Here is a 115,343-nt window from a genome sequence, read left to right as displayed (position 1 = left end):
CAGCGAGTTTGGAAAGAGGTCTATTTTTCAGGGTGATTTATATCAGGAATACATGTCAGATTTTTGCTATACTTTTTTGCGCACTTATATACAAATAAGACAAATGTGATATTATTTAAGCGCATTTAAATGGAGATTGGGGTCAGTTCATATCCGTGAATGGGCTTTTCATATATTTTAAATTTTAGGGAATAAAATGAAAAAGATATACGCAATCGTTAGTCCTCCATATACTAAGATAGGTGATGGGTTTACCGATTTAGCTTCTTATGTAGTTTCTCCTTTCCACACAGTAGCATATGAACAGGTCTGTGGTTATTCATTAGGTCATGAGGTTTTGTTTTCTGAAACGATAGAAGATGCTAAAAAGATTTTGGAGGAAAAAATCAAGGGTACAAAATCAGATGCTAAAACTGTAATTCAAAAAGCTATTGTAGAGTTGGATGCAGATGATGAAGGAAAAATCACTGGATTTGGCAAGATTTATACGGTCAATTTCGATAAACGCTTTGAACAAGCCGAAGAGAATTTTTTTAAGGCAGTGCGAGTTCCTAAATGGAGTGAACGTACAATTGATGCTAAAAAAGATGTTACACCAGATGCACTTTCTGAAATGATCATTCAGCATGAACAAAGTAAAAGAACAGTTACCGAAGAAGCGTCAATGTAAAAAAACATTGCAGCTTTATAGCCTGGGTGCAGCGAAGCGAAACCCGGGTTATGTCTTTGCCTACACCCAGGCTACAGATGCTTAATCTAAGTTACGAACTAAATCTTATCAGGTAAAAAGCCCCCGGCTTGCATTTGCCACATACGACTGTAATGGCTTGGTATTTTAATGAGTTCCTCATGTGAACCATCTTCAATAATACGACCTTTTTCAAAAACTAAAATCCGATCCATTTCAGATAAAGTAGAGAGTCGATGTGCAATAACAATAGTCGTTCTATTTTGCATTAACACATGCAAACCATCCTGAATCAATTTTTCAGTGAGTGAATCTAAGGCAGAAGTCGCTTCATCCAGAATTAAAATGGGCGAATTTTTTAACATGGCTCTGGCAATAGCAATCCGTTGTCGTTGTCCTCCCGATAACTTAATTCCTCGTTCACCAACTAAGGCATTATATTTTTCAGGAAGTAGGGAAATGAATTCATGGCAGTGTGCTTTTTTTGATGCTGAAATGATTTCAGCATCCGTTGCATCAATACGGCCATAACGAATATTCTCCATTAAGGTGCGATGAAATAAAGTCACATCCTGAGGAATCATCGCAATGTTTTCGCGCAATGATTCTTGGGTTACATTGCGAATATTTTTTCCATCAATCAAAATTTGTCCCGATTCCACGTCAAACAAACGAAGAATCAGGTTAACAAAAGTGCTTTTTCCAGAGCCAGATAAACCTACAAGACCGATTTTTTGTCCAGGCTCTATCACCACGGATTTATTTTTAAAAAGGTGTGCTCCTTCATCATAATGAAAACTCACATTTTTAAATTCAATACGACCTTGAGTGACGATTAATGGTTGTGCATTGGGTCTATCAGTAATCTCATGTGCCTCTGAAATCAAAGTTAGGGCTTGTCTGCATTTACCTAGTTCTTCTGCAAAAAGTACAAATTGACTTGCCAGATACCATAAATTATAAAAAATGCTGATTGATAATGAGATAATGAAACTAAAATCACCAATTGATACTTGGTTTTTACTGTACATAACAACCAACATATATAAATTGGCAGCAATCAGTACAATGATACTTGCATCCCAAAAAGTACGCATTTTCAAAATAGTCCATTGCATTGTCTGATCTTTATCTGTGGTATCTTGAGCTGTATTTCGAATTAATTGATTTTCGTAGTTAGCTCTGGAAAACAAACGCAAGTTTGTAATATTGCTTATGCTATCAACAATTTTCCCGACCAATGTCGTTTTACTGGTAGCGAACAAATTAGAAAGATCCTGAACTGGCTTGAAATAAACCACTGCAATTCCCAAAAATATAATAGCCCAAATAATTAAAATTAAAGCAAATACAGGATGTATAATCAGCATGCTGATAATTGCAATGATAAGGCCAACAATTTGCGCTGCTGCATCATCGACCGTTGTGAAAATCGCTATGGTGCCTGCAGTCATATCCGAAATTTTATTTGATAAACTTCCTGCAAAATTATTTTGGAAAAAGCGATGTGAATGTTGGTTCAAATAGGCAAACATGTGATTCACCAAATCAAAACGGATGTTGGGGAATAACTTTAATCGGAGCCAATCGGAAAGACGCATATCAATAGCAATCAAAACCCAAAGTGTAATGTATACGATGATGTTAGGTCTTATCGCAGTAAATACAGCTGTCTTATCGCCTGAATATGCAGCAACCTTATCAATAATAAGCTTTAACATATAGGGTGAAAGTGAGTTATTAATTCCCCAATATAAAGCAGTAAATAATAATCCAATAACATACCCTTTATAGGGCTTTATCAGATTGAGGAAAAATTTGCTTAGTGCAATGTCTTTTTTATTCATATTTTTTACTCGGTTTAAGATATGTTAATAATCCATCCTTTATTTCATATTCGTCAGTTACTTCAATAGCACTCAAAAAATCAGAGTCATGAGAAATCACAATCATTGCACCTGGATAAGCTTTGAGTACCTGGATTACATGAGCTCGGGTTTCTCTATCCAGGTTGTTTGTTATTTCATCCAAAATAAGTAGTTTGGGTGTAATTGCTGCGATTTGTGCCAAGGAAAGCCTGGCTTTTTCTCCACCGGATAAGGTTGAAACCAACGCATTTATTTCTTCATTTTTTCGAAATAAAAAATCATTTAAATAGCTTCTAATTTCGGTATAAGATTTCTCTTTTAAGAAACAACCTATAGCTTCCCATACCGTCTTTTCTGATGGCAGATTGTTGTAGTGCTGGTCAAGGTAACCGATCTCATGAACGTGAGGAACGGTCCAGGTTCCTTTTTTTATTACCGATGTATTGCTCAAAATGGCCTTGAGCAAAGTGGATTTACCGGAGCCATTATTTCCATGAATTGCAATCCGTTCGCGTGCTTTTATTGAGAAACTCAATTTCTGCACAACAGGATTATTTTCCTCATAACCGACAGTACCCTCACTGACTGTCACTAAGGTCTGATTGGTTTCTGCTCCATGCACAACAAATTTAGGATGAATGATCTCAGGTAAGTAAAGTGCAGATAAACGTTGAGTTAATTCCTGTTTTTTTTGATTGATTGCACTTTTTTTACGACCCGAGGTCTCTTGGGAGTTTCGTGCTTTGCTTTGCGAAACGATGGTGGGCCACTTCCTCTGCTGAATGTGTTTTTCACCTTGAGTTCTGCTGCTCTTTGCCCGTTCCTGTTCTCTCATCAGATTTGCGTGTATCTGTTTTTTCTGACGTATCAGATCTGCAATTTCACCTTCAATTGCATTGCGTTGAATGTTAATTTCTCGTAAATAATCCTCATAGCATCCTGTAAAGACATGTATTTCACCATGATCGATATGCCAAATTGTATCTACAGTGGATTGTAGTAATTCAATATCATGAGTCACCATTATCAAAGTGTTCCTATAATATGCAAGCATTCTCATCAAAGAGCGACGATTGTTACGATCCAAGTGATTACTCGGTTCATCCAGCATCAAGAGATTAGGATCACATGCTAGTGCTTGAGTTAATAATTTATGAAAACGTTGGCCTCCACTTAATGAATCAAATTCTTCAATAACCTGCGGCACATAACCTATGTTTAATTCGTTAGGAAAAAAAATGTCGCCGTCAGTTGGTTCAAGTATTCCTGCAAGTAATTTAAGTAGGGCGGATTTTCCAGAGCCGTTACGCCCAATAATTGCAATACGACTGCCATAGGAAATTTGGCTGCTAAAGTCCACAAAACATGTTTTATGGGGGAAAGAAAGACAAAGATGGTTCAATTGAATTGGCTTGTGCATCATGTAACTCGCTTAAGTAGTGCAAATGGGCAGTTAGTGTGACTGCGACGTCATTGCCCTGTGCATAGGGCGTACTTAAGAGATTATGTTCATGATGTGTTAAAGCCTCTCTAATGATGTGCTTGTTTGATATTGGGTATAATAGTAACCGACTGCATGATTATCTGTCAACAATCAAGTCAACTAGTCAGGGAAAACGCATACTTTGTTTGTTTATAACCCAAATCGTGTCATCCCCGCGTAGGCGGGGATCCATCTGGCAAACAAAGTGATATACCACGTTGTGGAATGGATTCCCGCCTGCGTGGGAATGACACAATTTGCATGATGAACTGACTTCAAATTGAGTTCAAAAAGGATATGATTTTGCCTTGGTCAACCAGTAAGGAAAGGAGGCTTAGATTATTTCCTCCAGATGAGGAATAAGTTCCTTGCAATGCCTCATTACTCTTTGTTCTTCGGGGGGCAACTGCAAATAATCTCCATATTGCTGAATAAGAAATATTTCCGCATTTTGCGGAATATTAAATTCTTTGGTTTCAAACACAACGCGTTGCAAAGGATATATTTCATCTTTTTTGATTAAATTTCTTCCCACGCAATTATAACCTCGTCCTATATAAGGGCTTTTACTGGTATTTGCTTGATGAATAATTTTTTGCAAACACAACTCAAGCAGAGACTTGGGAAAAAAAGAGGCTATAGCCTTATAAAAGGCAGGATAGTGTCCTATTTTTACTTTACTGTATTTAGTACTTAACAAACGCGAGAGCTTTTTAGCGTAGAATTTAAATCGCTTACGTTGTTTGGGATCTACAGGCATGGTGTCATAGACAAAAACATCAATAAAGATACCTTGAATGTAGGGTTCATTACCTTTTTCGTGTTTTTCAATAAAACGGCTGGCACGATCTCTGATTTTTAAAGGGGTAGCCATATTAAAATAGCCTGGATCGCTATGAATTGTTTGCAACCACATCCAATCTGGAATTTCTGCTGGCGCTACACGTAAAAATTGTTCGTAGCTGGCACGCGGCATGGCAATATCCACATCGTCATCCCAAGGGATAAAACCTTGATGCCGCACAGCCCCTAAAAGAGTCCCCGCATCAAGCCAATAGTCCAAATCATGTTTAAGACAAATCGTGTCCACTACTTCAAGCATGGAAAGCATTTTTAATTGAGCTTGGCGTAACCTACCATCTTGAAACGCTGTGTCCGCTGAATAAGGATTTGGGTTCTTCGCTAATGTCATGAATTATTTTTCTTCCTAAATGACAACAGAGAATATATTAGCAAAATAATTTAGAATCATTAACTATAATGACATAAAAACTTGAATAGACTTCTTCGGAAACTCTACTGCGGAGGAGAATTGCTTCGTTGATGTGGTGCTCGAATCCTTATGTACTTGCGTGTACACTCCGGTTCCGCACTCCGCGTCTCCTTGCACTTCCTCTCTTCAGCGAGTTTCCGAAGAAGTCTAATAAACTATGGTATTTAATTGTTTTAAATATGTGCCTCAAAGTTATAAAAAATGTTTTTATCTAATAAGGAGGAGTCCTGGTGCAGTTATTTACAGATGTTGGCCGCATGTTAATCCAATATAAAAAAGCAAACTCTCAGGTGAGGCGTGCCATGATGCAGGAAATAATTGCAGGTATCAAGAAACTTTCCGGACAAGTAACTCATCAAGGGGAAGCAAAGAATCACTATAAAGTCTTGGCTTATGCAGCGACGTTTATTAACTACGCTGATGTTTTACAACGTATGGAGAACCAGCAGTATTTTGATATTTTATTAGATTTCTATGACATGGAAATGGATGAACAATTACGCTCTTGGTTTGAGTTTGGTAAAACTTCAGGTCAAATGAGATTGAAACATCCAATTCATGACTATACACCAGAGATTTGGGAAAAATTTCGTGCGGCACAAAAAGCCCATTTAAAGAAAACCAATAAATCACATCTTTTTAATTTGGATGAGCTTAATATTGATTGTCCTCCTGCTTCTCAGTTATACCCCATTCAAATTCAAATGGGTGGAAAGCTTGAAAATGAAGCAGTAGATAGAATCCATGTCGATGCACAAGGGCGAATTCGTTTTGCGCAACATCACGGATTTTATCTTTTGCCCGGAGGAGGGATGATTGAAATAACGAACGCCGCCAAAATTGATGATTTGCAGCGCAAAATACTGGAAGAGCATTTGGAGGAAGAACATGCAAATCTTTATATAAAGGCGGAGAAATTATATGATCAATTAACTCCGGATAATTTTAATTCTGCATTAACAAAAGCATTTTCAAGTAAGCAAGCACTCTCTTTGTCTTCGGAGCTGCGCGGTTGGTTGCAAGAGCAAGTTTTAACCAAAGAAAGCAATGCGATGCGCCTGCAAATAATTATTGCGCGACTTGACCATCAAATCGAGGATGTAAAGAAGAATCTACAACAAAAACACGCTAAAGAAAGTCAAGCAAATAAGCAGCATAGACTTAAGTCACTTATTGAATTACGTGCTGGCGTACAGGTTCAGACATTTGAATTAACCTTGTTATTTACTGAAGCATTACACTACATAAAGAAAAATACTGTTTGTGTTGATATTCAACAGTATCTGGACACTCGGGTTCTGGGTGGTTCGCAAATATCTCACTGCTTTATTATGAGCGGGCAGCCTTTAGAAGAATGGTTTGCTACACAGTTTAATGGAATTGATGGTGAGTTTGGGGATGATATTTCGGGATCTGAAATTGAACGATTGACTTTACTTGAAGCATTATGCAAATTTAGGAAGATTAAATTTTCCCATATATTGATTGGATTAGCCGCTTATGAGAAATGCCTCGATAACGGAGCATTACGTGTTGAAAATATCTGGAATGGTGCCCAATTTGAAAGAGTACGCCAAGTGATGCTTGATGAAGCCTCTAAATTTTTGGAGAGGTAACATTCATATAATTCCTCTACATACCGGGCATTAAACCTGACGAGTCCCACAAAATTGTACAATTTTTTTTGGGATTCGTTAGATATAAAACGCAGTGGCGTCCTGGTTTTTGCTGAACTGAGTTCAGTCTGCGTTATTTTTCGTAAAAGCAGCATTGATTTATCAAAAATTAAAAACGAAAATAACCCTTCAGTTTTTCTCCAGCAATTTATATTTTGAAATGAGCTTTCTATGTCAGATGCTTTAAGTCGTTATTATCTACAGGCTATGGGAATCGATCTCTGGGAGATACGCCAGCCTCATTCTTCATGTGAGCAGGATTTATCTGCATTAGCCAAAGAAGTAGCTGCGTGTACTCGCTGTTCTTTACATAAAACCCGCACGCAAACTGTTTTTTTCCGCGGCAGTGCAAAAGCGAAACTGATGATTATTGGTGAGGCTCCAGGTTTTTATGAGGATAAACAGGGACTTCCCTTTGTAGGTAAAGCAGGAAGTTTATTAAATCAAATGTTGCAAAGCATTGGGATAGTTGAAGAAGAGGTTTACATTGCCAATGTTTTGAAATGCAGGCCGCCCAATAACCGAGATCCTCAATTGGATGAAATTACTCAATGCAGTTCTTATCTAGCCCGCCAAATTGAATTGATTCAACCTCATTTGATCTTGGCTTTGGGACGTTTTGCAGGACAATTCTTACTTAATCAACCGCTTCCTCTGAAGCAATTACGTAATACATTGCATCACTACCATAATATCCCCTTCATGGTAAGCTATCATCCTGCTTATCTTTTACGTAATCCAGCCGATAAGAAAAAAGCATATCTTGATTTATTAACTGCAAAAAAATGGTTAGTAGAGAAGAGTTCTTAAAAAAACTACATATCCAGGAGAGATTCAATCGATTCCATTTCACTGCACCAATCTAAAAACTTTAGGGGTGTTACCTAATTTTTGGACATATAATGTATGGCCTGAATGAACGCCTCATCAGAACAATTTTTCTTTGGTACATCTGCTTCCTTACACAACCCGCCATGAGGCATCAAACCTTTTCCACGCTTCATGCTATATAATAAATAATCCATTGCAGTTTTATATTCTGTAGGATTTTTTTTGACCTCCAGTTCAGCGTTTTTAAAACGGGTATTCCATGCTTTTTTATCAAAAGCAGCGGGAGCTTTCATCCCAATTGCAAATTGAGGTGCGTGGCAACTTTGACATGTTATTGCATAGGTATTTTTACCCAAATCATCGGCAAGTACGGAAGTACATAGGACACATAATAAAATAGCCAATAGTTTTTTCATTTTTCCCTCGATTTGATTTTATATCTCCTTTAAGCATACTCTAATATTAGCTCAACTCAAGATGACTTTATTTTCATTATCTGTATTGTAATACCCTACACTATTGAAAATAATACTATAATGTACATCAGTATTTAGGGGTTGTTTACATTGGATGGACTCAAAAGGAATTTGACTATGAAAGGAACTGAAAAAACGAATGCTTCAAGCTTAAAGAATCAATCTGCTCCTCCATCTGAGGTTAATAATTCCCAATATTCACTCTATAAAAATAAATTGGATGATTTTTTTTATCATATTAATAAATTGTACCAGGCAAATCTCGGTAAGATTACAATGGGGATGAGTCCTGCAGTAATTGGAACTGCTCATTGTGCTTGGCTTTTACAATTAGCTCAATCACCGGGACACTTATTGGCATTGGCTTTTTATCCTATCCTGCATACTGATGAATTTTTTGCACATCTATTGTGTGATAAACAACCAGCGCAAGGACAAGATGTTCGCTTTCATAAAGAGAATTGGCAATTGATGCCATGGCGTTTGTATGCTGAAGTTTTTCTCCAGATTGAAGAGTGGTCTTGTTATGCAACACGAAAAGTTCCCGGACTGTCCAAACGATCAGAACGTACGGTTTCTTTTTGTATTCGTCAGTTACTTGATGCTTTATCGCCTTCCAATTTTGTAATGACTAATCCCGATCTTTTTTATGAAACAATTCGTTGTAGCGGGATCAATTTGATTCAAGGCACAGAGATTGCTGTGGAGCATATGCTAAGAAGATTGGCTGGTTTGCCTCCTCCTGGCGCTGGAAAGTTCAAACCAGGAAAGAATGTTGCGATTACTCCAGGAAAAGTAGTATTCACGAACCATTTGATTGAATTAATTCAATATGAGTCCAATACTGAAACTGTTTTTAAAGAGCCAATACTCATCTTACCTGCATGGATCATGAAATATTATATTCTGGATTTATCCCCTGGAAATTCCTTGGTTAAATGGCTTGTTGAACAAGGACATACGGTCTTTATGGTCTCATGGCGCAATCCAGATGAAAAAGATCGTGATTTAGGGATGGATGATTATTATCGCCAAGGTGCAATGGCAGCTATCGATGCAGTAAGTAATATTTTACCCAAGACAAAAATTCATTTGGTAGGATATTGTCTTGGTGGAACTTTGGCAATGATTACAGCCGCAGCAATGGCAAGAGATAAAGACAGTCGTCTTAAAAGCCTTTCGCTCCTTGCAGCCCAAGGGGATTTTACAAAGGCAGGTGAGCTCATGTTGTTTATTACCGAAAGCGAAATCGCATTTCTTAAAAACATGATGTGGGAAAAAGGGTACCTTGATCCCAAACATATGGCTGGATCTTTTCAGATGTTGCGCACCTACGATCTGATTTGGTCAAAAATGATTGACGACTACATGACGGGTAAAAAGCGCGGCATGATTGACCTGCTCGCCTGGAACGCTGATGCTACGCGGATGCCTTATAAGATGCACACAGAATATCTTGAGAAACTCTTCCTGCAAAATGATTTCGCAGAGGGGCATTTTCGTGTTGAAGATGAAATAGTAGCGCCAAGGAATGTCCATGTACCAATTTTTGCAGTGAGCACCGAACATGATCATATCGCTCCTTGGGAGTCTGTATTTAAAATCCACTTGATGATGCATACGGATATTACCTTTGTATTGGCAAGCGGCGGCCACAACGCAGGAATTGTCAGTGAACCCAATCATCCTGGACGCTATTATTCTATTCTTGAAAGCAAAAAAAACATGCCTTATATAGGGCCCAAGAAATGGGTGGGGAAAGCAAAAAAAAGTGATGGATCCTGGTGGTTTGCTTGGCATGAATGGTTAGTGGACAACAGTTCGCAAAGACGTGTTTCACCGCCGCCTCTTGATTCCTCATTACCTTCAGCGCCTGGAAGCTATGTGATGCAAAAATGAAGCGGGTTCAACATAATTACTTATAAAAATTGAATCTTGGTTACTGTATTGAGATGTGTTAAATTTAGCTTTTCACAATTTTTTTGGAACCCTATGATGAATAAATTCTCAATTACAGCAGCATGTTTCATTATTTCAATTTCAGCAAATGCATTCGCAAACATGCCTCATCTTAAAATGAATTTTAAGAAAACTTATTGCGATAATCAGGAGTTTTTAGGGAATAGCGCGTCAAAAAGACCGCATTTGCATTGCGGTGAAACATTTATAGCCTACAAAAAAGCGAGTGGCGATCATTTAAATATCACAGAACCTGGAACGTGTGGCAGAACAGACAACGTTTTTGATGATATTAAAGCGAATAGAAATGCATTTACAGATTATCAGGGTATCTATAATGCATTGGTATCATTCCATCAAGACGGTTGCCCAAATCAATAACATCTGAGTCACAGTGGTTGCAATATCGTAGCCTGGGTGCAGCGCAGCGAACCCAGGTTTTCCTCTCATCGATTTCTCTTGGTTTACTGCACCAAGCAAGATAAGCAGTTACTCAAATAATTTCAGAACGTTCTCAGGCGGACGTCCAATGATGGCTTTGTCTTTATAGGTAACAATAGGGCGTTGCATTAATATGGGTTCTTTGAGCATGGCCTGTAACACTTGATTTTCATTATCCAGTGACAAGCCCAGCTCTTTAAAAATAGGCTCATCGGTTCGCACAAAATCTTTAAGTGCAAAGTGAGCCCTTAAGTTGTTCAATTGATCTAGACTAAGCGGAGTTTTAAGGTATTCAACAATAACTGGCTCTACACCTTTACTCTGAAGAAGTTCCAGCGTTTTTCTTGATTTGGAGCATCGAGAATTGTGATAGATTGTAATTTCTTTCATATTGTTTAAGTTTTGTTGAGATAAATTTGAAACTATAACATGTTCTTTGTATTTTCTCCTTATTTTAATTTTAGGCATGGATATCGATGAGCAAGGTAACCTGTTTGTTTGCAAGATTTTTTTCGCGTCTCAATGGATTCAGGCTGCAAGCGGCTGTCTCTTGAGCACATCTCTGCCTACACCCCGCGACTTGTTCGCGGGGGCCAGTGTTTTAAGAGCAGATCTCCTGTATTCCGCGGACAACACTGTGAACAAGAGCTTATTGACTTCAAGACAAAACTTCTTTTTACTAACATCTTAAAGTCAACATTGGGTAGAATCTTATGCAATTTACTATTGTCCCTATTCAAGAAAAACATATTGAAGCATTTTGGTCGGCGGTGGATAGTGTTGCTCGTGAGCGTAAATTTTTAGCTTTTTTAGAAGGACCACCCATCCAACTTACTAGAGATTTTGTTTTAGATCATATTAAAAATAATTGGCCTCAAGTTGTAGCAATGCATCAGGATCAATTGGTGGGATGGTGTGATATCAGTCCGCTTGACCGACCTGTTTTTGCTCATGTTGGGTCTTTGGGAATTGGCGTCATTGCCCCGTACCGAGGACAGGGCATAGGAGAGGCTTTATTAAGCACGGCACTGCAGATGGCTCAATTAAAGGGGCTAACGCGTATAGAGCTTACCGTGCGTGAACACAATAAGGCGGCAATTGCATTGTATGAAAAATATGGGTTTGTAAAAGAAGGGATACATAAAAATGCGGTGCGAATCGATGGGGAATATGAAAACCATATTTTTATGGCTTTACTTTTTGAATAGAAAAAGAATGAATCACGGATGCAAGAGTGTGTCTCATAGTCGTAGCCTGGGTGCAGGGCAGCGGAACCCGGTTTTTTTGTTCCCCAATTTCCCGGGTCATGGCCACCCAGGCTACACTAATGAAATGTTATGATCAAACTGTAGGGTTTCCTGCTCCCCAATCTCCCCAGGTTACAATGAATTCCTGCACCTAGGCCTTATGTAGTTATTGTTCATCAACTTATACCACATTGTGTTTGATATTCAGAGGAGCTTAGATTGGCTATATCAATTAATTGTTGATCCAGTGACGTTTTTAATCGAACGAGTTCGTTTTTCATATCAATTACAATTGTTTTTACATACTTAAGAGTTTGATTATAAAAAAATTCTGATGAATGGTGATTTAATGTTTTAATTTCATCAGCAAAAATTTGATTCACGTGTTTAAAAAAATCATTGTCGCTCAGATTCCCTTGATTAATTAGGCTAATAATGCGTTGCTCGCTTTTAAAGAGATTGTCCAAATCACAAAAGCAGTGATCAAGGAGAACAGCACATATTGGTAAGTCCATTTCTGTTTGTTCATCGATGGGAATGGTTTTAATTTTTTCTTGAAACATATCAAGGCATTCGATCTGAAAGGGGGAAAGTGAATTCTTTTTTGTGTTTTTTAAGATATTTAATAACATTTTTTTAGTACTGGGCATGATATCGATCCATAGTTATTGCAAAGTGCGCAAATCATAACATTAGTGAATATAATTTTCACTTTAAATCAATGGATACCAGGGTAAACGCACTAATAGAGCAATATAAATCAAAATGTCTACGTTACACGCTTTATTAAACTTACTTATTTTACACTAATAAAAAAGAGCGAAAAGGAGACTACCATCTCAAACAAAAAACTAACCGAACGTTTACACTATGAACTTAATGAACTGGGTGTTCCTGCCTTAATGACAGAACGTGTTCAAGCGTGCTCCAAAATGTTCGAATTGCCTAAATTTAAAATTGAAGCGTTATTGCACGGAGTTGCTTTAGATATCATGACCATGCAAAAAATTGCCGATGAACTTGAGGTAAGCACCGATGGTTATTTGGAGCTTCTCAAGAAAAAACAAAACACTAATCCAAAAATAAGCCGTAGGTTGGGTCATTTTGACCCAACAAAATTACTAAATCATGGAATATCGAAGAGTAATCGTACCCGGAGCGGTTTATTTCTTTACATTGAATTTAAAAAATAGAAATAGTGAGTTATTAATCAAAGAGATTAACCAATTACGAATAGCCTTTCAAAAAATAAAAAGAAAATACCCTTTTAAGATCGAAGGCATTGTCATTTTGCCCGAACACCTTCATATGATGCTCAGACTCCCAGCAGGAGATGGAAATTACTCACTCAGAATAAGATTGATCAAAATTACTTTTACGCATCAACTTCAGATTAATGAATCGATTAGTCCATCAAGAAAGAAACACGGTGAACGAGGAATTTGGCAGCGACGATTTTGGGAGCATCTCATTCGTGACGAAAAAGATTATGAACATCACTTCAATACATTCACTTTAACCCTGTAAAGCATGGATATGTAACATGTGCCTCTGGATTGGTCTTATTCAAGTATTCATCGTCACATTAAATCAGGACTTTTACCGATAAATTGGGCATGTGAACATGATTTTAGGAACGATCCATTTGGAGAGTGAGTGGAATTGGATTTGTTGGGTCAAAATGACCCAACCTACGCTTGCTATACAAATAGAGAGCCTTTTATGATTTCTTGTTCTGCAAAGAGGAGGTTTTTATACTTAAATCTAATGAATATATATGATTTAATTTTTTCCAATTTGAATTTTATTTATCTTTATGTTTATTAATATTCTCTTAACATTTTTTTTGTATAATTTAATTGAAAGTACTGAAAAGAGTAAGTTTTGCAAATTTTGATGATAAAAAACACATTTTGTGCTATTATATTCATATGTAATAGTAAATGCAATAAATAACTTTGGGAGATATTTATATGAGAAAGAAATTTCAGAAAGCTGTAAAGGGTGTACGAGAATTCGTTGGTGAGGTAGGAAACGAAGTTCTTGAAAAGCCACAGTTTTATAAAGATGTGGAAAAGTTGATCAGTGAGCTTGACGCACTCTCGAACGATAGAGCTCTGAAGAAAGATCCAGACTCAAAGGATGCTCTTGCAGCTGCGGGACAACTAAAATTTTCACTGGAGCAGGCCAAAAATACATTTGATCAAGATACAAAGGCTTTTTATGGCAAGGGAATGCATCCAGGTGATTATAATCTGGCATTACATGCCTTTGCAAAAGCGAGTGTCAGTGCCATCCATGAACATCAAACAACACTAATGGCGGCTCCTGGTGTATGGAATAAGCTTAAAGCAGCCATAAATAATGTACTTGAATCATGGCTTAACATTAAGGATGCTTTAGGAGAAACTAAAGTTAGTAAAGTAGGGATGTATGGTGAATTTAAAAATAGATTTGAAAAAGTTAAGGATGACGGAAAGGAGAAAATAGAGGATATAGAAAGTAAACCGTTCGGACCACATAATAATTAACAGCTCAGGTTTGTATCCTTAAAAGGTAAGCAAAAAGAAAATACTTGAGATAGGAGAAGTGATTTTATAGCACCAGTGAAGATCATCACTTCTCCATATTTATTTTCAAGTTTGTTCGATTATAAAATAACCTTAGTATTTTTTAAAGCTTTGGAGATAAATATAAGGTTGACTGTCTTTGTAGAGACATTGAATAGCGATTAAAAAATGGTCTCCACAAAGAACTCTAACAGTTCATGTTGAATAAAAAATTTTCATACTATATTGGTTTTTGTCAAGTTAAGAATTTCGTAGAACTTCACTAGTGTAATAAAAATGATTTAATTGTGTGATTCATAGACATCGTTTCAATTAATTGATAGATTTACCCGCCTTATGAAACAGCAAATTAAAGCTAGATTAACTTGGGTAAATCTTTATCTTGAAACTAAAGATGCAGGATATGTTTGTCGTAAATGTGGATTTCTCGTCCTACCCTGAGAAAGTGGTCCAGACGATACTTAGAGACTGGTATCGATGGATTAAATGATCAAAGCAAAAAGCCTCATTTGTCGCCAAGTAAGAAGTTAAATTCAGAGCTGATTGAACTAATTCTTGATTTGCGTATTAGTCGTAATCTTGGCGCTAGGCGTATCCAAACTGAATTGATAAGATTGCACAACCATCCGCTTTCTTTAGCAAGCATCCATAAAGCGTTAACAAGCAACCAAACACAACCAATAAAAAAACTTAAGCGTAAAAAGAAATTTAAACGCTATAGTCGCCCTATTCCTGGTGATCGTATTCAAATGGATACCTGTAAGATAGCACCCGGGATTTATCAATATACCGCTATCGATGATTGTTCTCGTTGGCGTGTACTAGAGGTTTACAAACGCCGCACAGCCACTAACACACTACATTTTTTAGACTTGGTTCTGGAGCAATTTCCTTTTCCTATACAGCGTATTCAAACGGATAGGGGTCTAGAATTTTTTGCCGAAAAAGTTCAGCTAAAAATGATGGAATTAGGTATTAAATTTAGACCCAATAAGCCAGCTTCTCCTCATTTAAACGGCAAGGTAGAGCGATCGCAAAAAACAGATCTTGAAGAGTTTTATGCTATTACAGATTTATCTGACTTTGAAACTCTTAGAGAAGAGCTAGCTCAATGGCAATTTTTTTATAACTGGCAGCGTCCTCATGGTTCACTAAAAGGAAAACCTCCCTCGGCTATCGTGGCTGAATTAAGCAAAATAACCCCCTTCAGTGAAGAGGTGAGTAATAACTATAAAATAGACAATGAGCGCATCCAAATAGCTAATTATCATACTGATTTGATTATGAAAAAATTGAAAGGATCTCTATGAATCACACAGTTAATAGGTTTTTCTAATGAACCAAAATCATTTACGATAATCGTCTTGTCCTGCTTTTTGGCAATCAAGGAGATACGACTCTATCTCCTTTTAGGGTTGACATGAAGATTTTTCTGTCAATAAAGTATCATCTTCTGTGTTTGATTTAAAAAACACAATATTACCTCTACTCATTGGTTTTTTAGAATAACATTCGCTTAACTGTAATAATAGCTGCTCCATTTCTTCGTAATTTTCAGCTTTAGGGTCATGACAATTCGAGCATTTTAAAACCCTAATACTGTTTTCGTTTACTGCAGAAATTAAACATTTAATACCCTCAGACGAAACTCTTCCATACTTAATTTTTAATAATGTAAGATTTTGACTCTTCGCCAATGCTTTTATTCCTTTTAAACTCTCTGTTTCAATCAGTGTCGGTTGTTCTATATTTTCTGCATCTTCTTCATCTATATCGGAATGATGAAGATTACCATCAAGAGGCGCAAGTTTAAAAGGAGTAGTTGCTATTTGCAGTAAATTAGGGGCAACATAACCAATACAAGATTCACTTAAGTCTAACGCCTTGAAATACTTATTATCTGCCAGCATAACCACGCCATCCGCATCAAAATAGTTCCCCCCAATCTTTAGCGACTGAAGATTTTGATTTTGAGTCTCGGCAATGCTCTTTACTCCCTTGTTAGACAATCTATTTGAGCTGATATTTAAAAATTTTAAGCTTTTATGTAACGCCACGTATTCAGCTCCCTCATCATCTAAGGTGTTATTTGATACATTAAGTGATTCTAAGGTATCATTTTCTTTACAAAACTCCTCAACACCACTGGCATGTAGGTAGTTAAAAGAAAGGCTTAATTCCTTTAGTGATCTATTATTTTTAAATCCTTGGAGGGATTTAATATAGTTGTTATCTAAATTTACTTTTTCTATATTATGTTCTTCGATGAATTTGGAGATTTTCTCTATGTGCTCATCTGAAATTCCCTGGTTTGAAAGGTTAAGGCTTTTGTTGATTGGATCATATTTTTCTAATAATATACTTTCATTAAACTTAGGAAGCATTTTTTGCACACCTTTTCTATAAAAAATTAATTGTATCAAAATAACCCTAATTAATCTATAAATTAACAATGCTTGATTTCATCAAGCAATAAGTTAACAAGAAAAACATTATCCCTCTCTTCGATTGTGTATTCATCTTAGCTGTGAATAAGTGTTAACTTTCCTCAAGTTAATGATTTACAAATTGCTCCACTCTTATTCCACGAACTATACTAAAAGTAACTTTTATTTTTTGTAAAGAGATTTTTATGAGCTTAGAAATATTAAGAGAAAGGCTTCAATTACTGTCTTTTGTTGAGGATGACAGTGATTTATCTTTTATGGAGAAAGTCTATAATGCTCATGTTCGCGAGGTGAGAGAAGTTTTAGAGACGATTCTTAAAAAAGAACCAACGAATGAGGGAGTTTATAAGCTTTTAGAAGATTACCTTAAGGAACATTGGGAAAAAACAAAGGGTTCGGCGGTATGCTATACAGCGATTCCGAACACTGATACAACGAAGGTGCTGTGCTATGCAGCTGAGCTGGTATGTTCTCATAAAAACAAATTATTAGACAAGGACAAGCATTCACCTTTAGTGCCTCTTGAGTTTCTAATGCCTGAGTTGCATATGGAGTCGATAATGGGGGGGTATCGTCCACTTAAGGCCATAGAGCAAACTGTTTTCTGGGACGAGGGGAAACAAAAGAAGTTAGACGCTTTATTGGTTGAACGAAGTGAGCTAAAAGAGGTTTTTTCGGAGGATGAACAAAGCAGAATGGTCGAGCTAAGAAGTAGAATAAGCCGGCTAGGAGCTAAAATAAAGGAATTAGAGGCTAAGGATAAAGAGGGTAATGCAAAAGAAATAGATGAATATAGAAACGCCTTAGGTCAACAACAAAAAGTGTTACACGAGTTAGAAATGTCAGATGGATTTGCAATAAAATCACTTAATACCAAAAAACTCCGAGAATTAAATACATTAGAGCAAGAAAAAGCCCAATGGGTCAGAGAAAACAATGGATGTAGAAGGGAGGGAAAATGGTTGGTCCCAACTTACGACATCGCAACGATTTTATCCCAATATGTGTTAAGTGCTGATAGCTCAATGCTTATTCCCATAGAGGTGTTATTAGATAATACTGAAAATCCTATTAATCCTTATAGTACAGACTATAGAAAAATATCTTCGGAAGAAATGTATCGCATGGCCGCTCACTCTCCAGAGTCACGGGCGCTGGATGAAGCAAGAAAAAGTTTGGAACGATTAAAAAGCGATAAGAGTAATTTACTGGGACATTTAACCGAGTTAATTAGACAACTACGTTTAAATGATGCAAGTGAAGGGACTGGAAATGAAGAAAACGCAGGTACTGGTGCCTACCCAGCTATTATTCGTTTTAGTGAATATTATCAAACACTAGATGACGAAAAAACAAAAATTCCAGATGATTTACGAAGCGAAATAGATTTGCTGCTGTCATTATCCTCAGATTCAAGTCAAAATATGGATGCAACAGAAAATCTAGCGACCTGTATTGCTACCCGACGCACTAATTTGCAGTCGCTCAAAGAAAAGTATGTTGCTTTGTTGAGTACGATTGCATGTAGTGAACAAACAATGGCTAACCTCATTCAGGAAAAAGAGCAGGAAGTCAAGCAGGCAGAGGATATATTACGTAAATCCTTAGAGGAAAATAAATATCAAGGATTAGATGTTTTACCTATTACTAAGGCTTTATTAGAGCGGTTGAATATCCAAGTAACTATTAAGTCTTTAGCGGATCTACGCGCCTTAATGACCTTAAGTCATGAAGAAATCAAAGAAGTAATGTATCAAGAAGGAGGTAATGAACAATTAGCTTCTGTATTTAATGATATTGAAGAGTTGGTAGTATTCATTCATGAGACACCAATTGATAAATTAGAAGTATTTTTCGCAATAACAAGTCCTCATCTTATGAAAAAATTGTGTCAAGATGAGATGGATACGAGCTCTGAATCAGACGAGACTGATAGAGTAAGTACACTATATGCCATATTATCTTCACTCACTCCGGAACGATTTAAGCTCGTATTTAACGTATTAAAAGATGCGAAGTTATCTTTTTGGGAGCTCGGAGAAATAGTTCAGCTTTTTTATAATGATTCCCAGCTGCTAAAAATACTGTTAGAGGAGCTTATTCCAGAAACAGAGCATCTAGCTGTGGTTACACACCTTAATGAGAGCGATGAAACCATAATACACCTCGTTGCAAGCAATCCAGATTCACTGAAATTCTTGCTGTCATTATTTATAGAGGAAGATAAATGTTATGAGGAAATAATAAGGGGAAATAAAAATGGAGATACTGTATTGCATTTGGCGGCAGACAATCCAGAATCTCTTCAAATCCTTCTACCATTATTCAAGGAAGAAGAGCACTATTTTAAGGCAATAACTAAGAGAAATAACTACGGCAAAACCATCTTGCATTTTGCTGTAGATAATCCAGACTCACTACAGATTATATTAGAGCGACTTTCGGAAGATAATCGTCTTAAGGCAATAACAGAGCAAACTAGCCAGGGATATACTCCATTACATCTATCGATAAACAAACCTGAATCACTACAAAAAATACTGGAATTACTCCCACAAAATAAGCGTCTGGAAGCGGTAATAAAGCCAAATAACAAAGGTCTTACCATATTACATTTGGCTTCAAACGACTTAGACTTATTGCAAAAAATACTGGAGCTACTCCCTCAAGCTGATCGTTTCGATGCAGTAGAAAAGCAAAATCAAGAAGGGCTTTCCGTACTTCATTTAGCCAAAAATAATCCGAATTCACTAAAAAAGATATTGGAATTGCTTCCACAGGACAAGCGTCTTGAAGCGGTAAGAATACCGAATGTACTTTATTTGGCTCTAGTAAATCCAACATCAATACAAATCCTCTTGGAGCCACTTTCTGGTAATGATTATTTTGATGAAGTAACAAAGGAAAATGAAAATGGTGAGATCTTATTGCATTTGGCAACAATGTATCCAGAGTCTCTACAAAAATTAATCGAGAGATTTTCTCAAGAGAGATTTTTCGAAGCAATAACAAAAGGAAATAAATATGGTATTACCGCACTTCATTGGGCGATAAATAAACCCGATTCACTTGAAAAATTACTCGAACGAATCCCTCAGGAAAAATATGTTGAGGCAGTAACAAAGCAGCGCGCGAATGGTGAAACTCTTTTGCATCATGCCTTAGACAATCTAGAGTCACTGCAAAAGTTACTTGCGCGAATCCCTCAAGAGAAATATTTCGAGGCGGTAACAAAGCAGGGTGAAGGTGGTAAAACTCTATTGCAACGAGCTGCAGAAAAACCGGAATTACTACTAAAGCTACTTGAGCGACTCTCTCCAGAACAGTGTTTCAAAGCAATAATGGAGGAAAATAAAAATGGTTATACTGTTTTATATAAAGCAACAGGCAACCCAGAAGTACTGCAAAAATTACTTGAGCTAATTCCACAAGAGAAACTTCTTGGGGCGGTAACACAAGAAAGTATAATTGGTGAAACGATGCTGCATCAGGCTGTAAGCAATCCAGTTTCGCTTAAGATCATACTGGAACAACTCCCACATGAGAGCCGTCTCGAAGCGATAACAAAACCAACTAAATATGGATATGATATTCTATATTTTGCCACAGATAAGCCAGAATCATTACAAATGCTACTACAGTTATTCCCAGAGGAAAATCGCTTCAGCGCAGTAACAAAGAAGAATACAGATGGCAAGAGTGTGCTGAATCTGGCGGCAGAAAAAATAGACTTAATGAAAGTTATATTGGAACTAATTCCAAAAGAAAAACGCTTCGAGGTGATCAAAGAAAAGAACAAAAATGGTGAAACCGCATTGCACCTGGCTGTAAACGATGTGGAATCTCTGCAAAAATTATTGGAACTACTCCCACAAGAGAAGCGTTTTGAAGCGTTAAATGAAAAAAATAAACAGGGGATAACTCCTCTGGATTTAGCTTTAGAAAATACTACTACATTGACAATTATATGCAATCTTGTTCCAGAAATTGAACAATATCTTGAGATAAAAGCTAAGAATAAAAAGATAACCATGTTGCATCGTGATGAGCTTAAGATAATGCAGCTACACGCTACAGCAAAACAATATCTTCCTGAAGATTTCCAGAAATTATCAAAGGAAAATGAAGAGCAGTTTCTTTGTGAATGTATGAAACTAATTAATCCACATGCCCGGTATGTAGAAAAATTTATAGTTAATACTGGAATAATACTTCCAGATAAGTACAATGCAAGTCACGTCAAGATGAGCAACAGAGAGGGTAATAATTACACACTATCTGTAGGTTCTGTCAATGCTTTCACTATTGAACAAGTCCCGGAGGAGCGTAGTATTACTAGAGAGAACTTAGTACATTCACTGCTTCACACTATGCTTTTTTTGTCGCAAGAGCAAGGCTTAAAGTTAGAAAAAATCATATAATCTGATTAATTACAATTACCATTAACGACGCAATTTACTAAGCTGGTTGCAAAATGATAATTGTTGTTTTGGTCATGAATTACTTCCCAATTAAACACGCCTCCAAATTCTGGATAAGTTCGTGGTGGAATATAGGTATCGCAACTTGATGGGCTGGCAACACCAGTGCGCAAACATTGGATGGCTCGTTTGATGGTACCAATGACTGCTGCAGGGGAGCCATCGCTTTGTCCTGAGGCATTAGGTGCAGGATAACCAAGGACAACTTGAGATGGGGTTAGATAACTGATATAAGGTTGGAACCCTGTCTGTTGCCCTGTGCTGGTAACTGCAGGCCAATTTTCTAGTAAATCGGTTGCCATGGCTACTGAAGCATTCGGGCTGCTTGTATTGTTTGGATCATAACAAATTAAGTCGATGCCAAAAGTACAGCCTGCATTATACATTTGAATGCCAATCCATTCTAAGGATTGGTGAGTTTGCATTACTAAAGAGGCGTAATTTCCCCAGGTTGCATCAAATCCTGATGTGGCGGCGATGTTGGCAGTTTGCGGGGCCAAGGTAAGCAGTAAATTCGGATGATTGGTATGCATAGCATTGATGATATTGGCTAAAACGGCGATATCACCGGTAGGATTGGTAAACGTTCCCCCTGCGTTTAACCCGCTTTCAATATCAAAATCAAATCCATCAAAATTGTATTGGGTTAATAAACTTTCTAATGAGCTAATGAACGTCTGTTGAAATGCTGTAGGTGAGGAAGCAGCAGATACTACTTGATGGAAATTTACTGTGGTATTGGGAATATTGGTTAAAGCACCACCTAAAGAAAGTAATACCTTAATACCCGCGTTATGTAGGGATTGAATGTAGCTTGCTGATACGGTATCGAAGGCAGAAGTAATTTGTCCTGGAGATGTTGTACTAAACACGCCAAAGGCTACAAGAATGTGCGTATAACCTGCATTTGCCAATGCAGTAGCGGGTGGTGGTGTTTGCCAGCCGGGGAGATAACCTATAATTCTGCCGCCTGTACTTGTATTTTGGGTATATGTGATTGTCTCAGTAGCAGAAGATGAGGCGGTTAAGGGTTGAGGAGAATAGCTGATTGTATAACCATTCACTACGGTTGCACTTACTGTATAGATTGCTCCATCAGTTAAGCTGACATTGCCTGTTCCTGCTCCATTGCTTAATGAAATTGTTGCAGTTACAGGTGAACCATTCGTGGGTGTAAAAGTTGCATTAATAGAAGAAAGAGAGGAGGGAGCTCCCGTGACCGTAACAGGAATATTGTCCTGCGTTACTTGAACGCAATTATAGGTAAGTTGCACTGTTGGAGCAGAAATTGCTGCGGTAGCCGATGTTGGGGCAAACGTTGGAGTACAATGATACCCATTATATGCGATTACTGGAGTAGAAAAAGTATAGCTGACTCCATTGGCTAACTGGCTGATTACATTAATCGTATTCCAATGAACTGGAGTATTGGTTGCGCTTTGATTATCCATACGGGTTAAGGTGACGGTAGGAATGCCAGCGTAGCCTGATAATTGTGAGGGCAATGCAGCTAAAGAGATATTGATGTTTCCCGTTGTTTGGCTTGCAGTATAGGTAAGAGTAGAAGAAACAGTGGTGCCTGCAGAAACCATCAGGCTTGCAGGACTTGCTACTCCTTGATACACGACGCCATTGCTGCCTGTAACCTGAGTCGGTGAAACGGTATAAATTCCCGCAGCCAGGCCAGCTATGAGTTGTTGTCCAGACCAGGGAACTTGTACCGCACTCACAATTTGTCCATTTAAAGTTAAATTCACTAAAGCATAGGTTTGTGATACATCGGCAGGTTTTGTTGTGGCATTAATTAAATTAATATTGCCCGTGGATACTGGAGAATTTAAATAGACAAGGACACTATTGCCTATGTAATCTGCAGTAGGAGCCCCGTAAATAATAGTAAAGGAGCTTCCTTTAGGCAATTTGCTGTTGGCACCCGGATACGTTGGAAACTGTAACGAGAGCGAAGATAAATAGGTGCCTCCACTTTGAGGTTGTGATGTAATTTGTAATGTATTAATGGGATAAGATAATGGTGCGAAATTTCCCCAAAACGATGTATTAAGATTACTGCTATTAGAAAATGTTATTGTAGAGTTTTGAAAATCTACCGTTTGATTGCAATTGTTAGTTAATTTTAAGGAAACGGTTTGCCAGTGCTTTGTGCCTGTTGCGCTAAAGCTCCCGGTAATACATGAGGTGGGTTGAGGCGCAACAATTGGAATTTTGGCAAAACCCTGATTGAAGAAAAACAAGAAACCGATTAAGAGTCCTATTTTTTTCATAAATTCCCTTAATTTACATAAAATTACTTATTGGTAAGTTCTTAACAATAAAGAGATTTAGAATTTAATGCAATACTTTTTATCCTACACATACCCTTTATGCCTGAGAGAACTTCATGAAATTTTTCAATTTTTAGCGTACTGCATTAAACGTTCTTTCCTACCGCGTACAACCATCCTACATACCGCGCTTTATGCGCGGTATCCAGAAGAAAGTTTTGGTGTACTTCTGGGTTTTGTTTCAAAGATAAGATCTCCTGGATACCGCATAAAGCGGTATGTAGGGATATGTTTACGTGATGCGTAGGAAGAAGGAAAAAATTTTTGTGAAAATGGAGATTGGAGATCCCTCTAGTGAAAGTCATTATAATCCATGGCCAATATTTGGGATCCTTTTCTATGACTTTTCGAGAAATCAAGCAGTTCAGGTGGATTTTTTTCACACCATCGAATTGCAGTGATTGTCGGCAGAGTATCCTTATTGTGTTGTGAAGACCATTGAGCATGTTCTAACAATAAACTTGCTGCATAGGTTTGTGCTAATGCAAAAGCAAGTTGTCGTGCTCCTGCTTGTTGCTCTTCATCACTCATCTGCGGCATAGACTGAATATAATTTTGCAGTTTTTGAATGGTATGCTGAGTTTTCACTTGAGATTGAATGAGTTCTTTATTGTTAATCTGGCTCAATCGTTTTTTGATGTCTTCAAGAAAAAAAACCGCTGCATTCTCTTTATGCATAGCGCGCAATGCGTCAAGACTTAGAATGTTGGTTGTGCCTTCCCATATGGATAAAACTTGTGCGTTCCTTAATAATTGTGGTAGTCCTGTATCTTCAATATAGCCCGCTCCGCCAAAAGCTTCTAAGGCTTCGCTAACTAAGGAAATTGCCTGTTTAGCCGTATAAAGTTTGATTAGAGGAGTCAAAAGCCTTAGTACAGTACGTTCAGTTTCTGTTGCTTCACCTAATTCCTCTTTTCCCAACAGTTCAATGGCATGAAAAACCAGATGGAATGCTGCTGTAAATTCTATTTGCATACTTGCTAATGTTTCCAGATGGAGTACGTGCTTTGACAAAGTATGGCCAAATGCAACGCGTTTTGTTGCATAGTCACGAGCAAGTGCAAGAGCACGACGCATGTAACCAACGGCACAACATGCATTGTATATACGTGTAATATTAAACAAAGAGGAAATTTTTTTAACTCCATCTCCTGCATTTCCAACTAAGAGGGCAGGGGCGTTCTCCAAAGTTAGTTCTGCTGTAGGCAAGGCGCGAGTACCTAATTTATCTTTTAGACGATTGATACGAATACCATTCAGTTTGTCTGCTGGATCACGAAGTTCCAGATAAAACAAACTGAGTCCTTTACTGCCTTCAGGAGCACCTTCAATACGGGCAAGAGTCATGGCGATTTGTGAGGTTGTGGCAGAAGTAAACCATTTAACGCCGCTGAGACGAAAATGGGAGCCATCTGGTCTGGCAATGGTTGAGGTGCCACTGACATCAGAGCCTCCTGTTCGTTCAGTCATCCATTGACCTGAAGTCCAGAAGTAGGCCGGATCAGAAGAGGTTAGATGGGGAAATGCATGTTTTTTTAAGGACTCATCTGCATAAAGCTCTAAGGCACGAGCAGCACCATCGGTCATTGCTAGAGGACACGTATAGATTGCTGATGAAGGATGAAACAAATACAATTTGGCAAATTGATGTATGCGTGATAAAGCACCATGCTGCCGTTCATAACCTATGGCAATTAATTTTTCTTCTGCAGAGATTTTGTCAAGCTCCTTCCATGCTTGGGACACTTCAATATGATCAATGCGCTTGCCCCAGGGATCATAAGGTACATGCCTGGGGGGAAATGCTTCAGCTTCTTGTCCTAATTTATAGATATCTTCAATAACTCGCTGACCAAGGTGATGCAACTCCGGTTGAATTTGCGTCAACATGGAAGAGGGTAGTTTCCATTCCAGATAAGTCTTTAAAACTCGATCTTCATCATATTGATTGCCCAAGCATGGAGGTGTTTGAAAAAAATCACTCATGGATCCATTCCTTTAGATTTTAATTCTATCTATCTTAACCGGCCTAAATGAAGGGGGCAATCCAGAAAAACCTTTATGCAGGGTCTCCTTAGGCCTCTTGACGGACTGAGTCTATCTAACTCGAGTCCGTCATGTGGAACTGAGAAAAATTAGGGATTTAGATCATTCTTAACTTCTGGTTTATCCATTTCTTTTTCCTGTTTACTGCAGGCTGAAAACAATCCTAATTTGCTGCAGGTTGCTTCATAATAAAGACGAGCTTTTTGATATTGTCTGCATACCATTTCTTGTACTGCTGTGGGTAAAACTCCTATAGTGCCATAGACTTTAACATTACCGGTGGGTTTTTTATCTTCAGGATATTTTTTTACTGCGGCTATAGCTTCCTGTAGATCATGAATGAACTTATCTTCAAAATGTTCAACTAAAGTATGTACGTGCGTCAAACATAGATGAAATCCATCAGGTTTTTGCAATAAATTCAATTTCCAATCACGTTTTTCTAATTCATCAGCGATTAAATGAGCGTTTAACGTATCACTGCGAAAACCCAGTATGGACCATTGCGGATTGCTAAAAATATAAATGTCTTTATTTCCCGATTCATTGTGTTTCGATAATTGTTCGACTCGGTCTTGAAGCCGTTGACGCATTGCGATGATACTTTCAGAAATTTCCTGATATTTTTTACGTCCATAATATGAGAGTGTGGTGTATATTTCTGCAACTCGTGCACCACTGGTTGAACCATCTAAAATGCCGGGAGTCGTGTAAAGTCCACCTGACCAGTTTAAAGCAGCATATACCGACAAAGCAGGAGAGTCATCACTGAATAGGCACACAGAGGTTCCTTTAGGACAACAACCATACTTATGCAAATCAGCGGAAATTGAGGTAACTCCCTTAACACGAAAATCCATAGGATTCTTTGAGGTATCGAGAAAAGCAGTTAAAAAACCTCCTAAACACGCATCGACGTGAAATGGAACTTCTTTTTCCTGTGCTAATAGGCCTAATTCACTAATCGGATCATGAATGCCATTCATAAAAGAAGGTGCGGAGCCAACAATTACGGCAGTATTGCTCGAAATGTATTTCTTCATTTCATTCGCAGTAACTGTGCCCGTTTTGGGATCGACTGGAACGGTGATGAGCCGAGCCCCTGTCAAGTCGGCTGCTTTTTTAAACGCTGCATGTGCTGTTTCAGGAACTACAATTTCAGGATATTTAATTCCTTTGGCACGTGCATGGATTACATAAGCAGCCATTGCTTCAATAATGCTCGTAGAGCCGCCGTGTGTGATCAGACCATAACCTTCTTTAGAGCCACCAAATAATTCCTGACACCAGCGGATAATCTCAGCTTGCATGGCGATAATGCGTGGCCATTTATCATGTAAAGGATTTGTTAAAGCAGTTTTAGCATATACTTCTTTAAGCAATTCAGTCAGTTCTTGAGGGTGAACGGCATAGAGCGCACCGGAATCTTGTCCATCTCCTTTCTGCACAGCAAATTTTCTTGCCTTATCATCACTTTTTATTCCGGAGAAATTAAAAAGACACTCTTCGGGATTGATACCGAATTCTTTTAAAATCAAACCAGGAGGAGTGCTTTCTTCAGGAATCTTATCTTGGAGCGCCATTTGAGCACGTAATTCCTTGAGCTTCTCTTTGGTACTTTGGAGATCTTTATTTAACTCCTTATCTAGGTGCGCCTTTACCTGGGGTAAGTTTTTACCCAAGCTATAGGCTGTATCAATCACGCGTTGCTTATATGTAGTATTATTTCGCGCTCGATAGGCTTGAGCAATTGCAGGGTATTGCTGCCAAAGAAAATAAAGAGCTGCTGTAGCGAAAACAATCTGATGAGCAGGAGTGTCTTTAAACGTTTCATCAAATCCTTCAAGAGCACTGTTAAAGAGTTCGGTAATATAAGTCAACATAATATACATCCTTTTATTTGAATTGAGGGCGCATTTTAAACTCGTTCAATGATGTATGTCACGAAAGGAGTTTTGCTTAACGATAATACTCGAGTTACACTGTATTTTTTTATGTAAGGTAAGCATCGATGAGATCACATAATCTTTTAACCTGGGTGCATCATCTTTTCTTGTTTTATAAAGAAAAAGTGTTTCAAAAACTATTACCAGTAACGATAATTATCGTGCTGTACGCTGAAACAATCGCTTATTTTTTTGAAAATGCGACACGCTATAGTTTAGGTCAATTCCATCTCATTTTTAGCTTTATCCTCACTATAATTATTAGTTTCAGGGTAAATACCAGTTATTCGCGTTGGTGGGAAGGGCGGATTTTATGGGGTTCAGTCGTTAATAATTGTAGAAACTTAGGCCTAAAATTTGATGCTTTTATTGGTTTACATGAATGCCCTGATTTTTATGAATTATTGAAAAAATTACCTGTTGTTCTCAAATCTCATTTACGCAAAGAAAATAAAGTGATCCAAACGGAGTTGCTTTCCTTACGCTTTCATGAGTTCGAAGGAAAAAACCCCGTACTTTTGATAACCCAAAAAATGTATCGCATTCTTAATCAATTGCGTCAAGAAAATAAGTTGCAACTGGAGCAATATTTAGCGCTGGACATCCATTTAGCCAATTTGATTGACATGACTGGAAGTTGTGAACGAATCGCAAATACCCCTATGCCTCCTGCTTTTGCTTTTTTTGTAAAGCAAGCAATGCTTTTTTATGCCATCATGTTCCCTTTTGGTTGGGTAAATACCTTCGGATTTTTGATTATTCCAATGATGGTCATGATCGTATATATTTTGTTAGGTTTGGAAATGTTATCCGAAGAGTTAGAGGAGCCTTTTGGTAAAGATGATAACGATTTGCCTTTAGGTATCATCGCGAAAAACATTGTTCGGAATGTAGAGCAAATAGCTGAATTTTAAGGTAAGTTTTAAGATGGATCTACGCATTTATAGCTTGGGACATGCTATCTTGAAAAATAAAAATACTTGGGTTAATTTTCTAATAAAAACAACTTATTAATCCATATTATACAATCGAATATAAATAACAGCCCAAGAGCAAATCATATAAGGAGGCTCAAATGGTAAATAAAAATACACAGGATCACGAACACTGCCATATACATTCACACAAACGTATCTCTTGGACCGCTGTTTTTGTTGGTGCCCTAACCGCACTGGGCCTTGGTTTTTTATTAAATCTATTGGGAATTGCTATTGGGTTAAGTGCCTTTAAAACGATGAGTAATGGATCAGTCCTAGTGGCTGTGGGTGGTTTTTTGGGAATAAGTATTGGTATTGTGATCTCCACGATTGTCGCTGGTTATGTCGCTGGTTACTTAGGGCGATTTTATTGTCCCGAACGTAATTTAGGGATCATTTATGGTTTTACTACCTGGGTTTTGGCGTTAATCTTGGGCGCTGCACTGATAGGACTTTTAAGTCAATATGTAGTAACCTATACCAACTCTGTTTCCCGAACAGTAGTAGCAGTTCCAATTTCAGTGAATCAAATTTCCACTCCTGTTGGTACTACCAAAATTTCTTCTTTAACAAAGAATGGCCAAAAAGAGGCTATAGTAGAAGTCAATGTGACTCCAACAAATCTGGCTTCAGGAGCACTTATAATTTTTGTACTGTTTCTCCTGGGAGCTGTATTTACTTGTATTGGCGCAAGTTGGGGAATGTACAGCAAAAAAGATAATGACTCGCTTTAAAAAAAGTATATCCAAACGGTATTTGCCTACATCTTCGGTGATGCAGGCAAAATATTCCAATTAAAAAGGGCAATTAAAATCATAAGGAAATACTACTGAAACACTGTTATCCGAACCATTTAAAATAACCGGCCCTGCTTTTAAAACACATTGACCAATAGCCGGTCCTTGAAACAAAGTGGGTGTTGAATACACGGTTGCACTGATTGTTAGAGGGGTAGGAGAGCAGGGCAATCTATCGATAAATTGAGGTGCTTTTCCACCGAACAATGTTAAGGACTTACTTAAACCAAATTCATTAGTCACATTAAATGCGACGTTTTGATTAAATTGCACGGGTGGTGTAGCAACAGCAACTTCAACTTTACAGTTTAAATCCTCATTTGCATAAGCAGGAATAAAAGCAGATAAGTTAATCGTACAAAGAGAGATCATAATCATTTTTTTCAACATAACAAACTCCTAATTTTGGATTATTATTGGGTTTAACTGATGAGCTTCTCGTTATAACAGACACCCAGAGAAGAATTCATTACTTCGCCAATGCCTGCCCTAAATATTGATATCATGTACCATAAGATAGGTAGAAAATCCATCAAGTCAGAAAAAAAGATAATTTATAGTACATTTTATGAGCATAAAATGATGCAAATTAATGAAGCACAAGGGTCTGTTTCCAGGATGTACATCGCAAATGGATCCCTGCCTTCGCAGGGATGACAGAGTCCAGAGAGGCAAATGCGTTCAGTCAAGTTTGAGCGCTTTGTAATCCCTGCGAAGGCAGGGATCCATCCATCAAAATAGTTCATAACTCAAATTAATCCACTGATGGATGAGAGAATATGCGAGGTTGAGATAGAGAGCTTTTACTCCCTGGAAACAGACTCTATTTTGATGGGAAAACTTTTTGAACCGTCTGCTATCTTCGTTAAAAATTAGTTAGAATGATGAGCTGAGTATAAATTAAAGAGAGATAATGACCAGAATCATTCTTAATAAAAATCGATTGCTTGCTCGACTTGTTCTGATGGTTTTTATTGGGATAAGTTATATGGTTCAAGCTTATGCATTTTTTCCTGATAACAAGAAGCAAACCAATACAACTTCTATTTCTGCTCATGCCAATCCAAAACAAAATCAAGAAATTATTGTATTAATACATGGTTTGATGCGTACATCTCTGAGTATGTGGCCATTAAAAATTTATCTAAAAAAACAAGGTTATCTTGTTTATTCCTATAGCTATCCTTCTGCAAAATACAGTATTCAAGAGCACGGGGTTTATCTGCATCAGTTTATTAAAAATTTATTAGAAAAAAATCCAGGTGTTAAAATTAATTTTATTACTCATAGTCTTGGAGGCATTATTACCCGAGAGGCGTTATCCAGCCTTTCAGCAAAACAATTAAAAAATATTGGCAGTCTCATCATGTTGGCGCCACCAAATCAAGGTTCAAAATTGGCGAAGCTTTCTACTGAAATGTTTCCCATGCTCACTTCTCCAATCAAGCCATTGATTGAGTTGAGTTCTGATCAAACCTCATACGTGCATCATATATCGGTACCAAGCATTAGAATAGGGATCATAGCAGGACGCTATGATGCGAAAGTACCACCCGAGTTTGCTCGTTTAGAAGGACAAAATGAGCCAGTGATTGTTAATTCCAACCATACTTTTATTATGAATAATGCAAAAACGAGGCAGTTAATTATGAGTTTCTTAAAAAAGGGAGCTTTTGTACCCTAGCAGTAGGGCGTAACTCTAAAAAGTGGATGAAAATTTGCTCTAGTAGAAGATAAAATCCTGGTCGTTACCAGATTGTCATCGCCATTTTTAGATCTTCTTCTTCTTGATCTGCACCCCAATCATAATCTGTTCCTTCATCATAACCTCGAATCATAGAGCTTAACGTACGGATAATGAAAAGAATAGGATGAATGGCAATACTGACTACACTGAGTGCAGTACCTACCAAATCATCGACAAGATTTAAAGCATGGCTTGGTAAACTGGGCCAAAAAAAGGGATTTAAAAGAAAAAATGGGGTAGTGACTACTCGTAATAAAAAAGCAGTAAAGTCATACAGGGCGCGAAATATATGACAGAAAAAGCTGGTAAGGGCATCAAGATGAAAGCCAAAATTATAGTAAGGATAGAACTTAAATTCTGCATAAATTGCAGCAGCTGCTGTATATGTGGCATTAAAAAAGGTACTCAGAATATTTCTCCTGAGAAAACAACAGAGCGCCATCTTATCTCATTTTTTATTATAGTGCTATTGTTTGAACTTAACTCAAAGAATTGTTTACTGAGCAAAGTAAACACTTAACGAAAGTAATTTTGAAAGAATCTATTGTAAAGTGGGTAAAATTGATTGTTTATTTTATTTTAAAGTGTAGGTTTAGATCCCTAAGCGAATTGATCTGGTATTTGTTTTCTCAAAAATAAGTTCGGAAATTTCTTTACTTAAAAGATCACGCACGGCTTGTTTTTTTTCTGGAGTGAGCTCAGCAAGTAAATCCTGATATACACTATGCTCATCGCTAAAGGAGCATTGGCAAATACCATTGATTTCTCGAAGCTGTTGACACAAATAAGTAATTGAATCATTAAGTTCATTGTCAGGTAACGCTATTTGAAACTCATTTTCAAGCTCTGCAGCTTGAGCATAGGTTGCTAAAAGTAATAAAGTATCAAATACCTCAAGACGTTTCGCTTTCTCGCATTCATCAGGAGTTTTCTCAAAGATATCGCGCATAGAGTCAATAAACTGTGCTACTTTAGCTTTCTCGCGCGTGATTTTTTCTAGTAAACGAGCATCCATTGGATTTTCCTTTTAATTTAAAAATGATTTATATCACATTAATTTTTCACTTTATATATTATAGTTTCAAGTTGTCTTTTAAATTGATAATCTGTTATCGCCTACTAGTGCCCGCTGTAAACTTGCTTGGGAGTCAATGATTTGTTCGACCATTAAGTCAATATCTTCATGCATCAAACATTCTTTCTGAACTGCTTTCAAACTACCGTGTTGCCCATACAACAAAAGCATTTGTAATAAGGGTTTTTCAGCTGTATTTTCTCGGATTTTATCTTTGACTTGTTCTGGCTCGAGAAGCTCCATAATTATTTTCCCCGCTTCTTTTTTAACAGTTAAACAAGGCATGTTATTTTCACCATTTAAAACAATTTTAAATCCATAATCCATTACTGCGAATAATGAATCAATCTGAAATTCAGGCCGTTTTAATTTGTCTAAAAAAAGATGTTGATTACTTTTAGCTTGAACATTCACTCGTGCTTTATTGAAAAAAGAGGCCAAACATGCCAAGGAACCTTTATCATGATGAATAGTTAGCGTCTTTTCTCCATGCGTATCTACTGTAGCAATCAATGGAGGTGTTGCACCGCGAGGTATGTTGGTATTATAAAACGCAACAGTTGTATTAGGGGCACAAGAAATTAATAGGTTGATGCTTGCCGTTTTGTGCATATGAAGTAAACTGGTTGTGTTCACATAACGTCCTTTATCAGCCGAACCACTTTCTTCTTGTTTTGCTCTATCATAAGAGCGTTTAACGGCCAAAGACATATCATCCAAACACGCACAAACTACAACAGAGTTATTATTTTTTTCTACTAAAGCTTTTTGTGAAGGTTTATAAGTCACACCGTCTATAATTACATTGGGTCTTTTGTCTTTTTGACCTAAAATACGCTCTTCAACAAGCTCACTGATCAAATAAGCGCTATCTTGTGTACGGATAAAGACTTGATCGGTTTCCTGTTTTTCAAACTCCTCTGTAAATGGCATAAATATGCCTCGATAATCATCTGTGGCTAATGAGACATAATCTTTTCTTTGTTCTCTCTTAATATATTGATTGGAAATAGTGCTTTTACCACTAGCTGCTGGACCTAAAAAGACTAAATGACGATTATCGGCAAATGAATAAACTGTTTTCTTTTCCAGATTATATTGTTGAGCGAAATAGCCCAAATTGTTGTCCAAAAATTCGGACATCATTTTATTTATTAATTGTTTTTGGATTTTATTTTTTGCCATGACTAAACATGATTCGAATTTTGATTGATATTCGTGGTTGTTCTTTTCCAAGGAGGGATATATTTTTTCCATCCTTTCGTGAGCATTTTGGACACAACGCTGATGTAGTTCTTCTTCTTTCAGTGAAGCAGAAATTTTTGACCAATTAATTGTGAGTTGAGGATAATGATTGCTTGATTTCAAGATTTCATGAAATAAATTTTGTGCGAGTGCGTTCACTTCTTCAGTATCAACTTGGTAATCTGTAATTAATCGTGCTGAAAGATGAAGCATCAATGCTGTTTGCAATTTGGGTACCAGGACATCAGTTAACCATTCTTCATGAGCAACATTAGCATGCTCTAGTTGCTCCTGAATATCACCTTCCATAAAATTAGGCTGTAATATACGATTATATGTTTCCTGTAATTTTCTTTCCCGAAGACTCCATCGATTAAAACCTTTGAGTGTTATAACATGTCTCATATTGAAATACTCAACAGCAGCTTCCCTCACTTTATTTATTTTTCCGGGAACTAATTTAAATGAACCTGCGGGTGGAGCCAGTTCCTCTCCTCTTCGTGGCATAACGACTTCTACTTCAGAACGCAATGTTTCTAATGAAAGCATTTTATGACCTTCGCGAGTGCCTCGTGTGATCCTGATGCTATCCAATTTTTTTCTATAAGGTTTTGTTACTTTAACTGATGGAGTCAACTCTGTTTTATAAGAATGAAGGACATCCAGCAACGGTTTTTCCCCAGAAAGATGAATTGCTGTCCTATGTTCTTGTCCGGGAGGTGTTGGTAGCTTCACCAGAGTGGTGGATGCCCCGTTATCGCCATTTTTTTTATTGTAAAATTCAATCCCTGCATGAATCACTTCTTTGGTTAATTCACTGATACCTTGTATTTCTCCATTTAAATTCCCAGGAATAACATCAAGTATTTCATTATTTCGGTTATAGAGGATTGTCATGACATAATCATGAGGATTAACATGTGTATAAGCAATTTCACCTAATTTCGACTTACCCACAATTTCTGCAAAAGGTTGAGAATGAAATGATTCTTTACCACGAACGATATAGAGAATCTTTACATCTTTCATACCACCAAATTTGAGGGCCACATCAAATTTATCTGTAACTGAACGTGTTCCACCAACCCCTGTAGTTGCGAAGGTAGCGGCTGCTCCGGAGCGAATTTCATGCTTTTTAACATTATTTTCCTGTCCAGCTAATAAATGGCTGTCAGCAGAGTATTCGCCAGTTCGAGTCATTTTCTTGGCAAAAAAAACTGTTTCTTCGAAGGAGTCATTTAGGTATCCCCCTCTAAAAACAACAGGTGCTTGGGTCATCTTTAAGCTATCATTTTGATAACTTCGAACGGTATGATAATGATGAACATCATTTTTAAGATATGTTGTTAGTTTTCTTTTAAGTTGTTCTCTAAATACAAGGAGAGGAGGTAAAACAATGCCTGATTCATCTGTTAAAAGAGATTGGCCTTGTTTAACTTTTATATCGCGTGCGGTAACAAAATTTCTATCATTTACTAAGCCATTAACTAAATTTACCAAGTTCAATTTCCAAATTTTATCTGTATCCTGACCGTCTGGGACATATTGAATTGCTTTATCATTGGATGTAAGGAATAGGATTTTTTTGATAAAATTTTCAAAATTACCTGTTATTGAAGGCAACTCATCCCCAGGTTTTAAGAGTGGGGTGCTGCTATAAAATTTTTTAATTTCTTTTAAATGAATGATTAATTGAGCTATTTTTTCATCTAATGCCTTATCTTTTGCATTTGGATTATCATCAAGGCTAGCGATTAGGGCGGTGATACTCTTCATTAATTCACCAACTGCATTGATCTCTTTCTTACATTTTTCATTTATTTCTGCGGGTTCTTTTATTTGTGTTATCCAAGTATCTAGCGCTTGGTTATAACGTTGACATGCTCCGGTAGCTAAAAAATCTTTTAAGCGATCCAAATTTCCCTGATTTAGCCACTGATAAAGATTAAACTTATATCCTTCATCTTTCACCAGATCGACTGCTGGCAAATGAGATAAAAATAAGCTTGTGCCAACATCACTCTCCAAAAAAGTGATTCCTTTATCTCTTAAGGCTACAGTATCATGCAGTGCAGTATCTCCGGTATGACCTCTTTGAGATGTGATTTTTAAAAGATCAGGTAAATGGCTTCTTAACTCTTCTTCAGTAGTTTTTTCATCTACAATAAAATTACATTCGCTGAAATTAATTGTTGCGGTAATTTCACTGCCGCTTAGGTCAATGACCGTATAGTGTAATTTGTCATGGAATAATGTGATATATAAAGTATTTGTTTGTAGCGGTCTTGATTTGGGTGGTTGTAACGTTAAATCATAGCCCATTGCATGGAAAAAATTTAATAGTGATTGACTATCAATTTCTTTAGGCACTTCTACTTGGCTATTTTTGATTCGTCTCTTATTAAACTCAGCAGCAAGATAATAAGTAAATGACCGGAGAAAAGATTCATATAATGGTTCATTTGCCATAAAAGCAATGAACTGATAATAATCATCTTCTTCTGTTATCCTGTCGAAATTAGGGAAGCTCTTAGTTAATTTTTTCTGTACGTACAAAAATTGAATGAATACTTCGTCAAATTGTTCCAGAGTGAAAATTCCCGCCGACGCTAAGTGTCCCAGCGTCAGTTCCGTAGATTTTTTAGCGGTAATATGTAATGCTAATTTTTGTACAAACAAAGCATAACGTGGATTACACTGTAATTTCTCTATCGCTTTTTTTAAGCGTTCCTGATTGAATTTCTCATATCCTATGCTCTGAGTTATTTCATCTTGAATATTAATTTTTTGTTTTTTAGCATCTTGCAGGATAACAAGAGCAATTTCTGGTGCAATGTTATCCCATTGGTAAATTCCATCAGTAGCTTGTTGCTGTGAATAGCTGGTAGCAGATAGACCAATAGCGCTACGAAAAGTACGATGATATTCATATCGTGACAGGTCTGTATCAGTCAATGAGTCGAAATTTATTCTTTGTTTTGAGTATAATCCCGGCATATTTGTATCAATATGAATAATTAATGAACTAGTAATTTATAGCACAAGATTATTAAGAGTTAATGAAGTGATTATTAAACTTTTATTAATAAAGAATAATTCGAATTATAGGGTGTGTTGACACTACACCCTATAAACGCAAAAAATTATTTGTCAAATCAATGACACAGGAATATTTATATCTAGGAACAAACCATCATGCCAATCGTACGAAGAAGCGACACAAAGTTTTAATGAATTAATTTTCTCTTATCTCTAACCTCTAATCAGCAATACTGGGGTTTTGGATATGCGTATGACTTCTTCCGCAACACTGGTAGTAAGTAGATGATGAATTCCACGACGACCATGAGCCCCTATAACAATCAAGTCAGCAGATATTCCGGTTGCTTCATCAACAAGCTTTTCAGCAATTTTTGCTTTAGAGGGGGTTAGTTCAGTGAGTTTCATTTCAAATTCTACTTTTGAGCGACTGATTATTTTTTTCATTGAGTTTAAAACTTCTTGTCCTTGTTTTCTGGTGAGCTCAACAAATGACTCTCTATCGACATCACCTTCGTACAGCGTATCAATTATGTGAATCACGCATATCTTGGAGTTTTGGTTTTTTGCGACTTTAATTGCTTCTTTCAATGCTAAAATGGAGGCTTTAGTGTCATCCACAGCTACCATAATTCGTTTATACATAGATAAGACTTCCTTGCCAGTAAAGTTGTTTATTTAATAATACATTAGCTTCGCTTGCAATAATTGATATTATATATCTTTACACTGCTGTGTGTGCTGCTATTAATAGAGAGTATGTTGTAATTCTTAGTGGAGATTGATAGATTAAAAAAATTAAGGATATATGCTGGAATAAGTTAGCGGCCCTAAAAATACTTTTGGCTAAATGATTGATAGGAAGAATGAATGTTTTTTAATCAAAAAAAAATTTACTGCACTTTATTATTACTGGGATTATATTCATCAACAGCAAGTTCTGCCGGGCACGTTCAGACACATCCCCCTGTACATAGAAATGGTTACGGACTGATACAGGCGGGCGGTTCTTGGGTGCATCAAGGTCAAGCGCAGCATATTAACATTGACGGATTAATTGGTGATGATTTTACTGTAACGAATCACACGGATGAAAATTTTTTAGTTGGTCTGGCTTATTTCGTGGATGGTCACCATACTAAATTATTTGATATGGCCTATGGGCTAAATGCTTATTATCTGGCTAAAACTTCAGTAAATGGGTATGTAATTCAAGAGGGCTTATTCAAAAATTTATCATACCATTATAATGTAGAGCATTTCCCTATTTATGTAATGGCCCGTGCCGCACTTAATACAAAGAACCCGAACTATGGATTAATTATTGATGCAGGTATTGGCCCTAATATTATCAATGCTCGTGATTTTAAAGAGAGCCCACTGGACGGTCAGACACTTCCTGACAATGTTTTCTCTAGGGATACCGCAGCGCAATTTAGTGCTACCGCTGGAATTCATGTAAAAATGAATCGCGTTTTTCATGATGTGCCCTTGGAATGTGGTTATCGCTTTTTCTATTTAGGGAAGGGACATTTCTATTCCTTCACCGAGCAAGTAATCGATCCATTAAACACAGGAAATACCTACGCAAATGCATTAATCTGTGGGTTGGAAATGGAAACTTAAAATGAGGGTCTCTTTCTATTTCTAGTATTTATAGTAAGTTGAAGTATTAAAGCAATAAACATGGATAGGAGCTGTGGAGAGTTACAGAGATTTATTTGTCTATTATGGTTTGTTTATGACATCGGTATATGATTTTACCTGTAGCAAGCTCAACAATTTCTCCTTCAGCTCCTGAATGTTCCAAATCACATTGAATACTCAAATGTATTTTCAATGCATCAATGTTGTTTCCGGTTGTTTTAGAAATGATTATTTCCTCTATTTTAACTATGGCTTCATAGGGATCTTTTTCTATAGATGAGTTCATATCCGATACCTCCAATTTTCCTGCTCCTATATATAGTATAGTGCAAACTAGTTCGTTAACTGGCTTAAATACGTACAAAATTGGGACGGCAACCTAGGTGCAGCGCAGCATTTATCGGGCTGCGCTAAGGCTTGATTCTTATATCGAATTGAGGTTAGTTGCAGAGACTTTTATAAGCAACAACGAGACTATTTGGATTGGAAACTGGTAAATCTGTATCCGCACTCCACATAATGGCGCCTTTAAGTTGTTTATCCTTGATAAATCTACATATTGCTTTAACTACTTCGGGAGATTGGTAACCAACAAATTGTTTCGCTGTTGAATTGTAGAGATAAGAACCGGTAATGAACGAATTATCATTTTCATCCAAGGCATTTACATGGTAAATCTTATAATGGAATTGATTTACCAATTTATTTACGGCCTTATAAGGTAAAAGACCATCCTGTATTGAATATTCAGGAGCAAAATGGCTGGCACCAGACCAAGGTTGTTCAAAGCCTGGAAGAGTGGAGTTTTCACCAGACTCTACTCCAGAAAAACCTCGTCCATAGGCAGCTAAACCTACTTGTAATTTTTCTTTAGGCATTCCGTATGCAAGAACCTGCTCTGTAATGGAGTCGGTTGCATAGTTTATCGCAAACTCACCTTTATGGAAGGTATCAGGTTGTTTTAAATAAGCGTGAACTGCAGTATAGGGATCACTGTTTTGTGACCAGGGACCATGTAAATCATAGGTCATTAAATTGATGCTGTCTGCATAATTTGCAATTTGTTTAAACCAGCCGCCATCGACTGATTGGTTGATTTTTTCTAAATAGTTTTTATTCACGGTAATGGTTACAGAAATATACGCATCTTTACCCAAAGTTTTTCGACTGGCTTTAACTAGGTCAAAAAGATGTTTGTAGTCTGCTAAAGTGTTTGCATCGGGCGGTAATTGGCCGCCCGTTTGCAGATCAATAGGTGGTTCAAAATCGTAATCAATTCCCTTTAGATTTTTAAAGTGATTCATCCAGGATTTAAATTGATTTAGGAATTTGTCTTGATTGGCAAAGATTGCCGCAAATGTGGCTGTACTGATTCCTTTATTATCTACAGTATTCGCTCCGCCAATGGCAATGATACGCTTTGCGGTATATTTCTTGGAATGAATAAAAGCACCAAAACTATTGAGTTGTCCTACTCCTTTTTGATCTGTGTAATTAAATAATTCCTTTTGACCTGTGTTGCCGTTCATTTGTACGGAAGTACATGCGCCTTGATTTGCAGCGCAAAAATCCAGGAAATCTTGAGTTTCTGGAGGTAAAGGTGATATCCAGGAGCCCTCTAAAGGTAACTCGCCCCAGAGATCGGCAAAATGCATTAAACCATCCCAACTGGAAGGGATTGGGTATAGTGCCTGATTGGGATCTTTACTATTCCATACTTGTAAAAAGCTCCAGGCAACGACATCAGCCTTATTGAATTGAGCAACCATTTCTGGATTGGAAGCATAGGCTAATTGTCCATAAGGTCGACCATTTTTATAAGCGCCATCATATTCATAAGGATTTTGACCATACATAGACCAATTAGTGGTATATAGAGTTAACGTTGCATTGGCTCCTGCAGAAATAAGAGACGCAGCAAGCATGGTTAAGCGCATAATTTTTTTCAAAAAAGTCATTATGATTCTCCAATGGACAAGTGGTTAAATTTTAATGCTTGTAATTGGTGAGTAACCACTGTCATTTATGACAGGGGTCATAAGGTTAATAATTGATGCTCTAATGCCTTAGCTAAAGATTGGTATTTATTTTTGGCGCCTAATTTTTTATTGATTTTTTGAATATGAAAATTGATGGTTCGCTCGCTGATTTCGAGTCGTTGTGACATTTCTCTGACTGAGTACTGTTCTGCAATCAACAATAAGCATTGAATTTCACGTTGGGTTAGATGAAATGCTTCCTTTTCACTGACCTGATCTAAAAGATGGGTCTGGATGTAGTGATAATAGTGATGTGCTGCAACAAAAAATTCATATTGTGCATAACTATCTTGTAAATTACATTGTTGATTTTGCATTTGTACTAATAACAAAATTGCAAAATTATTATGCGGACCGTGAATAGGAATTGATAGACCTGATTCCGCGCCAAAGGCTATTGAGTCTTTGCGCATTTTACGCTCTGACTCACTGGTTGCTTGTGCCAATTGCTGTTTTAAATTCCAATAAATCGGCAGATGATTGTTATAAACAAAGTTTAGTGTACTGTCGATGTTATGGTATTGTTCAGCAAGGTAATGTTGATGCCAGGATTTGAAATGAGTAGAACACATATCATATTTTAAGCGATTGGCTGAATTTGGATGATAGGCATAATACGTGAATGAAAATGTTGTAATACCTTTTTTGTTTAAATAACAACTCAAGGCATAATCACAATCATTCAGTGAAGATGCTTGCACTAATTCATTTTCTAATGTCACGAGGAAATCAATCATACTTATTCATCACCCTGCGGTTATAATGACTCGTGAAATGAGACTGGTTATCCATTGATAACTCTGTGAAGACGCTAAGGAAAGCACTGTTAATTCCAGTTTATTGCTGCATATATTGTAACATAATCAGCCAATAATGTAAAAAAGAACTCAACTCATAGCAGATAGGAATGTTGAGTGGGTTTTGCGGCTGGTAGTTGACACTCTAATTCAATAAACTCTCCCAATTCTTCTTTCATCTTAGCAATATATGTATCTAGAGGTTGTAGCAGTTCTACGGGATTTTGAATGGTCATGTTCTTTATTCGTTCTGAAATAAGTAGCATGTCTTTAGCACAAATTGTTTTGATTTTATATTTGAAAAAAATATTCTCATTAATATATGAAATAATTTCTTGCATATTTGCAGGGATTTTCACTTCAACTATGGGTTTGGCGGAATATAATTTAAGATAGATATTTGCTTTCTCTAAATTAGAAACGGTAGGATTTATCAATAGAGCCAGTTTTTGCAAATGTATTGAAAGATTTGTTTTAGATGATTTTGTATCCATCAACCATGCTGCAAGAGAAAAAGAGTTATCTTCCATGCCATATGCTACATTCGATTGATAAATGTATCCTAAAACCCCCTGAGATGTTTTTTCACAAGCAAGCATGACATAGGAATGTCCCGGTATGTCAATACGAATAATTTTGGGGAGGTCTCTTTCTAGTTCTTCACTAAGATGTACAAGGGAGGAAGTTTCTTGCTCGGAAGAAATCATTTCGTCCCCCGTTATCATTTTACAAAACGTATTTGCAATATCACCACATCCAACCGGTGAAAAAATGGAGTTAGTTATAGACGTATTGAGTAATCCATTTTGCTCCATTACCAAAAGGATTTTGACTGTAGATTCCAAATCTATTCCGGATAGAGCCAAATAAAGTCGAGCATCTGCCACACTTTTATGGCGTTTCGCATAGGAGGATAATACGAGTTTGCGAAAAACATAAGCAAAGCCATCTATTGATGAAAACTCATAATGAGAAAAAGGGAAAAACATGAATTTGCTTTGCATGAAAATAGAATAAAATTAGATATTATTATACAATACTGCAATTTTTTGTTATTTGTGGCAAGAATTTAATTAACTAAATATTATGCGCGAACATTATAAATTTTTTAAAGAAGTCAATACATTTAAAGCTCATGTTCAAATGATACTAAATCGTCTAAGAAAACAAAAAGATCCTAATTTAATTAATGCGATTAATCTTGTTATTGATGGACATTTCTATAATTCCTTTCCTGCAGAAATAGCGACTTTAAATACTCTTTTAAATCATCCAGAACAATTTATTAAAAATATAAACTCCGAGGCCAAAGAAGAAATTCAATCCGAAATTAAAGAAATGTTGAATTGTTTTGTAACTGAATTCTGCGATGATGCAATTTGCTCAAGGACGGTCTTTCGAATTTGAGGAAGATTGTTTCTTAATTTAGGGTGGTATTCACTGTTTTACTTGGGACCTTTACTGATCATCATCATTATCTTCTTCAACCCAGCAATCATTTAGAAGTCCAGGGGGGACTGGACGCCTTGGCATTGGTGTCGGATGAAACTTTGCTCCTTTTTCATTCCTGCTAATGCGTGCTGCTTCTTTTTCCCTATGGGTGTTGATAATTCTAGTTAAGGTATCAATTAAATTTTGTCCTTTATATAAGAAAAAGAGATCATTATCCTGTATGGATTCATCTGATTTGCATTTGCTAATTATAAATAAATTCGCATCATTCTTATCATTAAAGTTTGCAATTCCTCTTTTTTCTAAAGCCTTTTGGATCTTAATCATCACGTGGAAGGAAAGTTGGATAAGATTAGGATCTCCATTGCCTTCTGCATATTTCGCATAGGCAACAGAGATATGTTCCCTATTTATTTCATGTAATAAATCAAAATCATCATAGAGTCTGAAAATAATTTTTTGTTTTTCCAAATCTGCATTTGCTGATTTTTTCGTCAGAAAGATGCGCGCGTCATTTAATTCGTTAAACTCAGCAATGACTTTTTCCTCACTTCTTGCAAATTGTTCAGTAATTTTATATCGCATAATCTAATGAAAGGGTTGTTCCTGCTATTTCTCATTTTGAAACAATTTAGCTCTATAAATCTAGGGAATTGATTATTTACTCGAAAATAGGCTAAATCAAAGTAAATTATATCATATAAAGATCACACTGATATTTTTTTCTTATTTTGTGTTCCCCCAACACTGAGAATAGTAATAGAAGTCTCTTATTTTCTCTTGGACCACAGTTGCTGGTATTCCTGCTTTAAATTGGTAGATAAGCATTTTGGCACTGACAAGACGTTGTTGAAGAAGAGTCACCAGGGAGTGCGAGTTTTTTCCTGACTTGCCATAAAAATCGGTATTTAAATGGGATTTCAATTCATCAGCTTTTAATGAAGAATCTAATGTGATTGCTTTATACGATTCTATTAATTCTTCCTCCAATAAAAGAGGATTTTGAGTCATATTTTTTTCAGCTACAGTAATTGCTTCACAAAATCCTTCGAGCATGGAACGGCTAATCGGATCTTTGTCGGACATGTTAAATAAATCAGAAATTACTGTATGAGGAAGAAGGGGCGCAACCAATCTATCAAAGGGGAGAGCAAAACCATGGCGGTAATGATCACGATAGTTTTGTCCAAAAAACGAGTAATTTATTTTTTTAGCCGGGGAAAAGTCAGGGTCATCCAATGCTAGAGTATCTGCATGCCGTCCTTTGTAACTCAGAATACCTGCACAACCAAAATCAACAATAGCAGCTCGTTTTACTGCATCACTACCCACGCAATAACCGGAGTTGAGTAACTTGGAATTTAATAGGTCCCATAAATTAAAAACTAAAGCGACGGCATATAATTGGCCGAGAATTCTTGCTTCTTCTGATGTGAGTGATAAATGAGCACGTTTGGGTAAATATTTTCGTTCGAATAAAGGTTCTGCTTTGACTGCTTCTTTTTTTGCTAAAAATTCGGAAAAACTGTTTATGAATTTGGAAATGACGCCGATTGATTTATCTTTATCAACATGAAGATAGTTTTCAGGGACAACTATAATACCCTCAAACATTTTTTTTACCATACGCGGAATTAAAACCTCAAGAAAAGCACTTTCAAGTTTGATTGAGAAAATATGCACCATGGTATCAAATGAAGGTTTTTTCAGCTCCTCATTAGAAAGATATCCTTTAAATACATCTTCTATTGTGAGAGGGTCCGGTTTTTTAATCAGATAATAAGCGCCAAATTGATCGCATAATATTCTTTTTTCCGTGATTCCCTTTGATAAAGAAGATGCAATTTTCTCTGGAAGCGTATCTTTTATTACCTCTACAAGCTCAATATTAGGATGAAGTTTTGGCATGACTCATCTCCACAAAAAAATCAATAAATGTTTTGTTGATTCTCAGTTGCATGTATTTGAGTAAAAAATGCTTACTTATTTCCATCTTATTACACAAAGAAAGAAAAAGGCACTATTTTTATCTTGAGATTTGAGAAATGAGTGAAGTGTGGATTATTGGAAACTTTTTTTAACCTAAATTTTTTTTGGACTGATGTGATAGTTAGTGTGTTTTTCTATTCAACATAGCCAAATAATATTATTTACATAAATACAATTTGGCTATGGTCGAATGCAGAACTCAATTAAGCACTCATATATTGACCACCATTGATATCTATATTAGAACCCGTAATAAATCCCGCTTCTTCACTCACTAAGAATGAAACTACATTGGCAACTTCTTCGGGTTTTCCTAGACGTCCTACAGGAATACTGCTTGTGATCTTATCAAGGATGTCTTTTTTCAAAGTAGTTACCATGGATGTTTCAATATAACCAGGGGAAATGGTATTTACAGTGATGCCTTTATTTGCAACCTCCAGAGCCAAGCTTTTTGAGAATCCAAATAAAGCAGATTTTGTTGCCGCATAATTGCACTGCCCTAGTTGTCCTTTTCGACCATTTATTGATGAAATACAAACTATACGCCCGTAATTTTTCTCAATCATGAAGGGTAGAATGTTACGTGTAATATTGAATGTGCTTGTTAAATTTGCATCAATTATTTGTTGCCAATGGTGAGGCTCCATTTTTTTTAAGCTGACATCGCATGTAGCTCCCGCGTTATTTATCAGGATGTCAATACAGCCAAAGCGTTCAATAATTGAATCAGTGAGTGTTTCACAATCAGGAAAACTGATGAGATTAGCAAAAAGAATTTCAATATCATAACCTGCTTTTTTTTGTGTGGTTTGCCATTGCAATACTTCATCATGTTTACCATTTTTAAAGTAACATGCAACAACTTTATAATTCGCTGCGAGACGACGGCAAATTGCGGTACCTATTCCTCCTGTACCTCCAGTAACAACTGCTATTTTTCTATCCATGAATAAAATCTCCTGATAAAATTGGATATAGACTTTCTTTATGCTAGATTAAGCGTTTTGATATTATTCAAAATTTTATCGGAATATGGCTAGTTGGTTTTTACCTTGGAGTGTGCTGGTAAACCCTAATAAACTAAAAACTCAGGAAAATGGATAGAAAAGCTGTTAAAGATTTTTTCATTAAGAAAAATTAACCGCGTATATAGGGGATAGCAAGATGATGCTGTCTGATTATTTTAGTATTATTTAACCAAGGGAATTGATATGGGTTTTGCTAATGCAACTGTTTTTGTGGTGGATGATGATCCTGAAATTTGCCAGTCATTTCGTTGGTTATTTGAATCAGTGAATATCCCAGTAAAAACATATGAAAATGCTAAAACTTTTCTTGACAATTATGATGTCACACAAAAAGGATGTTTAATTATCGATGTGCGTATGCCGATCATGAGCGGGCTTGAGTTACTGGAATATATTAATCCTTTAAGAAATCAAGTGTCAGTGATCATGATCACCGGGTATGGCGATATTGCAATGGCTGTGCGCGCTATGAAAGCAGGTGCTGCTGATTTCATTCTTAAGCCGGTAAATCATCAGCATTTGCTGGAAATTACTCAAAAATGCCTTAAAAAGATGCACACTAATTCCACCCATTCTCAATCTTATTTCTATGAGCATCTGGATCGGCTGACCAACCGTGAACGACAGGTTATGGATTTAGTCATTGAAGGAAAATTAAACAAACAAATAGCCCATGAACTTGATATATCTATATCTACGGTAGAGGTCCACCGCGCAAATGTGATGCGAAAAATGGAGACTAAGACTTTAGCCGAGCTCATAAAAATTAATCTTCTTCATGCTTTTTCTAGTGATGAGCGCAATTCTTTAGTGAGGTTTGATGGGTAGACACAATGTGCATTAAATTTTTTGATAAAATAAAGGCACTCTAAATAGCGCAACGACATGCTATAAAGTAAGATTTATAAATAATCACAATGACAAAATAGTTTCTTACATGGATAGGAAGTGATATGATTTTAATTTTTTTACATCTATAGAGAAATAAATTATGTCAAAATTTCCGCATAAAAATCCTGCTGAGCTGCATCGATACTTTAGTCAACTAAGCCTGGATAAATTAATCGAAATTAACCACTCTTACGGACCGCATTTTGAGTCGTTGGAAAGCCGAATTGACAAGTGTCAGTTAGATTTAATTAATGCGAATAGGCGCTTGACCCAGCTGCAAATGTTGAAACAGACTCATCAACAAAATTATGAAGATGTTGAAGCTCGTGAAGCAGAATATCAATCAAGTCTTCAGAGTGTGCTTGCTGATTCCAATCCAATCGATCGATATATTGGAAGACAAGCAGTAGGCACTTCCCCAATGGTTGCGTATGCCGCCGAGTCTCAATCTATAATGACAAAAATATCGGACGTATCCCAACTAATTATCGACTTGACTAATACTATTGCGGCTTTAGAGCAAAAGAAAACAGCCGCAGTTTCTGAATTAAGAATTTTAAATAGGGTTATTGAAGAACAGAAACGACTCATGCCTGAGCCTACCTCAAGTCAATTGGCACTGTGATGCTAAATCTTGTCTTTGAGGGAAAATAAAAAGAGATTTAAAGTATTCGGTAACTCATTAAGTTATCGAATACTTTGCCTACTCTAAAATATCTTTAGTATAAATAAAATTGTTCCTTGCTTTTGTCATAAGTATTTTAAATTGTTGCAGGTGTTTCTCAGTTGCTGTTGTGGAATGTAAAACAAATTCAGAAATGCATAATGCAAATATGAGTCTGCGTATATCCCAGATTGTTTCCTGAAAAATATCAACTCGTTTTTTTGTTTCAGAGCTGATTTTAACTTCCAGTTTTAAATTTTCAGAACTAATTGCAATGGGGGCGCAATTCTTGATCACTTGACTTCGTAGTTTTTCGACAAAAATAAAGGTATTAATTTTTTCTGTCCGACACTTAATTATTTCTTTAACGATTTTGTTAAAAAAATTATAAACCATCATCTGGTGAAATAAATAGAGCTTTTGTGAATAACGATAGGCTTGAAATAAAAAATAATCACCTACCAGGACAATAAAAATACCAATCAAGGTACAGATACCCCGATTTAGCACCATTTCAAATGGACCTGCGGGTGAATTCACATCAGTAGTTTGTGCTAATAGTAAAAAAACTACAACAGTAATGAAAAAAACACTAATATCGTAGCGGCGTGTATTTAATGCTGAAACAGATAATCCAATGATACCGATGATAAATACCACAGGGATTAGTCGATAATTTAACTGCATTAAATAAATTAAAGGAATCAAAATCAACAAAGCGGAAAAAGTTCCACCGATACGATGAATAGCTCGTCTGATAATAAGCCCTGGTTCAATTCCTGCGCTGATCACCAGAACCGTGAGTAAAACCCACCATTTATGAGGTATCGTTGTAAATAAATAAATTAACATGGCGACGATAAACATAATTGCCAATTGAGTAAAGCGTGCATAATCAAGTTTCTTTTTCAGTTGTGCCGCAGAAAGCATAATTTATTCCAATGGATAAATGCTTGGTGTAAGCAATGCATAACGTAATGCTGTAATTTTGTTTGGGGTTCTATAGGCATTGCGGGTGTGCCGCATTGTGTGTAAGTTTTCATATTGAGCCTAAGCAAAAAAAGGTTGTTTTTTATACCGTACCAAAATACCTCATTCTTTGTCTCATAATATAAATTATCTAATGCGTGTTGGATATTTCTTATATTTACCGAGATACGACACGCCTGCATTATGTATTTTTTAGGAAGCATTCGTCGATAATTTCGTACCATTCCCAAATGGAGAATTTCCTCTCCTATAGGACTTTTATGATTTTGATTTAGCGCAGAATTAATATCTTCCTCAAGAAATTGAATAAATTTTTGCAGTGCTCTGTTCCATATGATCAAATAGACATTAGGGAAACATTTCAAACTAATGAATACAAAAATCATCGCCAATGTAGTTGATGAAATAAACCCGTATGCGACTTCAAGGTTAGCAGGAGGTTCAGTGCTCAGAACCACAGCTCCAGTTGCTATAAGCAGCATTGTTAAATTTTTTAATGCATAGAAATATTTTAATACACAGAAATAGGTTATTGCGAAGGCAAACACTGAAAAAAAGAAAAAGACTCCATGAAATGGATAAATAAGATAAAAGGAGACGTTGATGAGAATAATTGCCACAGTGATAAAAATCAGTAATCGCTCTTTTTCTTTAAAAGTGGTTAGCACTGGGGCTTCATACATACCTGCTAAAAGAAAAGGTGAAAAAAAAGTAAGGAAACTTACAGGCCGAAATATCCAATAAACATATACTTCTATAGTTGCAACGAAGAGACACTTATAAAGAGTAATGCGTTGCAATGCGTAAGGATCAACTTCATCAAGCCATCGCTTAAACTTTGATATAGACATAGGCACTTGTCCCAAGGCGTAGCGGGTAATGAGGATCAGGATCGGTAATTCGAATGATCACAGGAAGTCTTTGCGGTAATAAGATCCATTGATTTTCATTGGTGACATTTTGTAGCTGAGTACGGTTGTCCACTAATTGTCGGTTAGCTGACCAATAGTCTGAATCAATTACCCCATGAAACATTTTTCTTCCCAGATACATTCTGGGAAATATCAATACTTTTGCACCTTGACGCACATGACCCAAGTCTGTTTCGTTAAAGTTTGCTTGAATGTAAATATTATCTGTATCCACTAAAGAAAAAAGAGGCTGGTTAATATTTACGGGTGTTCCGATACTAAAAAACAAATTTTGGATAATTCCATTGATTTGTGCATATACCTCTGTTTGCTCCAAATTCACTTTGGCATTTTTTAATCGCGCGTGTAGGGATTTAATTTCATTTTCTTGCGCTTTAATTTGATGTTGAACAATTTCCAACTGTTTTAAAGCAGCATCCCATTTATATTTAGCGGCTTTTGTTTGTTGTTGGGAATTTTGTAAGGTAATAAGAGAGACCGATTTTAATGCGTAGCCTTTATAATATTTTTGATCATCCTGTTTGAGTCTGATGTAATTTTTTTGCTCGTTTTCACTGAGTTTGAGATCTCGCTCATAAGTGCTTTTTAATGCAGCCAATTGTGCTTCGGCACCTGACAAATCTGCACTAAGTTGTTCCACAGCATATATATAAGGTTTTTGAAAGACTGTGAAAAGCTTTTGGCCTTTTTTGACAAAATCTCCATTTTTTACATAAAGACTTGTAATGTAGCCATTCGTAAGGGCTGCGACTGGACGTACGTTATTGACGACAAATGCATTATCTGTGAAAGGGAATAAATAAGAAAAAACATAAATAAGGGTCGTTAAAATACCAATCAAAATGATGACATTGGCCAAAGTGAACCAGTGCTTTAATCGTACAAATCCCTGTTTAACGTGTAGACGATGTCTGCGTAAATGTATCATATATATAAGTTACCGTTAATTACATACCGAGTGCCAGGTTACATTCATTTCCCCAAAAGCTACTGAGTATATGCATATCCACCCGCCAAGTCTTGATATAAAATAACCAATGACATAGCGAGCTCCAGTTTGGCCAGATTTGTTGAGAGCGCCAAGTTATCCAAATATATTTTGCTTTGTAATAATTCTTTATAAGAAATTAATCCAGTTTTTAGCAATCCTTGTTGTAATTTGTATTTATGACGATAATCCTTTTCGGCACGTAAATAAGCCATGAATTTTTCATTCATGCGTCTGTTGGCAGAATAGTCACTATCGACTTCTTTTAAAATCCGTCGGACTGTTTTATTGAATTCAGCAGCTTTTGCATTATAAGCACCTTTACTTGCTGCAATTTTCCCTAAGGTACTGAGCGTAAACGTCCAATTGATGTATGCATCAGTTGCGTCAGCAAAATTACTGTTTGGCAAATCTACTTCACCTAGAAAATCATCTAACTGAATTCCCGGGAAAAAATCACTGTAGGCAACTTTAATACCTGCGTGAGAGGCTTTTAATGCATAGAATGCCATTTTCAAATCAGGACGATTATTTAATACGGTAGCGGGTAAGCTTCCTGGTTTAAAACGGGAAAAGTCTATTTTGGCGAAATTATTTTTATTGTTTATCCTTCCTGGATTTGCATTAATCAAATAACGAAGCGCATTTTCACTGACCACAATATTATGCAAGATAGGTTTAATTTGCGCTGCAATCAGACGCTCATCGGTTTGCAATTGGGCCAGAGCAATTTCATTTTCTAAACCAATTTTAATTTCCCCTCGACTCAATTTAATTAATGATTTCAAGTCACTATCTAGTTGTTGCAATAATCTTAATTGTTCTAATTGAGCAATTAAAGTGAAATAAGCTGATGCGATTTGGCCAATTAATGCCAGGCGCATTCCATCAATCGCAGCGCGGTAAATTTGAACATTGTATGTAGCTTGTTTCTGTTGCGCGTAAAGTTTCATAATGTTCACAAAATAATAGGGCCATATTCCATAAAATGCACCGGGTGTTCCAAGAGCGGGATTGGTGGAGTAACCGGCAAGTATTTGTACGATAGGAAGCCAACTAAGTTTGACTTGTCGCAATTCGCCTTGTGCTTGTTGTAAGTTTCCTATGGCAATATGAATGTCCATGTTGTTATTCAAGCCAGCTTTAATCAATTGATTCAATTCTACATCATGAAATTGTTGCCACCAAGCAACATAAGGCAAATCAGCTATGGGTTTGTAATCCTTTGTACTGGAAGGAAATTTAGGTGGCAAAACGATTTGCTGTTCAACACTTCTATTGCAGTTTGACAATCCTATTACCAATAATATCAAGAACAGTATTTTCTTTAACATGAATCGATCATCGTCTGAAGTAGAAGTGTATTTCTCATGCTTATTTATAGTGGGTTGTGTTAAAGGTTATTCATTATATTCCTTGAAATGGTTAGGATTAGTCAACACGTACTCATGATGAATTATTTAATCAACGTGAGTTCTTATTCATTCCACGTCGAATCACTTAAATGCTCGTCCATTGCTTTACCTGGAGCACATTCTTTTGAGAAATAACCATCACGGCGCTTGAGGTAAACATCTTTATAGTAATCAAGAGCATTTTGTTTTGCGATATTATCAGGAACTCCAAGTAGGATTGCTGTGCGGTAGTTTCTTTGTACTGCCTCACATTCGGTTTTTGCCTCATTATATTCACCGCGTGCGTGCATGCTTTCATGGGTTAAAATATTTAGTGCAATGATTTCATCCAAAGTTGCACGTTCAGGATGACTCACATAATCCATCAATAGCGAGCATTTGGGATATTGGATGACGATGTAACCAGTTTTAGGGTCCGCATGACCATAAACTCCTGGTTCTTCATCGAAAATTGTATCAAATAAGGTATTGCAGTGTACTTTTGCAGGATGATTTTCGGCTAATTGGCTAGCGACCTCTGTTAAGAAGCGTTCAAAACGCCACCGATGAAAAGGAGGCCATGCAAATAACAAAGCTAAGAACAGCGATGTAGCGAGATAGCCTTTGGAGATAGGTAGGCGCCCTGTGAGTTCTCGGAAAACCAGCCAGAAGAAAAATAGAGAAATCAGCGCCCAGAGCATGATGGTCCTTTTTAAAATGAGATCAGAATGGGATCTCATCGTGGTCTATTAATGACAAGTATGCGGTTTGTGACAGTAAAAGCACCTGCTATCTGCGATTTCTTAACATATCAATAAGTAAATAATTAATCGAGATGATCTAATGGAAGAGTAGTTGTTTCACAAATAGTTCTTAATATAAAACTTGATTGTACACTCGTTACCCCATTGATACGCGTTAGCTTATCTAATAAAAAAGATTGGTATGCATTTAGGTCTGGCACAATTACTTTTAATACGTAATCTGCTGATTGGCCTGTGATTAAATAACATTGAATTACCTCAGGAAGAAAGCGCACAGCCTCCTCAAACTGATTCATAACAGCAGGTTGGTGACTATTTAATCCAACTAAAACAATCACGGATAATTTTAAACCTATTTTTTCGGGTTCGAGAAGAGCAACCTTTTTCTTTATGTATCCATTATCTTCCAATATTTTAACACGACGAAGACAAGGAGAAGGTGATAAGGCCACCATGTCTGCTAGCTCTTGATTGTTGATTTGGCAATTTGCTTGAAGTATATCAAGTATCTTTTTGTCAGTACGATCCATAGTGTTTAAAAAATAACATGAGTTTTTTATATTTTAGCATTTAAATCTACAAAATCATTAAAAAATAAAATTTTAATTCAAATCAAGTTAATAAAGATCTATATTTGCAATAAAATTTCAAAAAAAATGAATTAAAATAGGTGTTGTGCATAGGTTATAGTCATTGTGCGTATATTAGCTGCTTGTTTCTTGAGGATTTTTATGTCTACATCACGAGTTGTTGCCTGGTTTGTATGGATTATTGCATCAATATTTTACGCATACCAATATGTTCTTAGAGTGATGCCCAATATTATGATGAATGATATTACGTCGCAATTTCACATCGATGCGACGGTTTTTGGGCAATTTTCTGGTGTTTATTATCTTGGTTACTCTTTAATGCATTTGCCGATTGGGATCATGTTGGATCGTTTTGGGCCAAGAAAAGTAATGACTGTATGTATTTTGCTCCCAGTTATCGGACTGCTGCCGCTTATTTTTGCTGATAATTGGATCTATCCTCTTGTAGGAAGAGCATTAATTGGTATTGGGTCTTCAGCTGCCATTTTAGGGACATTTAAAATCATACGTATGGCTTTTAAAGAACAGCATTTTTCCCGGATGCTCAGTTTTTCGGTGATGATAGGACTTATCGGTGCTGTCTATGGTGGAGGGCCTGTTAGTTATATGTGTCAGGCAGTTGGTTATAAAATGGTAATTGAAGTGTTTATTGCTATTGGTCTCATATTGGCTTGCATAACCTATTTTATTGTACCTGATGAAAAACCTACTTATCACACATCAGTTCTTTCCAATATTAAAACGGTTTTTACAAATAAAAAAGTAATCTTCATTTGCTGTTTTGCTGGATTGATGCTTGGGCCTCTTGAGGGTTTTTCTGATGTATGGGGATCTGGATTTTTAAAACAAGTCTATGGTTTGAATACATCAACAGCAAACTACTTACCTTCAATGATCTTTATAGGAATGTGTTTTGGATCTCCGATTTTAAGTTTAATCGCAGAAAAAACAGGATATTACCTGGGAACAATCATTGCTTCTGGAATAATCATGTGCCTGGTCTTCATTGCACTTGTTGCGGGTATGTTAACAGTCTCTAGCATTACAGTATCTTTTATATTGGTTGGAATGTGTTGCGCTTATCAGATTTTGGCAATTTATACAGTTTCTACTTACGTACCTGAGCATCTTGCTGGTCTGACGACTGCAATTGCTAACATGATAATCATGATTTTTGGCTATGCTTTCCATACAATAATTGGTTTTGTAGTCAATGCAAATGGCGGTATTCGTGAAGCGAGTGCTTTTATTTATGGAGTCGGAGTTATCCCAGTAACGCTGGCGCTTGGAGTTATTGGTTTTCTGTTCGTTGCATATCGAGAGAAATATGTTGTATCAAAGCTCTATCCAGCAGAGTTGCCAAGTTAAGAAAATCTCAGGTCGCAATAAATGCCGCAACTGTCTTGAAGTAAAATTCAAAGCAGTTGCGGCATTTATTGCACAAATAGAATTAAAAATAAATCATATACAAGACAATTTTAGGAGCAAAGCTAGGGTTGGAAAATTTATCGATATCAGCTACCATTTAAGTGTAGTTGACATGTTATGATGGTTAACAGTTCTCTTTACAATTCATTTTAAAAACGGGCCGTTAGCTCAGCTGGTAGAGCAGGAGACTCTTAATCTCTTGGTCATAGGTTCGATCCCTATACGGCCTATCAATATAATCAATATGGATAGGTTATTTTATCTTACCCTTATATGATTTAGCGAACGCAGGAATATCATTATTTTCTTTAGATTTTACCCATGAAGTAACTATTTCCATATTTTTTAGGATTTATTCTGGGTAAGCCTTTAGGTGTTTTTTGTTTTAGCTTTTTGTCGCTGATTTTTTAAGGTTAGTGAGAAAACCCAAAGACCTAACTTGGAGATTATTTAGGGTGAGCCAGTATCTTGACAGGAATGGGATTTACAATGGCAATTCTTATTGCGAATTTATCGTTTAATCAAAATATTATTATTGCAGAACGTTTAATTGTTAGCCTATTTAAAAATAAGCTAATATAAAACAAAAGGAGAATAAATTAATTTTCTGGAGCTAAAAATGAATCATTATAGATTGCGAGTAATAGATAAGGAAACAATAAAAATAATTAAAGATATTGGGGGGTACGAAAATATTCTTGAAAATGGTCAGGATGCTTGGGCTAATACTGAAGAAGAAGCTAGATTAAAATTAGTAGAACAAACTGTTTTTTCTAATTTTGGTAGAAAACAGGGACAATTACATCCGAATAAAGAATGTTATTGGGGATTAAATGATATTTGGACAGACCCAAACAAAGTCGATATAAAGCTTATTTAATCCTTTTGATTAGGAAGGCCCTATTTTTCTAACTTAGCAGGAGTTAGTGATTCGGCCCTTAACATTAGATCATGCAGCTTTATACGATCATTGGGTTTGGGAAATGAAGCCCCATGTATTTGAATCAGGAAAAATATTTGTTGGCTCGGTTATGATTAGCTTATTTATTACAGATAAGCGCTGGTGCTAATACCTCTATAGATTATTTCTAAGGTATGTACTTCTGAATACACTAGACTTTTAGTCTTTCTTCTCTTTCCGAGAGGAATTATTTTTTAAGCACAAAGTTTAACCAAAGATTGGCTCAAAAATAAAAAGTAAAAATAGTTCGAGTCAAGACTGTTTTTTTATTTTTTATTTGTATAACATAGCTATGTCTAAATTCTTTTTACTTATCCCTTGCCTGTGGATATCTATTTTTACCGAATAATGAATGATTAATCAGTAATATATAAGACCCTTGCTGTGTCTGGGTTATATCATTTTTAAATCTTCACGATTTTATTTAAGTTATCCACATTTTCTGTGGATAAGTCTGTTTATAGTCAGTCAAACTTCTTGTGGGATTTAGAAGTTAATCAGATGATTCATCATTTACCAAGGTGTCTTTCATATCAATGTACAAGAAAATGAAGCGGTACTATATTTTAAATAGCAACCGAGAATATGATGTGTAGCCGATTGTTAAATTAAAAATTAATGATTTTCAGCAAACGACGGTGGAATGTACATGATCATCTAGATTTAAATAGTTTATGTCAACTCATACATGAAGGTTTTTGAGAAAACGTATGTCAGTAAGATAGGCATAGGAATCAAATTGAAGCAAAAAAAATCTAAGAGGGGTTAAATGTCTTTAATTTGAATTAAACTTAGTTCAGACGCGATAAACAACTCTAATATAAGGCATCAATATTTATGACTGAAGAAATCAAAATCCCAAATCTAAAGGAAATTCGCGAAGCCAGAAAGCTTATTGGTGATAAAATTTTGCTAACCCCTGTTTGGGAATGGAGGGGGCAAGAAAAAGATAATCTTTTTGGAAAGAATACCGAATTATTTCTCAAGCTTGAAACATTCCAATATGGTGGTTGTTTTAAACTTCGTGGAGCCTTATTAAATATGATGGCTCTAAAGACTCATGAATTAAAAAACGGAGTCACTGCTATAAGTGCTGGTAATCATGCAATTGCAGTAGCATACGCTGCAAAACAATTAGGTATCAATGCGAAAGTTGTTATTCCAAAAACGGCTAACACATTTCGAGTTCAACGTTGTCAATCCTATGGCGCTGAAATCATTTATTGTGACACCATTAATGAAGGCTTTAACCTGGTTCATGACATTGCAAAAGAGGAGTCTCGGGCCTTTATTCATCCTTTTGAAGGCTACCATACTGCATTGGGAACTGCCACATTGGGTTTGGAGTTTGCGGAACAAACAAAAGGATTAGATGCTGTTGTTATAGCTGTAGGAGGTGGCGGTTTATGTGCTGGGGTTTCAAATGCCTTCAAGCAAGCCCAACCATCTTGTAAAATCTATGGAGCAGAGCCAGAAGGTGCAGATACAATGAATCGGAGTTTCATAGCGAATAAGCCAATGGCTATTAATAAAATTCAAACGATTGCAGACAGCCTTGGTGCCCCTAAAGCGGAACCATATAGTTTCCATTTATGCAAACTGAATGTCGATAAATTAGTAACCGTTAGTGATTATGAACTTATTACGGCAATGAAATTAATTGCAGAAGAACTTAAAATGATGGTTGAGCCAGCTTGTGCTGCCGGCATTGCAGCATGTCTTAACCCTTTAAAAAATGAGCTTCATGGAAAAAGGGTAGGGATTATTTTTTGTGGGAGTAATATTGATCTCAGTACCTTTTGCGGTCTTTGTAATTAGAAAAGTTTGTCCATGAACATCTACCGAAATAATCACTGACGAAAAGATCACGAGCAAGAGCTTCATAATCACATTGTCAGCCCATTGATTAGAACGTAGTTTACTTTCGGTTAATAGAGTTGAAATAGATATATTTCTTTATTCGATTTCAATACTTTCCCTGAAGTACAATAATTCAATCGTGGAAAGGACGATCCTTTTTCACAGTTTTTTCTCACAGGGGATAGTTTATCTGTGGAGTATTATACGATTTGTTTTCAAATTCAGGTTTTGCAAACATGCTGTTTTCTACTAATGTAGAGTGTACCTGAGTGTGAGGATTCAATGTAACGGTAATGTGTTCCTGGCAATCGAATTTCTTTAAAAAATGATTTACAGAAATAAAGACAGAATCCGTAAAAGTAGTTTTTACACCAAAATTGCTGAAATAAGCTTCTTGATTACCTTGACAAATTTCTTTTAAATTAAGAATGAATTCTTGCATTTGATCCTGGGATAGCCATTGCCCTTTACCGAATTTTTCCTTGGCATCGGTGCTCCATTTTCTATCCGTTTGCAACCAGTCTTGCAGGGAGTACTCCCCATCATAAGCTTGTAAAACACGGTAGAAGCTCCGATTATTTACGCATTCTTTTTGAACCATAAAGTAATGAAATACACCCCCGCCCAGTTTAAAAACAGCAACGGCTGGACGAGAATCATTAAAAAAACTATGTGCATCTAAGAGTTCTTTATTACTAGAATTTATATTGGTGAAATCAGCTTTGTTATAATAAATTTCTTTTGCTTTTTTGTTATATACAGGTGAATATAAAATTATGTCTTGACAGTCACTCAATTCTACCGACATACAAAAATCCAGTACTTGATTGTTTTGAACCTTATATTTCATTATCACTCTATCTCCCATAAGTCCCGGAAAATTATATCCAAATTATGTTGTTATTTCAATCAAAATGACCATTTGTTTTTCTTATTGAAAGCAAATTGATGAAAAATAGGGGAAGAAATGGCTCTGCCCTATATATTGCACTTTATTACCCATAATGATTGATTAAGCATTTACATATACTCTTGGCCATAGGTTCGAATTGCTATCAATCAACTTTAAAAAAACTTATATTATAAAATTGTTTACAGTCAAGCCACGTGACTGACTGATTTTAATATTTAATTCGTTCTGCTTAGATTATGCTGAATGGTTTATAATCTTTTATAGACTGCTCAAATTCTTCTAATTTTGTTTTATCAAATGAACCATTGACTGTTGCAAAAATTGCATTAACATTTTTAATCGGATTGCCTTCAGCAGCTAAACTTTCATTTAATTGTCCATTGGTAATGAGCTGTTGGTGAAAATAACGTAGATAATTGCGAAAAGAATGTTGTTTATAGCTGCTGTAATCTTCATTAATGATTAAATTCTCGATTGAATCTACTAACGACTCAGAAAGAGATTGGGTGAACGCATGGATTATTGCTCCATCCATATTTTCTCCTTTTTCGAGTGCTTGAGTAATGGCTTCATTCATAATTGAGCGCAAATCACGTTCCCAGGCATTTATAACCTTGCGTGCATGTCTTTTACCGTTATCATTATGACTAAAAAAGAATGAATTATCGTATTGGCCAGCTTTTGTCTCATAAGCTTTTTTATAAAGTCGTCCTTGTTGAATAATTGCTTCAACATTATTTACTATACTTAATAATTCTTTTACTTGGGCCGTTTGATTGTTTGTAATGCGCCTCATCAATAATCGAAAATTATGTGCATCTAATGTTGAGGTGCTTGCAATAGCTGCAACAAGTTCCAATTTCTCATTTTTTCTTTGTACTTCAGCAATAAGAGTTTGAATCTCTTGATCTTGTAGCGAAAGAGCCTCTTCTTTTTTTTGATTGAGTTGTTGCAAGCGTGAGTTTGCTTCTTGGGTTTCCTCTAATTCGATACTTAGTTCTTGAAGTTCACTTTTTAAAGCAGTATATTCAAGGGCACTCACTGATGGGCGAGATAAGTAGTTTCTAATAATTTGAAAAAAACCGGCAGTTTGATGTTCTTCTTCAAGCATTTTGGTTTCAAAATTACTGCTCTCAATAAGAACAAAACCCTCCTCTTCGGCAACATCATGAGTTTGAAATTCAATAGCCTGGATGATTTGTGCAACGACAGCGCGCCGACGATGCAGAATATCAATCAGCTTTTTTATTGTTTCATCCTGAGATTGCTGTGCTTGTTGAAGCAGCTCATCATACTCGGCTAAGATACTTTTTTGCTTTATTAAAATAAGCTCTGCTTGTCGGTTCAATTCTTTTGCTTGTGCCCGTGAAATATCAGATTGAAAGTCGCTATCTCTCACATCAAATTCGGCGCCAAATAATACATATCCACGTTTTACGACCGCATTAGCTTCTTTACTGAATTCTTGTAGTGCATTAAAGCAATCAAACGGAATGCTCGCAAATGCTGCGCTAATTTGTTGGGATGCAGTGATGAAATGATTTCTTACTTCAACTAATGGGTGTTTATTTAAGTAAAAAGGTTCCCATAAACTTCGGGCTGAACTTGAAGATTTACTGCGCTGACGATAAACTTTTCCACAATCTGCCTCAAACTTTTCTAAATAAACATTGAGCTCACTTTTGACATGATGAATGTCTTTCAAGTAGGGTTCGGACAATTTAATAAAATCATTAAAGTAGCTGATTTTGTTTCCACTGGCAAAGTCGTGAAGTTTTTTAAGTTCACTTTGCAAGACGTGTAATTTATCTCGTAACTTTAATAGCTTAATAAGGTTTTCTTGTTGCTCTCTTTCAAACTGCCCCCATAAGAAATTACCCTCCATAGGTAATTGATAATCAAGTCCTCTATAAAGTGCAAGATAGTCATCTTCTTGTAACGCAATTTCAAAGCGACCAAATAGTTCTGTAACAAAAGGGTTATTAATAACGTCTCGTTCTGTGGTAGTTAGAGAAGTTTTATCTACTCTTTTGAACAGATCCTTCAAATGCATCACATCAATTTGATTTTGCCCACTAAATAACGGCAGCATGTGGTTATCAATGCCAACAAGCAACTCATTTAATTTTCGCGATGTCTCCACAATGTGTTGATAATAAGCCTCAATTTTATTTTCCTGATTAATTGAGTCGTCGTGTTGTGGGGCAGAAAATATACGTTCAAGAGCAGATTTACAGGAAAGAAGTTTATCATCTTGGCTGCTAGTACTTTGGATGTCTTTGTGCTTTAGTAATTCAACAGTAAAAAGTTGAATTCGTTCTTTGTATTTATTTTGCTCTTCGACCGGTCTTTCCAAGGCCTGGCGACAAAGATGAGCCAATAAGATCATGGCTATCACTTTACCATGTGAAATATCATTCAAATTGGCGCGGCCAAAATAGCGGTTTTGATTATCCGCAATGTACTGAAAACACGTATTGTATACAAAGTTAAAGTAGTCACAATTGTTTTTAATTTCTTTTGAATTATATTGTTCTTGTATTCTCCTGGCTATATTTGATAATCCACCAGGTTGAGGATATTCCAATCCCTCTATAATTCCTTCTTTATAGGTCAAACCAAACGTATAGGCCCAACCTTGGTTTTCTATAGGGATTTCAAAGATGCTGGTGTGAGCGACGTCCATGATTTTTATTTGCAACTCTTTATAAATAGTTAAAATTTCACGGATTAATGGGGTTTCTCTGAATCGAATGGTTGGCATAATGAACACCTATAATTATAAAAAATTTACACTCCGTTATAAATTAATTCATGAATCATATCAAGCAAATAAATTTAACCTAGAGTGTTCAACAGAAGCATTTGAAATTAACGCCCTTGGTGTTGGCAATGAATTGGCATTTTCTTGTTTGATTCTGTGGTTTGCATTTCTTCAGCATCCGATTTTTGATGTTCATTTCTTCTTTGCATGAATAGTTTTTGGCGTGCTTTTTTTTGTCTATTAAACATTAAATCAATACGGTTTTGTTTTGTGTTTTTCAAAAAATTAAGAATACTCAGTTGTTTTATACTTATTTGCTCATCCGGATCCTGCCATATTCTACTTTTACGTAACGTCTTGCGTACATTTGAGCTGGAATACCATTTGCCATTGTAATAGGAATACTTTTTTTTATCCGCTGAAGGAGAAAAAAGTGTCCCGGCATAATAATCAATAACTGCATCGAATAAGACTAAATGGCTATTGAATTTTTCTGCTATGGCTTGATGATTTCCTTTATTATTACAAAAATAAAGCTTTATATTTATAATCCTATGATGTAGAAAAACAAAATCATAGTTAAAGCGTTCTGCTATTTTATCAATGCCAAGATGAGTAGATTGATTTGTAATAGCACAATTGCTCGCCAGATGAAAATATTCCAATAAATTATCAATCCCATGTGCAAGTACATAGATGGTGAGGTATTTATGTTCCATTAATTTATAGTTAATTGGCTTACCATGTTGGACGATAAGTATGTTTTGATCATTAAGCGTTTCTTTCCAATGCTGTGCATGAGCAATTAGATCATTTTCTTCATGAAAGGGGATATAAAGGATTATCATGTCATAATATCCAGTTATTATTCGTTGTTTATTCCGAATTCTTAAGGAATGAGGATTGCAGCATTTTGATAATGAATTGTTCGCACTGATGGAGTTGCTCAAGTGCTACGAATTCATTAGCACGATGAGCCTGCTCAATGCTACCTGGACCGCAAACAATAGTGGGTATTTTCTCTTGTTGAAATAAACCTGCTTCCGTGGCATAAGCAACTTTTAATTTTTTTTCATTTTGACAAATTGACTGGGCCGCGCGAACAATTGATTCTGAGGGGGGAGTATCCAGTCCAGGTGCTTTAGCGAGGACTTCCAAAACCACATTCGTGTTTACTTGTTCTTTACGTAGCGTAGGTAGTAGTTCTGTATCTATGAAATCAACTATTTGTTGATAAAGTTGATCTGGGGTATCAACCACCAAGTTTCTAATTTCAAAAACAAACTCACACAAACTTGGAATCGTATTATAAGCATTTCCACCCTGAATGAGGTTGGTGGATACCGTAGTGTAAGGTACATCATATGACTCATCTCGATGTCCTTGAGATTGAAACTGGTGAGCCATTTTACGAAGATAAGTAATAAATGATGCGGCATGCTCTATTGCATTACACCCTTCGGGGGTTAGTGATGAATGAGCAGCTACGCCGTGAATTTGACAGCGATAGCATTGTATTCCTTTATGCCCTATTACAGGTTGCATAGAGGTTGGTTCGCCTACAATACATGCTTTGGGTTTATAATTTAGTTGAGTCATTTTCTCTATAAGACTTGGCGCGCCAAGGCAACCAATTTCTTCATCATATGAAAAAGCAAAATGCACGGGGAATTTGAGGTTAAGTGCTTTCAATTGGGGAATAAGGTTCATAACCACTGCAATGAAACCTTTCATGTCACATGCACCTCGCCCATATATTTTCTTGTCTTTAATCGTTGCTTGAAATGGATTGCTACTCCAAGTTTGTCCATCAACAGGTACTACATCTGTATGACCCGACAAAATAAGTCCTCCCTCAAATCGACCATGATGATCGGGTATAGATGCGAGTAAATTTGCTTTAACCCTTTTGTCATCATAGATTAATATGGGATTAATCTGATAGTCATTCAAAGTATTCGCCAGAGTTTCTATTAGAGATAAGTTGGAATTGCGTGAGGTAGTATCGAAGGCTATAAGTTTTGTTAGCCAATCTATCGTACTCATATAATATTCCTTTTAAAATTAAGTGACAGTGTGTCATAAATGCAAGCAGTGATTAAAGGATTATAATCTTTCTTAGAGTACAAAACACCAAAAAGCACAAGCCTATAATCTTTCCTCTGAAATCCTGAAATTTTGCATGAATAGTCTACAATTTGGATAGTGGAGTTTTAATCAGTTGACTGAGAGAGGAGTACAGGTCATTGCATCCATATATGAAATTAAGGAATATTATTACTGTTCTATAATTAATTATGTCGAGCAAAATTATTTCATGGAGTGAAATTATTATGAAAAAATTATTAGTAGTTATTTGTTCGCTTACAATGCTTAATGCAGTTTCCTACGCAGAAAAAATAATAATTACTGGCCAACCCATTATCTTGGAAAAACAAGGCGATATTTACTTTGTGCCAAATGATTATGCAACCACAACCTCTTATTACTATGTAAGCGTAAATGGGGAACGTCAAGTGTGTTATATAGATAAGCAACCTGAGTTATCTGCTTTAAATACCTCAACACTTGAAGTTAATTATAATGGTTCATTGTTAAGTTGGGTTTGTTATCCTTTAGATCCAAATTACTTCGAAACACCATAACTAAAAATATTCTAGGGTCCTTTGGGCAGACCCTAGAATATTTTTAGTTAAAATTGTTTTCTTTTGTAGAGGATAAATTGAGTCCATTGACTACCTCCTGTAGCATTTTTAAATGAATGGGTTTGGTCAATACTTTATTCATTTCAGAACGCAAAAGTTCATTTTCTACTTTACCTGAAGTATTGGTAGTTAGGCCAATAATTGGGATGGGATTTTTCTGCGTTTGTTTTTCCAGCTCGCGAATACACTGAATGAGGTTTTTATCTGCAATGCCGGTTATGCCTATATCAGTAATGATTAAGTCAAAATCATTTGTTTCCAGAAGCTCTAAAGCATGTTCACCATCAATCGCTGAAAAGAATTGATATTTAGCATGCTCTGCAACATTTTCAAGCATATGCAGAGAGATAATATTATCTTCTACGAGTAAAATTAGCGGTGAACTAAATTCTGTTTCCTCTTGCTGTAATTTAGTTTCGCTGGCTCTACAGAGAGAGGAATTACTCTCATTGTATCCAATTTTCATTGTAAGGGTAAAATAAAAAGAGGAGCCTTTTCCAACTTCACTTTCTAGATTTATTTCTCCACCTAATAGACTTAGGTATTTTTGTGCCACATGAAGACCAACACCATAACCGCTATGCTGGCTTTTATAAGAAGGAATAGCGCGAAAGAAACGATCAAAAATCTTGTTTTTTAATTCAGGAGGTATACCAATTCCTGTATCGATTACACTAAATCGGAGTTGGGCATAACTATTTTCATAAGAAAGGGTTTCTACTTTAATTGTAACAACACCGGTGTCAGTGAATTTAATCGCATTTCCAACAAGATTTAACAGAACTCGATGTAACTTTGTACCATCAGTGATAAAACTATTTGGTGTTGTTTCATCAATCTCAATATTCAATTGTATTTTCTTCATTTCCAGAGTTGGTTGCACAAGATGTGCAATATCTTTAATGTTCTTGCGTAATTCAAATAACTCCTCATGTACATCACTTTCTCTGAGGTTATCTGCCGTAACGATTTCCATTACACCGTTGAGCAAATCCAGTAATTGTTCGCTACTTTCATGAATCCAGCGCGCATATTGTTTTCTTTCAGGATCTTCGGCTTTCTCTTCTAAAAGTCGTGACATCCCAACAATACCGCTTAATGGGGTATAAATATCATGGCTCATATTCTCTATAAACTCAGTTTTCGCCTGGTTGGCAACTTCTGCGTTTTCCTTGGCACGACGCAATGCGACTTCCATTTTTTTGCGCTCTGTGATATCTAGAGAAATGCCTAAAACGCCAATAATCTCATTTTTTTGATTGCGCAAAGGGACTTTTTGGGAATAATAAATTCCCATTCCATTAGCCATAATCGCATATTCTTCAGCCGTATGTGGTATGCCAGTTTCCATTACTAATGTATTGAGTTTATTTAATTCTTCTGCCTGATCTTTCCATGGCATGTCGTAATTGGTTTTTCCAACGATATCTTTTCTTGATTTCAAGCGTGCACTTTTAGCTTGCGCATCATTACACCCTAAAAATACGTTATTCTTATCTAACCAATAAACATGTCCTGGCATTAAAGCAATTATATTTTCATAATAATTATGAACAGCTTGTAATTCATTTTTAAACTTTAATTTTTCTTCTTCAAGAGCGAGAGTTAATTGATGAATTTCCGCGTTTTTTCGATTAACAATTTCGTGTAACTCTTTTATTTTTTCAGAATCCATTTTTCACCGTATAAATAATCTTAATAAGCAAACTGATGCATTATTAAGTAAAAATATTGTTGTAACTAGTGCAGACAGTATATTAATGGACTTACTCGTCGAAGAGTATAGTAAACCGTCCAAAATGATCTGTCTCTTATAAGTATTGTGTGAAAATATTATAAACTATTTATGGAAAAAATGGTTATTTTTTCTTCAAAATGGATTATACTATGGCTATATTTTCGCTTGGAAATTTAGTGGTTTTTGATTTTAATAATCTAAAAAATAGTAATTTAAGTACGTAATATACTAATTTTAAATAATTTAAAATATATGCATGAATTGCTAGCGTACAAAAGAAATAAAATAAATGCGAAGGAAATAAGTAAATGCCAAAAAAAGTTAAAGGTCCCAAAGACGGTAAAATTGTTACTGCAAGCTTTGATCCAGCAAATAAAAAAGATAATAGTAAAAGTCGTTTTCCATCTCTAAAGACTACAAAAGATTTAGTCCTTTTAAGTATTAAAGGAAATGAGTTTTGTGCCGGTGACTATTTAGGAGCTATCGTGCAACAAGCTGTTGCTACGCATCAAACTCCTATTGATTATTCTGGTCCTAAAGGTAAAACAACTTTTTTAATTGCTGATGAAATTTATTGGCACAATCTTAGGGATAAGACTTTTTCTCCTGGCGAAGAAGCGACTCTTAATAAGCTGGCTTTGGAAGAAGGTGAATCGTATTTTGAGAATAATTTAGCTGCTTTCCTAGTTCCTTTAGGTACGACTGTTAGTGAGTTCCACGAGCTGTATCCTGGTGTTTCAATGGATAAAAAAATTTCTATTATCAATCAACTCGCTTTACAACAAGGAAAGAATTTCGAGATCGTTCGTTGGCATACGTGGATTACTCAGCGTGATTTTGATAAAACATTAAAAGACATATTACCTCATTATGACAATGTAGAAGGCCTTAGCGTAGCTGTTGATGCCTCAGCCGATGATTATGTGAAGCGCCATTGTAAAGAAGAAGGAGACCGTGGAGTATGGGCTGAACGTTCTCGAAGCTATATCAAAGAAGAAAGCCCTTCTATTATGTTGTTAGCAGCGCAGTTAGGTTATAATTTTATTATTTATCCAGGTGCTATTTTGCCTTCTTTTACAGCAACACGAGAGTACTTCATTGTTAATAACCATGTTGCTCGTATTGAAAAAGGTCACAGTATCAAAGACGAGTGTACCCATAGTAAATTTTGTTTTCACACGGAGAATCCTTCTCGCTTAGTCAATTGGTTGGAAGTTAACTTTACTAGAAGCCATGAGGCCGCAAAAATACAGGAAGCTACAAAGCCACAGAAAGTTACAAAATCAAATGAAGTTACAAAATCAAAGGCTATTAATTTTTTCCAGCAAAACAGAAGTAATCTAGCTTGTCTTAGAAGACAAACAGCAGAGGTTGTAGATGAAGACGGGGAGGTATTGCAGTTAGTTCCGGCCATTGTTTATCCAATAATTCGAGGAATGAGTCATGCTCTTGAGAGTCAATTTTCTACTCAGAAGGATAAATCAGAAAAACGCATACAAACTCCACTGACACAAGTATTTGAAGGCATTACCCGAGGGGTTTTATCAGCAGATCTTTCTATGTCAGATAAGATCGGATTTTTGACTGGACTGGTTAATGCTTATGTTGATCGTTCGGAACCGAAGTATGATGTTTCTTCTATGCCGACACACTCATAAAGATTTCTAAGCCCATATCCTATTTTATATGGGCTTTTCTACACTATCTAAAAATTGGATGGTTTATGGTGCAAACTATTCCAAATTATTTCAACATATCGGGGTTAAAAGGTTTTCCATTCACAAAAAACTTTTGGTTTTCTAACTTGAAAGTAAGAACATAATCATTGCCTTCAATCTTTAAAAGTCCTTTATTGACATAATCTTGTAACATTTTTTCTGCATGAGTTGCAGCTTCACCATCGAGATTAGTGAGGATTTGTGTTGGACTTGTTGAGCCAGGCGATATTACCTTGGCATCTGGAATGGTTTGAGCATTGGTGGCAAGATTATTCTTAATTGATGTACTCATGAGTACTTTTACAGTTGTTATCGGTGCTTTAAAGTAACCTTCACCATACATTTTTTGCATCATCTGAGACACTTCATCTCCTTCGCTTTTTGGCAGTGAAATTTTAAAATTGCCTATAATTTTCCCATCTGGTACATCCAACATCATTTCCGAAAGTTCTAATACAGCTCCTTTGGCAAGGAGTTTGGGTAACTCAGTTGCGAATGCAAGCGTAATGAGATTGGGGTTGCTATTATTTTGCATCAGATTGAATTCTTGTTGATTGATTTTTGCTGCAATGACTGGATCCAGATTTCTAAAATTTAAGTGTAAAATTCCTGGTCCATAATTATGATTATCCGTAAACAGCTTTTGCAATGACAGTTTAAAATCAATGTCCATTGCGCCATCATGAACATTAGAACCGGCCGATAAGTCAAAACCTCCTAGCTCGAATACCTTTTTACCTGCCAGATTGATTGCAACAAAAGGAATGTCAAAATGAGACTGGCCAAGCCATAACCATTCTTGGTGGCGTTTAAATTTATAATCATAAGTGATCTCACCAATATTGAAGGCAAGATTATTTTCCATATTGGAGGAATTATTAGCAGCTCCTTTGACTCCCAATAGCCTGAAGTTACCATCAATATCATCAAGATTAGAAGAAACACACAGCAAAGAAGATAAGCCCTGCCAATTTAACTTGAAGTCTCCTTCATTTTGTCCAATTTTACCTTCTATGGCAAAGGAGGGGAGCGTATATCTAAAAATGGTTTTATTCAAATAATTAATAAATGCTTCATAATGAGTTTCAGGTTGAGTTGTGACAAGGCCTATTCCAAAACGTATACCATGATCTGTAGCTATAAAAGGTCCATGTTTGATAAAAATAGGGATGTCTACATCAAAATCAGTTGGTGGTTCAGTTCTGGGAACATCATTTTTATCTGTTATATTTTGTGCCGGGATATGCATCTTAAATGTTAAGTTCGCTTGAGATGAAAACCAGCCTCGGTGGTATTTATCTAAATGAACACTAAATGAAGAAGTTTTAGGAATTGAATTTATATTTTTAGTTAGGGTATTCTCGATTGAGAAACCAACAGCATAGTAAGCGATAAGGATAAGCACTGCTAAAGCTATGATGAAACCCGTCCATTTTTTCATGAATACTCACATTAAAATCCCTTTGTTTAATATTATGTAGACTAAAAATTTTATTTTGCAAATTAAATAAATAGTTATCTTTCTTTAAAGGTTCGTCCACATCAGAATTTTTAGACAATTTATTCGAAAACTTCAAAGAAGACCAGATTTCTCTTTCCAGATCAGTAAATTATTAATAGCTCAGAGGAGAGCTTAAAATCTTGACTAATGGTCGTATTTTGAGTGCAGGTTGAATGAAAATCATCCTGGGTTTCAGTCGTGTGGACCTGAACCCAGGTTATGTAAGCTACACATTACCCACAGTTGCCACTTCGATGGGCACACATACTATTTAGCAAACTTACAAACCGACTATCTAATATAGAGCTTCCTTGCAGCTTAATTCGGGTGTCAGTGTAGCCATAAGATGTAACTCCTACAATCGCATTACGAGCAGGATTAAGACCCCCTGTCTGTCCTGCCGCTACCCCTCCAAAATTTTGTACCCAAGGACCACCACTAGACCCCCCCGCCATATCTGATCCATACTCAACATTATTGGGAGCCACCGCGCGAGCACTTTGAGCCGTCACTTGATGCATTTTTTGGCATGAGTCCAAATTACAAGGATAGCCTAATAGATGTACATGGTTGGGTATTAAGGAACTAGTTCGCCAGCCTATGTATCCTGCAAGAGAACCCACGCGAGTGGCTATACCATTTATAACGATGTCATTCGCCTCAATCATGGCATAGTCTGCAGCGTTTGGAACTATCCCTCCACCCGTTGACCAGGCTGTCGTAGTGAGAACATATCTCCAAGACCAAGCTCGTAAAGGTGCTCTTCCGTCTCGAAAAGCTGGGACAAAAAGAAAATTAGTATAATAACCGCTAATGCCATTTCTTCCTGAATGAACGCAATGTCCGGCAGTTAAAATAATTCTTCGATTAATTACTGCAGCGGAACAAACATAATTACCCATTCCTGGAACAGTAAAGAAAAGCTTTCCTACAGTCCTATAGGGATACGTAAGATCAGCCGTTATCGGATTTAAACGAGAACTCGTAAAATTATAACCTGAGGTTCCTCGATCAAAAAAAGTTTGACCTCCTACTTTCTGATTAAGCAAGTTCTCTGGAATCAAAGACATTTCATCAAGCTTAATATCTTCTTCAGGAGGAGCACCCTCTTGCTCCTGTGGCTCTTCGGAATTTAACAAATCCCTATCGATTTCCTCAACCTCGCTCGGATTCACTTGAGGATAAGGCATTTCTTTAGCATTCATCAGCCTTTCAGGTGTCCAATAATCTAGAATTGATTTTTCAGGCTGTTTATTTTCTACTCCTACCTCTGCAGAGGCCGCAAAAAGCAAATGAGTTGAACAAAGCGTAGCAACACAAAAACAGGTTTTAAGAATTGTTTTCATCATGAACTCCCTTTCATCTATTTTCCTATCCCTAAAATATTCCTAAATTCCTCTCAATATTACGATGGACTATAATCCTAGGAATGTTTCTTATGATTATGACCATACTGATGATCTAACATGATCGGCACATGCCCAGCGGCTGCGTATAAGACATTTGTCCGTGACCATGATAATGATATTATGAGCAACTGTTGTTATGTCCGTGTTGATGGCTTTGCGGCCGATAGTGCTAGGATAGCTATGATACTGGGTGGGATACTCAGATTTTTTATTATTTTTATACATATAATCATCCCGATTTAGTTGGTCAGATTATAACAATAGATCGATAGATGAAATAGTTCAACCCCCGTTCTTCTTTTGCTTAATAATTAAAACTTAAATTGCAGAATACCTCTGGTATTGATTTAGGGGCTGGAAACGTAAAGAATGAATGTCGCATTATTATTTTAATGAAATCTTTATAACCTTCTGATTCTGATATATTTTTTTGAAAATCTTTTAAATTTACCAGCTTTACCTGATGTCCCTGTTCCAGCATATTACTAAATTGAACATCATCCATGCTGGAATATAAACCGCCCAATTCTTCCCATAATTTTTGTGTCACTTCTTTTTTTATTGCATGCCAGATGGGAAGTAAATTGTTTTCAAGAAGTGAAAATAATTGCATCAAGTCTCTATATTCTTTGGTTGTCTGAGGATTGGTGAACGACTCCAAATACTTCATCGCTACGTGTTCAATAATTTTATCTCGCCTGGCGGAAACAGCAAAAGTGAATGCTTTTTCGAATGGAAAGAATTCGTGATATTGAGGTTCATAAACAAATACTTCACCTGTTTCAAACTCATAAAACCATCCGTGGATGGTGAGCTCTTTACGCTCCAGTTTATTGGCAATGAGCGGATAAGATTTTAAATGCTCCATCTGTGCCAAAACGTTTAGCTTGGCCGCTTGTTGTACTTTTAAAATGAAATTGTCTGCATGAAGCTCTTTAGAGTCGTTCACTTGTTTTAAGACGGAATGCGAGTGAATAAGCCATGAGGCGACTTCAGGCAGATGTTCATGGAGATTGGGATTTAATAAGCCGTTCATTGCACCGCAATGTGAATGACCACAAATAATAATATCTTTGATAGTGGGAAGTTCTTTTAGGGCGAACATGAGTCCGGCAGCTTCACTTGAAGGAACGTATGAGGGGGGAATAATATTTCCTACATTCCGGATGACGAATAAATCACCAGGTTTTGTTTGTGTTAAAAGATGTGGCACTATACGTGAATCAGAACAAGTAATGAATAGAGTTTCAGGTTTTTGTGCCGCGCTTAATTCCTTAAAATCCTCCTCCATTTGTTTATATGATTCATTTTGAAATCGACGTACACCAAGCATCAATCGATTAAACATAAACACTCCTTAAGTGAATGATCGGTTGTTGTAATACATATGTAAGAATAAATATCATTATTATTTCAAAATCGTTAATTTATATAACAAAATTGTAATCAATGACAAGAGATGATCTGGATAATTTCAATAAATGTATGGATTTAAATCAATTGAAAAGAATTGTATGCAATGCAAGTGACGTTTCTTTTCTGTGTGCTAAGTGATTGTATTGTTGAAGATGAGGTTGAATAATGTCATTACTTCTAATAAAAAAGAAAGGCTGTTGTCATATACTTGTGCCACAAAACAAATCGGCAAAAAATAAAAAACTTACAGCCATATCTTAGTTAACTGCTAAAATTCTAGAGCTTAAAAGTTGATGGGGGTACTACTAGAGTGTGCTGAATTAAGAAGTGCCTCCCGAAATGTTTGAGTAAGCGTTGCTCTTATTTCAGAACTTGGAGTACTCGTAATATCACTTAATTTGTCACCAATAAAGTCGATTAAGTTGTTTATCGTTTTTTCGATTTTACTAGGGTTATTCATTAAGAAACTTTCTAGCTGGATCGTTAATTCTTCGAGTGCCTGATTAAAACAATCTTTTGCTGTCGATATTTGAGTGGCAACCGATGTAAGGCTTTGAGTTCCATTATTAAAAAATTTATATGGCCCAATCAGCGACTTATTTTGGATAGATGACTTATTTAATTTGATATGTGCTCTATGATGCGTAGGATCTATTTTAAGTACTTGTTGATATAGATCAAAGGCTATAACTATAGCATTTTGTTTTTGAATTCCATCCGCCCTATATTTACTGAAGAAATCTGCTATAAGACAGAGTAAATTAGCCAAAAATTTTGGATTGTGTGAATCAGCGGTTATTTTTTTCAGGGCTAAATGAAGAGCTTTGCTATAAAGGTGCGTCTCTTCTGATAGTGGTGCCTGAAACGAGTTGCTAAAAAAAACTTGTGAAGCTCGACTATTCCCTTGACTACTGGACTGGAGCAACATAAGGTGTTGTTGTGTTAGTACGTGGTGGGCTGTCTTAAAGGGGCTCATTGAGGAAGGTTCAGGAACAAGAGGTTGAGTGACTTCAGAGCTAACATATTGAATCTCCATCGGAATATCGGGATGGTTGACACTTAAATAAAATTCTTCTGATGCAAAGTCAGTTTCCGTTGAATCAATTGTGCTTTCTTCTAAAGTTGAAGTAGGATGAGTTTCTTCTGTTGACTCCATGTCTTTTAGCTGACTTTCCTCTTCCGATTCGTTGTCTTCAAGAGGTACCAGATTAACTAAATTTTGAAGATCATCTAGAATAGGATTTTCTTTGTCTTCTTCAGAAAGTAAGCCATAGAGTATTTCACATTCATGAACAAGTTCACTGGTATCATTTAGATTAAAAATGGCTAATCTTATTACATAGCTTAGTAACTCCAACTTCCGCAAGGGAGATTGAATAGCCACTTCCAAGAGTTTGTATTTGCTTATGAAATCAGACATGGCATGAAGGTTGGCTTCATTTCCAGTCTCTTTATAATGTTGCTCGAGTAAATTTAAATAGCCTAGGCTGCTTGAAAGCTTGGGGCGATCTTTTGTTTTTTCCTGAAAGGTAATAGCTCGATTCATCCATTCAATCGCTTGTGAAAGCACTACTTGCGAATTAAGATTCTTTTCGTCATTATCTTCTAGTTGATCTACTAACTCATCACTTATTTCTTCACAAACGGCAGCAAGTAATTCATGTGTTTTTCGAATCACTTGCTCTTTATTGCTCAAAGCATGTGTTAGTTTTGCAAGATGCTTGCTGTGAATAAGTTCGATTTCATGCAGTAAACTGGGAATATCTTGCCAATATTTTGTAATATTATCAAAGTGCAAGTCTTCAGCCTCCTTACGGATTAGCTGAAGCTTGGTTGTTACAATCTCGGAAAGTACATAAACTAAGGCATCGTAAAAATCAGAGTGTTGGACACTATTAGAAGCAGCATGCAAATTCAGAGTTTTTAGCGCTTCTGAGTAATGCATAAGTGCTTCTTCATATCTTTGTTCGTTATAAGCTTTATCGGCTTCTTGTTGTCTGAAGGTATTGAAATAAAATCCCATAATCATTTCTCGAAAAATAAAAAGCTTATTGTAACTTAGTAATTTTTTTATTCAACAAGTAAATATATGCCTCAATTATTTAGCACATAGAGAAGAAGCTTCAAAATATTATGCTACTGCTTACGAAAACGCATTAGATATAGGAAAATCCAGGTTCATTGCTATGATCCGCTAAGCAAGGTCTCAGAACGATGTTGCCAATCATTTCAATATCTTTGTGCATATTATCGTCTGCACAAAAATTAATGGTGTACTTGGTTAGAATGCTTGAATCTTCTTTATTAAGTAAAGATTTTTCGTGAGATTGAATTCCAGATACTACAGCTCTAAGCTCACCGTGTTTCCCTTGAGCTTGTTTTAGATAGCTTTTCACAATAGGCTGATTTTGCCGAATCTGAGATTGATAGTATCCTAAAATTACTTGCAAATCCTCTTTTAATTTGCACACATCACCAAATAAAGATTGATATGGTTTTTCATTCGCAACAGCGTTTTGCAGCTTTTTAAGGAGTGTTTCCATATTTTCAATAAATTCTTGATTGTTGGGTATTATTGAATTTTGACGAGCATGAGAAGTGAGCTTGCTTTTTTTAATACTCACCAATTGTTTAAAGTTAAATAAAATATCTTCAATATTTTTCAAGTCCTGAGTCTTGGTTAATGTGCGAAAAGCTTCTTTACTGGTTTTTGGAATAGATGTGCTATTAAAAAATTTTGACTCCATAGAGTATCTCGCTTATTTGGTTTAATTGTAATCGATTTGCGCACAATTATATATTTTTATCGGTCTTGGTGTCAATATTTAAATCACCATGTGCATAATTCATTCATTTGATGTGCTCGATAAACTACTTAGAAAGATAATGCAAATTAAGTTAAAGTAACGAGTTAAAATGATGGGTAGATTCCCGCTTGCGCGGGAATGACTTTATATATAAATAATTCGATCATTAAGTGATCGATGAATTGTTTAAAAAAGGTGACGATATCTCAGGCTTCTAATGACGCAACATTTTTATTTTATCATTACGTGAGACTTCACCAATCGCTGTTTAAAGTCCTCCAATTTAAAAAGGATTAGATAGTTGGCATCCCAGACCAAAGCATCCCATGTTGCTGGGGGGAGGTTTAGTGCAGGTCACTGGTCCGAAAGTAATTGAAGACGGTGATGCAGTGACTGCTGTGGCTGTAGTTGTACAGGATTGAGTGCTGGTAGTTGAAGAAACAGTAATCTTGGCGCCTTGATAAATTAAAAATTGTGGCCATGGTGTTATCGTACTTATATTAGGCGTTACTCCAGAATTAGCAGGTATCGTTACATTAATTGTTGGATGCTGTCTCGATGGATAAGTAATTTGCACCTTAAATGATGGCTGAGTCGGAGGAGTCGTACCAAATATGGTTAATAGAGTGCCATTGGTAAACCCTTGGCATCCCGTTGCGGATACCATTGCATTGTTGGGAACAATGCCTGCACTTTTTTGCACACAACTTGAGTTAAAAAGACCATAATGTTGTTCTGCCGTAGGGCCTGGTTTTGTGGGTTCATCGTAGGCCTCAAAGGCAAGAGCACCTATCTTATATCCTGATGTCTTTATAAAATTATTTGTATTCAATTGATAAAGAGTTTGGAAATAAGCAGTAGCATTTGCCACAGATGGTGCGCATGGGCCAGGAGAGTTACATGCATATCCTGTAGTCGTTCCCGCTGTTGCCCAACCTGTTTCTGCTGCCAATAGAACACGCCCAGGTGTATAAAAGGGTTGTTCGTTCGCCATGGGTAAGGCTGGTGGGGTTGTTGAACCTACAACATGTATGTAATCCCATGCGAGTGAGTTGGTCTGTTGTACTGTTGAGCTTAATGGAGGAGCCCATACAGCTGCTGTTGCTGGGGTTACGCCAAATTGAAAGGGATAAGGATCAAAGGCTAGGGGGGCTTTAGAAGAATAAGAACTAATTAATGTTTGCATATCGGTAGAAATTGCAGGGCTTGGGGTGACGAAATTTCCACTAAGAACAGCAGAGCTTACAGGAGTTGTCAAATCTTGTGCAGTCAGTGTGGCTTTTAAAGCAGATACTGCATTGGTTAAATAAGTAATGTTTGAGGTGCCCGTGCATGGAGGAGTCGTATTCCCTGCATTGCAGTAATTTTCATGCCCCGCAAAAACAAGTATGACGGTATTATTAAATACAGTATGGGTAACTGCCTGAATCACAGCAGTTAATGAAGCTTGGGCACATGGAATATAATCTTGAGCGCCTAAAGGACACCCTGGATACATAGTGTCATTGGGTTGTTGAGGAATCACTGCCTCATAAATAACTTTCATTCCCAAGGCGTTGGCTTGCTTAATAATATCTATCCAACTATAGGGTTCGGTTTGATAGGAGCGAACTGTTGTAAAACCAGCGTTCTGTAATTGTTGAAGTTCTGCATAAACATTAGTGGCCGCAGAATTGTTCAGTGTACCCGTATAGAAAACATCGTGAAAATTGAATGGGTAGTTATTGGTATAATGATTGGGATTATAATCAACACCAATCAGTTGATTGAATGAAAAGGATTGTATTGTGGTGGATGTAACGAGTTTATTGGAACTGAGGTTACCAATCAATTCAGCTGTGAGGGTAACTGTGCCATTAGTAGGTGAATTGAATATACCGACAATACTGCATTGAGCGCCGCTCGCTAATGTTCCAGTTGTTCCAGATGGAATACAACTGTTGCTGGTGATTACGAAATTGGGATGGAGCGGATTATTGTTTTGAGTAATTTTTTGTATGAAACTGGCCTTTGAAGCATCATAATTTGTAAACGTAAAAGCTACTGTATAGTTTGTATTTGCAAATGTTTGACGGGGCAAAGGTTGGGCTGAAGGGAAGTTGGTTGTACCTAAAATACCTGCCGGGACTGTTGTTGCGACTGTTGTTAACGCGGGTTGAACCTGAACCATGTTATTGTCATACCCGCTGTAAGCCACTAAAATCGTTTTTTGGCCAATGCTGCTTGGGGTTAAGGTAATACTATAGGTACAGCTTTCTTTAGGTTGCAGTTTTTTCCCTGTACAATGATCGTTGTATTTAAATTCTACTCCAGTAGCAGTACATTCTTGAGCTGCAGATGGGCACAGTATCGGGATTACCTGAAATGGTTTTTTAAAAGTAAAGGGAAGATTATTGGTAAAAGTATATGTAGAAGTGATACTTCCTCCTAATGTGGAACTTTTTGGTGGGAAAGGTTTATCCAAAAAATGAAGAACAGGATTGTTTGCAAAAGCCTGGCTCATCATTAAAAATAAAGTGCTTGCTAATTGAAATTGATTCATTTTCACTCTAACTTCCCTTGTAGTAGTAATAAGTTCAATAATAAGAAATGCTATTTAAAATAGGGATGAGTGGTTTTATTGATAAATAAACAATTTACGTTATCATACTCATTTCTATGTAACACAACGCAGCTTTCTTCATTTTATTTTTACACCATACTAATTAATACCATTCAAATTTGCTACATTTTAATTGTTTGAATCATGAATATGATAAATAAAATCCAATGGATGGTTTATATTACTTTCAAATCAAAATTGTCCTGTTTTCTTTCCGCGAACAAAAAATAACAGTCAATCCAAGCTGTTTTCAATAAAAACCGAGTGTGTTAAAAAAAAACATTGTGGTAATATTCGCACGTTTTATTTTGAAGAAGGCGTAGTGATGGGGCAAGAAAAAAAAGAGAAAAAGACACTTTGGGATGCTTATGCGTTTAGTGTAAGTTATACGGGACTCACTACTTTAATAGGGCATCCTGCAGAAAGACTTAAGGTTGCAATTCAAACAAATCTTTACCAGAGCTCTTATTCTATTACAAAACAATTCATAGGCACGAATTTGAACCATTTATCTACAGGGCTCATGTCTTGTATTATTCGTCAACAAAGTAAAATAATATACAGACCTTTGTTGATTACCTATATGCCGCATGAAATTGATAAACACCCGCTTCCTCTGGTGTTCAGCAGTTTTTTCAAAGCAACAATCGCTGCTACTTTTGATACTTTAGTACTCAGCCCGCTTGAGAATATTAAAACAGTGCAAATGAGAGCCATAGCCAGCCAGGATAAGCCTATAAAACCTGTTCAAGCAATGCAAACTATTTATCAACAAAGAGGGTTTCCGGGTTTTTTTGTTGGTAGTACAGCGACACTTGGAAAAGCATTTCCAAGTTGGCTCTATTTATTCATGACGTATCATGCAATTAAAACCAAACGGGAAAAACAAACTTTTTTATCAACGATTCTGTGGGCAACTGCTGCTTCAGTCCCAGTTGTTTCTGCAACTACTCCGCTTGATGTGATAAAGAGCCGACAACAGGCCTGTACTGATGAATTTAAGCCAACAATAAGAGAAATTGCATCAGGAATTTATAGGAGTCATGGAGTTAGTGCTTTTTTTAAAGGATTTAACTGTCGGTTATTACATAAATCATTGTCTACGGCGGGTGCTTATATGATTTTAGATATTGCAAATAAGATGTAACGTATTATCAAATAAGCCTTTGTGCTTTAGCCATCAGCATAGCTGCAAGCAACATAGTTATAGGTGTAAAGTACACCGCGTTGGTTGCTGCTCCGCCTACGGCCACAGGTATATCATTTAATGTGGGTTATCTCTGATTTCAATGGCAGCATAAAAACAATCCATATCAATATGAATTATTTTTCGGGGCAAAAACTGTTTTCGTTTAAATGATTTGGTATATGAGCAATGTATAGTCCATGTAGATCCTTATTAGCCCAGCAATTTTTAACTTATTTCAAAAAAATGATTAAGTATCTATGAATAGTATTATGCCTACGCACACGACTCCCGCAATATCCATAAATGACCCCCGGATCGAAGCTCATTAACAACCCCGCGAACATGTCGTGGGAATGGTAAGTATAAAAAAACAGCATTTTTTGTTTAAAATTAGTGCGTTTATCCTACATATAAACCTATAAATTAACCCCGTGCTTAATATTTGGTTAATGTGTTTTGTGTAAAATACAGCAAAAATTACGTAATAAGCTACATGAGGAAATTAAAAGATGTTGAGTAGAACAGTTAGACACACAAGAACTAGATTTACTCAAAGAGCCAATAGAACTCTCTCTCTAGGTGGTAATACAACAATTGTTCGTTTTTATTCTCAATACAATTGGAAGGAGTTCAATGCGGGATCTTGTGATATTGAGTCCGTTCTTGAATCAGGGAAAGAAGCATATCCAGAGGTGTTTAAAGATTCTTCTGTTGAATTTACTGTGTTAAAAAATTCACTGATCAAAAGAGAGGAGTTATGGTGGAAGCAAAAAGGTTTTGGACGTTATAAAGGTCACAATGGTCAATCCGTTGCTGATTTAATATTATTTGATACGCATCGCCGCTCCTTACAAATCACTGGAGCTTTAATTCCTTTATTGTTAAAAACGCCTGCTCAAAATAATGATTTTGGTGTTTTTGTCCGTGATTTTCACACACAACATATTTTACCAGTGATTCCGCAAGCATGTATGTTGTCTCAACGAAAGAAATATTTTAATTGGGTATATGATGTCCTTAATGATACAAGCAAGCAGGCTCAACATCCTCAGATTCCTAAGCATTTTAATAAATTTAAAACAGAGCTTATAAAGCGGAGGGAAAAAGGGATAATTGATGGATCTGACTCTATGCTAAGCGAACTAGCTATGACTCACGTTGCAGATGAATTACTTAAAAGTGAGGTAGATGAGCGAATATATACTCTTTCAGAACGCGTTATCGAAATTCTTATTAAACAAGCTAAATATGAATCTTTACCTTTAGTTTCAGCAATGGAAGCACATACATTTGTTGGAGTCCAAGAAGAAGCACCTAAAAGTTATCCTGACCGTTTCACAGTTTTGATGGCAGGGGGGCCAGGAAGTGGTAAATCCATTACAACAGAGGGTTTTGCTTTGCAATTACAACGGCAAACCGGATATTCATTAGATGAGCTGTCTCTTCTGACCGTTGATAGAAAACGAACAATCTATTATGAAGACGAATGTGTGAAGGGAACTCATAAAAAACATATTGGTACATTGACGCATGACGAAGCGGTAGTGACTTACAATATGAGCGGTGAGTTCTTAACGCGCCGTATGGATCAACATAAAAGAGTGCCTAATGTATTCAAAGAGATGTGCAACATATGGCCTAAATGGCTTGATATCGGCTTAAAAAAAGATGGCACTTATTTAATAACAGTTTCTACTAGAAAACCTGAGAATGCAGTTGATGGTGTTATTCAAAGGGGTATTTCAAATAATGATTTTATTACTCCTCCTGAATATGTATTGAATTCTTATCGTAGTGTGAGTGAGCGTTTTCCATTAGTTATTCAAGAAAACGAATCTAAAAAGGTAGTTATTAGTGTGGTAAATAATGAGTTGGCGATTGTGAAAAAATTCAGTAAAGAGAAAGGGAAAGATTCGAAGCCAGAAGATAATAAGCCCGCTGTAGTAGTAGATTGTGAGACTAATACAATCTATGTAATCAATCTCTTGCAATATGTAGATTTCATTAATCAAAGCCAACTCAATAGCAAAGCTACGTCTGTAGACGAGCTTTTTGAAGGTGCAGATATTTCGATTGCGGCAAGTATGACAAGAGTAATCGATCCGAGTAAATTCGGATCGGCTAAAATTGCATTTGTTCGACAAGGGGTTACTTCAACTGCAATTAATAATCTTGAGAAAAATGTCGTTGCCACCATTCAGGATGGTGCGTTTGATGTGCAAGATGAAACAAATTTTGAAGAATTAAAATCTGATGCTCCTGAGCATTTTGAAGTATTGGAGAGTTTTTCATCTCAAAATTCACTGCAAGCATCTACAAAATAATATGAAAAGGATTCCATGGAGGAATCCTGTCTTAGTTTTTGCATCGAATATTATTTAAATCTCGAAGCAGGCCCTGGGGCATCCATTGATGAGGAATTTTCAAGCTCTTTCACAATAGTTTTAACCGATTTATTTAATTCTGATTCGGCCTCACTTTTTTGGGGTACCGACCAATTTATATTCCTGAAAAAACGGTTAGAGGCAGGAGGGTACTTAATCGTTTTAGGGAGAGAAGAAGCAGCAAATCGTCTAAATAACATCATCTATAAAATCCTTTTTCAATAAAACAGCGTATTAGTTATGATAAGTTTTTATAAAAAATATGCAAGTTTTATTTTTCGTTGATAAATAAACGTGTATGTTATTGTTTTTTCTTTGGATTTAATTGGTCTTTATCTGGCAATGGATTCTCGTCTAATTGCTCGGCAATTGTTCGGGTATTTTTATTCAGTGAATTTATTTGTTTTTTGTCTGTAGTTACATTCCAGTCAAACGACTTCCCAAAATTTTTTGGCACTTTTTTAGTCATTGATTTTCTCCAAATTAACAGAGCAAATTTGTATTAAAAATGATTTATTTGTATATATTAGCAAAATATTTAATCTAGATCAGCCAAAAAACAAGAGAGTCGCTTTCACTCACATCATGCTCATTCAATATAAAATAAACTTGATGTATGTGCATTGACCGTTATGGTTTAAATGTCCTTTTTGATAAGACATCTAAGCTGTGCAGAACTTTTGTTCTGGTAGCTGAGGCGGCTGCAAAATCAGAACCTATGCCAAACTCATCTCGAGATAAAACTTTTTGTTGGGTGGTATCAAAAGTAGGTAATACCCAGAATGGCTCATCAAATGTTCGAATTGTTGCCCCAAGTAGTTTCGCCAATTTTTTCCCAAATGCATCGCTAACCACAGCAGAACAGGTATAAAGCCAGATTTCAGTAGATGGAACCCAGGCTTTTTTGAGTTTGGTCAATAATATTTTAGTGGCAGCTTTTTTACTAATAGCTGTTATTAGGGCTGAATCTAATCCCGCAGACTTAATGTCAGTACCAAGAGTTGACTGCCATTTTCCATTGGTAGTTAGGATTCCTTCAAATCCTACATTTCCACTTTGTGCATACAAGAAAAGATTAAGTCTTAGTACTCTGGATGCATATGATGCTCCAAATCCAGGTACCTTGGGTGCAAAATAGGTCACCGTATTAATGAGATCTTCAAGCGAAGTCATGACTTGACCAAAAGGTTTTGTGGCTTGATTATTAGCACTGGTGGCAGCAGGGCTAATGATGTCAAATTCCTCCTCTGAAGGAAGCCATTTGTCATTTCCTAGACCTTGAACTTCATCTGCTTCATTGGCCCAAGGTCTGGGAAACTTAGCATAACAGGCCAATTCGTAGCTAATCACTGTTCCTGTAGTGGATGAACTGCCACTACCACCCCCTTTGTCAGCATAACTGGCCGGAATAATTGAGGCTCCTGATTGTCCTAAGCTACCCCAATTCATTTTAGAAAGCACTTCATCTGCTCGACTACCGCCACCGAATAGATTTCGCACGTCATTGGGTACCCCAGGCATCATTGGACCACTCATTCCTCCTCCTGAGCTATCTCCAGAACTCCCTATTGAACCGCTACCTCCTGTATCTGAAGATGCAGAAGAAGGAACCAATCTTGGTGAGCGTTTATCCATCTCTGTAGCAGTATTTAATAAGGCACCTCCCTCAGAGATATTTTTAGTTGAGCCAGCATTCGCTGAAGGTAATCCCATTGCAGCCAGGGCTAGTTGTGCAGCAATTTTCTTTTCTTCAATGTCTTTTTGGGCTGCGACGGCTAAATTAGCTGCTGCTTGTCTCCCTGCCTCAATGCCTGCGCTGGTTGAGTTGTTTCCTAAAGCCTGTGCTAATGCGGCAGTGGATGCGAGTCCCGCCATATCACGGAACATGTTGCCATTTTGAACAGCATTTAATATAGCCCCCACACCTGTTGGATCAGGAAGTGTCGTAGGATTCATAATATTTAAAACAGGAGCCCCCAGCTGACCAGGGGTAACATCAACTGGTTGAGTACGAGACTCCATTTGAATCGCGGCAATTTCGGGAGGTTGTAGCGGTATAGGTGAATCTTGCCAATTCCAGAAGCGAGTGGCATCAAGACGTTCAGCGCAATTGGAGCGGCCCAGTACTGCTTCAGCAAAGACACCACCCGTTGGAATAGGTACAAGTTGTTCGATTGCTGTATTTGCACCTAATATTAAGCCACGATCTTTTAACCAACCGCGCCATTTTTTATGAGCTTCATCTTCTGTATCTGATTCAGTATTTTCAATACCTACCGCTTGAATAAAGCTTGGCATGCGAAATACTAAATAATTACTTGCGACCATGATAGGATTTGGATCAATTAAATCTCCTATTGGTTTGCCTTCAAAAGTATATGCCGATAATAGGAGTGAAATTTGTGAAGGATCCAATGCACGCCAAATCGCTTGACTGTAATGCAATCGGTTCTGTTCAAGGTGCATTTCCAATTCTGCTTCGCTTTGGTTGGCTGAAAAGCGGCACAGTTGTACTTCAACTGCATTAGGACTCACTTCAACAGGTAAACTAATGGGAAATTTTGCGCTGTTGTAACTGAGTTGCAGGGTTAATCTGCCAGTTAAATAACTTGTATTTGCCGAGGTAATCCTAATTGCAATTAATTCTTGAATTGGGATCGATTCGGTAGCAATCCAAGTAATAGGGCTGATGCTGTTTAATTTAACTACATTTCCGGATTGCAAGTCTAGGTTGACTGCAGTAATGGAAATAGCTGAACGATTTTGTGCGGTAAGATCCAACGAAATTCCTGAAAACTCTGTTTCACCTGGTAATGTGACACTGTTTGTTCCTGGCTTCGTGATACCTGCCAGAGTTATACGAGAGGCTCTTATGAGTTCATCATTTATCCAGTAAGGCCCGCTTGTGGGAGGCGGTGTAGTGGGTGGAGTTGTCGGTTCTGTTGTAGTTGGGGGGGGAGCATTAGATCTATCTTCTGCGGTGTTTGTTGCGTTAGTAGATGCTCGCATAGATCTATTTAATGGCATTCGATCAAGTACTGCTACGTGGTCAAATACGGAACGTGTCGGACGAAGGGGTAAAGTGGGCTGAATAATTACGGAACCGAATTCTCTACTTAATAATTCCTTTGCACGCTGGTTTATCGCTACATTGGCCAGTACTCCTTGATAGCGTTTAATTGTTGCTTGATCAAAATGAGTTAATTTCATGGGTACAAAAAGACAACGCTCTACCTGCTGTAATTGAACGTTTACTCTATAAATTTCAATGACTTCAAAATATTGAATTGTTAATGCGTGCATATGGTTGTAATTGGCGATAATACGAGTTGATACGGATTGATGTTCTTCCTCCGATACTTCTTTAACGATTGAGGCCCGACGATCGCGTACTGAGGAGGCAGCTTGTTGTGTGGCATCAGCAACTTGTTGATTCATGGTTGCAGCAAGATTACGAGTTCCTGATGAAGTTGAAAAACTTTCAGCATTGGAACTTGAGGTTGAAGATGAGCCGCTTCCGCCTAAAGTTAAGGGGCCCAAACTTAACCCTAAACCGCCTCCACCTGCTGAAGTAGTTGAGCTTCCGCTTGTTTTTGAAAAACCCGTTTGAACTTCTGTGGCAACTGCATTTTGCACTTCGCTGATTGCGCGATTATGGGTGGTTGTATTGGTTAGATTTTCTGATTCAGCAATCGTTTCTTGTCCCGATGCTTTGACTTGTCGTGACCAGTCCATGACTGCAATACGAGTACTTTCACCGGGTGCCAGCGCAATGCTATGTAATAAATTACCTAAAGTTATTCCTTGTGCAAACCAGGATTGAGCAAAAGTCAACATTGCTCCTACCGCGGGTGCTTTAAAACCAAAATCAGAGGAAACAGTAGGGGAGATATCAATGGGACCTGCGGTTTTTAAATCAGTTGTTTCCTGAGGTGTAACCTGATCGATAACCACTGAACGATAATAATGCCGTTCAGTTGGATATTCACCCAGGCGCGGGACTAATTCACTGCCTTTTTCCTCTCCTTCCTGATTTAAGTTTGGAACTCCAACATTTAATATGACTTGAGCGGCACAGAATGGAGGCCATCGACCTAAATCACCAACGGTTTCGACTTGCAAGTTATTTTCTATTTCAGTAACAAGCGTATCACCAATATCTCTAAAGACATTAATTTTTTCTCCAACTAAAGCATATGGAGTTTGTGGTGAATCTGCAGTGATAAAACTCGAGGAAATTTTTCCCGAACGAGTAACGATGGAGCTCCCTTCTCCATTTGCTGCTGCAGCAATATCCTGAGCAATCTGGAATAAAGGGCAGGTTGCTAAATCGTAGATTGTTTTAATACCCAATTTATTTAAGGTTTGTTCTGTTTGATTTGATACTCCGAGTAAGGAGGAAACAGGTTGACCCAGTGCATGCAAAGCGTCCATTTTTGTAAATTGGAATTTTAATCCGTCGCGGTATCCCATTTCGAACTCCATTTCCAAATGCGATTAGATCAAAAATAGCACACTTTTTATAAAAAATAAACTATTGGCGGGGTTTACCAATATTGATATGATTAAGAGCTCTATTGATGGAAGGGGATATATTGATGCTTGAATTTTGGGGTAAGGGGATTAAAATAGCAAGCTTTCGCTCTAATTTGGCTCAGGGTTTATTCATAGGATACGGGTTTTTTTCTTAGTACCTTGATCTCGCTTTGTCGGAATTTTTCCTCCAAAATTTTTTGCTTAGCGCGTCTTGAGCGTCTTTTCTTTTGGCGTTTTAATTTTTCAATTTTTTGCTGTTCTTTTGTTTTTTCCTCACTCACGATTGAATGTAGTTTTTCACAAAGGCGTATTCTTGCAAAATAACGATTGTCTTCACGGCTTCTAGACTCCTGACATTTTATTTCCAAGCCAGAAGGTATATGTTTCAAATAAACTGTCGAGGCGGTTTTATGTAGCTTCTGACCTCCTTTACCACTGCCCACGATAAACTTTTCAATGAGATCATCATCCCTAATATGAAGTTGAACCATTAAATCGGCTAATTTATCCCATTTTTCTTTATTAATCATATTGATTGGATGCCCATGGTTTTTCAATGAGATCATCATCCTTAATATGAAGTCAAACCATTAAATCGGTTAATTTATCCCATTTTTATTTATCATACAAATTCTCAATGAGAATTTACATTAATGAAATCAATTTGGACTAAATTTATTCTGCTCTTCTTTTGCCTCATCTTTAAAAGATGTTAGTTCATCTTTTAGTGAAGTTTGTTTCGTAAAACGTGCTCTTTCTTGTATCTCTGCTTGATTGTCTTCAAAATACGACTTATCCCAATTGAGAAGTGCCTGAAAGAATCTTGTAATCTGCCAACGTACATCAGGAGGCTCTACTTTTAGTGTATTCTCATTTACAGTTTGAGTAAATTGATCAATTGCATTTTGGACAGATTTTTTTGAACCATTTGCTTTATCTATTTCTTCTTTTAATGTTATCAGAGCTGCAAATGCAGGAGAATTATGGAGGTTATAGCTATCGGTTTGCAAACTACTTATTTTAGCAATTGTTTTTTGAACTTTTTCAGAAAACGCCATTATTTTATCTTTATCTTTATCTAAGCTAAGCAGGTAAATACCCTCATGCAACTCCTTAATTCCCACATTATTTTTGGCACTCGTCTCAATAACCGGAGCGGACTCAATTTTATTCTTGTGTTTAAAGTCCCTTATTTCTTCCGGTGTAATTGCAGGAGGATGAAGGTCTATTTTAGTAACAGCAATAATAATTTGTGTATCGGGATTTCCTTTTTTAACTCCATTTATATAGGTTTGAGCTCTCTCTAATGAATCGTGATTACTTTGATCGATGCAAATAACACTTATATCCGCAAATTGTTTTGCATAAGTACTAATCAGGCTATCATGTCTTTCAGCATCTCCCATCTCTGCAATGAAAAGTTCACAATCTTTGCTACTTGCTGAAACACTTTTAAATGCTACACCTATTGTATTCACATAGTCTTCAGAAAACTCTTCGCCTGATAAAGCCCTAACAAGCTGACTTTTCCCTCCTTGCTCCCCACCAAAAAATCCAACTTTGATTTTTTCTTTTGGAACTTTTTCTTGTGTCATAATACTTCTCATAATAAAGTTGCTTCTATACTGAGTATAGACACTCACTGTTTTTGTTCAATAAGAAATCATTTTGACGGAAATTAACTAAGAAAAGTAAATTATGAAAGTTACGACCAAGCTTGAGCACAGTAAGATAGAAATTATTTCTAATCAGCGGAATCAAGTAATATTGTTTAGATAGCTAGAAAGAGATTTTCATAATTAATTGTATTTAATCCAAGTTGTAGTTCTATTAGATATATTATTGAATGCTGTATGTATCTAATACATTTCCGAAAATTTCGGTGGGAGTCTATCGTCATTTAATAAAATGTACACAGAGGGAAGTGACATGTTTGAGAAAATTGATCGAATAAGCCAAAATAGAGAGATAATTACAAAAGCGATAAATCAATTAGACGTAATAAACTATGAAACGGTATCTACATCTTTGCCCAAACAACTGCTAGAAGGTTCATTAAAACTAGATCACAGTGTCTATAAGCCTGCTGCTCCAACTACAAATGGTGTTGGTCGATATTTTCTTTATGATCATCCTGATAAATCTAATCCTTTCTCTATATGGGTATTTGCATTTGCACCGAGACAAAAGACAACAATTCATGACCACAAATATAAAGGCACTGTTACTGTTCTAGAGGGGCCTATATCTGAGAAGTACTACCTGCCTACGGGCGAATACACTGCACGACTCGCGAATCGCGTTGATCGTTATCGATTTCACAGCAATCGCGATGACTTAAGTGATGTTTTTGTTCATCAACTCAAGCGAAGAAAAGCTCTAGGAGAAGGAGTGAGTGTCACTTTGCATATATACAATATGGAAGCCTATTTAGTGAACCTTGAAGGCAAAAAAATGGATCGCAGAAATTTAAATATCATCTACTCCAAGGATAAAACAATAAATAAGGAGAATATTCCTCCCTATTCAGAGGCTTATCCTGAATCTATCTATAAAATGTAGGCCCTTTTTAGCGTAAAATGGACCATACCTATCTATTTAAATTTAAATGGTTGGTTCATTTTCTAAACTCAATGCGTCAGTCAAAAATTCAAATCATTAATGTTAAGCATACGGAAGACCTTGCAGGACGCTGGTGTAGAGCTTGCATATCAAAAAACACTATAATTAATACTTTTTGATCTGATAATGGGATAAAAGTATTGCGCATGCCATTTTGATCGTATAGATTACAGGTTAAGCGAAATAAAAACTAAGGGACTAATGTTATGTCAATGTGTTTCGTTCCCACCATACAAAAGGATAGTTTATTCAATCAAAAAATCACTCAGTACTTGGTGCAGAGGATTAAGAATCCATTAGCGATAAAGAAAATTGTTTCGGTTTAAAAAGCCTTCTGTTTAGAAAACGATTCAAATCATAAGTGAGATTATACTGCCAATGTAACTTACAAAGAAAACTCGAGGAATATAAAAACAAAAAAGGAGTCAATATGTTTGATGTAGATAATAGTGGTAAAGGCAATTGTATGTATTACGCGTATAGTATTTCTTTAATGTATTATTTACGGGCTAAAAATGCTCCCGATATTACAGAAAATATTTTTAATAAGTTAAAGCTTAAAGAAGATGATAAAGTTGTGTTGCGTACATTATTGTCTAAGAACCCAAATTATCAATTTACATCTCGTGAAATCAAAACCATTATTGAGCCTATTCTTGGAAAAGCTACTCGGGATTTGGCAGCTGAATATACACTACGAGAGTTTAAATTGTCTTCTCATGATACCCCCTTGTTTTCCTCAGCGAAATACGGTTTGGAGTTTTGTTTCCGACAAGCACTACTGGAGAATGTTTCAGAACTTCATGAACTCATTGATCATGGCTTTACTAATCCTGATTATACCGCAGCTGAAATATATAAGATGAGTGGCACTGATCTAGCGATGACAGAATATGCAATTGCAAGAGTGCCACATGTTATAGAGGAGTTTAATCGTCTGTGGGCTATCAAGGTTGAAGAACTCAAAAAAGAAGAGAAGCTGTGTACTGAAAAAGAAATTAAGGCTTATAAAGAAAAGATTATAGATAATATTCTAAGAGATGAAACAGTAAATTTCTTTTTAGCAGATAATGAAAAATATTTGAACCTCTACAAAGAGCATTTACAAAAAGAATTTGTATGGGGTTCAGAAGAAACACTTCTCGTGTTACATCGTGCAATACAAGGTGAGCGTATGGTACGAAATGAAAAGGGAACTATTGATACATTTTACGATATTGAGATCGCATTACATATTCATAGAAATGGCAGCAGTCCATTTTTTCAATCCAGAAGCCCGGACATGATTTTGAATAATCAAAGTGATATTCATTGGACTTCTACAATTCCTGATACAATATTTACAAAAAAATTAACAGACATGGAGCAAAAACTTTTCGAAATACTTGATGAATTACGCATGATGCATTCTAAGGCTTCAATCGAAAAGGATAAGATTGAACATGATTTACTATCTGCTTTGATAAAGCAAATGGATTTAATTTATGCTAACCCAAGTTATGTAATGAAAGAAAAAGCGATTGAGTCTGTCTTTCAGCTTGTTGGTAAGTTAATCATTAAATTAGGATCAGATCCTTCTTGGAGTCTGCTGCTCGGTAATTTTCTTTCTGCGTTGATCGAGTGTACTCCCAAATTTTTAGCAGACAAACCAATGAACTCAGAAAATAAAGAACTATCCTCTAAGGATCTATCTGATAAAGAGCTCGTCTTGAAACAAGCTAAAATAAGCTCTTTAAGTATATTTTCTAGTCATACTTTGTTTAAAAAATCAGAAGAATCTCTACAAAAAACATATCCTCAAGAAATTGCTCATTATATTTCCGAAGCGAAACAGAGTGGCCCAAAAGTAGCCAAAGCGCTGAAGCAAATGTATCAAGAGGGGCTTGAAGCTAATAAAATATACACTCCAGAAAAATGTAGAGAAATCGCTTTACAGTATCTTAGTTATGTAAAATATAAAAAGCGTCATTTTATTCTGACTGATGTGCATAACTTTGTAAAAGAAATGGAAGAAATTATAAAGCAAAAAGGAAAGGATCTTAATAGGAGTTTGGAGCATTTGGATTTTATTGAAAAAAATGCAGTTAGAGATGCTTCAATATCATTGATGTGAAGTTTTTAATAGAGTTTAAAAGGTTGGGTAATTTACCTATAGCTGTCAAGCTAAGGAGTTAGCGGATGTTGTCATTCGGAATCCCTCCATGAAGGAGTACATTGTCAACATAAAAATAGCCCCGCTTGCGCGGGGTGACAGAGTTACTTATAAATTGAGCAAAATTAAACCATGAATATTCTTGGCTTCACGGGTAATTATCCAACTTTGCCTCATTAAATTAGCGGTTTAAATAATCAATCTCATCTTCGTCTGAATCTTCTGAGCCTGCTAAAAACTTATCTTCATAATCAATCACAAAACCGGCAAAAATTCGAACGATGCGGTCATCAATTTTTTCAGGATAATGCACAGAAACACTCCAGCTTTTGTCGCCAAAGTTTCGATTGAATTCAGCAATTGGATGGGGATTGGTAGTTGATGATAAAATGACAAATCGATCAAAACTTGGATTTGCATAAGCAAAGCCAATTTCAGTAGTTTTTCCTGCTTCATCATAGTCATAAATAGTAAATTTTGCAGATTCAAGAGTTGCTAAATTTCCATCAATAAAGCCAATTTGTACACCACGAGTATCATAAATATCAATCTCTTTTGCCCAAGGATATAAAGAGCCTAGGGAAATGATTCGAGTAATTCCAGTTGCTTGCCATCCATCTTTATTGGATAAATCATAATTTGTTCGGATACGAAAAGCACTCTTTTTGATTGATCCTGGGTAGGTCTCTTTTTGGGGGGATTTAATCTGATAAATTTCAGAAAATTTATAAACATCTTTTGTAACTACAAAATCATAAGGATGGTCTTCGTGAACACCATAACTATTGGCTAGAGTTGCATAGGATATTGCAAACAGGATAGACAAAAATGATATCAATAATTTACGCATTTATAGGACCCCTTAAATAATATTGAAAACCATGAAAAATAAATAAAAATATGAATAATACAATATTTTTCACATACCTCCTGAGAGGTGGAATGTATAGTAAATCAAATTGATCATGGAATAAATTGTTTCTAGGAGTTCAATGATTTTTAAGAGTAATTCAGCTGATTTTTGATTAAAAAAGATCCACTGTATTAAATTATGTTCTATATTTAGAACATCATCATTTAAAAAGGAATTTGCTATGGACTTAATTCTATTAATTGTCTTGATTCTACTGTTACTCGCAGTACTTCCCACTTGGCCTTATAGCAGCGGTTGGGGATATTACCCTAGCGGTGGCGTAGGCTTAATTCTTGTTATTTTGATTCTTGTATTGTTGTTACGTGGAGGTCCATAAATAAGGGGAAGTGCCTTCTTTATTGGCTGCAAAGCTCTCTCAAGCTTTCGTCTTTATATTGGGCTTGAGAGAGAAAATGCATTTTACTTCGGGCCTCCTAAATTAGCAGTATGCTGATTCTCATAATCAGTTTCCTCTTCTTCTGGAATTGGAAATAAAAAAGTAGATGTGTTTGTACTTTTGCCAGACTCAAAAATGCTTAATCGAGTTAGATTTGACTCACTTGATTTTTCTCCACGATTATCTCTTACTGTCCTTATTCCATCCCCTGAAAAAGACAGGTGATTGATTTCTTCTTGTATTTTTTGACAACCATCATTTATCGTTGAAATTTTAGGAGTTAATTCAGAAATCCTGAGGTTGAGTTCATTCATCTCTGCTTTTAATTGTTTCAACTGTTTGGTTAATTCTTTCTTTGCTTTTCTTTTAAGGGAATGATTTTGTAGCTGTTTTTCTATTGCTTCAATCTGGGCTTTGAGTGTTGCTGCTTGCAGCATCAAGCTTTTCATGGGAACCGTTACAGTGTCTCTGAAGGCTTCTTTCATATGCTCCAATTGTTCACATATGGAATGCCTTGTGCTTGCTAAATGCTCCAATTTATCAGCATGACGCTCTTTAAAATCGTAGTTCCATTTTTCATCCGTAATGTAATGTTCTAATACTGGCGTTAACTGACTTATAAATCCACTTAGTCCCAAAAAGTCTGTTTCATGGAAGAGATCTAAAACTTCGGTCAAACGGGGAGCCATAATAATAGAGAGATTAGTATACGTCATGAGATTGGTATCTTGGAATGTACCTGCTTGATGCATTAAGTAGCAGTAATGATCAAGGATTTCTCCTGCACGTTGATGTTCTATTCTTTTCGAAAGTAATAAATCACAAATAAACTTATCGAATAACTCAGTTGCCTTTATAAGTTTTTCTTCTTTTTGAGGCTTAAATAAAGATTTTAATCTTTGGGAGAAGATGCTCAGCTGGCTGTCTGTAGAATTTAGTATGGGGCTGTCTTTAAAAACAGCAGGTATCATTCCTAAGATATTATGAAATCGCTCACTATCTACTTTATTTTGTTCCATCACATAATGGCTTAGAAGCTCCATATCAAATTGTTCATTGATAAATTGATCAAGTAATCTCTGTGTCTCTTCTTTTGCTGCTGCGACTCGAAAAACCCCAGGAGTATTTAATAATTCTGGATTTTGAGATACTAATTGAACAATGGAGCGGAATACATTCACTATTACATGTGTATTATAAGGACCAGGCATTTAAATTCTCCGGATGATGTTGCATCCTGTTAGACATTAACAACTATATTAAATCCTCCATAAATCAAACGCTTACCATCAAAAGGCATGGGATTAATATCTGGTTTTAATCGAGGATCTTCCATGACTTTTTTCATTCCCACATCACGAACCTGTTTGGACGGCCAAAGAATCCATGAAAAAACAACTATTTCATCTTCTTTGCACTGTACAGCCATTGGAAAAGAAGTAATTTTTCCTTCTGGAACATCATCCCCCCAACATTCAACCAATTGTAAGGCACCATGTTCTTTAAATACCGCAGCAGCTTTTGTTGCATGTTCAATATATTGTGCTTTATTTGCCTTTGGTACTGCAGCAATAAACCCATCCACATAACTCATAAAGAACTCCTTTTAATTCATGAAATACAACAGATTATAATATGGCACATTTAGTTCCATTATTCCAAATTAAATTATGATGCTAAAGAATGTGTACAAAAAAACTACCAAAATCATAGAACAATCTATAATTAAGATAAGGAAGAGGAAAACAATAGAGGTTTAAGAAAAGAGGATAACGCTATGCTTAAAAGAATTGTTTTATTTCTTGCGACTAACTTAGCCATAATTTTAGTCATTTCTTTTATACTAAGTTTATTCAACGTTGCCCCATACTTGACGCAATATGGTTTAAATTATCAAGCTTTATTAATTTTTGCCGCAATTATTGGTTTCACAGGATCATTTATTTCGCTTTTTATTTCTAAATGGATGGCTATCCATGCTTTTAATGTTCAACTTATTGAGAAACCAACAACTGAATCAGAATTGTGGTTAATGAATGAAGTTAAATCTTTAGCACAAAAAAGAAATATTGGAATGCCTGATGTTGGAATCTACGATAGTCCAGAGCCCAATGCTTTTGCTACAGGATGGAATAAAAACAAGGCTCTTGTGGCCGTTTCAACAGGATTGCTCAATGCAATGAATGAAGAAGAAATACAAGGTGTTTTGGGACATGAAATTTCTCATGTCGCTAATGGCGATATGGTAACACTCTCCTTAATTCAAGGTGTGGTAAATACCTTTGTAATCTTTTTTGCCCGTGTTGCTGCGTTTTTTGTGATGCAGTTTTTCAGAAGAGATAATGAAGGGGTACAAGGCGGTTTCGTTTATTATGGTGTCGCTCTTCTATTTGAATTACTGTTTGGAATTCTTGCCTCCATGATCGTGATGTGGTTTTCGCGCTATCGCGAATTTCGGGCAGATAGAGGTTCAGCGCAATACGTTGGTAAAGAAAAAATGATAAAAGCCTTACAACGCTTGCAGCAACTCATGGATAAAACACCAGCAGATGATCGCGCACCTGCATTCAATACCATGAAAATATCTGGCCATGGGAGTTGGCTCGCTCTTTTTTCAAGCCATCCTCCGCTTGAAAAAAGAATTGAAGCATTGCAAAAATAGCTGCCAACATACCCTAGAATTTTATTCCCATTGAAGATGATTTGATATCTTGAATGCGTTCCTCTTTAATTCCTACCTCTTCTTCAGTCTTTGCTCCTTTAAGATTCTCATAAAAAACTATTGAGAATAGCGCTTTTTAAAATCTCCCTTTTGATTTTGATATCTAAGCTTGAAGCTTTCATGTAAATTTTTAGTTGTAGCCTCTGAACTATGTGTTCTATTACGTTCAGACGATGTTACATAATATTGGTGTTTCTCTGTTATTTTCAAGCTTTGGAAAATAGGATTTACTTTATCAGAGGGATATTTTTAAATATGTGTAGTTCTTACTCCGGCCATATTTATATTGGATAAAGGGCTTTACCCCTTTTATTTGGGTAGAGTCGGATAAAGTCAACGAAAAAATAGATTATAAATTTAAAAATAACAGTAATGCTTTTTGTACATGCATTCTATTTTCACTTTGCGTAAAGATAATGGAGGCAGAGCTGTCTGGTAAAGTCTCAGATACTTCTTTTCCTCGTTCCATGGGCATGCAATGCATAAATACTGCTTCAGGCTTCGCATAAGACATCAAGGTTTCATTCACCTGAAATCCTTGAAAGACTTGATCATTTTTCTGATCTTCAAAGCCCATACTTGTCCAAACGTCGGTATAGACTGCATCTGCATTTTTAACTGCTTCTTCAGGTTTAGAAAAATTATAAATCATATCCTTTTTCATGCCTTGTGCTTGTTTGATAATCGAGTTATTAGGCTGAAGGGATTTTGGGCAGCAGTAATTAATCGTTATTCCTAATTGAGGTGCAAGCAGCATCAAACTATGAAGAATATTATTTCCATCACCAATATAAGCAACAGTAAGCCCTTTAAGTGAGCCGAATTGTTCCCATAAACTGAGTAAATCGGCAAGAATTTGGCATGGATGATGCAACGCTGAAAGACCATTAATTAAGGGAACTTTTGCATAAGCAGCCATTTCCAGTAAAGTCTCATCAGCATGGGTTCTTAGCATAATAAAATCAGCATAACCATTTAAAACTCGAGCCATATCCGCCGGAGTTTCCTTTTTTCGCGTATTGCCCACGCTTTCGATGGCTATTCCACCCATACTTTGGATGGCCATAGTAAAACTTAAACGAGTTCGAAAAGATGGCTTTTCAAAAATCATGGCAAGACTTTTATTAAGTAGAGATTGACTGCAAAAGGAAGGCGTTTGTTTGAGCACTTTCGCTTTTTCCAAAATATGCTTCAATTCTTCAGTAGTTAATTCAGTTCCTGTAAGGAAGTGCTTTATTTTTTTCGTAGATGATGTATTGATTATTTCTGATGATTGGGTGGCTAGTGCTTCAGGTAGAACTGTTTTTTTGCAAATAGGAAGAAGTTTTTGAATTAATTTATTCATAATGAATCCTTTAACCAGATATTTTCTAGTTTTTGAATTTCTCCATTTGCCTTAAGTTTTTGTAACGCCTTATTAATCTTTATTGTCAACGGAGAGCCTTTTTTAACAGCTAATGCATATCCATGATCTGCTTTAGCAATTACAGAATAAGAGAGCTTTGCGTTTTTTTTGCTGAAGATTTTACCTTGGGCTCCATCCATTAAAACGACATCAACATGGCCTGCAATTAATGCTTCAACAGCCTGATTGTTATTATCCAGTGCAGTAATTTCGATCTGAGGATAATGTTCTTTCAACCAAATTTCCATAATACTTCCAAGTTGGACTGCCACTTTTTTTCCTTCAAGTTGGCTGGGTTTTGTGACGGGATGATTGGGGTGATACACAGAGGCCATACCTTCAAAATAATAGGGTTCAGAGAAATCAAAATTGACTCTTCTCGCATCAGTAACCGAGATTGTCGCGATAGCAATGTCATCTTGTCCGGAGCTTATCGCAGGAAGAACAGTACTGAATTGCATATTGTCAATAACTGCTTTCTTTCCAAGTTCCTTAGCAATTAGTTTTGCCAGATCAATATCAAAACCCTTTATCTTTCCATGCTCGCTGTATTCAAAAGGTGGATATTCTGCTGCGGTGGCGAAATACAGGAGACCCTCATCATATTTTTTATTGCATGAAGATATAAAGATAGGTGATATCATTATTAAGAGTTTTAAAAAATGCGGCATCAGAATTTATATCCACAAATTATCCATTAAGTGAATTTAAATGATCTTTGGGCGTCTTGTCAATAAAAATGTGGAATGCTTAATGCGAAACAGCCAAGCTTCGATGCTTAAAAAACAAAAAATAATTCTACAGGCAAGTGAAGACGCGGATAATAAAGCACTTAAAGATTTCTTATATTCCGCAGTGAATGCAGTTATAGTAACGAAGAGAAATAATCTGTTTTTTAAACCATGAAAGTAATATAAGTAGGATGGATTTTTATTAATACTCAATCAAAATCCAATTGCCTCCATGCTTCAAATAAAATAACAGCAACGGCATTCGAAAGATTTAAGCTTCTATTATTCTCACGCATTGGGATATAGAGCGACGTGTACTTTTGTAACATTTCTTTAGGTAATCCGTTGGACTCTGGCCCAAACAAAAAAATATCTTCTGCAGCATATTGAACTGTTGAGTAACACTTTTCGGCTCTAGCACTGAATGTATAAATTCTTTTTTGATGATGTTGCTGAATGAATGTTTCCCAATTTTGATATTGAGCAATGGAAGTCCCTTCGTGATAATCCAGACCAGCGCGCCTTAATGCTTTTTCTTGTAATGAAAAACCAAGAGGGTGGATTAGATGCAATTTTGCTCCGGTATTGGCACATAATCGAATGATATTTCCCGTATTTGGAGGAATTTCAGGCTGGTAAAGAACAATATGAAACATAAACACACAATAATAATGGTTATAATTTTACTCATTCTTGAAATAATTAAGAACGCTCTTTAATTATATCTCTAATTATCGGTTTTAAACAAAGCATCATGAGTATATTTGTTTATATATTTGAATTAAAAAATGGTTTTACCCCTAATTAATCGAAACGTAGTTCAATGGTTGGAACATTCGGATGTAAGTCTGCCTTATTTTTTTTGTCTGTATCAACGCATTTAAAAAAGAAAAAAATACTTCTATCTTCTCGTACAATAATAGCAGTACTTGGCGTTGCGTGTTGACACTCTCTTTTAGGCTCTTCTTGTTTTGTAATGTCAATTTCATTTCCTGTATCTAGCTCATCCTCTGGGAATGTTATAATTGGTGATTGAGATTTTCGTTCCGAACTGACCTGCGTATTTTCTGTATCAAAAGCTTCCTCAATACTTATGGAATTTGCAATAGAGGCGAGTTCTTTAAAGGTAGGTAATGATTGTGCTTTAGATTTTTTCAAGTCAGAACGGGTTGCGGTTTCCTGCTGTGTGAATGCGTCACTAGTTTCTAACTTATGTTTATGGTCATGGGCATAACCCGCCTTAACTAGTTTTATTGTCCCATCATGAGAAGGAATATGTAAGCATGCTAGTTTTTTTATATCATCAATTCCATCGCGTGATATTAACTGAGGTATATAAACTGTTGATGAATAATAATTGATCGTGACCTCTTTGTATTTTTTACCTAAACCTCTCGCGAAAAAAGCAGCCAATTGATCGTTTGTATTATTCTCATCGCATATAAATAAATTAATTGCCTTCAGATTCTGAGCCAATTGAGGTGTCAGACCACATTGTTTCATCCGCCAGGCTACTGCATCAATTGGTAGTTGATAAGGCTCTTGTGAGAAGTGTTCATAATAGATTTGATTCACATTTACAACATGACGAGGATCTCCAGTTCCATCAGCAAGAATATAAATTACTGTATCGTGGTCTAAATTTTCCAGAGTAAAATTAAACTGAGCCTCCGGATAATCATCATAATCTTCTGTATTTTCGTCAGGATGACGATACATTACTATGCTTGGAACTTTATCCCTGTCCGATCTCGAATTGTATCTCCAAGATAATGCTCTCATATAAAGAGAGAAATTATTCTCACTAACAGTGAAAGGAATAAATAAAATAATTTTACTCATGGATAATGTTTAAATATTTAATGGTTTGCTCGAAATTATATAACTATTTGATTAAGAAATTATTAAATAAATTAAAAATAAATCATAAATAATATAAAATAAGCAATTAATCCAAGGAGGTCATTTACCTTGATTCGACGTCAATTCTTAATAAAATAAATCTTAATGGATGCAGTAAATTGCAATGGACGAATTTATGTAGATAAAAAATAGCTAATAATTTGATGCGGGCAGCTCATGGTTTTTACTGAATTTGTAGTTCTCTATATGTATAGAATTCAGTTCATTCACATGCAGTTGGTTAGGTAAAAATTGGATGCCCCAAAGTGCTATAGTAGCATTGGCATCTATTAAAAACCGTCCATCAGCGAGCAGTAGTGGTTTATTATTAACGAAAATGAGGTAGTTATCGGTAAACCAGTTAAAGATAATAAAATCTCGCAATAACGAAGGAGAGTCTTTGACATAATCGGGTAATTCTTGGGAGGAAAAATGAGGAAAACTTCTCATAAACTGAGTACTTGATTTTTTGAAAAGCGGAGCTGAAGCATCAATAACATACAAGCGATTATCCGCTAATGCAATTCCCCTCCACAGTGTTGAACTTAAGAATTTAGGAAACACGCCAACTTTTTTCACATTTAACTGGAGTTTGGCAAGCTCATCATGAACGACTGTTATTGCCCGATAATGTTGAACTATATTAAATAGCATAAATGAACTTACGAGTATTAAAGCAATAATCACAGGCTTTCTTTTATTAAAGACAAGAGTGGAGACTACTCCTAAACATAAAGGTACAGTGACAAAGGGATCAATAATAGAAACAATATCCCAACTTACCCTGGTATCTGAAAACGGCCAAAACAAAACTGTTCCATAAGTAGTACAGGCATCGAGTAGCCCATGGGTTGCATAGCCTATCAAAGCTGCGAAGAACGTGTATTTCCAATTTATTCGAAAACGTTTAAAAATGAGTAAGGCTAAAGTAACGATTAAAGCGCCTATTGGAATAAAAATTAGAGAGTGGGTGAAGTGGCGGTGATAAAGAAAAAAGAGCATCGGATTGCCTGACGCCCGAATGAAGATGTCCAAATCCGGTGCTAGTGCTGCTAAGCCACCCACAAGCCACGCATTCTGCTTATCTTGTTTGTATAAAACTGCCTGAGAACAAGCAGCCCCTAAGACTGCATGTGTAACCGGATCCATTTTTTATCCCTCGGAAAGGTACTTCGTAGTAAATATTTTTCCTGATAACCATTCAGTAAAATCAATAGTGGATTTTTTTCCAATATTGTCGTAATTCTTTTCAATCCTATAGCTTGCTTCCTGTCTCCTCAAATCACGCAGGGTTATTAAAAACTCCCAATCAGGAGAATAGACGGTTGAAAGCGGGAAGTCACGCAAATTTTCGTCAAGATATCTCTACAACTTGTTTGATAAATTAAAGGGAAAATAGCAAGACTCCCCAAATATCCTCCATCCCAATAAAACTCTCCATCAATTTCAGCTGCATTCATACTTCTGGTACTGGTTGCGGAAATACCTTCGATAGTAAATAACTTTGATTCAAGAAGTTTATCTAATAAACCCCAGGTAAACGCTCCATGAGCGTCCCACCCTGCAGGGCTGGATTTATTTTTTTCTTTTCGACATTGCAATCTCCCTATCGACATAGCAAAGTGTTTACTGATGCGTACATAACCTAACTCAAATAATCCTCGGCCACAGTGCCGTAAGGTAAGGTTAAATCAGTAATAAAATGCACCACCGATACAATTTTTTTAACGGGAAACTCAGCGATTGGAGCCAATGCATGGGGGTGTAGTTCCAAACTACCAGGCCCAGTCCAAGCTCCTTTAACGGTTACATCCTCTAGATAGGTTTTAGTGAGCTGATTAATCTGAGGATTACCATCAACTCCGGGTATATTTTTTAAAAGAAAGGTAGGCTTTTTCATAGAATTTAATATTGTTTCAGCATCCAGTTCATGGTGTTTATATCCCATAGTTGCAGTGGCAATTCGTAAGCTGCCATAATCAAGCAAACCGATTAATACATCTTCCTCAACAAATAATTTTGGTTTGGCCAGTTTTTTTGGAAATCCCCAAATCTCTCGACCACCCGCAATAGGTGCATGACAATCAAGAAACATCGAGATAGTGAATCCTCCTTCTTCTCCTTTATGTCGAACCGGAATTACTTGCCCAGATTCCGTATAATCACCAAAGCCTGTTGAGTCTGGCATCCTAATGAATTCAAATTTCACATGAGGTTCAAGTAGTTCCAGCCCAGGCGGCAATATATCTTCAAGCAACTCGGCGGAGGTTTCGTAAGTGATTATGAGAAATTCTCGATTGATAAATCGATATGGTCCACAAGGGTAGGTTCTTATCCATCGAGGTGCTGGCATAGCAAATTCATTTACCATTTTTGATTTTTTCATTATTTCCTTCCTTATGAAATACGAATAAATAATACAGAAATATCAAATATGTTTCGTACGAAATTTATTTTTCCATTAGTACAATCAAACCCCTTAAAGAGGATTCTAATAGTACATTATAGACCAAATATGTCATCCCATAGGCTTATCCTAGAGTTCATTTGGAATGAAAATGAACAGCTCTGGGTAGGGCTTTAATCAAGAGTTCCACTGGTTTTGTTAACTATCGCTTAATAAGACAATTTTCTTGAATCCATGCATGTAATTCTCTTACAAGATAACTTGCAACTTCATCTTCAGGCATCTGATGGCTTAGCATCTCACAAATATTGATAAATGATGCTTCCTGTATTATTGCATTTAGCATGGTTAGTTCTGAATATTCTAGCTTACGGTATCGTACTTCAAGTTGATGACGCCAGATCATTATGAATTGTGGGTTTTTAAGTTTTTTTGGGGCAGGAATGGATTTATTACTACGTGATGCTTTAATAAGAGAAAGACTATTCCAGTGCATCGTAAGTATTTTACATGACGGATGCAGATGGAATTTCATTTCTGGCCATTGACTTAATGGCAAAGATTGCAAATCAGCAACAGATAATAAATTTGCATCACGAGCTACAAGGGCTTGATATTCAGCCCATTCAAATACAGCAATTTCAGCTAAATGGTTTTTTTTCTTATAGGGTAAAGTTTCAGTTAAAAATTGACTGAGGTTTTCCCCAAAATTATTAAGTGAGTAGTTATATGATGGGTACGCATGAGTATAACTTTGACTCATTTGGCTAAATTTATTTTCACCCATTACCTCGGCTAATGTACTATAGTCGCTCATTAATGCTTCTTCTAGTCGCGCATAAAAGCCATTGGCATAGATAGCCACTCTGTCCGCAATAGATCCTTTAGGTGGAAAATCAAGATAAGGATTAATGAGTGGTTTAGAGGTAAGAATAGAGTCTTGTAGTAAAGTATGTAATTCAGTAAGTTTCATATGCTAAATCCGTTTTTTCATCCAATAAACAACTATGCTTTATTGCTTTTGCATATTCTAATTCTTGCCATAACTCTTCAAACGGTGGAATACGATCATCACGCTCAATCATCGTTGATATGTTACCAAAGCGTTTAATCGCTTGGGCGTACAGGCCCCAGACTTCTGTTATGACTGGATGATCATGTGTATCAATAATGTAATCACCACAATTTTGATGTCCTGCTAAATGAAATTGTTGAACGCGATCAACCGGGATATTTTGTAAATAGGTTTCAGGATCAAAGCCATGATTATATGAGCTTACATAAATATTATTTAAATCTAATAAAATGAAACAATCTGCACGATTGGCTATTTCAGAGAGAAACTCCCATTCAGTCATTTCAGATTCTTTGTATGTGATATAACTGGATACATTTTCGAGTAATATTTGTTGCTGGTAAAAATCCTGTACGTATTTAACTCGTTCAACAACATGAGTAATGGTTTTTTCTGTATAAGATAGTGGTAATAAATCGTGCATGTTGCGTTGATGAACGCCCGTCCAGCATAAGTGATCAGAAATCCATTTGGGTTGAATCCTGTCTGCCAATTGTTTTACTCTCTTAAGATATTCAAGATTCAGAAGATCTGTGCTCCCAATTGATAATGATACACCATGCATCACAATAGGATAATTTTCACGCACTTTATCTAAATAATAAAGAGGATTTCCCCCATCCACCAAATAATTTTCGGTGAGGATTTCAAACCACTCTACTTTCGGAGTATGTTCTAAAATATGACTGTAATGCTCCGCTCGTAAACCTAATCCCATGCCAAGAGACAAATATTTTTTAGGCTGGTATTGTGTGTTTTTTTCCATCTGTCTTTTTCCTAGACGGGAGAATCTATTGTTAGAGGTGAATTGATGTCTCAAGCAAGACATCAATTCGTTACACATTATGACTTGCAGCTATTTTTTCCTTTGCATTTATTCGAACCTTTGCAGCCGTTTTTACCTTTGCAATGGTTCTTGCCTTTACAGCAGTTTTTACCTTTGCAGCCATTTTTGCCCTTGCAACCGTTTTTGCCCTTGCAACCGTTTTTGCCTTTGCAGCCGTTTTTACCCTTGCAGCCGTTTTTGCCACTGCAATTGTTCTTTGCTAGATTGGTAGGGGAGTTAGTGTTCGCCTTATTACTGTCAAGGGCAGAAGAGGAATAAGCGCCTGAAGTAAACAACGCAGCAGCTGTAGCGGCAATAATTAAGCTTCGTTTATTCATTTTCAATCTCCATATATTTAAAAACAGCTAATTAAACAGCCAAGGAAACAGCATCCTAATAATAGTTGAACGATATAAGAAGTACAAGTACGCATAGAAACTTGTATTTTCTCAATTTACCGCCTCGAAATTTGGATACTGAAGAAAAAATACAGTTTCAACAGAGTTTTATAATACTGATATTAGGGATATTGTATTGCATGTGTATTACTAAGCTTATCACCAGGAGGAGAATTTTGATTCATTTGCTTGATTGGGTTTTCTTTGGATATTTCGCTCACTTTGGACGCTACAATTGAATCAATGGCTTTTAGGGTTTCGTAGGTTTCTATGCACGTTTGGGGCTTATGGTTATCTGTCAAGCTATGTAACCAACCTAAAAAACCCAATTCTCTTAAGCCTGGCTTACTATTTGCAATGATACTTGCTTGAGTTTTTATTCCTGGAATGATGTCATCTTTTATTGTTCCGCCTTTTTGAAGTATCTCGAGCATCTCCTCCGCTGCTTTTAAGCGGTTTATGTAGGTTTGTTGTGGCTTCTCAGGGGGATTGGCTTCTGTGTAGTTAATGTATTGAATGATATATTTTTTGATGGCTAATAAGGTGTTAATATCTTCGGGGCTAGCACCTTTGATATTCAATATGATTAAATTAGTCGTAATAGAATCTCTGTTCCTTTTTGCAAAAGCTGTGATTTGATTCTCTTTATAATGTTCTTTTAGATCAACCGAATCTATTTCAGGATCATAGGATATCCCTTCTTTAATCAAACTTCGGACAGGATTTTCCTTTTTTAAGAAATCTTTATGTTCTGTGCGCATTCTCGTCAAAATTTGTGATGGACTGTCTTTTGCATGCGCTCTTTGAAGTGCTGATTGTCGATTAAGCGAAGTCTGTACTCCCGAAAACATAAGGGAGGCAGTATATTGATTATCTTCTGTAGTATGATCATACATGTACATAATAGAAGCCATATCTGCTGCACGAATATCAGTTTGCACCAACTCATAGGCAACAAGTGGAAAAATATCTTCTGCACCTATAAAATTATGTTCGGGGTTTAATTTCACATCGCTGTATTTTTTGGCTACCCAGCGGGCAAATTTTGAGGTAATCGCATAATTTCCTGTTCTTAACGCATCAACAAATATTTGCGCGTCTTCTGCGTTTGCACCTAAATCTTCGATGGAAAGTACTTTTCTTGTCATCCAATCTCGTTGGTACAACAGTACGAGATCGGTTTCATGATCTATCATTTCACCTTTAGAAGCAATGAAGGTTTCAGCATAGGGAAGAAAAAAAGAACGCATTTTTCTGCTTAAGCCAAAAGCTTCAGGCGCTCTCATTATTTGAGTGATTATGCTTCTAACCACTTTTATATCCGCATTATCTGTTTCTACTGCAGCTGCAATTTGATTAAGTACTATTGGCGTCGTAACTTCGCTATTTACTTCTACAAGCTGAACTTTAGAAAGTTGGATTGTTTGACCTTTTTGAATTTTATCCAGTTCAAAAAGAGCAGAAAACACTAAATCGATACGGGCTTCTTTAGATAATTGGTCTGTTAAGGTTTTTGCTAACTGTTCCAGCATTTCTTGTTCACGTTTAATCATCATGAATCCTTGTGACGAAAATTTCTATGTTTAAATAGAATACATATTGTAAATAAGATGTTGTTTTTTAAAAAGTATGGTTCTGATTATTTATACCTAAATCTTAGGGAAAAGTTAACTCCACACTTCTCACCTTTAATTAAGATAAGAAATCCAAGCTTGGGAGCAACCAAGCAATAGTGAATTCTCTTATAAAAACGCAGGGTCCGCCTAGGCGGTAAAATAAAAGCCGCTCACCAGACAGTAGAAGAAGATATGCTATCCGAATCGGAATTACCTACAGGGAAGGGCCTCCAGGCATACTGAACACGTCAAGTAATCTTGCAATTAAAAGGAGTTCCTCAAGATTTTTTTAATAGGAAATGGATTGAAACTTTCGTCAAAGTCTTAAATTGGATTTATCAACTATCATCTTATATGACACAAATTAACCGGGCAGAATTCGAAAAAAATCAGCAATACGCTCCTATATAAATCATGGACAGTACCTAAAGAAGCTCTTTTTTACCGTAAAATGAAATTTGATTTAATTGGTATAACCACAGATCTCTGGATATACCATGGTTTAATTAGCCGCATAATATGCTAATCAGGTAATGAAGAAAAATAGTTCGAGTCAAGACTGTTTTTTTACTTTTTATTTGTTTAAGATGGTTAGGTCTTAATTCTTTTTAAGTATCCAGGTTTTGTGGATATTAATTTCAGCCCAATCGTGAATCAACAATCAGCAGCTTATATAAGCCCTTGCTGTGCCTGATTTATTTCATTTTTAAGCCTTGATTGTTTCATTGGAGTTATTCACATTTTCTGTGGATAAGTCTGTTTATATTCTGTTTAACTCCTTGTGAAACTTAGAGGTTAATCAAGTGATCCATCATTCTCCAATGTGTTTTTTCTATAAAAATCACATGGAAAATCTATCAAACTACACTTATGTTCAAAAATTTTCCTATACTTAAATTAATGTTCTAGTGAATAATTTCTGGTTTTATGCTAAGTCTTCATATTGGAGTTATCATGAAATTATCATATAGTTTTTTTTTAGCTGCTATTCTTTTTTGTAATCCTACTTTTTCTCAAGTGAAAATATGTGGAAATCAGATTGGATTAAACTCTTGCGATCAAGGCAGTGAACGGTTTATGCCTAAAGGAGTTTGTTATCAACCCGAAGAAAATGTTGATCCACTGAGTGATGATAAAATAGACACCATCACCCAAAATCTTATTCCGGCTTTAAAAACCATAGGAACTAATATCATTCGTGTTTATCAGGTATGTCCTGGCGGTAATTGTGCTTCTCATGATCAAGTCATGAAAGCATTACAAGAAAATAATATTCAAGTTCTTGTCGAACTCGCGGATTATAAAAATGGTACTCAATGTACGGTTGATCGAAGTACAGACAATTATCCGCAAACACTTTATGATTGTTTTACTAAAAAAATTGATGCATTCAGTAAGTACAGTAATGTATTTGGATTTTCTGTCGGTAATGAAGTATGGATGATGCCCCACAAAATAGATGATAACTATTTAAGGCCTTCAGCCACAATGAAGGCGTTGATTCGCGATATGAAGGCCTACATTAAGAAAAAAAATTATAATAAACCAGTAGGCGTTGCTTTACGCGATGTTCCCGATGTAACAATTCCATTAGCTTACTATTATGCTTGCCATTTACAAAATGAAGAAGAAGACACGTCAGCTGATTACATTGGTTATAACGTCTATCGATGGGGACAGGGTACAGATCCAGGCAATTATCCTCGATTACTCAACCCCTATGCGAAATATCGACCAGTGCTTTCCATACCCGATGGTGGAGATGGGGATGGTGATAAAATGATGAATGGTTTTAACGGCATTAATGTTCCTGTAATTCTAACTGAGTTTGGACGTCCAGATACACCCAGATTATTCTCACAAGTTGATTGGATGTTTCAAGAAGGCGCTAATATCATCAGTGGTGGTATGGTCTTTCGCCTCATTCAAAGAAAAGGAGAAGATCAATTTGGTCTTTATGAAGATAAAAATTTACAAACTCCAACGGCTAATGGTGGATTAAACAATTTAATTACAGAATACAATGAAAAAACACCTCTTATGCTTGGTGAAGGGGTCAACCTACGGAAAATTACTTGTGATTCCTCAAAATTTCCTGGTATGGATTCGTTTCAACTTGACCCTGAGCAACTTCCAAAAGCTGGAGGAGGTTCACAAGGGACACATGAATTATCATTTGATGTTGGAAATCTGAAATTACCACTTACAAATATTGCTATTAATTATGAGGATAGTTCTGGCTGGCACAATGCAGTAACAATCCCTAATCCAGGTAAGCAAAATTACAAAGGAAAAATACCAAACCCCAAAACTTTAAAATCCATTGGGTTTAATTTTAACGACACTTTAGGAGCATGTTTAGTTCAACCTGCAAATTTATTGTGTCAAGACGCATCTTGCAATCAACTTAAGACTATGTCAGCAGCATGGTCTGCTAACGGGCAAGGACCTTGTGCCCTCAAATAAGAAAAATAGGCGCGGGCGCTTGGAGGAGGTTGAACTCCCCCGATAAATGACTTTTTTATAAATGGCAGCCTAAACTATAATGTGCGGCTGTTTATTCGCGTTTCGGCAGAGCCACAAATAATGAGCCTGCGTGATTGAGTGCATTTGCTTCTACTCCAGCTTGGTTACCTTCTCCCTTATAGACATCAACGTGAGCTCCCACAATGGCACCACCGCTGTCTTGGGCCACACACCAGGAAGTAGATTTTTTGCAATGATAGATAAAATTCATTCCAATAGGAATTACCTTGTGATCTGTTGCACATGATGCATGTGGAGTTAGAGTAATATTTTCTGAACCATAAGGGCCACCATCTTCTTTAGCAAAAAATACATAGCTTTGATCGCGATTACGCAAGTCGTCGGCTTTATCGCGGTTAAGTGGATTATCTAGATATTGGCGAATTTGTTTTTCTGATGCGCCGCTTTGTCTAATTTTTTTAGACACATTACAGCGTAACTTTGCTTCATCATGACACTTAGGATCTTTAGCACAACGTTCCATTGCATCAAGGTTGCCACCACAAGTTGGGTCTTGTGCGCATTGGACTATGCGACCAAGCATGGTACGAGGTCTGCCATTAGCAGCCTCGTAATTGATACGAAATAATTTACCATCAAGAATTAATGAACCCGATCCTTGAACCATTAAAAAAGCAGGGTCATTTGGGTCTTTAACATAGCCAATTATATATTTTGGATGTAACGCTCCATGTTCTATTTCGTGTCGATCTGGCACTACAGAGTACGTGCCATTGGCATTTTTCAGACAAAATCCTCGCACCATTTTAGTAAGCGGGTCAATTCCACAAAGAGGAGTTTTCAAATTAAATTTTTTGGATTCCGAAGCGACACTTACAACACCGGGGTTACTGTAGATAGGATATAAAAATGCTCCACCACGTTGGGTGCGAGCCTCAACAGCAGCGGGGGCGTAATAGGCAGTAAATTGAAACTCACCCTGTTTAAATCCTGCATGATTTTCAGGCCAGCCCTCGCTTTTATACCAATCAAATTCGGTTTTGATGCTCGATAAATATTTTTGAAAATTTCCATGGGCAGCTTTTGCAAGAGCAAGCATTTTTTTGTTGGTATTTAGGCACCATTCTTGACGCTTGAATTTACGACCAGCAAGAGTCACTGTCTGAAATTCGCCATGGTTTTTATTGCAGTTTTCAATCTGGTTATTTAATGCTTTAATCACTTCATCCATATTGCCCACCGGGTTATCTAACGGGAGCTCTGATGCTGATATTTTATGAAATTTAAAGCGCAACACGCCAGGCTCTTTGGCGGCCATTTTCTGTCTTGTGGTAAAATCTGCGAGCCTTCTAACATCTAAACATCGCTGGATTGGATCAGCGGGGAGGGCTGCTTGAGTGATGATGCTGAAAGTCATTAGTGCAATTATTAAAGCGGATTGAAACATTGGTATCCTTAGCCTAGCTATAATTGAGTCTTTGCCCAACCATTGTTTTGAGTTTATAACAAGGATTATATATGCTATTGAATCAGTCATCAAAGGGATGAGTTGAGTAGCCCTTCCTAATGAAGGAAAAGCAGGTCAATATTCTTTTTAAGACGCCCCATTAAAATTCAAGTATTGTTAAGTTTAATTTAAGGTAAATCGTATTTAATGTTGTTCTGTTTTAAATTTAATGGGTACGATTATGTTTTTAGAAAACAACTTGAAGAACTAAATGATATTTTCTCGATTTTTCCAAATCTTCATGCCAATCCTACAATTGACAAAATTAATTTGTTCTTAAGTTTGTCTAAGATCGATTTAAAACCCTTTAGCACTTCACCGGTTATAATTAAGGCTATTTTGATAGAGGCAAAGGCAATTTATCAAAGCTGGAAATGTTTGATGAAATTGTCTGATGCCCTTGAGATTCGCAATAAGCTTGCTTTTTCTATTCTTTTTTTGACTCAAACCATGGTGAATTCACGAATTTAAATATCTCGAAATTAAGCAAGAAAATAAATTACGTCATGAGTAAATACAATGCTGATGCAATGGCCTTTATTGATGGCAAAAAAATACATTGAGAGCTTGCTTGCAGCAGAGCAAGACAGGTGCATACTATAAGACGCTTAGCCTAAACGTCTAAGTCCAAACAAATACTTTTTTTCACCAAACTATTAATTTGAGTATTTCATTTTTTCTAGCGAACAACTTGCTAATATGAATATCGCAATTTACTATCATGTTTTTTTTTAAACCGGATGCATGACATTATGATTCTTTGTATTGATGTTGGAAATTCTCATATCTATGGTGGAGTTTTTTCCGGAGAAGAGATTAAACTTCGTTTTCGTCATACATCTAAAATAAGTACCTCCGATGAACTGGGTATCTTTTTGAAAAGTGTTTTGCGAGAAAATAATTGTTCTCCTGAAGCAATTAAACAAATTGGTATTTGTTCTGTTGTCCCTCAAATTGATTATTCATTGCGTGCAGCCTGTGTTAAATATTTTTCTTTAGAGCCTTTTTTGTTACAGGTGGGGGTTAAAACGGGTCTGAATATCAAATATCGTAACCCCATAGAAGTAGGTGCTGACCGAATTGCAAATGCAATTGCAGCAACACATATCTACCCAAACCAAAACGTGATTATTATTGATTTTGGTACTGCCACTACTTTTTGTGTCATTAGTGCGCAGAAAGTATATATGGGAGGTGCTATTTTGCCTGGGGTTAGGCTCTCAGTAGATGCTTTATCAAAAAATACAGCGAAATTACCTGCTGTAGAAATCATAAAAATTGAAAATTCAGTCGGACGCTCAACAATAGAAAGTATTCAGTCGGGTGTTTATTACGGCGCTATTGGTGCTTGCCGTGAATTGATTCAACGCCTGAATCAGGAGGCTTTTGACGCGGAAAACACTTTGGTTTTAGCAACAGGTGGCTTTGCTTCCTTATTTGAAAAACAGAAATTGTATGATCATCTTGTTCCTGATTTGGTTTTGCAAGGGATAAGATTGGCTGCTTTGATGAATAATTGATTTAAAAAAGCACCTACAATTACTATTAAAAAGAGTAATTGTAGGTGCTTAAATTTACTTTACGTTGAAAAAAATTGCTCACTGTATAGTCATCTTCATGCTTTTGGAAATATTTTTTGAGTCCGTCTGGAATAGCCTGTTGTTGTAAGTCCTCATTTTGATTAATAAAATCCTTTAAATCGCCCTTAGCATCTTTTGCATCATTGACTGTTCCTTGTAATAAATTTCCCAAAATCTTACCAAGCTGACTCCCTGAGTCGAACGTTTCTGATTGAATTTTATCATGAACTAAGACCTCTGCTTGAGTTCGAAATTTCACTACATCCTTTATGCATTGAGATGGTATTTAATAATGCAATTTCTTTAGACCTATCACTTTTTGAAAACGGTTTTTAATCCCGCATCATGCGCATCCCTTTCATCGCTAAGAAATTGTGTTTTTCTACATTAAAAATTCCATTTGGATTTGGAGGTCGTTTGAATCTTTAGATACTTTTCTTCAATAAATTTCCTCAGAGAATGTAGTAAGGCAATATTTTTAAAATTTAAAATTCGTTCATAATCTTCATGAATAGATCTATTTTTGAGCATTAATTCTCTAAACTACAAATAAATTATCTAGAAAGTGGGTTTTTATCTTGACGCATGGAGAAATGTGTTTCTATAGTGTATAAAAGTGGGGTAAAATAATAAAAAAGTGGAGAATTGTGGAAGATAAAAACTTTCACATAAAAGAAAACAATGTTTCGCGGAATAAATGCCATCACCATTGATACTAAAGGACGCTTAGCTATCCCTACGCGTTATCGAGCCGCGCTGGGTGCGGAAGAAAAAACTCCTTTGGTGGTGACTATTGATACTGAAGAAACATGTTTGTTGCTCTATACTGCAGCTCAATGGCAAATCATTGAGGACAATTTGCAAAAATTACCCAGTTTTAATGCTGCTGCACGAAGAATACAGCGTTTATTGATTGGCCATGCGACCGATGTTGAAGTGGATGCAAATGGTCGGGTGTTATTACCTACAGTTTTAAGAAATTATGCGCAATTGGAAAAAGATGTAGTGATGATAGGTCAAGGAAATAAATTTGAAGTATGGAGTAAGGATCTTTGGGAAACCCGACGTGAACAATGGTTGGCTGAGGAAAGTTCCGGAACTGGTGGGTTACCTGATGAAATGAAAACGTTTTCTTTGTAATTGGAAACAAAAATGGCAATGCATCAATCAGTATTACTTCATGAATCAATAGAAGCTCTCGCCATTAAAAGTGGAGGTATCTATTTTGATGGTACTTTTGGACGTGGAGGTCACAGTAGAGAAATTTTACGACATTTAAATGATCAAGGTCGTTTATATGCCATAGATAAAGATGTGGAAGCGATCGCATATGCCACAGATCATTTTAGTCAAGATAAGCGTTTTCATATATTTCAAGGTTCATTTGCACGAATTCAGGAGTTTGCTACTGAAGCAGGTGTATTGGGAAAAGTGAATGGTATTTTGTTGGATTTAGGCGTGTCTTCACCACAACTGGATAATCCGGAAAGAGGTTTTAGTTTTATGCAGCAAGGACCTTTGGATATGCGTATGGATTTATCTCAACATATGAGTGCTGCGCGGTTTGTTAATGAAGCCGAAGCAGAAGAAATGGCTTCTGTTTTCAAGTTGTATGGAGAAGAGCGTTTTGCAGGACGTATTGCGAAAGCAATAGTTACTGCCAGAAGCATTGCACCTATTTCTACAACGTTGCAATTGGCGGAAATTGTGAAGGAAGCAAATCCAAAATGGGAAAAACACAAACATCCAGCAACACGTGTGTTTCAAGCCATACGCATTCATATAAACCAAGAATTAAACGATTTAAAAAGTTGTTTGGAACAATGCCTTAAAGTTCTAGCTCCCAAAGGCAGATTGGCAGTGATTAGTTTTCATTCTCTTGAGGATCGCATCGTTAAACAATTTATGCGCGATAAAGAACAGGGAGTCATACCCCCCCCGGAGGTTCCCATTCGTTATGAGGCGCTAAAGACAAATTTTAAAAGAATAGGTAAGGCGATTATGCCACAAGAAGTTGAAGTAAAAGAGAACGTCAGATCTCGAAGTGCTGTACTTAGAATAGGGGAGAAATTAGCATGAACGCTGCAGCGAGAGTAATCAATCAAGGTACCTTATTTAATGGTCAACTGGCAGATATGCATATGTCAAAATCATTATACATACTGATTATATTATTAGTTGCTGTATTAGTGAGTGCTTTGGCTGTGGTATACAGTACCAACTCATATCGGTTGACTTTAAACAAGGTAGAACAACAAGAACAGTTAACTCATTATTTACAGACGCAATGGGGACAGTTACTGTTAGAGCAAGCAAGTCTGGCCACACCGGGACGCGTAGAGGAGCTCGCCACTGAAAAATTACAAATGCTTTTGCCAACATCTAAAAATACTTATTGGTTACAAGCACAGCAGTAGAAGTTTTTGTTTTAAACGAGTACCATTGCCATTTAGTTTTAGTAGCGTAGCCTGGGTGGAGGCAAGGCCATAACCTGGGAGTTTTTGTGCAATATAACCCGGGTTATGGCATTTGCCTCCACCTAGGCTACAGATGGATAAATATCCATGAAAAACTCGACTCATTTAAACAGACTGATTGTAGTATCTACCTTTTTTTCATTGCTATTATTCATTTTAGTTTGGCGTATGGTTGATCTCACGGTACTTCATCGCCAATTTCTGCAAGGCCAAGGTAATGCTCGCAGTTTACGTGTTGTAGATATCCCTGCGCACAGAGGAATGATCATGGATAGAAATGGCACACCTTTGGCAATTAGTACTCCTGTGGAATCAGTCTGGGTAAATCCTAAAGAGTTCTCACCCGATAAAGAACAATTTATGTCCTTGGCAGAGTATCTGAATTTAACTCCCAAACAGCTAAGCAGAAAAATAGTAGATGCAGAAAATAAAGAATTAGAATTTCTCTATTTACAAAGACAATTACCGCCCCCCTTAGCTAAGAAAATAAAGGCATTAAAAATCCCAGGCGTTAACTTTCAAAAAGAATTCAAACGTTATTATCCTGATTCAGATAGTATTTCCCAGTTGATTGGATTTACTAATGTAGATGATCAAGGATTGGAAGGAATGGAGCTTGCTTATCAAGATTGGTTGAAGGGTGTTGTTGGTAAGAAAAGAGTAATTAAAGATCGTTTAGGAAGAATTATTGAGGAATTAGGTGTCATAAAACAACCTCGCCCTGGGCGTGATATGACTTTAAGTATTGATCGACGTTTACAATATTTGGCCTACAGCGAACTCGCTAAAACGGTTGAAGAATTTGCTGCAAAATCGGGTTCTGTTGTCGTTGTTGATACAGAAAATGGTGAGATTTTAGCTATGGCTAATGTTCCTTCCTATAATCCCAATTCGCGGGGACGTTACGATAAAGATACTTATAGAAATAGAGCTGTTACAGATACGTTTGAACCTGGTTCAGTCATTAAGACATTGAGTATCGCCAGTGCCTTGGAAACAGGCCTATTTACACCGTCGACGATTATTGATACGAATCCAAGTTGGATGAGTATTCAAGGTCGTATAGTTCGAGATATTCATAATTATGGTGTCCTTGATGTAACGGGTGTATTAGAACACTCAAGTAATGTCGGGGTAACAAAAATGGTTTTAGCCAGCCCCCCAGAGCAATTAATTGGATTGCTGCGACGTTGTGGCATTGGACAACGAACTGAAAGTACTTGTCCCGGAGAAAGTGAAGGGAGCATCGTTAATGTTAAAGATGCAAAACCTTTTGTATTGGCTACCGTGAGTTTTGGTTATGGCTTATCGGTAACCGCATTACAATTGGCTAAAGCGAATATGGTTTTTGCGAATCAGGGTAAATTGATTCCAGTAACGTTACTGCATAATGACCCGCCAACTCCGGGCGTGCAGGTAATAAAACCTGAAACAGCACAACAGGTTTTATCCATGATGGAGGCTGTTTTAGGTAAAAATGGTACTGGAAAATCAGCAAGAGTTCCTGGCTATCGTGTAGCAGGAAAAACAGGAACAGCACGTATAGCAGGAAAAAATGGTTACAAAGACAGAAAATATACTGCAAGCTTTATAGGAATTGCTCCCGTTTCAAAACCGAAATTTGTTATAGTCGTTATCATTCATGAACCTTCTCGTAAAAGTTATTATGCTGCAGCAGTTGCAGCGCCATTGTTTGCTAAAGTAATGTCAGGTGCTTTACGATTGTTTAATATACCAACGGATGAATTGGTAGGATAAATTTGACTTTAAGCTTTAAAGGTTTTGTAGTTTAGTTAAATTGTAGTTTTGGATAAAACCCAGACTACATAAAACCTATTAGGAACCACAGTAATGAAACTCTCGCAATTATTAAAACCATGGATTCAGTACATTCATTCGGATTGTACTATTACCGATTTAGAAAATGACAGTCGTTGTATTCAACCAGGAGATTTGTTTATAGCTTATGCTGGTGCAGCAGCTGATGGTCGCTTATTTATAAATAAAGCAGTCTCTGCAGGTGCGGTTGCTGTTGCCTATGATCCTAACCTTTTTCCCAGGAATTGCGTATTACCGGAATCAGTTCCTTGTGTTCCTGTCCCTGACTTAGCGACACAACTTGCACCAATTGCAAAGCGGTTTTATGATGATCCGGGTCGTTTTTTAACTGTAACTGGAGTGACTGGAACTAACGGTAAAACAACGATCGCTTATCAATTAGCTCAGGCTCATCATTTATTAGGGCAGGGAGCAGCATATATAGGTACTATTGGCCAAGGCAATGTAGATAAACTCCAATTATTGGATAATACAACCCCTGACTCACTTTGTTTACAAAAGCTATTACATCATTATAAGAATCAATGTCTGAAACAAGTATGCATGGAGGTTTCATCTCATGCATTGGCACAACATCGAGTAGATGAAGTTGCGTTTAAACAAGCTATATTTACAAATCTAACTCTTGATCATCTGGATTACCATCTCAACATGGAAAATTATGCGATTGCCAAAGCATTATTATTTGCCAGAGAATCATTGCAATGGGCAATTATTAATCAAGATGATGCGTATCAAAAAATAATGGCTACTGCCGTTAAGCCCCATGTTAAAAAGTTAACTTATGGAATACATCAAGATTGTGATGTAAAAGCTGTAAAGTGGATTATGGATATAAAAGGTACAGAAATTGAAGTGCATTCTCCTTGGGGGCAGCATCAATTCAAGACAAAATCCCTTGGCCAATTTAATATTTATAATAGCTTGGCCATATTTAGTAGTTTATTGGCTTCTGATTATGCACCCGCACAGGTTGTCGAAGTAATGACCCAATTAAAAGCAGCTCCTGGGCGAATGGAAATTGTTGCCAATGCTCCCCATGTACTCGTGGATTATGCCCATACTCCTGATGCTCTAGAGAATGCTTTAATTACCTTGAATCAATTAAAAAAAGGACGACTATGGGTGGTATTTGGTTGTGGCGGAGATAGGGATAAGACTAAGAGACCTGTGATGGGAAAAGTTGCCAGTAAACTTGCTGATCAAATCGTCATTACCAGTGATAATCCGCGCACAGAGGATCCACAAATGATCGTTGATGAGATAACACATGGTATTGCAAATTCATCCAATGTCATTCAATTAGTTAATCGTGAAGAAGCAATTGCTTATGCTTTAAATGAAGCAGATGAACATGATGTTATTTTAATTGCAGGAAAAGGGCATGAGGCCTATCAACAGATTGGCACAATAAAACATGTTTTTTCAGATCAGGATGTAGTAAAAAGATTAATCCAGAAGTAAATAAAATGAACCAAGACTGGGTGCATTGTATTATTAGGTAAAGCGTAGCGGATCTCGAATTCGTGTT

95 protein-coding genes, 1 tRNA gene and 4 pseudogenes are annotated in these 115,343 nt (G+C 36.5%); 39 read left to right on the top strand and 61 right to left on the bottom strand.

The window, feature by feature from the left end; genetic code table 11:
• Positions 1-196: 196 nt before the first annotated feature.
• Positions 197-670: a hypothetical protein gene (locus tag Ltuc_RS10135; protein WP_058521142.1), complete on the top strand. Its 474-nt coding sequence runs from the start codon at positions 197-199 to the stop codon at positions 668-670.
• A 98-nt stretch (positions 671-768) separates the two neighbouring features.
• Here the strand turns inward: Ltuc_RS10135 and Ltuc_RS10130 are convergent, their stop codons facing one another.
• The 3 genes from Ltuc_RS10130 to Ltuc_RS10120 form a co-directional block, all read right to left on the bottom strand.
• A complete protein-coding gene (locus Ltuc_RS10130; RefSeq protein WP_058521141.1) occupies positions 769-2,535 on the bottom strand; it encodes an ABC transporter ATP-binding protein in 1,767 nt (588 codons plus the stop codon).
• A complete protein-coding gene (locus Ltuc_RS10125) occupies positions 2,528-3,979 on the bottom strand; it encodes an ABC-F family ATP-binding cassette domain-containing protein (RefSeq protein WP_058521140.1) in 1,452 nt (483 codons plus the stop codon). Before Ltuc_RS10125 ends, Ltuc_RS10130 begins: the two co-directional genes overlap by 8 nt.
• A gap of 394 nt (positions 3,980-4,373) precedes the next feature.
• Positions 4,374-5,231: a LicD family protein gene (locus Ltuc_RS10120; RefSeq protein ID WP_058521139.1), complete on the bottom strand. Its 858-nt coding sequence runs from the start codon at positions 5,229-5,231 to the stop codon at positions 4,374-4,376.
• A 311-nt stretch (positions 5,232-5,542) separates the two neighbouring features.
• Here Ltuc_RS10120 and Ltuc_RS10115 point away from each other — a divergent pair, with 311 nt between their 5' ends.
• Complete coding sequence (locus Ltuc_RS10115; protein ID WP_238584110.1) at positions 5,543-6,928, top strand: hypothetical protein; 1,386 nt, start codon at positions 5,543-5,545, stop codon at positions 6,926-6,928.
• Positions 6,929-7,159: 231 nt separating this feature from the next.
• Positions 7,160-7,798 carry a uracil-DNA glycosylase gene (locus tag Ltuc_RS10110; protein ID WP_058521137.1) on the top strand — a complete coding sequence of 213 codons (639 nt, stop codon included), beginning with the start codon at positions 7,160-7,162 and terminating at the stop codon, positions 7,796-7,798.
• Positions 7,799-7,872: 74 nt separating this feature from the next.
• Here the strand turns inward: Ltuc_RS10110 and Ltuc_RS10105 are convergent, their stop codons facing one another.
• Positions 7,873-8,235: a c-type cytochrome gene (locus Ltuc_RS10105; RefSeq protein WP_058521136.1), complete on the bottom strand. Its 363-nt coding sequence runs from the start codon at positions 8,233-8,235 to the stop codon at positions 7,873-7,875.
• 177 nt (positions 8,236-8,412) lie between these two features.
• Here Ltuc_RS10105 and Ltuc_RS10100 point away from each other — a divergent pair, with 177 nt between their 5' ends.
• Positions 8,413-10,194 (top strand): PHA/PHB synthase family protein, encoded by a 1,782-nt coding sequence (locus Ltuc_RS10100; RefSeq protein ID WP_058521135.1) that lies wholly within the window; start codon positions 8,413-8,415, stop codon positions 10,192-10,194.
• Positions 10,195-10,287: 93 nt separating this feature from the next.
• A complete protein-coding gene (locus Ltuc_RS10095) occupies positions 10,288-10,635 on the top strand; it encodes a hypothetical protein (RefSeq protein ID WP_238584109.1) in 348 nt (115 codons plus the stop codon).
• Positions 10,636-10,743: 108 nt separating this feature from the next.
• Here the strand turns inward: Ltuc_RS10095 and arsC are convergent, their stop codons facing one another.
• Positions 10,744-11,085: an arsenate reductase (glutaredoxin) gene (gene arsC / locus Ltuc_RS10090; protein WP_058521663.1), complete on the bottom strand. Its 342-nt coding sequence runs from the start codon at positions 11,083-11,085 to the stop codon at positions 10,744-10,746.
• A gap of 323 nt (positions 11,086-11,408) precedes the next feature.
• Here arsC and Ltuc_RS10085 point away from each other — a divergent pair, with 323 nt between their 5' ends.
• Positions 11,409-11,903 (top strand): GNAT family N-acetyltransferase, encoded by a 495-nt coding sequence (locus tag Ltuc_RS10085; RefSeq protein ID WP_058521133.1) that lies wholly within the window; start codon positions 11,409-11,411, stop codon positions 11,901-11,903.
• Between the two features lie 215 nt (positions 11,904-12,118).
• On the opposite strand, the gene Ltuc_RS10080 is transcribed toward Ltuc_RS10085, so the two are convergent.
• Complete coding sequence (locus Ltuc_RS10080) at positions 12,119-12,592, bottom strand: hypothetical protein (protein WP_058521132.1); 474 nt, start codon at positions 12,590-12,592, stop codon at positions 12,119-12,121.
• A gap of 186 nt (positions 12,593-12,778) precedes the next feature.
• Between Ltuc_RS10080 and Ltuc_RS15890 the strand changes: the two are divergent.
• The 4 genes and pseudogenes from Ltuc_RS15890 (at position 12,779) to Ltuc_RS10060 (ending at position 15,822) form a co-directional block, all read left to right on the top strand.
• Positions 12,779-13,017, top strand: a pseudogene (locus Ltuc_RS15890) (hypothetical protein).
• A gap of 53 nt (positions 13,018-13,070) precedes the next feature.
• A pseudogene (locus tag Ltuc_RS10070) lies at positions 13,071-13,598 on the top strand (REP-associated tyrosine transposase).
• Between the two features lie 317 nt (positions 13,599-13,915).
• Positions 13,916-14,473 carry a hypothetical protein gene (locus tag Ltuc_RS10065; RefSeq protein ID WP_058521131.1) on the top strand — a complete coding sequence of 186 codons (558 nt, stop codon included), beginning with the start codon at positions 13,916-13,918 and terminating at the stop codon, positions 14,471-14,473.
• 375 nt (positions 14,474-14,848) lie between these two features.
• A pseudogene (locus tag Ltuc_RS10060) lies at positions 14,849-15,822 on the top strand (IS481 family transposase).
• Between the two features lie 99 nt (positions 15,823-15,921).
• Here the strand turns inward: Ltuc_RS10060 and Ltuc_RS10055 are convergent.
• Complete coding sequence (locus Ltuc_RS10055; RefSeq protein ID WP_058521130.1) at positions 15,922-16,896, bottom strand: leucine-rich repeat domain-containing protein; 975 nt, start codon at positions 16,894-16,896, stop codon at positions 15,922-15,924.
• Between the two features lie 248 nt (positions 16,897-17,144).
• On the opposite strand from Ltuc_RS10055, the gene Ltuc_RS10050 reads away from it, so the two are divergent.
• The gene (locus Ltuc_RS10050; protein ID WP_058521129.1) at positions 17,145-21,380 is read left to right on the top strand and encodes an ankyrin repeat domain-containing protein; all 4,236 of its coding nucleotides are present in this window, start codon (positions 17,145-17,147) and stop codon (positions 21,378-21,380) included.
• Between the two features lie 5 nt (positions 21,381-21,385).
• Here the strand turns inward: Ltuc_RS10050 and Ltuc_RS10045 are convergent, their stop codons facing one another.
• From Ltuc_RS10045 to Ltuc_RS10035, 3 genes are all read right to left on the bottom strand, one after another.
• Complete coding sequence (locus tag Ltuc_RS10045; protein WP_058521128.1) at positions 21,386-23,722, bottom strand: glycosyl hydrolase family 18 protein; 2,337 nt, start codon at positions 23,720-23,722, stop codon at positions 21,386-21,388.
• Between the two features lie 351 nt (positions 23,723-24,073).
• Positions 24,074-25,768 carry an acyl-CoA dehydrogenase family protein gene (locus Ltuc_RS10040; protein WP_058521127.1) on the bottom strand — a complete coding sequence of 565 codons (1,695 nt, stop codon included), beginning with the start codon at positions 25,766-25,768 and terminating at the stop codon, positions 24,074-24,076.
• Between the two features lie 149 nt (positions 25,769-25,917).
• Complete coding sequence (locus tag Ltuc_RS10035) at positions 25,918-27,711, bottom strand: pyridoxal phosphate-dependent decarboxylase family protein (RefSeq protein WP_058521126.1); 1,794 nt, start codon at positions 27,709-27,711, stop codon at positions 25,918-25,920.
• A gap of 128 nt (positions 27,712-27,839) precedes the next feature.
• On the opposite strand from Ltuc_RS10035, the gene Ltuc_RS10030 reads away from it, so the two are divergent.
• Both Ltuc_RS10030 and Ltuc_RS10025 read left to right on the top strand, forming a co-directional pair.
• The gene (locus Ltuc_RS10030; RefSeq protein ID WP_058521125.1) at positions 27,840-28,688 is read left to right on the top strand and encodes a bestrophin family protein; all 849 of its coding nucleotides are present in this window, start codon (positions 27,840-27,842) and stop codon (positions 28,686-28,688) included.
• 161 nt (positions 28,689-28,849) lie between these two features.
• Positions 28,850-29,485, top strand: a complete 636-nt coding sequence (locus Ltuc_RS10025; RefSeq protein ID WP_058521124.1) for a hypothetical protein — start codon at positions 28,850-28,852, stop codon at positions 29,483-29,485.
• A 60-nt stretch (positions 29,486-29,545) separates the two neighbouring features.
• Here Ltuc_RS10025 and Ltuc_RS10020 read toward each other — a convergent pair whose 3' ends face one another.
• A complete protein-coding gene (locus Ltuc_RS10020) occupies positions 29,546-29,938 on the bottom strand; it encodes a hypothetical protein (protein WP_058521123.1) in 393 nt (130 codons plus the stop codon).
• 523 nt (positions 29,939-30,461) lie between these two features.
• On the opposite strand from Ltuc_RS10020, the gene Ltuc_RS10015 reads away from it, so the two are divergent.
• Positions 30,462-31,232 carry an esterase/lipase family protein gene (locus Ltuc_RS10015; RefSeq protein WP_058521122.1) on the top strand — a complete coding sequence of 257 codons (771 nt, stop codon included), beginning with the start codon at positions 30,462-30,464 and terminating at the stop codon, positions 31,230-31,232.
• Between the two features lie 64 nt (positions 31,233-31,296).
• Here Ltuc_RS10015 and Ltuc_RS10010 read toward each other — a convergent pair whose 3' ends face one another.
• The 4 genes from Ltuc_RS10010 to Ltuc_RS09995 all read right to left on the bottom strand — a co-directional run bounded on the left by Ltuc_RS10010 (position 31,297) and on the right by Ltuc_RS09995 (position 37,299).
• Positions 31,297-31,737: a hypothetical protein gene (locus Ltuc_RS10010; RefSeq protein WP_058521121.1), complete on the bottom strand. Its 441-nt coding sequence runs from the start codon at positions 31,735-31,737 to the stop codon at positions 31,297-31,299.
• Positions 31,738-31,887: 150 nt separating this feature from the next.
• Entirely contained in the window at positions 31,888-32,310 is a 423-nt protein-coding gene (locus Ltuc_RS10005; protein WP_058521120.1) for a hypothetical protein, read from the bottom strand.
• A gap of 78 nt (positions 32,311-32,388) precedes the next feature.
• Positions 32,389-36,612: a zeta toxin family protein gene (locus Ltuc_RS10000; protein WP_058521119.1), complete on the bottom strand. Its 4,224-nt coding sequence runs from the start codon at positions 36,610-36,612 to the stop codon at positions 32,389-32,391.
• Positions 36,613-36,867: 255 nt separating this feature from the next.
• Positions 36,868-37,299 carry a universal stress protein gene (locus Ltuc_RS09995; protein ID WP_058521118.1) on the bottom strand — a complete coding sequence of 144 codons (432 nt, stop codon included), beginning with the start codon at positions 37,297-37,299 and terminating at the stop codon, positions 36,868-36,870.
• A gap of 225 nt (positions 37,300-37,524) precedes the next feature.
• Between Ltuc_RS09995 and Ltuc_RS09990 the strand changes: the two genes are divergently transcribed.
• Positions 37,525-38,280: a hypothetical protein gene (locus Ltuc_RS09990; RefSeq protein WP_058521117.1), complete on the top strand. Its 756-nt coding sequence runs from the start codon at positions 37,525-37,527 to the stop codon at positions 38,278-38,280.
• 91 nt (positions 38,281-38,371) lie between these two features.
• Here the strand turns inward: Ltuc_RS09990 and Ltuc_RS09985 are convergent, their stop codons facing one another.
• The 4 genes from Ltuc_RS09985 to Ltuc_RS09970 all read right to left on the bottom strand — a co-directional run bounded on the left by Ltuc_RS09985 (position 38,372) and on the right by Ltuc_RS09970 (position 42,126).
• On the bottom strand, positions 38,372-38,587 hold the full coding sequence (locus tag Ltuc_RS09985; protein ID WP_058521116.1) for a hypothetical protein: 216 nt from the start codon (positions 38,585-38,587) through the stop codon (positions 38,372-38,374).
• A 154-nt stretch (positions 38,588-38,741) separates the two neighbouring features.
• On the bottom strand, positions 38,742-40,259 hold the full coding sequence (locus Ltuc_RS09980; protein ID WP_058521115.1) for a glycosyl hydrolase family 18 protein: 1,518 nt from the start codon (positions 40,257-40,259) through the stop codon (positions 38,742-38,744).
• A 77-nt stretch (positions 40,260-40,336) separates the two neighbouring features.
• Entirely contained in the window at positions 40,337-41,077 is a 741-nt protein-coding gene (locus Ltuc_RS09975) for a helix-turn-helix transcriptional regulator (protein ID WP_058521114.1), read from the bottom strand.
• Positions 41,078-41,232: 155 nt separating this feature from the next.
• On the bottom strand, positions 41,233-42,126 hold the full coding sequence (locus Ltuc_RS09970) for a hypothetical protein (RefSeq protein WP_238584107.1): 894 nt from the start codon (positions 42,124-42,126) through the stop codon (positions 41,233-41,235).
• 97 nt (positions 42,127-42,223) lie between these two features.
• Here Ltuc_RS09970 and Ltuc_RS09965 point away from each other — a divergent pair, with 97 nt between their 5' ends.
• The gene (locus Ltuc_RS09965) at positions 42,224-42,544 is read left to right on the top strand and encodes a hypothetical protein (protein WP_058521112.1); all 321 of its coding nucleotides are present in this window, start codon (positions 42,224-42,226) and stop codon (positions 42,542-42,544) included.
• A 51-nt stretch (positions 42,545-42,595) separates the two neighbouring features.
• On the opposite strand, the gene Ltuc_RS09960 is transcribed toward Ltuc_RS09965, so the two are convergent.
• The 3 genes from Ltuc_RS09960 to phbB all read right to left on the bottom strand — a co-directional run bounded on the left by Ltuc_RS09960 (position 42,596) and on the right by phbB (position 45,528).
• Positions 42,596-43,174: a hypothetical protein gene (locus tag Ltuc_RS09960; RefSeq protein ID WP_058521111.1), complete on the bottom strand. Its 579-nt coding sequence runs from the start codon at positions 43,172-43,174 to the stop codon at positions 42,596-42,598.
• A 141-nt stretch (positions 43,175-43,315) separates the two neighbouring features.
• A complete protein-coding gene (locus Ltuc_RS09955; RefSeq protein WP_058521110.1) occupies positions 43,316-44,497 on the bottom strand; it encodes a hypothetical protein in 1,182 nt (393 codons plus the stop codon).
• A gap of 284 nt (positions 44,498-44,781) precedes the next feature.
• On the bottom strand, positions 44,782-45,528 hold the full coding sequence (phbB, locus tag Ltuc_RS09950) for an acetoacetyl-CoA reductase (protein WP_058521109.1): 747 nt from the start codon (positions 45,526-45,528) through the stop codon (positions 44,782-44,784).
• A gap of 264 nt (positions 45,529-45,792) precedes the next feature.
• Here phbB and Ltuc_RS09945 point away from each other — a divergent pair, with 264 nt between their 5' ends.
• Positions 45,793-46,437 carry a response regulator transcription factor gene (locus Ltuc_RS09945; protein ID WP_058521108.1) on the top strand — a complete coding sequence of 215 codons (645 nt, stop codon included), beginning with the start codon at positions 45,793-45,795 and terminating at the stop codon, positions 46,435-46,437.
• A gap of 163 nt (positions 46,438-46,600) precedes the next feature.
• The gene (locus Ltuc_RS09940; RefSeq protein ID WP_058521107.1) at positions 46,601-47,125 is read left to right on the top strand and encodes a hypothetical protein; all 525 of its coding nucleotides are present in this window, start codon (positions 46,601-46,603) and stop codon (positions 47,123-47,125) included.
• A gap of 78 nt (positions 47,126-47,203) precedes the next feature.
• Here Ltuc_RS09940 and Ltuc_RS09935 read toward each other — a convergent pair whose 3' ends face one another.
• From Ltuc_RS09935 to Ltuc_RS09910, 6 genes are all read right to left on the bottom strand, one after another.
• Positions 47,204-48,094, bottom strand: coding sequence for an FUSC family protein (locus tag Ltuc_RS09935; RefSeq protein WP_058521106.1), 891 nt, complete (start codon positions 48,092-48,094; stop codon positions 47,204-47,206).
• The gene (locus Ltuc_RS09930; RefSeq protein WP_058521105.1) at positions 48,073-49,005 is read right to left on the bottom strand and encodes a hypothetical protein; all 933 of its coding nucleotides are present in this window, start codon (positions 49,003-49,005) and stop codon (positions 48,073-48,075) included. Before Ltuc_RS09930 ends, Ltuc_RS09935 begins: the two co-directional genes overlap by 22 nt.
• A complete protein-coding gene (locus Ltuc_RS09925) occupies positions 48,986-50,014 on the bottom strand; it encodes an HlyD family secretion protein (RefSeq protein ID WP_058521104.1) in 1,029 nt (342 codons plus the stop codon). The genes Ltuc_RS09930 and Ltuc_RS09925 overlap by 20 nt, the downstream gene beginning before the upstream one ends.
• A gap of 59 nt (positions 50,015-50,073) precedes the next feature.
• Positions 50,074-51,408: a TolC family protein gene (locus Ltuc_RS09920; protein WP_058521103.1), complete on the bottom strand. Its 1,335-nt coding sequence runs from the start codon at positions 51,406-51,408 to the stop codon at positions 50,074-50,076.
• Positions 51,409-51,551: 143 nt separating this feature from the next.
• Positions 51,552-52,169: a hypothetical protein gene (locus Ltuc_RS09915; RefSeq protein ID WP_058521102.1), complete on the bottom strand. Its 618-nt coding sequence runs from the start codon at positions 52,167-52,169 to the stop codon at positions 51,552-51,554.
• 125 nt (positions 52,170-52,294) lie between these two features.
• Positions 52,295-52,762, bottom strand: a complete 468-nt coding sequence (locus Ltuc_RS09910) for an Lrp/AsnC family transcriptional regulator (RefSeq protein ID WP_058521101.1) — start codon at positions 52,760-52,762, stop codon at positions 52,295-52,297.
• Positions 52,763-52,963: 201 nt separating this feature from the next.
• Between Ltuc_RS09910 and Ltuc_RS09905 the strand changes: the two genes are divergently transcribed.
• The 5 genes from Ltuc_RS09905 to Ltuc_RS09890 all read left to right on the top strand — a co-directional run bounded on the left by Ltuc_RS09905 (position 52,964) and on the right by Ltuc_RS09890 (position 57,032).
• Positions 52,964-54,193: an MFS transporter gene (locus Ltuc_RS09905; protein WP_058521100.1), complete on the top strand. Its 1,230-nt coding sequence runs from the start codon at positions 52,964-52,966 to the stop codon at positions 54,191-54,193.
• 217 nt (positions 54,194-54,410) lie between these two features.
• Positions 54,411-54,483 (top strand) — tRNA-Lys (locus tag Ltuc_RS09900).
• Positions 54,484-54,730: 247 nt separating this feature from the next.
• Positions 54,731-54,835 carry a hypothetical protein gene (locus Ltuc_RS15885; protein WP_133138348.1) on the top strand — a complete coding sequence of 35 codons (105 nt, stop codon included), beginning with the start codon at positions 54,731-54,733 and terminating at the stop codon, positions 54,833-54,835.
• Positions 54,836-54,872: 37 nt separating this feature from the next.
• Positions 54,873-55,133 (top strand): hypothetical protein, encoded by a 261-nt coding sequence (locus tag Ltuc_RS09895; RefSeq protein ID WP_058521099.1) that lies wholly within the window; start codon positions 54,873-54,875, stop codon positions 55,131-55,133.
• Between the two features lie 918 nt (positions 55,134-56,051).
• Positions 56,052-57,032: a threonine ammonia-lyase gene (locus Ltuc_RS09890; protein ID WP_058521098.1), complete on the top strand. Its 981-nt coding sequence runs from the start codon at positions 56,052-56,054 to the stop codon at positions 57,030-57,032.
• A 214-nt stretch (positions 57,033-57,246) separates the two neighbouring features.
• Here the strand turns inward: Ltuc_RS09890 and Ltuc_RS09885 are convergent, their stop codons facing one another.
• The 4 genes from Ltuc_RS09885 to argE form a co-directional block, all read right to left on the bottom strand.
• Positions 57,247-57,924, bottom strand: coding sequence for a hypothetical protein (locus Ltuc_RS09885; RefSeq protein WP_058521097.1), 678 nt, complete (start codon positions 57,922-57,924; stop codon positions 57,247-57,249).
• Between the two features lie 292 nt (positions 57,925-58,216).
• A complete protein-coding gene (locus Ltuc_RS09880; RefSeq protein ID WP_058521096.1) occupies positions 58,217-60,751 on the bottom strand; it encodes a coiled-coil domain-containing protein in 2,535 nt (844 codons plus the stop codon).
• 107 nt (positions 60,752-60,858) lie between these two features.
• On the bottom strand, positions 60,859-61,599 hold the full coding sequence (locus Ltuc_RS09875) for a hypothetical protein (RefSeq protein WP_058521095.1): 741 nt from the start codon (positions 61,597-61,599) through the stop codon (positions 60,859-60,861).
• Between the two features lie 28 nt (positions 61,600-61,627).
• Positions 61,628-62,797, bottom strand: a complete 1,170-nt coding sequence (argE, locus tag Ltuc_RS09870) for an acetylornithine deacetylase (protein WP_058521094.1) — start codon at positions 62,795-62,797, stop codon at positions 61,628-61,630.
• Positions 62,798-63,084: 287 nt separating this feature from the next.
• On the opposite strand from argE, the gene Ltuc_RS09865 reads away from it, so the two are divergent.
• Positions 63,085-63,396 carry a hypothetical protein gene (locus tag Ltuc_RS09865; RefSeq protein WP_238584106.1) on the top strand — a complete coding sequence of 104 codons (312 nt, stop codon included), beginning with the start codon at positions 63,085-63,087 and terminating at the stop codon, positions 63,394-63,396.
• Positions 63,397-63,439: 43 nt separating this feature from the next.
• Here Ltuc_RS09865 and Ltuc_RS09860 read toward each other — a convergent pair whose 3' ends face one another.
• Positions 63,440-65,131, bottom strand: coding sequence for an ATP-binding protein (locus tag Ltuc_RS09860; protein WP_058521092.1), 1,692 nt, complete (start codon positions 65,129-65,131; stop codon positions 63,440-63,442).
• Positions 65,132-65,502: 371 nt separating this feature from the next.
• Between Ltuc_RS09860 and Ltuc_RS09855 the strand changes: the two genes are divergently transcribed.
• Positions 65,503-66,852, top strand: a complete 1,350-nt coding sequence (locus Ltuc_RS09855; protein ID WP_058521091.1) for a hypothetical protein — start codon at positions 65,503-65,505, stop codon at positions 66,850-66,852.
• An 85-nt stretch (positions 66,853-66,937) separates the two neighbouring features.
• Here Ltuc_RS09855 and Ltuc_RS09850 read toward each other — a convergent pair whose 3' ends face one another.
• The 6 genes from Ltuc_RS09850 to Ltuc_RS09825 form a co-directional block, all read right to left on the bottom strand.
• Positions 66,938-68,353, bottom strand: a complete 1,416-nt coding sequence (locus Ltuc_RS09850; protein WP_058521090.1) for a YdgA family protein — start codon at positions 68,351-68,353, stop codon at positions 66,938-66,940.
• Positions 68,354-68,646: 293 nt separating this feature from the next.
• The gene (locus Ltuc_RS09845; RefSeq protein ID WP_238584105.1) at positions 68,647-69,762 is read right to left on the bottom strand and encodes a trypsin-like serine peptidase; all 1,116 of its coding nucleotides are present in this window, start codon (positions 69,760-69,762) and stop codon (positions 68,647-68,649) included.
• Positions 69,763-70,126: 364 nt separating this feature from the next.
• Positions 70,127-71,170, bottom strand: coding sequence for a carbonic anhydrase (locus tag Ltuc_RS09840; protein ID WP_058521088.1), 1,044 nt, complete (start codon positions 71,168-71,170; stop codon positions 70,127-70,129).
• A gap of 351 nt (positions 71,171-71,521) precedes the next feature.
• Complete coding sequence (locus tag Ltuc_RS09835) at positions 71,522-73,267, bottom strand: hypothetical protein (RefSeq protein ID WP_133138349.1); 1,746 nt, start codon at positions 73,265-73,267, stop codon at positions 71,522-71,524.
• 127 nt (positions 73,268-73,394) lie between these two features.
• Positions 73,395-73,904, bottom strand: coding sequence for a hypothetical protein (locus Ltuc_RS09830; protein WP_133138350.1), 510 nt, complete (start codon positions 73,902-73,904; stop codon positions 73,395-73,397).
• 424 nt (positions 73,905-74,328) lie between these two features.
• A complete protein-coding gene (locus tag Ltuc_RS09825) occupies positions 74,329-76,587 on the bottom strand; it encodes a glycosyl hydrolase family 17 protein (protein WP_058521085.1) in 2,259 nt (752 codons plus the stop codon).
• Between the two features lie 385 nt (positions 76,588-76,972).
• Here Ltuc_RS09825 and Ltuc_RS09820 point away from each other — a divergent pair, with 385 nt between their 5' ends.
• Positions 76,973-77,794 carry an MC/SLC25 family protein gene (locus Ltuc_RS09820; RefSeq protein ID WP_058521084.1) on the top strand — a complete coding sequence of 274 codons (822 nt, stop codon included), beginning with the start codon at positions 76,973-76,975 and terminating at the stop codon, positions 77,792-77,794.
• A 47-nt stretch (positions 77,795-77,841) separates the two neighbouring features.
• Here Ltuc_RS09820 and Ltuc_RS15880 read toward each other — a convergent pair.
• Positions 77,842-77,959, bottom strand: a pseudogene (locus Ltuc_RS15880) (Y-family DNA polymerase); the annotation flags it as partial.
• A gap of 599 nt (positions 77,960-78,558) precedes the next feature.
• On the opposite strand from Ltuc_RS15880, the gene Ltuc_RS09815 reads away from it, so the two are divergent.
• Entirely contained in the window at positions 78,559-80,160 is a 1,602-nt protein-coding gene (locus Ltuc_RS09815) for a hypothetical protein (RefSeq protein ID WP_238584104.1), read from the top strand.
• A 50-nt stretch (positions 80,161-80,210) separates the two neighbouring features.
• Here the strand turns inward: Ltuc_RS09815 and Ltuc_RS15455 are convergent, their stop codons facing one another.
• The 5 genes from Ltuc_RS15455 to Ltuc_RS09795 form a co-directional block, all read right to left on the bottom strand.
• Positions 80,211-80,423 (bottom strand): hypothetical protein, encoded by a 213-nt coding sequence (locus Ltuc_RS15455; protein ID WP_083498076.1) that lies wholly within the window; start codon positions 80,421-80,423, stop codon positions 80,211-80,213.
• A 98-nt stretch (positions 80,424-80,521) separates the two neighbouring features.
• Entirely contained in the window at positions 80,522-80,689 is a 168-nt protein-coding gene (locus Ltuc_RS15560; protein ID WP_165480994.1) for a hypothetical protein, read from the bottom strand.
• A 161-nt stretch (positions 80,690-80,850) separates the two neighbouring features.
• Positions 80,851-84,693 carry a hypothetical protein gene (locus tag Ltuc_RS09805; RefSeq protein WP_058521081.1) on the bottom strand — a complete coding sequence of 1,281 codons (3,843 nt, stop codon included), beginning with the start codon at positions 84,691-84,693 and terminating at the stop codon, positions 80,851-80,853.
• 188 nt (positions 84,694-84,881) lie between these two features.
• Positions 84,882-85,286, bottom strand: a complete 405-nt coding sequence (locus Ltuc_RS09800) for a peptide chain release factor family protein (protein WP_058521662.1) — start codon at positions 85,284-85,286, stop codon at positions 84,882-84,884.
• A gap of 129 nt (positions 85,287-85,415) precedes the next feature.
• On the bottom strand, positions 85,416-86,351 hold the full coding sequence (locus Ltuc_RS09795) for a P-loop NTPase family protein (protein WP_058521080.1): 936 nt from the start codon (positions 86,349-86,351) through the stop codon (positions 85,416-85,418).
• A 334-nt stretch (positions 86,352-86,685) separates the two neighbouring features.
• On the opposite strand from Ltuc_RS09795, the gene Ltuc_RS09790 reads away from it, so the two are divergent.
• Positions 86,686-87,318: a cupin domain-containing protein gene (locus tag Ltuc_RS09790; protein WP_058521079.1), complete on the top strand. Its 633-nt coding sequence runs from the start codon at positions 86,686-86,688 to the stop codon at positions 87,316-87,318.
• Between the two features lie 490 nt (positions 87,319-87,808).
• A complete protein-coding gene (locus Ltuc_RS09785) occupies positions 87,809-89,491 on the top strand; it encodes a hypothetical protein (RefSeq protein ID WP_058521078.1) in 1,683 nt (560 codons plus the stop codon).
• Positions 89,492-89,711: 220 nt separating this feature from the next.
• On the opposite strand, the gene Ltuc_RS09780 is transcribed toward Ltuc_RS09785, so the two are convergent.
• Complete coding sequence (locus Ltuc_RS09780; protein WP_058521077.1) at positions 89,712-90,380, bottom strand: hypothetical protein; 669 nt, start codon at positions 90,378-90,380, stop codon at positions 89,712-89,714.
• Between the two features lie 244 nt (positions 90,381-90,624).
• Here Ltuc_RS09780 and Ltuc_RS15070 point away from each other — a divergent pair, with 244 nt between their 5' ends.
• On the top strand, positions 90,625-90,780 hold the full coding sequence (locus tag Ltuc_RS15070) for a DUF3309 family protein (protein ID WP_083498074.1): 156 nt from the start codon (positions 90,625-90,627) through the stop codon (positions 90,778-90,780).
• Positions 90,781-90,863: 83 nt separating this feature from the next.
• Here the strand turns inward: Ltuc_RS15070 and Ltuc_RS09775 are convergent, their stop codons facing one another.
• On the bottom strand, positions 90,864-92,051 hold the full coding sequence (locus tag Ltuc_RS09775; RefSeq protein WP_058521076.1) for a Rho GTPase-activating protein: 1,188 nt from the start codon (positions 92,049-92,051) through the stop codon (positions 90,864-90,866).
• Between the two features lie 29 nt (positions 92,052-92,080).
• Positions 92,081-92,434 (bottom strand): DUF1428 domain-containing protein, encoded by a 354-nt coding sequence (locus Ltuc_RS09770; RefSeq protein WP_058521075.1) that lies wholly within the window; start codon positions 92,432-92,434, stop codon positions 92,081-92,083.
• Positions 92,435-92,617: 183 nt separating this feature from the next.
• On the opposite strand from Ltuc_RS09770, the gene htpX reads away from it, so the two are divergent.
• Entirely contained in the window at positions 92,618-93,502 is an 885-nt protein-coding gene (gene htpX, locus Ltuc_RS09765) for a protease HtpX (RefSeq protein WP_058521074.1), read from the top strand.
• Positions 93,503-93,911: 409 nt separating this feature from the next.
• Here the strand turns inward: htpX and argF are convergent, their stop codons facing one another.
• The 11 genes from argF to Ltuc_RS09705 form a co-directional block, all read right to left on the bottom strand.
• The gene (gene argF, locus Ltuc_RS09760) at positions 93,912-94,907 is read right to left on the bottom strand and encodes an ornithine carbamoyltransferase (RefSeq protein ID WP_083498073.1); all 996 of its coding nucleotides are present in this window, start codon (positions 94,905-94,907) and stop codon (positions 93,912-93,914) included.
• A complete protein-coding gene (locus Ltuc_RS09755; RefSeq protein WP_058521073.1) occupies positions 94,904-95,638 on the bottom strand; it encodes a substrate-binding periplasmic protein in 735 nt (244 codons plus the stop codon). Before Ltuc_RS09755 ends, argF begins: the two co-directional genes overlap by 4 nt.
• A gap of 269 nt (positions 95,639-95,907) precedes the next feature.
• Positions 95,908-96,354, bottom strand: coding sequence for a tRNA (cytidine(34)-2'-O)-methyltransferase (locus tag Ltuc_RS09745; RefSeq protein WP_058521071.1), 447 nt, complete (start codon positions 96,352-96,354; stop codon positions 95,908-95,910).
• Positions 96,355-96,502: 148 nt separating this feature from the next.
• Positions 96,503-97,540, bottom strand: a complete 1,038-nt coding sequence (locus Ltuc_RS09740; RefSeq protein WP_133138352.1) for a hypothetical protein — start codon at positions 97,538-97,540, stop codon at positions 96,503-96,505.
• Between the two features lie 213 nt (positions 97,541-97,753).
• Positions 97,754-98,749: a metal-dependent hydrolase gene (locus Ltuc_RS09735; RefSeq protein ID WP_058521069.1), complete on the bottom strand. Its 996-nt coding sequence runs from the start codon at positions 98,747-98,749 to the stop codon at positions 97,754-97,756.
• A gap of 146 nt (positions 98,750-98,895) precedes the next feature.
• Positions 98,896-99,201: a hypothetical protein gene (locus tag Ltuc_RS09730; protein WP_238584103.1), complete on the bottom strand. Its 306-nt coding sequence runs from the start codon at positions 99,199-99,201 to the stop codon at positions 98,896-98,898.
• A gap of 44 nt (positions 99,202-99,245) precedes the next feature.
• Positions 99,246-99,986 carry an acetoacetate decarboxylase gene (locus Ltuc_RS09725; protein ID WP_058521067.1) on the bottom strand — a complete coding sequence of 247 codons (741 nt, stop codon included), beginning with the start codon at positions 99,984-99,986 and terminating at the stop codon, positions 99,246-99,248.
• 223 nt (positions 99,987-100,209) lie between these two features.
• On the bottom strand, positions 100,210-100,980 hold the full coding sequence (locus Ltuc_RS09720; RefSeq protein ID WP_058521066.1) for an HvfC/BufC N-terminal domain-containing protein: 771 nt from the start codon (positions 100,978-100,980) through the stop codon (positions 100,210-100,212).
• Positions 100,967-101,848, bottom strand: coding sequence for an MNIO family bufferin maturase (gene bufB, locus Ltuc_RS09715; protein WP_058521065.1), 882 nt, complete (start codon positions 101,846-101,848; stop codon positions 100,967-100,969). The genes Ltuc_RS09720 and bufB overlap by 14 nt, the downstream gene beginning before the upstream one ends.
• Before the next feature lie 70 nt (positions 101,849-101,918).
• Positions 101,919-102,113, bottom strand: a complete 195-nt coding sequence (locus Ltuc_RS15700) for a hypothetical protein (RefSeq protein ID WP_058521064.1) — start codon at positions 102,111-102,113, stop codon at positions 101,919-101,921.
• A 315-nt stretch (positions 102,114-102,428) separates the two neighbouring features.
• Positions 102,429-103,862 carry a hypothetical protein gene (locus Ltuc_RS09705; RefSeq protein WP_133138353.1) on the bottom strand — a complete coding sequence of 478 codons (1,434 nt, stop codon included), beginning with the start codon at positions 103,860-103,862 and terminating at the stop codon, positions 102,429-102,431.
• A 1,014-nt stretch (positions 103,863-104,876) separates the two neighbouring features.
• On the opposite strand from Ltuc_RS09705, the gene Ltuc_RS09700 reads away from it, so the two are divergent.
• Complete coding sequence (locus tag Ltuc_RS09700; protein WP_058521062.1) at positions 104,877-106,388, top strand: glycoside hydrolase family protein; 1,512 nt, start codon at positions 104,877-104,879, stop codon at positions 106,386-106,388.
• 91 nt (positions 106,389-106,479) lie between these two features.
• Here the strand turns inward: Ltuc_RS09700 and Ltuc_RS09695 are convergent, their stop codons facing one another.
• Positions 106,480-107,856, bottom strand: coding sequence for an MltA domain-containing protein (locus tag Ltuc_RS09695; protein ID WP_058521061.1), 1,377 nt, complete (start codon positions 107,854-107,856; stop codon positions 106,480-106,482).
• Positions 107,857-108,063: 207 nt separating this feature from the next.
• Between Ltuc_RS09695 and Ltuc_RS09690 the strand changes: the two genes are divergently transcribed.
• Positions 108,064-108,387, top strand: coding sequence for a hypothetical protein (locus Ltuc_RS09690; RefSeq protein ID WP_058521060.1), 324 nt, complete (start codon positions 108,064-108,066; stop codon positions 108,385-108,387).
• A 281-nt stretch (positions 108,388-108,668) separates the two neighbouring features.
• On the top strand, positions 108,669-109,436 hold the full coding sequence (locus tag Ltuc_RS09685) for a type III pantothenate kinase (protein WP_058521059.1): 768 nt from the start codon (positions 108,669-108,671) through the stop codon (positions 109,434-109,436).
• Between the two features lie 25 nt (positions 109,437-109,461).
• On the opposite strand, the gene Ltuc_RS09680 is transcribed toward Ltuc_RS09685, so the two are convergent.
• Entirely contained in the window at positions 109,462-109,755 is a 294-nt protein-coding gene (locus Ltuc_RS09680) for a hypothetical protein (RefSeq protein WP_058521058.1), read from the bottom strand.
• A gap of 422 nt (positions 109,756-110,177) precedes the next feature.
• On the opposite strand from Ltuc_RS09680, the gene mraZ reads away from it, so the two are divergent.
• The 5 genes from mraZ (at position 110,178) to Ltuc_RS09655 (ending at position 115,276) form a co-directional block, all read left to right on the top strand.
• Positions 110,178-110,636 (top strand): division/cell wall cluster transcriptional repressor MraZ, encoded by a 459-nt coding sequence (mraZ, locus tag Ltuc_RS09675; RefSeq protein WP_058388522.1) that lies wholly within the window; start codon positions 110,178-110,180, stop codon positions 110,634-110,636.
• A gap of 12 nt (positions 110,637-110,648) precedes the next feature.
• Complete coding sequence (gene rsmH, locus Ltuc_RS09670) at positions 110,649-111,575, top strand: 16S rRNA (cytosine(1402)-N(4))-methyltransferase RsmH (RefSeq protein ID WP_058521057.1); 927 nt, start codon at positions 110,649-110,651, stop codon at positions 111,573-111,575.
• The gene (gene ftsL, locus Ltuc_RS09665; protein WP_058521056.1) at positions 111,572-111,913 is read left to right on the top strand and encodes a cell division protein FtsL; all 342 of its coding nucleotides are present in this window, start codon (positions 111,572-111,574) and stop codon (positions 111,911-111,913) included. Before rsmH ends, ftsL begins: the two co-directional genes overlap by 4 nt.
• Positions 111,914-112,060: 147 nt before the next feature.
• On the top strand, positions 112,061-113,731 hold the full coding sequence (locus Ltuc_RS09660) for a peptidoglycan D,D-transpeptidase FtsI family protein (RefSeq protein ID WP_058521055.1): 1,671 nt from the start codon (positions 112,061-112,063) through the stop codon (positions 113,729-113,731).
• 93 nt (positions 113,732-113,824) lie between these two features.
• A complete protein-coding gene (locus Ltuc_RS09655; protein WP_058521054.1) occupies positions 113,825-115,276 on the top strand; it encodes a UDP-N-acetylmuramoyl-L-alanyl-D-glutamate--2,6-diaminopimelate ligase in 1,452 nt (483 codons plus the stop codon).
• The last annotated feature ends 67 nt before the right edge of the window (positions 115,277-115,343 follow it).

Origin of the sequence: Legionella tucsonensis, assembly GCF_001468035.1 — a bacterium.
In the GTDB taxonomy this organism is placed as follows: domain Bacteria; phylum Pseudomonadota; class Gammaproteobacteria; order Legionellales; family Legionellaceae; genus Legionella; species Legionella tucsonensis.
The sequence above is the reverse complement of the archived record's forward strand: the minus strand, read 5'-3'. Positions and strand labels throughout refer to the sequence as shown.

Excerpts from the sequence above, each read along its gene's own strand:
- Ltuc_RS09795 (WP_058521080.1), bottom strand. The coding sequence starts at position 86,351 with ATGACACAAGAAAAAGTTCCAAAAGAAAAAATCAAAGTTGGATTTTTT.
- arsC (WP_058521663.1), bottom strand. The coding sequence starts at position 11,085 with ATGAAAGAAATTACAATCTATCACAATTCTCGATGCTCCAAATCAAGA.
- Ltuc_RS09880 (WP_058521096.1), bottom strand. The coding sequence starts at position 60,751 with ATGCCAACCATTCGATTCAGAGAAACCCCATTAATCCGTGAAATTTTA.
- Ltuc_RS09930 (WP_058521105.1), bottom strand. The coding sequence starts at position 49,005 with ATGTCTATATCAAAGTTTAAGCGATGGCTTGATGAAGTTGATCCTTAC.
- Ltuc_RS10045 (WP_058521128.1), bottom strand. The coding sequence starts at position 23,722 with ATGAAAAAAATAGGACTCTTAATCGGTTTCTTGTTTTTCTTCAATCAG.
- Ltuc_RS10100 (WP_058521135.1), top strand. The coding sequence starts at position 8,413 with ATGAAAGGAACTGAAAAAACGAATGCTTCAAGCTTAAAGAATCAATCT.
- Ltuc_RS10020 (WP_058521123.1), bottom strand. The coding sequence starts at position 29,938 with ATGTTGAAAAAAATGATTATGATCTCTCTTTGTACGATTAACTTATCT.
- Ltuc_RS09990 (WP_058521117.1), top strand. The coding sequence starts at position 37,525 with ATGTTTTTTAATCAAAAAAAAATTTACTGCACTTTATTATTACTGGGA.
- Ltuc_RS09835 (WP_133138349.1), bottom strand. The coding sequence starts at position 73,267 with ATGATTATGGGATTTTATTTCAATACCTTCAGACAACAAGAAGCCGAT.
- Ltuc_RS09970 (WP_238584107.1), bottom strand. The coding sequence starts at position 42,126 with ATGTTTTTCCCTTTTTCTCATTATGAGTTTTCATCAATAGATGGCTTT.
- Ltuc_RS09770 (WP_058521075.1), bottom strand. The coding sequence starts at position 92,434 with ATGAGTTATGTGGATGGGTTTATTGCTGCAGTACCAAAGGCAAATAAA.
- Ltuc_RS09720 (WP_058521066.1), bottom strand. The coding sequence starts at position 100,980 with ATGAAACTTACTGAATTACATACTTTACTACAAGACTCTATTCTTACC.
- mraZ (WP_058388522.1), top strand. The coding sequence starts at position 110,178 with ATGTTTCGCGGAATAAATGCCATCACCATTGATACTAAAGGACGCTTA.
- Ltuc_RS09745 (WP_058521071.1), bottom strand. The coding sequence starts at position 96,354 with ATGTTTCATATTGTTCTTTACCAGCCTGAAATTCCTCCAAATACGGGA.
- Ltuc_RS10025 (WP_058521124.1), top strand. The coding sequence starts at position 28,850 with ATGGTAAATAAAAATACACAGGATCACGAACACTGCCATATACATTCA.
- Ltuc_RS09960 (WP_058521111.1), bottom strand. The coding sequence starts at position 43,174 with ATGCGATATAAAATTACTGAACAATTTGCAAGAAGTGAGGAAAAAGTC.
- Ltuc_RS09885 (WP_058521097.1), bottom strand. The coding sequence starts at position 57,924 with ATGAAATATAAGGTTCAAAACAATCAAGTACTGGATTTTTGTATGTCG.
- Ltuc_RS10105 (WP_058521136.1), bottom strand. The coding sequence starts at position 8,235 with ATGAAAAAACTATTGGCTATTTTATTATGTGTCCTATGTACTTCCGTA.
- Ltuc_RS10010 (WP_058521121.1), bottom strand. The coding sequence starts at position 31,737 with ATGGCGCTCTGTTGTTTTCTCAGGAGAAATATTCTGAGTACCTTTTTT.
- Ltuc_RS10050 (WP_058521129.1), top strand. The coding sequence starts at position 17,145 with ATGAGCTTAGAAATATTAAGAGAAAGGCTTCAATTACTGTCTTTTGTT.
- Ltuc_RS09855 (WP_058521091.1), top strand. The coding sequence starts at position 65,503 with ATGCCAAAAAAAGTTAAAGGTCCCAAAGACGGTAAAATTGTTACTGCA.
- Ltuc_RS09910 (WP_058521101.1), bottom strand. The coding sequence starts at position 52,762 with ATGGATCGTACTGACAAAAAGATACTTGATATACTTCAAGCAAATTGC.
- bufB (WP_058521065.1), bottom strand. The coding sequence starts at position 101,848 with ATGGAAAAAAACACACAATACCAGCCTAAAAAATATTTGTCTCTTGGC.
- Ltuc_RS09655 (WP_058521054.1), top strand. The coding sequence starts at position 113,825 with ATGAAACTCTCGCAATTATTAAAACCATGGATTCAGTACATTCATTCG.
- Ltuc_RS09660 (WP_058521055.1), top strand. The coding sequence starts at position 112,061 with ATGAAAAACTCGACTCATTTAAACAGACTGATTGTAGTATCTACCTTT.
- Ltuc_RS09755 (WP_058521073.1), bottom strand. The coding sequence starts at position 95,638 with ATGCCGCATTTTTTAAAACTCTTAATAATGATATCACCTATCTTTATA.
- Ltuc_RS09865 (WP_238584106.1), top strand. The coding sequence starts at position 63,085 with ATGAAAAAATTATTAGTAGTTATTTGTTCGCTTACAATGCTTAATGCA.
- Ltuc_RS10005 (WP_058521120.1), bottom strand. The coding sequence starts at position 32,310 with ATGGATGCTCGTTTACTAGAAAAAATCACGCGCGAGAAAGCTAAAGTA.
- Ltuc_RS10095 (WP_238584109.1), top strand. The coding sequence starts at position 10,288 with ATGATGAATAAATTCTCAATTACAGCAGCATGTTTCATTATTTCAATT.
- Ltuc_RS10110 (WP_058521137.1), top strand. The coding sequence starts at position 7,160 with ATGTCAGATGCTTTAAGTCGTTATTATCTACAGGCTATGGGAATCGAT.
- Ltuc_RS10080 (WP_058521132.1), bottom strand. The coding sequence starts at position 12,592 with ATGCCCAGTACTAAAAAAATGTTATTAAATATCTTAAAAAACACAAAA.
- Ltuc_RS15560 (WP_165480994.1), bottom strand. The coding sequence starts at position 80,689 with ATGACTAAAAAAGTGCCAAAAAATTTTGGGAAGTCGTTTGACTGGAAT.
- Ltuc_RS09850 (WP_058521090.1), bottom strand. The coding sequence starts at position 68,353 with ATGAAAAAATGGACGGGTTTCATCATAGCTTTAGCAGTGCTTATCCTT.
- Ltuc_RS10055 (WP_058521130.1), bottom strand. The coding sequence starts at position 16,896 with ATGCTTCCTAAGTTTAATGAAAGTATATTATTAGAAAAATATGATCCA.
- Ltuc_RS09845 (WP_238584105.1), bottom strand. The coding sequence starts at position 69,762 with ATGATGAAAACAATTCTTAAAACCTGTTTTTGTGTTGCTACGCTTTGT.
- Ltuc_RS09905 (WP_058521100.1), top strand. The coding sequence starts at position 52,964 with ATGTCTACATCACGAGTTGTTGCCTGGTTTGTATGGATTATTGCATCA.
- Ltuc_RS09695 (WP_058521061.1), bottom strand. The coding sequence starts at position 107,856 with ATGTTTCAATCCGCTTTAATAATTGCACTAATGACTTTCAGCATCATC.
- Ltuc_RS09925 (WP_058521104.1), bottom strand. The coding sequence starts at position 50,014 with ATGATACATTTACGCAGACATCGTCTACACGTTAAACAGGGATTTGTA.
- Ltuc_RS09920 (WP_058521103.1), bottom strand. The coding sequence starts at position 51,408 with ATGTTAAAGAAAATACTGTTCTTGATATTATTGGTAATAGGATTGTCA.
- Ltuc_RS09800 (WP_058521662.1), bottom strand. The coding sequence starts at position 85,286 with ATGATTAATAAAGAAAAATGGGATAAATTAGCCGATTTAATGGTTCAA.
- Ltuc_RS10125 (WP_058521140.1), bottom strand. The coding sequence starts at position 3,979 with ATGATGCACAAGCCAATTCAATTGAACCATCTTTGTCTTTCTTTCCCC.
- Ltuc_RS09780 (WP_058521077.1), bottom strand. The coding sequence starts at position 90,380 with ATGCGTAAATTATTGATATCATTTTTGTCTATCCTGTTTGCAATATCC.
- Ltuc_RS10135 (WP_058521142.1), top strand. The coding sequence starts at position 197 with ATGAAAAAGATATACGCAATCGTTAGTCCTCCATATACTAAGATAGGT.
- Ltuc_RS09705 (WP_133138353.1), bottom strand. The coding sequence starts at position 103,862 with ATGATGATTAAACGTGAACAAGAAATGCTGGAACAGTTAGCAAAAACC.
- Ltuc_RS09935 (WP_058521106.1), bottom strand. The coding sequence starts at position 48,094 with ATGCTTTCTGCGGCACAACTGAAAAAGAAACTTGATTATGCACGCTTT.
- Ltuc_RS09820 (WP_058521084.1), top strand. The coding sequence starts at position 76,973 with ATGGGGCAAGAAAAAAAAGAGAAAAAGACACTTTGGGATGCTTATGCG.
- Ltuc_RS09955 (WP_058521110.1), bottom strand. The coding sequence starts at position 44,497 with ATGCCAAAACTTCATCCTAATATTGAGCTTGTAGAGGTAATAAAAGAT.
- Ltuc_RS10035 (WP_058521126.1), bottom strand. The coding sequence starts at position 27,711 with ATGTTGACTTATATTACCGAACTCTTTAACAGTGCTCTTGAAGGATTT.
- Ltuc_RS10015 (WP_058521122.1), top strand. The coding sequence starts at position 30,462 with ATGACCAGAATCATTCTTAATAAAAATCGATTGCTTGCTCGACTTGTT.
- Ltuc_RS15885 (WP_133138348.1), top strand. The coding sequence starts at position 54,731 with ATGGGATTTACAATGGCAATTCTTATTGCGAATTTATCGTTTAATCAA.
- argF (WP_083498073.1), bottom strand. The coding sequence starts at position 94,907 with ATGAATAAATTAATTCAAAAACTTCTTCCTATTTGCAAAAAAACAGTT.
- phbB (WP_058521109.1), bottom strand. The coding sequence starts at position 45,528 with ATGGATAGAAAAATAGCAGTTGTTACTGGAGGTACAGGAGGAATAGGT.
- Ltuc_RS09690 (WP_058521060.1), top strand. The coding sequence starts at position 108,064 with ATGTTGTTCTGTTTTAAATTTAATGGGTACGATTATGTTTTTAGAAAA.
- Ltuc_RS09965 (WP_058521112.1), top strand. The coding sequence starts at position 42,224 with ATGCGCGAACATTATAAATTTTTTAAAGAAGTCAATACATTTAAAGCT.
- Ltuc_RS09940 (WP_058521107.1), top strand. The coding sequence starts at position 46,601 with ATGTCAAAATTTCCGCATAAAAATCCTGCTGAGCTGCATCGATACTTT.
- Ltuc_RS09740 (WP_133138352.1), bottom strand. The coding sequence starts at position 97,540 with ATGAGTAAAATTATTTTATTTATTCCTTTCACTGTTAGTGAGAATAAT.
- htpX (WP_058521074.1), top strand. The coding sequence starts at position 92,618 with ATGCTTAAAAGAATTGTTTTATTTCTTGCGACTAACTTAGCCATAATT.
- Ltuc_RS09890 (WP_058521098.1), top strand. The coding sequence starts at position 56,052 with ATGACTGAAGAAATCAAAATCCCAAATCTAAAGGAAATTCGCGAAGCC.
- Ltuc_RS15455 (WP_083498076.1), bottom strand. The coding sequence starts at position 80,423 with ATGATGTTATTTAGACGATTTGCTGCTTCTTCTCTCCCTAAAACGATT.
- Ltuc_RS09805 (WP_058521081.1), bottom strand. The coding sequence starts at position 84,693 with ATGGGATACCGCGACGGATTAAAATTCCAATTTACAAAAATGGACGCT.
- Ltuc_RS09980 (WP_058521115.1), bottom strand. The coding sequence starts at position 40,259 with ATGACTTTTTTGAAAAAAATTATGCGCTTAACCATGCTTGCTGCGTCT.
- Ltuc_RS09915 (WP_058521102.1), bottom strand. The coding sequence starts at position 52,169 with ATGCTCTGGGCGCTGATTTCTCTATTTTTCTTCTGGCTGGTTTTCCGA.
- Ltuc_RS09985 (WP_058521116.1), bottom strand. The coding sequence starts at position 38,587 with ATGAACTCATCTATAGAAAAAGATCCCTATGAAGCCATAGTTAAAATA.
- Ltuc_RS10120 (WP_058521139.1), bottom strand. The coding sequence starts at position 5,231 with ATGACATTAGCGAAGAACCCAAATCCTTATTCAGCGGACACAGCGTTT.
- ftsL (WP_058521056.1), top strand. The coding sequence starts at position 111,572 with ATGAACGCTGCAGCGAGAGTAATCAATCAAGGTACCTTATTTAATGGT.
- Ltuc_RS09790 (WP_058521079.1), top strand. The coding sequence starts at position 86,686 with ATGTTTGAGAAAATTGATCGAATAAGCCAAAATAGAGAGATAATTACA.
- Ltuc_RS09945 (WP_058521108.1), top strand. The coding sequence starts at position 45,793 with ATGGGTTTTGCTAATGCAACTGTTTTTGTGGTGGATGATGATCCTGAA.
- rsmH (WP_058521057.1), top strand. The coding sequence starts at position 110,649 with ATGGCAATGCATCAATCAGTATTACTTCATGAATCAATAGAAGCTCTC.
- Ltuc_RS10085 (WP_058521133.1), top strand. The coding sequence starts at position 11,409 with ATGCAATTTACTATTGTCCCTATTCAAGAAAAACATATTGAAGCATTT.
- Ltuc_RS10030 (WP_058521125.1), top strand. The coding sequence starts at position 27,840 with ATGAGATCACATAATCTTTTAACCTGGGTGCATCATCTTTTCTTGTTT.
- Ltuc_RS09895 (WP_058521099.1), top strand. The coding sequence starts at position 54,873 with ATGAATCATTATAGATTGCGAGTAATAGATAAGGAAACAATAAAAATA.
- Ltuc_RS09975 (WP_058521114.1), bottom strand. The coding sequence starts at position 41,077 with ATGATTGATTTCCTCGTGACATTAGAAAATGAATTAGTGCAAGCATCT.
- Ltuc_RS09840 (WP_058521088.1), bottom strand. The coding sequence starts at position 71,170 with ATGTTTAATCGATTGATGCTTGGTGTACGTCGATTTCAAAATGAATCA.
- Ltuc_RS09735 (WP_058521069.1), bottom strand. The coding sequence starts at position 98,749 with ATGGATCCGGTTACACATGCAGTCTTAGGGGCTGCTTGTTCTCAGGCA.
- Ltuc_RS09995 (WP_058521118.1), bottom strand. The coding sequence starts at position 37,299 with ATGTATAAACGAATTATGGTAGCTGTGGATGACACTAAAGCCTCCATT.
- Ltuc_RS09775 (WP_058521076.1), bottom strand. The coding sequence starts at position 92,051 with ATGCCTGGTCCTTATAATACACATGTAATAGTGAATGTATTCCGCTCC.
- Ltuc_RS10065 (WP_058521131.1), top strand. The coding sequence starts at position 13,916 with ATGAGAAAGAAATTTCAGAAAGCTGTAAAGGGTGTACGAGAATTCGTT.
- Ltuc_RS09685 (WP_058521059.1), top strand. The coding sequence starts at position 108,669 with ATGATTCTTTGTATTGATGTTGGAAATTCTCATATCTATGGTGGAGTT.
- Ltuc_RS09785 (WP_058521078.1), top strand. The coding sequence starts at position 87,809 with ATGTTTGATGTAGATAATAGTGGTAAAGGCAATTGTATGTATTACGCG.
- Ltuc_RS09875 (WP_058521095.1), bottom strand. The coding sequence starts at position 61,599 with ATGATAATCCTTTATATCCCCTTTCATGAAGAAAATGATCTAATTGCT.
- Ltuc_RS10040 (WP_058521127.1), bottom strand. The coding sequence starts at position 25,768 with ATGAGTGATTTTTTTCAAACACCTCCATGCTTGGGCAATCAATATGAT.
- Ltuc_RS09860 (WP_058521092.1), bottom strand. The coding sequence starts at position 65,131 with ATGGATTCTGAAAAAATAAAAGAGTTACACGAAATTGTTAATCGAAAA.
- Ltuc_RS09825 (WP_058521085.1), bottom strand. The coding sequence starts at position 76,587 with ATGAATCAATTTCAATTAGCAAGCACTTTATTTTTAATGATGAGCCAG.
- Ltuc_RS09725 (WP_058521067.1), bottom strand. The coding sequence starts at position 99,986 with ATGAAAAAATCAAAAATGGTAAATGAATTTGCTATGCCAGCACCTCGA.
- Ltuc_RS10130 (WP_058521141.1), bottom strand. The coding sequence starts at position 2,535 with ATGAATAAAAAAGACATTGCACTAAGCAAATTTTTCCTCAATCTGATA.
- Ltuc_RS09700 (WP_058521062.1), top strand. The coding sequence starts at position 104,877 with ATGAAATTATCATATAGTTTTTTTTTAGCTGCTATTCTTTTTTGTAAT.
- Ltuc_RS10000 (WP_058521119.1), bottom strand. The coding sequence starts at position 36,612 with ATGCCGGGATTATACTCAAAACAAAGAATAAATTTCGACTCATTGACT.
- Ltuc_RS15070 (WP_083498074.1), top strand. The coding sequence starts at position 90,625 with ATGGACTTAATTCTATTAATTGTCTTGATTCTACTGTTACTCGCAGTA.
- argE (WP_058521094.1), bottom strand. The coding sequence starts at position 62,797 with ATGAGTACGATAGATTGGCTAACAAAACTTATAGCCTTCGATACTACC.